Raw genomic sequence first — 113,541 nt, 5'->3', positions numbered from 1 at the left:
GCGGCATGCGGGTCTTCGGCTACACCGACGGCGATCACGGTGGGCACGCCGAGGTCTTCTTCGAGGATGTACGGGTCCCCGCGGCCAACCTGATTGGCGAAGAAGGCAGCGGCTTCGCCATCTCGCAGGCCCGCCTCGGACCCGGCCGCATCCACCACTGCATGCGCCTGATCGGCATGGCCGAACGCGCCCTCGAACTGATGTGCACGCGGGCCCTGGCCCGCACCCCCTTCGGCAAACCGCTCGCCGAGCAGGGCGTGGTGCAGGACTGGATCGCCGAATCCCGGGTGCGCATCGAACAGGCCCGGCTCCTGGTCCTCAAGGCGGCTTGGCTGATGGACACGGTGGGCAACAAGGGCGCGCACACCGAGATCCAATCCATCAAAATCATCGTGCCCAGCACCACCGAGTGGATCATCGACAAGGCAATTCAGGCACACGGCGCCGCCGGCGTCGGCCAGGACACCCCGCTGGCCGCGCTGTGGGCCGGAGCCCGCACCCTGCGCCTGGCCGACGGCCCCGACGAGGTGCACAAACGCTCCCTCGCCCGACGGGAGTTGAACCGCTACCGGAGCGAAAAGTGACCTCTCCGCCACAAAAGATGGACGGCCGCACCGCCCGTTCCGAACGCACCCGCAACGCGATCGTCGACGCCCACCTGCAGCTGATCCGCGAGGGCGACCTGCGCCCGACGGCGGACCGCATCGCCAAGCAGGCCGGGGTGTCGCTGCGCGCGCTGTGGTCGCATTTCGCCGACATGGAGGCGCTGTTCGCCGAAAGCGGCCAGCGCGTCCTGGAGCTGCGCGACGCCGCTCACCGGCCGGTATCACCGAAGTTGCCGTTGGCGGAGCGGGTCGACGCTTTCTGCCGGCAGCGGGCCCGCCTGCTGGAACAGATCGGCCCGAACGCCAAGGCGTCAGCGGTGAAGGAGCCGTTCTCCGAGGCTCTGCAGAGGTACCGCAAGCTGCACATGGTCCGGGTGCGCGAGGAGTTGGCAACGCTGTTCGCCACCGAGATCAAGGACGACGAGGAGTTGTTGAACGCCCTGACCGCGGTGAGCATGTGGGCAACGTGGTCAAGCTGGCGCGAGGTGCTTGGTTTGTCGGTGACAGCGGCGAGGGCCGCCATGGCCCGCACCATCACGTCTCTCCTCACGTCCGCATGAGCAGTGACCATCGGTCGCCGGGGCTAATTGAACCCCGGCGACCGAGCGGTCGAACCGACCAGCCTACTGTCGAATCTCGACGGTGAACCGATCCTTGTAGCCCGCCTCGACATCTCTGGCCGCCACCTTTTGCAGGATGCCAACGATCTTGCGGAACAGGTCGTCACCCATGTGTTCGCGGCTCTTCGCGGCATCAACCCAAACGAGTTCGACCGGGCGCTCGACATCAGTCGTCAGTCGGTCCCACAATGCATCCAAGTTCTTACCGTAATAGGGACCGAAGTCCAGCTCACGGGCGAGGAATCGGTGGAGATCGAGCTCTGAGTTAATCCGATCTCCAGGAATTATTACTGACGCCATATTTATTTCCAATTTGGCAGTTGGAAAACGGACTCATAATGGTCGTGCGTGACGTAGGCAAGACCGTCATCGGAATACAGCAGGCGGGTTCCGGGTTGCTTGGCCCGCCTCATACTACCGATCAGGCCGACGTCGGCCTCGAACCAGCTTCGTCCGGCAGCCGAAGGCAGGATGTTGGTGGTGTTCTCGAAGGTATCTCCACCGATCTGCCCGCCTGGCACGTGATTCCAAAGAGCCTTACCGGGCTCCCAGCCCGCCGCCTCAGCCTGCGTCTTGGTCACGTAGTTCGAGGGCAGACTCCCGCTGCTTCGCAGGGACTCGACGAGCGGATTCGCGGCCTCAGCGGTCCTCAGGTCATTACTGAGGCCGACACCGGCGTTTACGTTCGCCGCCCCACCGCTAATTCCGTCGTCCGCCGCGCCCGCGGCCGCTGACGAGCCCGACTTCGTAAAGGCGCTACGGCTGAGGCCGCCGGCTATGCTGCCGGCTTCTTTCTTCATGGCGGCGCCGCCGGCCGCGAAGACCGCCTTTGCTCCGGCTCCGGAGGCCAGGCTTGAGACGCCGGCTTTGATGCCGGCGCCGCCTATCGAGCCGACGCCGCCCGTGAAACCGCCGATCACGCCGCCTATCGCGCCCTGGACCAGCATTCCGCCGAGACTGAAATTGCCCTTGTGCTCGACTTTCGTCTCGATCGCGTACTGGACCATGCTGCCTACCGCGCCGGCCAGGGCACCGCAGGCGACCACGCCCACCGCGCCCACGCCGGTGGAGCTGAGTAGCGCGCCGCAGCCGACGCCGACGGCCACGCCCACCACCGTGCCGATGATGACGGCCTTGTGGTCGTCGACCCAGTTGAGACCGGCTGTCGCTGCCTTCTTGGCACAGCTCCAGCTCCAGCCGCAGCCCTTCTTTTTCTCCTTCTTCTTGGCCGGCTTATCGTTGCCGTCCGACTGGGAACCATGGTTGAAGTACTTGTCCGGCGTGGTGGTGTGGTCGCCGGGGTCCTTGGCGATCATTAGGCCGGACGGGTCGGAGTGGACGATCGGGTTGTTGAGGGCGTAGGCGTAGCCCTCCATCGACTGCGGATCGCCGGTGTCGAGTACCGGGTCCACTGAGATGAAGCGGCCCAGGGACGGGTCGTACTCGCGGGCTCCCAGGTGGGTCAGGCCGGTCGGATCTGCTGTGCCGCCCACGAAGCCCTTGGTGTTTACCCAAGCGACTGCCTGGCCTCGGGCTGTGCCGAAGGGGGTCTGGCGGCGGATCGTCGACGCCTGGGTCTGCTCGTTGATGGTTACGTTCTGGGTGCCCTGGTGGTCGGCGGCCAGCCAGTCCAGGCCCGAGGCCGTGCGCTGAGCCACCGTGCCGCCGCCGAACGAGTAATAGCGCGTGCAGCTCGTTGCGCCTGTGCTGTTGGTGTAGCGGAGTTCCTCGTTTGGCAGATACAGCGTCTTGCCGGTGGTGTCTCGGCTGATCAGGCGGTTGCCGTCGGCGTCGTAGACGTAGCTGGTGCTACCGGCCGTGTCGGTGACGCTCTGCAGGTTGCCTTCGGCGTCCCAGACCAGGCTCTGGGTGCCGTTCGGGCCGGGGCGGGTCTTGGTGTTGCCGGCCTTGTCATATGTGTAGGCGGCCGAGCGCGTGCCGGTGTTGTCGGTGGTTGTGGTGCCGTCCAGGGCGTGTGGCTGGCCCGTCGTCGGGGCCGTGGGGGTGCTGTCGTCGTACGTGTAGTTGGTGGTTACGTCGCCCTTTGACGTCGCGTGGTCGACCAGGCTCTTGCGGGCGCCGCCCAGCGAATACGTGTAGCTCTGCCAGTACGGCGCCGCGCCGCCCAGGCCCGCATTGGTCGGCGTCGCCGCGCAGTCGCCGGTGCCGGGGGTCCAGGCCTCGGTCAACCGCTGGTAGCGGTCATAGCTGTAGCACTGGGTGTCCGCGGCGGCCGTGTCGGCCATCTTGGTCACGTTGCCGGCGTCGTCGTACGTGTAGTTGAGGTCGGAGACCGTGTTCGGGGAGACGCCGTCGCGGTGGACGCTGATCTCGTTGAGCCGGCCGGTGGTCTGGTCGGTCTCGAAGTTCAGGTAGGCGCGCGAGCCCTGACTGCTGAAGAAGCCGGCGTACAGGGTGTATTGGGTGGCGTGGGCCAGGGCGTCGTACTGGCTGGCCGAGACGATGCTCGACTCGGCCTGGGTGCCGTAGACGTTCAGCAGGGTGGACGCCTGGTCGTAGTCGTTGTAGCCGTAGAACAGGGTCTCCTGCTGCAGGTCACCGGTGGCCGGATAGCCGGCGGCCCGGATGCTGCCGTCGGGGTTGTAGCCGGTGGTGAACTGGTAGGTGCCGTTCAGCCCGGTCTCCGCCGACGGGATCGTCACCTCGGACACCAGCGGCTGGTAGTGCTGGTCGTACTTCTGGACGGTGCTGACGTAACGCGTGGTCCCGTCGACCCGGCTGGACTGGAACAGCTGGCCCTTCACCGGGGTGGTGCCGCCGTCGAAGGTCGCCTGGTCGTAGTCCCACTGGGCGAGCTGTCCGCTGGTGGAGACGCTGGTCCCCTTGTAGAGGCCGATCTTCCGGTCCAGGTCGTCGTACGTGTAGGTCAGCGCGACGTTGTTGCCGTCCTGCGTGGTGGTGACCCGGCCGGCGTTGTCGTACTTGCTCAGGGTCGTGCCGGCGTCCGGGTCGACGCTGGAGGTCTTGCGACCGCGCAGGTCGTACGCGTAGGTCCATTTGCTGCCGTCCGGCGTGGTGACCGAGTCGAGCAAACCCTTGCGGTTGTACGCGTAATCGGTGTGGTCGTAGTCGGTGCCGGTGGCCGACCGGGTCGGGTACTGCCGAAGCTGCACGGTGCGTTCGCGGGCGTCGGTCCAGGTGGATGACGCGGTCGCGCCGGCCGGCGGCTGGACGTCGGTGTGGTCGCCGCCGTACACCGTGGTGGTGCGCCAGCGTTCGACCGTCTTCGGCTGGAAGACCGAGCTCACCGGCCGGCCGGCCCCGTCGTACACCGTCTTGGTCTGGTTGGGAATGTCTTCCTGGGCCAGCGGCTGCACCAGTGTGGTTCCCGGCGCGCCGGTCTTGTCGTAGTAGGCGCCGTTGCTCAGGTAGGCCCGTCCGGCCGCGTCGTAGAACGTGTCGGTGAGGATCCGGCCGCCGGCCGGCGAGGCCGTCTGGGTCTGCCGGGTCCGCAACAGGCCGTCATAAAGGGTGTACGACTTGGTGACGCCGCCGGCCGGGTTGAGGTGACTGGTGGTCACCACGTTCACGCCGTCGGTGCGGATCAGATAGTCGTAGGCGACGTCCGGAATGTCGGAGTCATAATTCCGGCCCGGCGACCACATGCCGGTCAGCCGGCCCAGCCCGTCGTACTTGAGCGTGGTCCGCAGCTGATTGACGTCAACCGTGGCGGTGGCCAGACCCCAGGCCGGCTCGATCGCGCTCGTCGTCGTCCAGTTCAGCGGGTTGGTGTCGACGGTCTGGGTGACCGGGCCGGTGGTGGCCGGGGTGTAGGCGGTCGCCGAATGCCGGTCGAGCGCGTCCCACGACTCGACCACCCGGCCGAGTGCGTCGTAACCGGACCGGGTGACCTGCACGTAGGTCGGGCTGCCGCTGTTGTAGACGCTCATCTGCTCGGTCTTGGTGACATCGCCCTTGGTCGGCGCGACGCCGTAGTCGTGACCGTCGTAGTACGTGCGAGCGTCGCCGATGACGTCCGCCTCGGCCACCGTGCCGGTGATGTTGGCGCAGCCCACCGCGTACGTCTGGACGCGGTGTGGCAGTGCCATCAGCCACAGCGTGGTGTTGCGGGGTTCGTAGGTGGTGGCGGTGCACTGCTCGTCGCCGGTCACCGCCTCGTCGCCGTAGTCGTCGTTGCGCACTGCCATGCCGTACGCGTCGAATGTGGTCTTGGTGTAGGTCGTGCGGGTCCACGGCGCATGATCGAGCGCGGTGCGCGAGTGGGTGCCCTCGGTGTTGACGAACCGGGCCTGAACGGTCGCTCCGGCGATGGTGCGGGTGGCGGTGGCGGCCGATTTCCACGGGTCGTTGATGTCCCCGGACACCTCGGCCCCGCCGGGACCGTTGAGGACCCGGGTCTCGCGGGTCATCCCGGAGAACGCGTCGTCGTCCGGCACCGAACCGCCGAGCGAGTCGGGCACCGACGCCGACCTCGTGCTGGTCGAGGTCAGGAAGTCGCCGTTCATGCCGCGGAAGAAAGTCGACTCGGTGTAGGTCTGGCTGCCCGGATCACCGGTGGTGACGCCAACCTTCTGGTAGCCGCGCCACTGCGACCAGGTCTTCGCATCGTCCGAGATGAGGCCGTCGTCGTCGGTGTAATGCCAGGCCGGGTCGCCGATGTAGGTGTAGTGGTGGAGCACTCGGGTGGCCCCGCCGGTGCGGTCGGTCTCGGTGACCTCGTTGACGACGTACCGGTTGAAGTAGTCGGTCTGCTGCGGATAACCGGGCGGCGACCAGCGCACCGGATAACAACGCTTGGTGTTGGCCGACGGGCTGGTCGGCTTGCTGGTCGAGGTGCAGTCGCTCTCCAGGTAGTCGACGTGCACGATCGCGCCGGTCTCGGAGTTGATGTCGGTGAGCCGGGGCCAGTTCATCGCCGGCGCGTTGTCCACCGCGTCGACCCGGTTGGGCAGGGCCCGGCCGGTGAAGGTGACGTCCGGCAACGACGTAGTAGTGCCGACCAGGCCGACGTGGCTGATCTTCGAGAGCCACAGGCCGGCCCGGGTGCCGTCCCCCGGGTCGGGGAAGGAGTGGGTGAGCGTCCACCGCTCGACCGGCCGGAATTGACCGGTCAGCACCGCGTACGTGCTGGTGGTGACCGTGGCCAGGCGTCGGGTGCTGTAGAACGACGGCATCCGGGCGTCGCACGACGTGGTGCTCGCGCAGGCCAGGTCCAACGGGGTGTCCGGCCAGTGCGCGGCGTCTTTGGTGGTGCAGGCACTCAGGCAGCGGTCGCCGTAGTCGAACTGAATCTGCGCCGCGGCATGCCCGTTGAAGACGGTGTCGGTGCCGGTGGCGAGGTCGGGCTCGACCCGGGTGCCGTAGCTGACGTGGTCCAGATAACCGGCCCGGACGTACGACTTAATGCCGCCCGCGCCCGAGGTGTAGTTGTTCGAGTCGGTGCCGTACCAGTACGACATGGTGTTGTTGTGCGGGTCGACGACGTAGTCGAGGTTCCACCGCCAGGCCTGCACGCACGACGACGCGGCGAAGGTCGTCTGGTGGCAGCGCTCGCCGGTGTTGTTGCCGAAGACCGGCACGGTCCAGGTCGACTTGGTGGCCGCGGCGGTCGTGAAGCCGGGCAGCTTGTTACGGCCGAACCAGTACTGGGTGCCGTTGGTCGAGGTGACGACCCACCACTCGCCGTTGTAGGTGCCGTTGTCCGCGCCGAAGCGCCGCTCCACCTTGGAGCCGTCGTCGTTGCGCAGGTGCCAGAGGTTGTCGTTGCCGGCGTCCTTGATCAGGTCGCCGCCCGAGCCGCTCAGCGAGAGCGACGCGTTGTCGGTGACCCAGCACTCGTCGTCGGCGATCTTGTCGGTGTCGCTGGTGTTGTTGCCGCCGGTCGTGTCCGAGCTGCAGTTCTTGTAGCGCCGCTCGATGAAGCCGCTGGTGCCGAGCTCGAAGCCCTCACCGGCTTCGGACGGCTGGTTGTTCGACGAGACCATCCGCCCGTCGACCGACTGCGAGGAGTAGCCGAGCTCCAGGGTGGGGACCGGTCCGTTCAGGCCCGGCGGCACCCGCATCGGGAACGACCAGGAGAAGTTGCCCGAGGAACCGCCGGCCGACCAGGTGCCGGACGAGTTGAGGGTGGTCGCGCCATAGCTTCCGGACGGCCCGGACGGGGCCGCAGCCAACGCCATCAGCGTCGTCGCCCCGACCGCGACATCCGCGGTCGCCTGCTTCGCAGCGACATCATTCCGGGTGGGGACCTCCACCCCGGCACATTCCTTGCGCTGCGGGGTGGTCAGAGCACAATCCGGCAGCCGTACGAGTCTGAGCCGACTCGCCCAGTCCCCGCCGTACGCGGTCGCGAACTTGCTGTAATCAACAGTGACCCCCACCGGGGCCTTCGCATCGTCCGTTCGACGCACCCGGAACAGCAGCCCGGCGACCTTGGCCCGATCCGTGGCGGCCCGGTCCAACACCTCCACATTCATCTTGGCCGTCTTTGCCGCACGGAAACTGACCGGCGAGGTGCCGGTCGCGGTAGGCCAGACCGGCGCGGGCTGAGCACCGGCCAGCTTGGTGAAACCGCCCGGAGCAGGTTTCGCCGAAACCTTGCGCACGGCGATGCTGGGCTGAGCGGCCGCCGCCGGCGGGGTGTATGCCTTGGGCTTGGCCGCCCAGACCGGCTGCTGCTGAAGGGTGACGGCGAGGGCGGCCGACACGGTAAGTGCGATTGCCGCAGTGAACCGAGATTTCACGATGACCTCCCCGGCTCAGCCGGCAACGGGCGGGTAGATGGTGACCGAGTTGCCGTTCCGCAGCGCGCGCATGACGCTCTCGTAGTAATTAACGCCCTGGCCGTCCGGTCCCCAGATCCAGAACTCGATGTGGTTGCCGGTCGCGGCCGCGTCGGGCAGGTCCTTGAACACCACGGTCTGGGTGCCGTCCTCGCCGAGGATCACCTCGAACGTGCACCGGACGCCGGGATGCTCCTCGAGATAGACGTTCCGCCACTCGACGACGAACTTCCGGTTCGGTGCGGTCCCGGCCGACTTGGTCAGCACCTGCGACTGCCCGTCCAGGCGTACGTAGCTGGCCGGCCACACCCAGGTGCCGCCACCCCAGCCGATGTCCGGGCCGTCGACCGCGGTGGTGAACTGCAGCTGGCCGTAATCCATCACGCCCACGCTGGCCACGTTCCGCCCGTAGAACGGAAAGTTGAATCCGATCGGGACGGTCACCGGGTCGTCGCCAGACGGGCTGATCGGGGTCTCCCCCGGTATCCAGGCGGTCGTGCTCGGCGCGCAGGTCGGGTTCCAGTCGTCGACGCCGGGCAGTTGCAGCGTGAGGTTCTCGGTCAGGTAATTGTCGACGACCAGGTTCGGCTCGCCGCCGCGGGCGCAGCCGCCGAGCGCCCACAGGCTGTAGGTCGCCTCCTCGACCTCGGGCAACTCGTAGTAGCCGCTCTCATCGGTCCACTTCTCGTGGCCTTCCAGGTACAGGTACGTACCGGGGGCGGGCTGCCCGTCGTAGAGAATCGTTCCGGAGATCGTGTAGGTCGGGATCGGCCAGGCGTCCTGCGGATAGTTGAACGTCACGGCCGTGCCGTCGGCCAGGTCCGGCGACTCGAACACGTCCTGCACGGCGTAGGCACCGCCGGGGCTGGTGACGCCGACCGCGGCGGCCAGGCCCTTCGACCAGTCGTCGTACAGACCCGAGTAGTTGAAGGAGATGTCGCCGTTGGGTGCGAGCACCACCTCGAAGCTGAAGCGCGTCGCCTCGGCCGGGTCCTCCCAGTAGAAGTAGACGTTGCGCCACTCGATCACGAAGCGCTGCGCGGCACCGGTCCCGGTCACCTTGGTAAAGACGCCCGACGAGTCGTCGAGGGCGAGGTCGCACCAGAACGGCATGAGCGCGGCGACCGGTGCGAAGTCCCGGGCCGGCAGGCTGACCGGGTCGTAGTTCATCCAGCCGCCCGGGTCCTTGAAGGACATCACCCCGTTTGTCGACACCCAGGCCTGGTCGTAGGAGGTGCCGTAGTACGGCATCGAGAACGGCAGCGTGATCGCGTCACTGACCTCGTTGTCGCCGGTCAGGCCGATCTTCGTGGTGCCGGCGACGAAGGCCGTGCCGGCGGCCAGATCGCACTGGTAGCCGAACCGGTCGGCGGTCGCCGGGTTGAGCGCCAGGTTCCGGACGACCGCGGTGTCCACGTTGACGTCGGTGCCGGCGGTCTGGCTCGCGCAGCCGGAACCCCCGTAGACCGCACTCACGGTGTAGGAGCCGGCCTCGATTCCGGTGAACGAGTAATCCCCGGTCGCGTTGGTGACCTGGGTCAGGTCACCCGGCGTCAGCAGGACGGTGATGCCGCTCCGCGGGCTACTGGTCCGGCCGTCGGTGACCTTTCCGGTAAGCGCCGGCGGCGCGGTGAACTCCAGGGCCACGGTCGCGGCCGGTGATACCCGGCCGGCCGAGTCGATGCCCCAGGCGTAGAACGACGGCTTCTCCAGCGCGGTCGAGGTGACCGACACCGTGGTCTGCCCGCCGGCCGCCGGCAGCGTGACGGTGGTCGGCGTGCCCGTGCCGAGCTGGTACTTGACCTGGGTGACGGCGGTGTCGCCACCGGCGCTGATCACCCCATCCAGGTTCCGGCCGGCGTAGGTCGACGTGCTGGCGAACGTCAGCAGCGGCGGGTTCGGGTAGCCGATCAGGTCGAACTCGTGCTCGGCGGTGCCCACCACCCGGCCGTAGATCCGCACGTCGTCGATCGCCCCGGGGAAGTAACTGCCGGCGGTGACCCGGCCGACCGTCACCGCGCCGGTCGCGTCGAAGGTGGTCGACGTCCCGGTCGCCGTCTGCTGCACGCCGTTCACGAACAGCCGCAGCGCATGGCTGGTGCCGTCGTAGGTGGCGAACAACCGGGTCCAGGTGCCGGTGGTAGCGGCCGCGTTGGACAGGATCGCGACGGTGGTCGGCGCGGCCGCGTCGGTCTGCGCCACCGCGAACCGCCACTTCTGGTCGGCGACCGAGTAACTGAGCTGGTACGCCGCCGTGTTGGTGCCGTTCTGGGCGACCACCACCCGCTGCCCCGAGCCGGTCAGCGAATCCAGCCGCACGGTGGCGGCCACCGTGTAACTGCCGTTGGTGTGCAGGGTGATGGCGGCGCCGGTGCTCGGGTCCCGGGTCGCGATCGGCCCGCCGGTGGCGGCGGACTGCGAGGTGCCGTTCAGCTGAAGGGCGCTGCCGTAGCCGCCGCGGCCGGCCGTCCAGGTGCCGGTCGGGGTGAGCGTGTTGCCGTGGGTGCTGTCGTCGGTGCCGTTCGACGCGTCGAAGGTCCACCGCGCGTCCGGCCCGGTGCCGGCCCGCACGCTGAACTTGTAGATGTACTCGGCCGAGTAGTTACCGGCCTTGTCCTTCGACCAGACCCGCAGGTTGTAGGCCTGGTCCGCAGTCGGCGTGATGGTGATGGTGGCGCTCGGGCTGGTGTTGGTGGCCGCGACCTGGTTGGCGGCGGCGGCGCTGACGCCCGCGTCGAGCGTCCACGCGTACCCGGCGAAGTCGGTCGGCACGGTGGCCGGCGGCAGCAGGGTGAAACTGCCCGGCGTGCCGACGCCGCCGTGGAACTGCCCGTCGTTCGGATAGACGGACGAGGTCACCCCGGCGGGTATGCCGGGCGCGCTGATGTCCACGGTGAACTCGCACGTCGGCGAGTACTGCCCGTAGTCGATGCCGTCGTTGGTGATGGCCTGCACGGTGTACTTCCCACCGTCGACCAGCTTCCCGGCCCCGATGGTGGCCGTCGCGTACTGCCCGGAGACGATCGAGGACTGCGCGACCGTCTGGGTGCCGGTTCGGGTGCCGCCCTGGACGTACCAGTAGAACCAGCCGGTGAGCAGCCGGGCCGTACCGTCCGGGTCGGTCTGCCGGGCCTTCAGGGCCGGCGTCAGGGTGCGCACGTACGGCTGGCCGGAGCCGCGGGTGCACGGCTGCCCGCCGACCGTGATGGTGTCGGGCACGTTCGGGTACGAGTTGTAGATGACGGTGAGCAACGCCGTACCCGCGTCGAACTTCTTCCATTGGTTGACGGTCGTCTCGTCGACCGCCCGCAGCCCGAAGGTGAGGGTGCCGTTGGTGCCGCCGGACGCGGTCGACACCGCCGAGGTGACGCCCCACTCGGTGCGCCGCCGCACCCGGTCGTGCGCGTGGCTGTTCGCGGTCGCGACCACCCCGCCCCAGGTGCTGGCGTTGTTCGACCAGTTGGTGGCGGCGCTGATTCCGCCGGTGACCCGCACCTGGGTGCCGTAGTCGGTGTTGGTCCAGGAGTAGACCGTGTCCATCGACAGCTTGGCGTCCTGGATGTGCTTGTGCAGCAGCCCCGAGATGCCGAAGGCGAACATCGACCGGTAGATCATGCTGGCCGGGTCGTTGGTGTAGCCGACCTTCGCGCACTGGATCGACCCGTACGGATCCGGGCAGTCGGACCGGTCGTAGCTCCAGTACTCCTGCGTCGAGTACTTGCTGTTGATCATCGTCCAGGCGGTCCGGCCGAGCGCCGGGTCGATGTAGACCGGGAACTTGGTGGCCTTGTCCCGCAGCATCGCGGTGTCCGGGTGGATGACCAGGTCGTTGCCGCTCAGCTGCAGCGGCATCGCGCGCCGGGCCGCGCCCGGCGTGACCACCCGGGCCGGCCGGCTGTCGCCCGACCGGGTGGAGTCCCACATGACCGGGTCGCCCGACCCGAACAGCGTGGCGCCGGACCCGTCGACCGCGGTCAGCGAGCCGCCCGCGCCCTGGGTGAGCCGCAGCTTCGTGCTGGAGGTCCGGAACCGGACCGCGGACAGCGCCGGGTTGGCCGCGGCGGCCGCGGTCTTCACCACCAGAACCTCGGAGAAGCCCTCGGCCTGCGCGGTAAGGACCAGATCAACACCGGGCAGGACCTCGGCGTACGTCGCATTGGCACCGGACAGCGTCGGAGCCGGCAGCGCAGTCGGCCAGTGCAGGCCCAGCTCCGACTCGCCCTTACCGATCGTCGCAGCCGCCGCAGTCCCGCCACCGGAGAAAGAGATCCGCATCGAGGTCGCGGCCGGCACGATCCGCCCGTCGGCGTCACGGTGCAGCGTCGGGTCAGGCTTGACCCACCGCCCACCGGAGTTCTTGACCCGCTGGACGGCAGCGGCCGTCTCCGCGGTGAACGACCCGTTCGCGTTGGCGAAGACCCGGGTCCGCTCACCGAGCTCGGAGAGCACCTCAACCCGGCCCCGGCAACTCGCCGCCGCCCTCGCGGCCGCAGTCTCGTCAGCCGCGTTGTCGGGACAGCTCGTCTTGGGTGCCGCAGTCGCCGAGGGCGCAAAGCCCACCACCGCGATCGAGCCTGAAGTCAGAAGAAATGCCGCGAAAATGGACATGAAGGAACGCGTGCACCGACGCACCAACGCCACCGTCTTCCCCGTGAAGAACGTCTTACTGATGGGTTGGCGTTCTGCCCCAGCCGGAACGCTTGCCCGGCACACTAGGGACGCAGCGATACACCGTCAAGTAGATGAATATCTACACAGCTCGAACTACGCAGGCGGCGTCCAGGTGACGCCTTCACGCGCCAGCCGGCCGAGAATCCACTCACGGCCCGCCTGGTCAGCTACCCGCCAGGCGTGAGCGAAGGGGCGCTCCCGCCGCCGGACGCGCCTGAAGAGCCCACCAAATCCCGGAATCCGAGTACGGGCGTCCGGCATGTTGTGACAGAGGTCAGCGAGCCACGCGATACACGCGACGTAGTCGTCACCCGCCCACCATTCCATGGGCTTCTTTCGCCGCGCCATCGCGCGGATCTCCAGCAGAGCAAGACCCCTCAGCAACGAGCCGACATACCAGTCATCCGCAACTCTCACCGGCCGAGACACTGACCTACTCCCTGATCCTCCCCGTACGCCCGAGGCTCTTTGCGGCATCGGCCCAAACAAGATCGACGTGGTATTTGGAAATATCGATCAGTCCGGCGTTTCGCAGCCAGACGACGCTTGCTCCGAGTCCGCGAGGAGTTGGCGACAGTCAGTCTGCGCTATGCGGCCACGCATCCAAGCGGGCGACAATGTCGTTCAGCGCCCGTTCGAACGTTGCATTGTCAGACCCGCCGCTTTGTCGGCTGCACCAGACCTCTTCGAGGTCGTCCTCGATCGCTCCGAGCTCCATCAACCGCTCACCATAGGCCACTGCCTGCCGTATCGCCGCCTCTGGCAAAATCACTGTCTCAATCTGCCCGGGCGGCCACGCCTGTTCTTTTTCGACCAGCACACTGATAGTGCAACGTGCCTGGGCAGCGATCCCACGGCCAACGATCTCCACGGCCTGCGCGCGGCAGTCAGGACTGTGAAGGATCTCGTCGAACAAGCCAAGAGTTCGCGAGTTGCGCAGCGTTCCAGTCACTGGTCTTCAGCCGCCTTCCGCACCGCTTCCACCGCCTTCCAAGCCAGCCAATGCAGTAGCTGACGCTCCACCTTTCGCGGGGCAGGACGCAATCTCCGGTAATCGTCCACGGCGATATCCAGGCGCCCCAACCCCATGCGCTCTCCTTCACCCATCTCCGCCGACAGGCCGCCGTAAAAAGCGATCACCCGGCACCTCCATGCGGGAACCGGAGCAACTTCGTAGACATGCGGAAGGAGAAGATAGAAATGGCTTTCGCCCACGGTCAGGCCTGCCACGTCGCACCCGAGATGAACCCCACGAGCGACATCGACGAGGCCCATCAACTCCCGAGCCGAAACAACCTTGGTCTCTTCGGGCACGGCAATCCCTGACCGGGCACGCACCGTGCCTTCCTGCCGAATCGACAGCCATCGCCTCAGCATGGGTCAGTCAGCCTCATGATGGCAATCAGGGTACGCGTCGAGATCCCGGTGGCCAGGCATGCAATTAGGCGAGACGCCGCTCACCGGCCGGTGTCGCCGAAGATGCCGCTGCGGAGCGGATCGACGCGTTCCGCCGGCGGCAGGCCCGCCTGCTGGATAGATCGGCCCGAACGCCAAGGCGTCAGCGGTGAAGGAGCTGGCGGCGCGGACCGCCATGGCCCGCACCATCACGGCCCTGCTGACTACGACGTGAGCCTTCTTAGTGCCGAGCGCCTGAGGCGCTCGGCCCTAAGGGCCTACGACACCTGATGTTCGCGGCGAAAGGCCGCCAACCGGTCCTTGTCGTCATCAACGGCTTCGAGAATGTCGAGCACGAATTCCGCATTCGACCCTCGAAGGATTCCATAGAGCGTCCAGACACCATCGCGAGCCTTCGCGACGCACCGCTCGGCGAGGTCGTCGTTCCCGAGTTCGTACTCGGTCCGGTGCGGCTCGCTGTAGACGATGGTGTGCAGGATTGTCAGGAACTCATCCTCGACCCAATCCTCAAGCCGGCCGCCTGCCAGCGCCGCCAAAATCACGCCGGTCGCCGGCAGCGCGATCTCATAGAGCATGGATTGCGTCTCAAGGCGACCGTAAAGGCTGTATCCGGCCGCATCGGACTGGCGACCGCCGTCCAACAGGCGTGCGAAAACCTCCGGCACCGACGGCCCACCCGCCTCCGGTGCCCGATAGGAACGCCAGTCGAGTCGTCCGAGCTCGGTCCTCGCCGCGCGAAACGAGACGGCCATGCTACAACCACCTTTCACTACTGCGGGGCGCCGGTGTCGAGTACCGGGTCGTGTGAGATGAAGCGGCCCAGTTCGGGGTCGTACTCTCGGGCACCCAGATGAGTCAGGCCGGTCGAGTCTGACCTGCCGCCTACTTTCGTAGCCGAACACCGCCGGCCGCGCGACACCAGATCAGGCCACCAGCCGACCCTGGCGGCCAGCCCGGGCGCCATGCACGCGAACTGACCGTTAAATCGCATCTATTTCTATATTAAAATTGCGCCGCAAATATTCCGCCAATCGCGGTCCGGCGCGACGGACGATACCCCTGACCCACCATTCGGACTCAGGAAAATTAAGAAAAGCGTTCGGCCGCAGCTCCGCCTTAAATTCTTCGTCTGCCATAGCAACGGCTGCCGCAAGCGACCGCATTTCGTCAAAACCCGCCAGCCCGGGATTGCGCAAGGCCTTCTCCAGAGCATCACGGGCCGTCAGGTCGTTGAAGTAATCGCCCCCGTCCCGGTCGTATCCGCGAACGCACTCGTCAACAAAATCAGCCCATCGCCGGGTCAGCGATTCCGGGCCGCAATCACGCCATCTTCCGGTGGAGCGCACGAAATCGGTGAAGGCTTCCTCGAACTCAGTCGAGTTTGTCAACGTGGCCTGGCGTTTCGTAGGCGGATGCCGCTGAAGCCGGCCGTGCTGGTGGTTACCTCGTGCCAGAACGGCCACAGGCTGTCGAGCAGGCGCAGCTGGATGCCGGCGGCGGCGTGGCAGTCGATCAGGTTGCCGACCGGCTCCGGTGGGCCCAGCGGGACGACCGGCTCGGTCGCCACGTGCGCGTGCGGGTCGGCGCCCGGTGAGGCGATCTCCACGAACGCCGCGGCCGGCAGCCGATACGCGTACAGCCTGGTGGTGCGCATCGCGTCCCACCAGGCGTACTCGATCGCATGCACCCGAACGCCGCAGCCGGCGCCGATGATCCGGTCCCGGTCGGCGTCGGTCGTTCCGGCCCGGACCCAGGCCATCGCGCGCGGGCACTGCCGCGGAAACCAATAGCTCGGCGCGCTGCGCCCATCGACCGCCCAGACGTACGGCGTGGTCTCCCGCGAGGTCGGCGCCACGTGCGGGGCGAAGCGCTCGATCGTCGGGTCCTCGGAGAAGTGCAGCACCTCGCCCGGCGCCGGTCGCATCAGAGCTGGACCACCGAGCGGGCCCCCTCCCCGCGGGACATCCGGTCGAAGGCCTCGGGCACGTCGGCCAGGGTGATCCGGTCGGAGATCAAATGATCAACCGAAAGGGCCCCGGAGAGTACGTCGGCGGCCAGCCGAGGGATCTCGGTGTCGAAGTCGGCGGCGCCGTACACCGACGAGCGGAGCGTGCGGGACGAGGAGAAGATGTCCAGGGCGGACAGCTGAACCAGGTCCTCGTTGCTGCCCATGCCGACCACGGTGACCTTGCCGCCCCGGCGGGTGGCCCGCCAGGCGGCCCGGATGGTCGCGGATCGGCCGACGCACTCGATGGCGTGGTCGGCGCCGCGGCCCGAGGTGCGCACCCGGATCTCCTTGGACAGGGCGTCCGAGGAGACCACGAAGTCGGTCGCGCCGGCCGCCTCGGCCAGGCCCTTCTTGGCCTCGGAGACGTCCACCGCGATCACCTCGGCGGCACCGGCGGCGCGGGCCGCGGCGACCACCGAGAGGCCGACCCCGCCGAGGCCGATGACGACAACCGATTCGCCGGGCGCGACCTGGGCGGTATTGCGGACCGCGCCGGTTCCGGTGAGCACCCCGCAGCCGAGCAGGGCGGCCTTCTCGAAGGCCAGCTCGGACGGGACCCGGATTACCGCATTGGCCGGCGCGACCACGTAGTCGGCGAACGCGCCCAGGCCGAGCGAGACGTGCACGGGGGCGTCGTCCAGGGTGATGCCGTTCTCCAGGGCGGCCACGCCGGACGAGGTGGCGCACAGCCACGGCTCGCCGCGCTCGCAGAACCAGCACTCGCGGCAGGGCGGCTGCCAGTTGAGGACGACGTGGTCGCCGGCGGCGGCGCGGGTGACGTGCTCGCCGGCCTCGACCACCTCGCCGGCCGCCTCATGACCGATCACCAACGGGTACGGGGAACGGACGGTGCCGTTCACCATGGACAGATCGGAGTGGCAGACGCCGGCCGCCTTGATGCGCACGCGCACCTGGCCGGGGCCGATCTCGGGCAGTCGCAGCTCTTCGACGGCCGGCCGCGCTCCGGCCGACCGCACAACCACCCCGTTGAAGTAAGCGCTCATCGTTGAATCGCCTTTGTTTGCTGGAATTCCGCCAGACCGTACTCGCCCAACTCACGCCCCACACCGGACTGCTTGTATCCGCCGAACGGCGCGAACGGGTTGAAAGACCCGCCGTTGACGTCGACCGCGCCGGTCCGCAACCGCTTCGCCACCGCGAGAGCCCGCTCGTCCGAGCCCCAGACTCCGCCGGCCAGGCCGTAGCGGGAGTTGTTGGCAATCGCCACGGCGTGGTCGTCGTCCTCGAACGGGATGATCGACAGCACCGGGCCGAAGATCTCCTCCTGGGCCAGCTCGCTGGCCGGATCCACGTCGGCAAAAACAGTCGGAGCGACGAAAAATCCCTTTCCTGGTACGGGCGCGTCCAGGCCGCCGGCGACCAGGCGGGCGGTGGCCCGCTCGATGAAGCCGCGTACCCGGTCCCGCTGCGTCCCGGACACCAGCGGCCCGAGCCGGGTGCCCTCGTCGAAGGGGTCGCCCACGGTGTAACCGGCGGCGGTCTTCGCGGCCAGTGCGACTGCCTCGTCGTAGTGCGAGCGGTGCACCAGCATCCGGGTCCAGGCCGTGCAGGTCTGGCCGGAGTTGAGGAACGCGTTGCCGACCCCGACCTTCACCGCCTTGACCAGGTCGGCGTCCTCCAGGATCACGTTTGCCGACTTGCCGCCCAGCTCCAGCGCGACCCGGGCGATCCGGTCGGCCGCCGCGTGCGTGATGGCCCGGCCGGTCGCCGTCGATCCGGTGAACGACACCATGTCGACGCCGGGGTGGCCGGCGATGACCGCGCCCACCTCGGCGCCGGTGCCGGTGACCAGGTTGAACACGCCGGCCGGCACGCCCGCCTCCTCGGCCGCGTCGGCCAGCAGGAAGGCCACCAGCGGGGTCAGTTCGCTGGGCTTGAGCACGACCGGGCAGCCGGCCGCCAGGGCCGCCGCTACCTTCGCCACCACCTGGTGCAGCGGATAGTTCCACGGGGTGATCGCGCCGACCACGCCGACCGGTTCGTGGACGATCAGGGAGTTGCCGATCGTCTCGTTCTCCGCTGGGCGGACGGCCAGATCGGCGTACCCCCGCAGGACCGTGAGCGGAAGTCCGGCCTGCACCATTTTCGCGACCTTGAGCGGCGTGCCCAGCTCGAGCCCGACGGTCTTGGCGATGTCGCCGGCCCGGGCGGCCAGCGACGTGTGCAGGCGATCCAGAACCTCGCCGCGTTCGGCCATCGAACGGCCGGCCCAGCCGTCGAAGGCGGCCTGCGCGGCGGTCACCGCCCGGTCGACGTCCTCGGCCGTTCCGGCCGGCACCTGGGCGATGGTCTCCTCGGTGGCCGGGTTATCCACAGGGATGGTTTTCGAGGTGGACGGCGGCACCCACGCTCCGCCAATGTAGAGGCGCAGACGGTCGAGCGAGGTCATCGGCGGGTCCCTTCGAACTGAGCCAGCAGGCCGTTGATGAGCAGGTCAAGGCCGAGGGCAAAGGCACCTTCGTCCACGGCTTCATGATGCGCCGCCAGACGGGGCGCGTTGTGCAGATGTGGGTATCGGTCGTACAGGTCGGGGTCGATGTCGAAGCCCAGGGCGAACGAGCCCAGGGCAGAGCCGGTCACCAGGTAACGCATGAGCGCGCCGATGTGGGTGGCGCGCGCGGGTGGCCAGCCGGCGTCGACAAGCGCGCCGAAGACCGCCTCGGCCATGGCGAGGCCGGCCGGCCGGCGGCCGGGCCCCTGCGCGAGCACGGGCACGATGTTGGGGTGTTCGGTCAGCACCGCGTGGTACGCGTGCGCCCACCGGCGCAGCGCGTCATGCCACGGCGCTTCCTGAAAGACGGACAGGTCGACCCGCTCGACAACCGCATCGGCGACCGCGTCGACGATGTCGGCCTTGGTCGGGAAGTGGTTGTAGAGCGACGGACCCTGCACGCCGAGCTCGGTGGCGAGCCGGCGCACCGACAGCGCGTCCAGACCCTCGGCGTCGACCAGGGCGCCCGCCGTCGCCACGATGCGCTCGCGGGTGAGCAACGCCTGCCTCGGTCGAGCCACAGGATTCTCCAAGGAATTCGCACTGGACGTGTTAAAACTTACACCGCTAGTTTAAGCACATGGACTTCTCGCTCACCGACGAGGAACGTGCGATTCGCGATACGGCTCGTCAGTTCATCACCAAAGAGGTCATGCCGCTGGAGCAGGAGGCGCTGCTCCGCGAGCGCCGCCATCAACCCGGCCTGGAGCTCAGCGAGTTGCGCGAGCTGCAACAGAGGGCGAAGAAATTCGGCTTCTGGGGCCTGAGCACCCCGGAGGAGTTCGGCGGGATGAACCTGCCGGCCGTCCTCCAGTCGCTGATCTGGACCGAGGTGGGCCGCACCTTCGTGCAGTTCAAGTTCGGCGGCGAGGCCGACAACATCCTGTATTACGCCAACGAGGACCAGAAGCGCGAGTTCCTGCTGCCCACCATCGAGGGCGAGCGCATCTCCTGCTTCGCGATCACCGAGCCGGGCGCCGGCTCGGACGCCGCCAACATCAAGCTGCGGGCCGTCCGCGACGGCGACGACTGGGTGCTGAACGGGGAGAAGACGTTCATCACCAACGGCAACGACGCCGACTTCACCATCGTCGTGGCCGTCACCGACCCATCGAAGAAGGCGAGCAAGGGCGGCGCCACCGCGTTCCTTGTCGACAAGTCGATGGGCTGGCGGTCGGAGTTCATCCAAACCATGGGCGAGGGCGGACCGGCCTCGCTGATCTTCGAGGACGTGCGGGTGCCGCACCGCAACATCCTCGGCGAGATCGGCCAGGGCTTCGAGCTGGGCATGAAGTGGATCGGCAAGGGCCGCTACCTCATTCCCTCCAACGCCCTCGGCATCGCCGAGCGGGCGCTGGGCATGGCGCTCGAATACGCGAACACCCGCGAGACCTTCGGCGCGCGCATCGGGACAAACCAGGCGATCCAGTGGATGATCGCAGACTCCGAGGTGGAGGTCGAGGCCGCCCGGTGGCTGATTCTTCGGGCAGCCTGGACCGTTGACCAGGGCTGGGACCCGAGGCACGCTTCATCGATGGCCAAGCTGTACGGCGCGGGGATGGTAAACCGGGTCGTCGACCGGGTCATGCAGATCCACGGCGGCATGGGTTACACCCGCGAACTCCCGATCGAGCGCTGGTATAGGCAGGTCCGCCTGATGCGGATCTACGAGGGCACCGACGAGATGCAGCGGCTGATCATCTCCCGCGACCTGCTCCGCGGGTACACGAAGATCGGAGGGCACCTGGCATGACACAGTTGTCGCTGGCCACCGTCCTGGCCGAGGCGGCCCGGAAACATCCCTCCCAACTGGCGGTGATCGACAGCGCCACCGGCGAGCGCATCACCTATAAGGATCTTTGGGACCAGACCCTGGCGTACGCCGCCGGCCTGAAAGCCCTTGGCGTCGGTCCCGGCGACACCGTTGCCATCCAGATCCCCAACCTGGCCGACTTCCCCCGGGTCTACTACGCGGTGCTGTCGGTCGGCGCCACGATCGTCCCGATGCACCTGCTGCTCACCCCGGCCGAGAACGCGTACGTCTTGGAGGACAGCGGCGCGTCCCTACTGGTGGCGCACTCGTCGCAGCTCGCCAACGCCGCGGCGGCCGGCGCGCTGACCGACGTCAAGATCGTCTCGGTCGGCCCGGCGGTGCCGGGTTTCGAGCGCCTGGAGGACGCGGCTTCGACGGTCCCGCCACTGCGGACCTACGCGAGCCGCGAGGCTGAGGACGTGGCGGTCGTCTTCTATACCAGCGGCACCACCGGCAAGCCCAAGGGTGCCCTGCTCACCCACCTCAACCTGGTGATGAACACCATGGTGAACGTCTTCGACATCCACGACCTCAAGCAGGGCGACGTGGTGATGGGCTGCCTGCCGCTGTTCCACACGTTCGGCCAGACGGTCGGGATGAACGGGACGTTCCGGCTCGGCGGCACGCTGGTGCTGCAGGCCCGGTTCTCGGGCGAGGCCGCGATCGACCTGATGGTCAAGGAGAACGTGACCATCTTCCACGGCGTCCCGACGATGTACATCGGGCTGCTCGAGGCCGCTCCGAAGGCCGACCGCCTGCCGTCGCTGCGGCTCTGTGTGTCCGGTGGCGCGTCGCTGCCGGTCGCCGTACTGGAAAAGTTTGATGAGGTTTTTCAAGCGAAGATCTTCGAGGGGTACGGCCTGTCCGAGACCTCGCCCACCGCGACCACCAACCAACCGGCGTTCGGCACCAAGCCCGGCACCGTCGGCCACCCGATCTGGGGTGTCGAGGTGGAGATCGCCCGGGCCGAGATCGACGAGCGGATCGAGCTGCTGGACGCCGGTGAGCTCGGCGAGATCGTGATCCGCGGGCACAACGTCTTCGCCGGCTACCTCAACAACGACGAGGCGACCGCGCAGGCCGTGGTCGACGGCTGGTTCCGCACCGGCGACCTCGGCACCAAGGACGCCGACGGCTTCATCTCGATCGTCGACCGCAAGAAAGACCTGGTGATCCGGGGCGGCTTCAACGTCTACCCGCGCGAGGTCGAGGAAGCGCTGGCCCGGCACCCGGCCGTCGTTCAGGTCGCGGTGATCGGCGTGCCCGACTCGGTGCACGGCGAGGAGATCTGCGCGGTGGTGGTGCCCGACCCGGGCGGTGTCACGGCCGACGAGCTCATCGAGTGGTCGAAGGAGAAGCTCGGCCGCCACAAGTACCCGCGTCAGGTGCGCTTCGTCGAGTCGCTGCCGCTCGGGCCCAGCATGAAGGTGCTCAAGCGGGAACTCCGGAAGACGTACTCAGAGCAGTAACGGCGGGAGCGCCGCGACGATCGGCTTGTCCGCGGGGAGCCAGGGCACACTGTCCAGCTCGTCCGCGGACAGCCAGCGCATCGCGGTGTGCTCGAGGGCCTGCGGCTGGTCGCCGCCGAGCAGGGTGACGGCGAAGACGCGCAGCACCGCCCGGCCGTGCGCGAGCGAGACGTCCGGGCCGATCCGGTCGCCGACCTCGACCCGCACGCCGAGTTCCTCGACGCACTCGCGGGCCAGGGCCTGCTCGTCGGTCTCACCGGGCTCGACCTTGCCGCCGGGGAACTCCCAGCGGCCGGCCACCTCGGCGGGCGCGGACCGTTCGCACGCGAGCACGCGACCGTCGGTGATGATGGCCGCCGCAACGATTACTTTGCGTGACTTCACGGCGCTGACATGCTGTTCCCCCGGCATGAGATCAAAGCTTCGCATAAAAGTTCACCGTTCAGGTTGTCCGAGCCGTCCCGATCGTCACGCAAACACGTATATGTGGGCGTGGACATGGTTGTCCCCGAAGGCAAGACTGTGGGCACCGACCATGACGACACGGCGACAGTTTGGCCACAAGCCGGCAACGACGCCTAGGGGGTGCGGCGATGCGGGCCAGAAAACGACGGGGAACCCACTCCGACTATCTGACCGACGCGATCGGTCTGTTGAGCGGATGGGAGCGCGACGGCGTTCAGCTGAAGCGCGAGCTGGCGTGCGACGAAAGTCAGCATGCCGCATTGACGGAACGAATCAAGGTGGCGGCGGACACACTGCACATACGCCCTAGTATCCGGCGTCTCGACGGTCACACACAGATCTGTCTGGGCGACCGAGACGGGGACGCCATCACGGACGGTGAGGTCACCCTGGCCGCCCGGATCGAGGATTTCTACCGCACCGTGATCGGGAGCACGCCGTAGATACGCTCTGCCCATGAGCGACGTCATCTACGACAACAAGGGCCAGCTCCAGCAGATCCAGAGCGGCCTGCTCGAGGGCGAGCAGATCATCGCGGTCTACGACGCGATCGGAGCCGGCACCGGATTCATCGGGCTGACCAACCGCCGGATCATCATCCAGGACAAGTCATTCGTGGGTAAGCGCTTCGCGATCACCAGCATCCCGTACAGCAAGGTGAGCAGCGTCAGCGTGGTGAGCAACAAGAGCTGGGCCGGCGAGTTCTTCTCGTCCGGCACCATCGTGATCACGGTCGGCACCCACCAGCACGAGGTCGAGTTCCGCGGGGTGGAGAAGACCCAGCACGTGCACAACGTGATCTTGCATTACGCGGCGTAACGGAGCCCGGGTCAGCGGATCATGACGGCGCACGCGTCGGCGGTGTCCAGGACGAGATCGGCAGCCGTGTCGATCGCCTCGGACAAGCGCAACGGGTCGCCGTCGATCCCGGCGAAGGCCGCGTCGACCCGTTGCCGGAACCGCTCCGGCGCCCCCGGCAGCGCGGCCGCCGCGGCCACCGCGCCCTTCTCGTTGATCAGCCAGCGCCCGGCCGCCCCGTGCAGGGCGTGGGCGCACACCCCGACCACCCGGAAGAGGCATCCGGCCACGTAGGCGGTGTCCCGCCGGGAGACCGCCTTGCGGGCCAGCGCGACCAGGAAGTCGGCCTCCCAGAGCCCGTTCACCAGCGCCTCGGCCAGCTTGGGCGGGTAGACAAGCAGTTTCTCCCGCAGGGCGGTCAGCTCCCCGCCGGGGTCCACCAGGATCCGGCTGAGGGCCAGCTCCCCCGCGTACGTGTGGTCGGGGAACCCGAGCGGGTGCCCGGTCTGCTGGTGGAACCCGTACCGCCCCTGTTCGGCGTCGGCCCAGACGCCGAGCACCCGGTCGAGGTCGCGGTAGATCCAGTCGACCGGATGCCCGTCGATCTTGAGCCAGCCGCCGCCGTCCACCCACGGTCCCCAGCCGCCCGGCGCGGTGACCACCGCCGACGGCCCGGCCACCGACTTGGCCAGCCGGTCCAGCCGGTCGACGTCGAGCGGGGCGCGGTAGTAGAGACCCACGTCGGTGTCGGAGTCGTCGGCATGCGCGCCGCGCGCCCGGCTGCCACCCAGCACGATGCCGACCACGCCGGGCACCTCGGCCACCTGGCGGGCCAGCTCGATCAGACGTTCCTCGGTCAGCGGCACGAGATCCAGTCTTCCCCCGGTTCGCTGTTCATGCACGGCGGATTCTCGGTCAGCAGGCCAGCCGGCCGGCATCGCCGAGGAGAGTGACGTCCTGATCGAGGACCGCGACCGATCCATCGAGGCCGGCCATGCCGGTCTCCGCCGATTCCGCGCACGCCCCTTCCCGGCCCAGCGGCACACAGAGCTGCAGCCCCCGCCCGCACTCGGGGTCGCGGAACCCGCCGCGCTGCGTGCCGAACATCACGATCCGCAGCTGCGGCTGCTGGGTGACGGTCGCGTCGATCAGTTCCCGGGCGGTGGTCCGGCCGCCGACCGTGGTGATCTGGTAGCGCAGTGTCTCCACGCCGGGCACGCCGGGCTCTTCGACCCGCTGCTCGCCGCGCGGCAGGGTGGGGTCGCGGATCACCCGGGTCTCGAACGGGATCTCCCGGGTCTCCACCTCGGTCCGGATGGTGGTCGCCACCGGGGCGGGGGCCTGCGCGGGCGCCGGCACCCGCGGCTTGGCCGGCACCCGGGCCGGCGGCGGGACGACCAGCGCTCCGGCCGCGGACTTCGCCGGCGGCCGGTAGCCCGGCCGGTAACCCGGTTGGTAGCCCGGTTGGTAGCCCGGACGGTAACCGCCCGGATCGCGAGTGGCGGTCCGGTCGGCCGGTTTCGTGGCCCGGGCATCGGCCTCGACGGGTGCCGTGTGCCCGCCCAGGACCGGCGGGAGGGTCGAATCCAGGCCATCGGCCGGCGGAGTGGCGGGGCCGGCCGCCGCCTCCCCGACCGCGGTCACGACGGCGGGTTTCGGGTCGTTGTCCCGGGTGAAGAAGGCGACGCCGGCGACGCCGCCACCGACCACCATCAGCAGCGCACTGGCGCCGGCCGCCATCCGTACCCCGAACGGCAGCCTGGCCCACCAAGACTTTCGTGGCATTTCTAGCAATTGCTGCCAAGGGTCACTAGTTGTCTGGTTTTGCACCAGAGCATTGTGCATTGCGTACCTTGAAGCGCAAGCATCCCCACGCCCCACTGGCGAGCCGATCAAGAGCGTGCGCCCCAGTCGTAGGATCGGATTCATGTCCGCCACGGCACTCCCACCTGGGATCACTCCGCTCACCGCGGAGGAGGAGGCGGTCATGCGCGCGCTGGGCCGCCTCATGCTGGTGCTGCCGAGAGCCCTGACCACCGACCTCGAGCGCGACCAGCGCATGTCCGCGAGTGAATACAGCGTGCTGCGCCACCTCTCCGAGTCGCGGGACGGCTCCATGCGAATGAGCGAATTGGCGCAGGCCTGCGACATGTCCCTCAGTGGGATGACCCGGCTGGCCGCCAAGCTCGAGGCGTTCGGCTTCCTGAAGCGCACCAAGTGCGACTCGGACGCCCGCGGCTGGAACGCCGTACTGACCGAGAAGGGTCTTGATCGGCTGCGCGAAGCGTGGCCGGCCCACCTGGCCAGCGTCCGCCGGCACATCTTCGACCACCTCGACGACCTGGACCTCCGTGCGCTGGCCAAGGCGCTGAACGCGATGGCTTCTTGACGTATTCCCTTATGGGTATACGATAGGTTCATGGCACGAGCGGCAACCACCACGGACGCGTTCAATGCGGTGGCCGAGCCCCGCCGCCGGCAGATCCTCGATCTGCTGGCCCAGGGCGAACGGCCGGTCAACGACCTCGTCGCGATGCTCGACCTCGCCCAGCCTCAGGTCTCCAAGCACCTGCGCGTGCTCCGCGAGGTCGACCTGGTGCGGGTCCGCGACGAGGGCCGGCAACGGCTCTACCGGCTGAACGCCCGGCCACTCCGCTCGATCCACGACTGGCTGCGCAAATACGAGCAGGAGTGGAACGCTCGTTTCGACCTGCTCGACACCGTCCTGGCGGAACTCAAGGAGGAGGAAGCAGATGGCACCGACTAACGGCTCGGCCAAGGTCACGCTCCCGGCCGACAACCAGATCCTGATCACCCGCGAATTCGACGCGCCCCGGCACCTGGTCTGGCGCACCTACACCGAGCCCGAGCTGATCAAGCGCTGGTGGGCCGGCCAACGCGGCACGGTGACCAGCGTCGAGGTCGATCTGCGGGTCGGCGGCGGCTGGCGCTACGTGATGACCGCGAACGGCGGCTTCGAGGTCGGGTTCCACGGCGAGTTCCGGGAGATCGACGCCCCGGACCGCCTGGTCAACACCGAGGCCTTCGAGGGCATCCCCGACCCGGACGGCAACGCCGCCCTGGTCACCGTGACACTGACCGAAAAGGACGGCCGCACCTATCTCGAGTCACTCACCGAGATGCGCGACAAGGCCGGCCGCGACGCGATCATCGACTCCGGCATGGAGGGCGGCATGCAGGAGTCCTACGACGCACTGGAGCGAGTGGCGATCTCCCTGACCTCGCCCAGCTGATCTCGTTAAAATGCGGGATGACCTGGATCATCGAGCAGCGGGACTGGGCCGACCCGGCCGGGGCGGCCCTGCGTGAGGCGCAGCGCGTCGAGCTCGACGCGCGCTACGGCAACGACGACCACGAGCCCGGCGCCGCGCCCACCGCCGACAACATCGACGTCTTCCTGGTCGCGGTCGACCCCGCCGGCCAGGCGATCGGCTGCGGCGCCCTGCGCCGGCTGGACCAGGCGTCGGCCGAGGTCAAACGGATGTACGTGACACCGGCCGGCCGTGGCTCCGGCGTCGCCACCGCCATCCTGCGCACCCTGGAGGAGCAGGCCCGCGCCCTCGGCTGGCACACGCTGCGGCTGGAGACCGGCACGGCCCAGCCCGACGCGATGCGCTTCTACGAGCGCGAGGGTTACCACCAGATCCCGCGCTACGGCGCCTACGCCGACTCGGACCACTCGGTCTGCTACGAGCGGTCCCTGTCGGCGTAATCACTCGTCGCCGGGACCCCAGGTGCCGTCGTCGCGGACGCGATAGGTGCGCCAGCCGACGACCAGGGTTTCCAGCGCCTCGAGGAAGGTCTCGGCGATGAACCATTCGCCGGCCTGGTCGAGGTCGAAGATCCGGCCCCGCTCGTCGACCGCGAGGATCGACTCGTTGTTGATGCTGCCGATCGGGAAGAGCCGCGACCCGATGATCTGGCCGAACTCGTGGAGCACGTCGGCGCTGTACTTGGCCCACTCGGGTCCGAGGTAGACGACCCGGGACCGCTGCTCCAGGCCGGCCGCGTGGCGATGGATGACCAGCGAGCCGGTCTGCGCCAACGCCTCCAGCATCGCCGGGAACGCCTGATGGCGGTGTTCCCGGCCGGCCACCGGAAGGACCCGGTCCACCTCGAACGCGGCCAGGTCGGCCCGCAGGTCGGCCGGGGTGCCGGGCAAATACGACCCGCGGATCAGTTCCGCGGCGAGAGTGTCGGAGAACCGTTCCGGGTCGGGGTTGGGCGCGGGCGCGGCCGGGTCGTCGACGAGCGCGGCGACCATCTCCCACGGCATGAGGGCCAGCTGGGTGAGCACGTAGACGCAGCTCTCGCACGGGTCGTTCGGCGTACCGCCGGCCGGGTCGTCCGGCTCGCGGATCTGGAACGTCTCGAACTGCGCGGGCAGCAGCAGCTGGCGGGCCTCGTCGAGAGTCAGCGGGGGCGAACCGGCCAGCCCCCGCTTGCGATCCGCCTCGTGCAGCACGTCGGAGCAGACGATCATCTCGGCGTGCCGCTCGCAGCCGCGCACGAGCTGCTGCGGGGTCTGCTCGGCCAGCCGTTCCAGGACCAGCCGGTGATGGTTCAGCTTCTGGTCGCCCTTGGCGCCGCGGGCGAGGTAGACGCGACCCTCCACGGTGGCGTGCGCGGCGACGCCGGGGGCAACCTTCCGCTGGGCCTCCCGACGCAGCTGGACCTCGGGATCCGAGGTCTTGGGCGGGTCGACCACCGCGTCGCGCTGCTCGCGGTATGTCTCTTCAAGCATCTCGGCGGGCCAGTTCGGCCAGCTCGAGACCCGGCCGGTGGCCCGGTCGATGACGCTCGAGCCGGTGCCGATCTCGGCCGCTGCGAAGGTTTTCCGCACCGGGGCGACCGTGACGATGAAGCCCAGGTCGAACTCCTCGACCGCGGCCTGCTGCTCGGCGCCGGTGGCCAGCGACGCGGCGCGCGCCCACGCCGCCGCGCTCGCGTCGGCGTCCGCTCGGGTGATCATTGCTGCGTCCTCCAAGTGCCGTCGTCGTGCAGCCGGGCGGCCGGATGGCCCGTCAGCAGAGCGACGAGTGCCTGGTCGAGAGTCTCCCCGAGGAACCATTCGCCGCCCTGGTCGAGGGCGAAGACGCGACCACGCTCGTCGATCGCCAGCACCGCCTCGTCGTCGCCCTCGGTGCCCAGCGGGAACATCCTGGCGTCGACGATGATGCCGAGCTCGCACAGCGGGTCAGTCAAATGCGCGATCGAGCCGTGTCCGATGTCGAACGAACGGACCCGCTGCGCGACACCCGGGCAGTTCCGGCTGGTCAGGACCCCGTAGAACTCGGTGAACGCGGCCCGGGCGGCCGGAAACTCCGCGAGCTCGAATTCCGCGCCCCGCCCGGCCACGAGCCGGTCCACCTCGCCGGCGCCGAGCCGCGCCCGCCGCTGCCGCGACTCCGGCACCCAGCCCCGATGGGCCAGCTCCCAGGCCACCTCGGCCGGAAAACGGCCGGGCTCCGGGTCGATTCCGGCGGTCTGCCGCCAGTCGACCTGGCGCGACGCCGGCAAAACCGACAGTTCGATGAGTACGGATTGGCAGGTGAAGCAGGAACTGGCGGGCTCGCCACCGATCGGGTCGCCGCTCTCCCGGATGTGGAACGTGTCGAACTGACCCTGCGCGAGCAGAGCCCGGGCATCGCCGAGGTCGAGCGCGGCATCGCGCACCTTGTCGGCCTCGTAGAGCACGTCCGACACGACAAGCAGTTCGGCATGGCGCTCCGCACCGCGCACCGTGTTTTCCGCGGGGATCGCCGCCAGCAGCTGCGCGACCAGCGGATGGTGCCGCAGTTCCTGGTCACCCTTGGCGCCGCGGGCCCGGAACAGCCGGTCGCCCAGCGTGAGATGCGCGGCAACCGCGGGGCTGACCCGCCGGTGTGCCTCGCGCTTGAGCTCCGCGACCGGGTCGGCGGTCTGGTGCCGCCCGATCGCGGCGTCCCGCCGCTCCCGATAGTGCTCATCGAGCTCCGCAGTGGACGCGATCGGCCAGTGCGAGAGCCGGCCGGTGTCCCGGTCGATCACGGTGGTGACGTCCTCGCCCGGCTCGGTGCGGATCTCCGGTGGCAGTTGCATCCACACCGCGTAACCGAGAGCCAGCTCATCGACGTGCGGCGTGCAGGGGTAGCCGCGCCGGATCGACTGCTTGTGCGCCCAGCCCTCGGCGACGAATTCCGCCTCTTCCAGCGAGATCATCGAGGTTCCCCCATGCCGATGAGCTTAGAACGATCGGACAATGTCAATTCTCGGCGTTGTCGCGAGCTGATAGTTTTTCAGGCAAATCGCTGGGCACTCGGGGGAGACGGCCGTGACACGACAGTCCGATCGCGACGCCAACCACGCGCTGCGCGCCCGTTTCGACGACGTGGTGTCGCAGTACCAGCGCCTGCGCACCGGCCTCGACGATCTCCAGGAGCGGCTGGCCACCCTGGCCGTGACCGCCGAATCGCCGGACGGCCTGGTCGGGGCGACCGTCGGCCCGCGCGGCCAGCTGATCGACCTCAAGCTCGACCGGGACATCTACCGCCACGGCGACCAGGACGAATTGGCCCGCACCATCCTGCGCACCGTCGAGCGGGCGGTCGCCAAGACCACCGATCAGGTGCAGGAGATGGTCGGCGAATACCTGCCGGCCGACTCCGGGGCGGCCCGCTTCCTGCGCGACGGCGAGTTCGGCAGCCTGCTCGGCCGCCAGGACCAGCTCATGCGAGAGGCGGCCGACGACGATGGCCGGTGAGGAGCTCTACCTCGACCCGCAGCGCGCCACCGCCGGCGGCCGCGACCTCTCGCTGGCCGGCTCGCAGCTGGTCAGCCTGGACAACAGCACGGTGGCCGAGATCGCCGTGGCGAGCCAGGGGCAGCCGTGGGGGCGGGACGACATCGGCGCCGCCTTCCAGAAGAACTACGGGCCGCTGCTGCAGCAGTTCACCGAGGCGTTCGGCCAGATCGCGGGCTACGTGGAGGCGCTCGGCGACGCCGCGATGAAGTCGGTCGAGGACAACCTGGCCGCCGACGACCGGGCGGGCGAGACCGTCATCAAGTCGTACAAGGCCTGATGCCGTCATGACCGTCCTACCCAGCCCGATTCCGCACCCGCTCGACTACTCTCCGTGGGACCTTCCTGGCTGGGCGTACGACGCTCTCGAATGGGTCGTCGGTTTCGACTGGCCCGAGGGCAACGAAAAAGTCACCTGGGACATCGCCGACCAGTGGTACGACCTGGTCAGCGCGATGGCCGCGCCACGAGACGACGCCGCCGAGGCAGCCCAGCGGATCATCGACGCCTACGGCGGCAGCGGCACCACGATCGAGGCGTTCATCGCCGCCTGGCAGAAGGTCGCCGACGGCGACGAGGCACCGCTCAACGCGCTGATGGACTTCGCCAACGAGATGGGCAAGATGGTCGAGGGCTGCGGCCGCGACATCGAGGGCGCCAAGCTCGAGGCGTGGATCGAGCTGGGCATCTTCGTCATCGAGCTGATCGGCATGGCGGTCACCGTCGCGCTGACCCTGGGCGCCGCCTCGCCGGCCGCCGGCGGGCTCATCGCGGCGACCCGGATGGCGATCCAGCAGATCTTCAAGAAGCTGATCGCGCAGCTCGCCAAGAAGGCCATCAAGCAGGGCCTCAAAGACATGGGCAAGCGCGTCACCAAGGACATCCTCACCAAGAAGGGCCTCAAGCAGCTCGGCAAGAAGGCCTTCAAGGAGGGCCGGGAGGAAGCCCGCGAGGAGTTCCTCACCAACCTCGGCATCCAGACCTACCAGAACATGACCGGCCGGGCCGACGGCATCAGCCTGTCCGATCTGGCCTGGTCGACCGGCGCGGGCGCGGCCGGTGGGGCCGCCGCGCACGGCGCCAACATCGGCGCGGGCCACCGGAGCGGCATCTTCCGGGGTGCGGCGGCCGAGGTCCTCGGCGATCTGGGCGGGTCGGCCGCCACCGGCAACCTGTCCGACTTCGAGAGCCTTGCCAAATCCGCTAGTTCGGGTGTGTCCGGCACGATGGTCGGTAACGCCCACCATGACGTCAAAGGCATGAATGCCAGCCTGGTCGGCGCCGGGGACCTCACCCTGAGCGACTTGCCGTCGGCTGCCTCAAATTCTTCCGGTACGGCGGTCAGCTCCGCGATCCCCGACCTGTCCTCCGGGTCATCGAGCGGCAGCCCGGTCCACACCGGATCATCCAGCGGCCCACCGACGTCCTCGGTCGCGGGCTCCGACACCTCGGTGACCAACACGTCGGAGTCGGTCTCGGCGTCTGTCTCGGCGTCGACGTCCGCTTCGCCGCTGGTGAGCCATGCCCAGAGCTCCACGACCGCCGAAACGGTCGTCACCTCGTCGAACTCCGGCGGCGGCACCACGACGGCCTTCACCTCGTCGAACTCCGCCGGTGGCACCACGCTCGCGTCGGCCGCGCCGGCGATCGATGCGGCCGCCGACACCAACGCCGGCCCGAGCACGTCCGGTCCGGTCTCCACCTCCACGAACGCGTCGGTGGCCGGCACCTCGAATGCCGGTCCCAGCGCGCCCGGCGGCCCGGTCTCGGTGTCGTCGGCCGGCCCGAGCGTGGCCGGTTCGCCCAGTTCCAATGTGTCGCTGACCAGCAGCAGCCCAACGACGGGCCCGTCGAGCCTCAGCACCTCGACCAGCAGCCCGACGATCTCACCGAACAGCAGCCCGACGCCGTCCGCGCCGCAAAGCCTGGACACCGGCGGCGCCCGCCCCAGCGGCCCCAGCATCACCTCAGCGTCCCCGAACGTGACCGGCCCTAACGTTAGCGGCCCTAACGTTAGCGGGCCGAACGTTAGCGGGCCGAACGTTAGCGGGCCGAACGTTAGCGGGCCGAGCCCGACTGGCACCGGCCCCAACAACCCGAGCCCGGGCGGCACCGACCTGAGCCGGCCGCGTGCCGAGGCGCCGCTCGCCTCGGCCACCACCACCACCACCACCACCACCACCACCACGCCTGCCGCAGCCCCGCCCCCCACGACCACGCCCGCCGCGACCACGCCCACGACGACCACGCCAGCGAACCCGTCGCCGAGTTCGACGGATTCGGGGCGGCCGAGCCCGGCCACGCCGGACCGGTCCACCAGCCCGCCTCCGTCCACGTCCCCGCCTGCGCAGCCCGGCAAAGCGGACACGCCGCCGCCACCCGCGACGCCGGATCGACCGCGGTCGGACGGCGGTCGCTCCGATCCGGCGGTGTTCGTCCCCGGGCCGGGCCACGCCAACCCGCACCTGACCTCGCGGACGCCCGACCAGGCCCGAGCCGAACAGGCCTATTTCGACCAGCAGGCGCAGAACAAGCAGGTCGTGCTGAGCCGGATCTCCACCAGCACACTGGGCCGTTACGACAAGGCCGTCGACGCGATGGGCCGGGCCCGGGCCGACGCCCGGCGGGAGGCACGAAAGGCCAAATTCACCTTCAACTTCAGGAAGGCGGACCGCTTCCGGGCCATGGAGGCCCACTATCAACAGCAGGAGGCGTACGCGGTACAGCAGCGCGAACAGGTCAAGGTCTACCTGACCCAGCAGCAGTTCTCGCTGATCGACGCGACCAAGCCGTACCACGACCCGGTGGACTTCGCGACCGCGAACACCGACCACGGTTACCTCTCCGGCGCCCCGATCTGGAGCAACGACCGATCGGCCCTGACCGGCGGTCCCCACCCGCCGAACTCGCGGACCCTGCGCAACTACAACAGCCCCGGAGGCCTGCGCCGCCCGCTCGCCATGCACCAGGCCGACCTGGAACAGGTGGTCCCCCGCGATCAGAACGGCGCGCCGGTGCGCACCCCGGACCCGCGCGGCCCGCTGCTGAAACTGCTCAACGACGGCGGCTCCACCGCCGACCCGACCCGCGGCTTCAACTGCCTCGACTGTGCGCTGTCGTTCTTCGAGACCTACTTCCACGGCCGGCCGACGGTCTCCGCGCCCCGCACGGTCGACAGCTACCGGTACGGCGCCGACGTGCAGGCCGGCGAGACGGGCGGCACCGTCCGGGCCGAGACGGCGACCGGCAGCGGCTTCACCCACGTCACGCCGTCCGACCCGAGCAAGTCGCACGCGGAGGTCAAGGCCGACGTCGACCGCGGTTTCGAGGCGGTGGCCCGCGCTCTCCTGCAGGGCGGCCACGGTTCCACCGCCGTCATCGTCACCGAGTGGGAGAACAACAGCGCGCACGCCTGGAACGCCGTCAACCACCACGGCACGCTCTACTTCATCGACCCGCAGTCCGGTAAGTATCAGGACGCGTCGAACTTCACCGGCGGCCCCGGCCACCGCACGCTGTACGGCCACACCGGCACGCCGAACGGCAGCAACGCCGTCGGGATCCACGCGCTGATGGTCGACGGCCAGGGCAACCCGATGGCCGTTCCGAACACCCCGCCGTCGCCGTACAGCGGCCGGACCTCCCCGCCCCCGCCGCCGCTCGCCTACCAGCAACAGCAGGCGCAACTGGCGCAGCAGCAGACGGTGAGCCCGCCGCAGCCGCCGGGCCCGGCGCCCACGGTCACCACCCAGCCGCCGCTGCCCGCGCCGCCGACCACCCCGGAACCGCCGACGCCGGGCCCGACGACGACGATCGATGACGGACCGCCACCGCCCGCGCCACCGGTCACGCCGCCGGTCGAGACCCAGCGGACGCACGAGACGGTCACGGACGAAGCCGGACCGAAACTGGACAGCTCCCCCACCCGTACGGACGAAGCGCAGAGCCGGACCACGACGGAGCCGGCGCCGGATCGCTCCGGCCTCGACCTGTTGTCGGTGTTGAATCCGGACGCGAACCGCGATCCGCTGTCGGTGCTGGACCCGACGCCGCGGACAACGACGGATACCTCCCCGGCGCCGGACGCCGACGCACGGCTGGCGGTGGAGGCGAGGGCGAAGGCCGACTATCAGTTCGCGACCGACCGCGCCCGGCGGGAGTTCGACGAGTCCTACCGGCAGCGAATGGCACAGGATCTGCGAACCCAGGCCACGACCGCGAACGATCAGGCCGACGACCTGAACCGCCAGGTCCACGACGCCTACCGGAACGGCGACCAGGCCACCGCCGACCGGCGCGCGACGGAACGCGACCGACTGGAGGAGCAGGCGCGCGAGTTCCAGGATCGCGCGTCCGACGTGGAGCGTGGCGGCGAGATCGGCGACGTCGAGCTGACCGGCAACGACTGGGAGCAGGTCAACGACAGCAATGGTGCAAGCGACCTGGCCCCCGGCCCGGTGGAGACCGGCGACCGTTCCGCGCTGACCGGCGACGCAGGCCCGCGCTCGATCGACACGACCCGCCGCTACAACGAGCGCGGCGGCCTGCGCCCACCACTGCGAATCCACCAGACCGACCTGGAACGCGCCATGCCGCGCGACACCGACGGAACCCCGGTCCGGCATGCGGATCCACGAGACGGCGACTGGTTCGCCCTGGTGAACGACGGCGGCCCAGAGGCCGACCCCACCCGCTCCATCAACTGCGGCGACACGGTCCTGTCGCTGTACGACAGCTACATGCACGGCCGCCCAAGGGTGTCCGCCCCACGCACATTCGACGGTTACCACAATGGCGACCCAAGCCGCCCGATGGACGCCGAACGCGGCGTAACAGCCCGCATCGAAACGTCAACCGGAGGCCACTTCGAGGGCCTGACCGACGTAAGCACCCTGGACCCACCGGATCAGCGAGCAGAGGTACGCCTGGCCGAAAGCCACCTGCACAGCCATTTGCTGAGCTTGGGCCACGGCTCATTCGCCTTCATAACAACCCAGGACCAGGCCGGCCGAACCCACGCAACCGCCATGGTGAACCAGAACGGCACAATCCTCTACCTGGACCCCCAAAACCGATCCATCAACGCAACGGCCCCACTGCGCACAAACACCGGCCAGGGCTACCCCTCAGACGTAGTCCGCATGGACGCCCTGGTGGTAGACGGCCAGGCCCGCCCCCGCCCACTGACAACCGGCGCCGGCCCGTTCGTAGCCGCAGAACCGGCCGGCGGTCCCAACCCGGACGTCTATGACAGCGCGCAACGTGCGGACATGGCGGAACACGGCACTCGGCTGGGCCTGAGTCCCGAACAGATCGACGGTTTCATCACCGCCGGTTCGATCGAGAAGGACCCCAATCCACCGCGCCGCCCGGACGGAAAGGAAGCACTCACTCCGGGCGAAGTGAAACAACAGATGGACAATTGGACGAACGACGTCGAACCGCGGGGCTATCCGCATCATTTCGAAAGCCGTGAGCAGTTCTTGGAGTTTGTCGGCCGGCTCAACGGACTTACCGAGGCATTCGACATTCCGCACGGCCGGATGGTGGTCCAGGGCTCATCACTCCGGACGCCGAATGCTGGTGATGTCGATTTCGCAGTCATCGTCTCGGACGAAGATTTCGACGCATACGCCGCACGGTGTGGGCGTGGCATCGAGCAGCGCGCGAACCCGAGGGCGCTGGATGGGCTGCTCTCCGGGTTGGACGGCAACGTCAGTAAGGGCTTCGTGTCGAAGTACTATGTTGACCGCCCGAACCGGACAGCGCCGACGTTTTCGCAGCAGATTATCTCACTCGCCCACGAGTTCTCGGTCCCGGCCGTCGATATCTCAGTGATGAAAGAATCCAGCGTGATGATGATGTATCCGTGGATGGACGTGACGGTAGGTCGAGAATGAGTAGCTTGCAAAGCAAACTGTTCTTAGGGTGGGATCCAACTTCGCCGGTCGAGGCAACGGCGGACCAGGTCCGAGCCGCAAAGAGATACTCGCGAGGGCTTTTCGACGCGTCCGGGGCTCTCGTGCGGCTCGAACTGTACGGCCGTGATGGGCTGCACGATGTCTACTACTACAACGGCGAGAGCGAATCGATCACCGCCGACCATGCCGTCGACTATCCCGGAAGCACGTTTGCCGTAGTTCGCACCGAGGAAGCGCTGGCCGGCTTCCGCTGGGAGTTCACGACCCGGTATACCGCCGAGGGCAGCCCGCGCCTGTTCATGACCCATCTCTTCGATCCGGCCGATCTGGAGATCATGAATCTGGACTACATCCGGACCGGCGAGCTTCGCGCCATCACCAAGTTCTGGTACGAGTCGGCGGACTCGATCGGCCTAGTCTTCGAGTACCAGCCCGACGGCAAGAACGTCGACGTCACCAACCTCGAGGAGGGCGAGAGCGTGCCCTTCGAGGCAGTGCTCCGAGCGCTGCCCGAGCCGGACTTCTACGCCGAAGGCTTCGCGCTTCCACCGCAGCTGGCAGGCACGTCAATTCCGCCGGTAGGCGACCACTTCCACCTTGAGTAACCCGGTGGACACGGAGATGCGATCGCCCGCAACCGGAGGAAACGGCATGTATCTATGGCTTGAGCTTGGCGGAGATCGATAATGAACGACCTGCAGACTAAGCTGTTTCTGGACTGGGAGCCGAATTCTTCGGTCGAGGCGACGGCTGACGAGATTCGCGACGCAGAAACGTATTCGCGCGGGTATTTCGACTCATCAGGCGCCTTGGTTCGCCTTGAACTGTACGACGGCGGCAACTTGGACCAGGTGTACTACTACGGTAGCGATATTGAATCAATAACTTCCGATCACACACGCGATTATCCCGAGCTCGCTTTTGCTGTAGTCCATAAAGAAGGAGCATCGGCGGGGTTCCATTGGGAGTTCACCACTCGATATGCCGCAGATGGCAGTCGGCGCCTGTTGATGTTTCACCTTTTCGATCCCCGCAACTTGGAGATCATGAATCTGGACTACAGCATCGCCGGCGACCTTCGTGCTATCACGAAGTTCTGGTACGAGTCAGCGGACGAGATCGGCCTCATGTTCGAGTATCGGAAAGATGGAACGAACGTCGACGTCGCCAACCTGGAAGAGGGCGAGAGCGTGCCCCTCGAGGCAGTGCTCCGAGCGCTACCCGAGCCGGACTTCTACGCCGATGGCTTCGCGCTTCCGCCGCAACTGGTGGGCACGTCGATTCCGTCCGTAGGCGACCACTTCCGCCCTGAGTAACCGGTGGACACGGAGATGCGAACCGCGTGGTTCCGGACCGATATCTCCGGTGCGGACCACGAAGTCGCCGAGTACGAGGCCCGCGCTTCGGATGCGTATGAGCGAGCGTGGTTCGATCCGGCCGGCGAACTGGTGCGCCGGGAGCGATATCGCAAGGGTGACCTGATCCAGGTCCGATACTTCGTCGGCGAGCTCGGATCAATCTTCGCCGAGCACGAGCGTGATTATCCCGAGACCGAGTTCGCAGTCCTTCGGGAGGAGGGTGCGCCGGCCGGCTTTTGCTGGGGATTCATGGCCCGGTATGACGGCGCCGGTCGCCCGATCGCGTTCGGCACCGAGCTCATCGACCCGAGTGGCTCAGCGATCATGATGCTGGAGTACGACGGGAACGGTGAGCTCCGCGGCGTCACGAAGTTCTGGGACGAGATGCCTGACGAGGCCGGCATGTTGTTCGAGTACGGAGCAGACGGGACGAGCGTGGTCGTCGGCGATCTGGAAGACGGCGACACACTGCGTTTCGACGAAGTGCTTCGGGCGCTACCCGAGCCGGACTTCTACGCCGATGGCTTCGCGCTTCCGCCGCAGCTCGCGGGCATCTCGATCCCGTCCGTGCGAGACCGCCTCGGCTGAGCGCAGCATGCCGGAGCCAGGGTTACCGAAATGCTACGGTGACGGCATGACTGCGGTGCCCGAGTGGATGCGGCCGCCTCGCCCTGAGGGCTGGTACTCCGATGACCTCGACAGGCTCGCCGAAGCACCGCGCCATACCGAACTGATCGATGGAGCGCTCGTCTTCATGATGTCCCCCCAGCGGGTCTGGCATGCCCGGATGGTTACCGCACTGGTGAACTCCCTGACCGATCAGGCACCGGCAGGCATCGAGGTCGACCGGGAGATCACGGTCCGACTCGATAGATGGAATCGTCCCGAGCCTGACCTTCTGGCCACCAGGGCGCCGTACGATCCGTCCCGCACCTTCTACCTTCCGGAAGAGACTCTTCTGGTCGTAGAGGTCGTCTCGCCGGAGTCGGCGCACCGGGATCGGACAGTCAAGCTGCGCAAGTACGCGGAAGCTGGCATCCCGAACTACTGGCGGGTCGAAGACCAGGACGGATCACCGGTGGTCCACGCCTACGAGCTCGACGAGCCCACCCGATCGTACGCGCCGACCGGAATCCATCGGCACGAACTACGCACCACCACGCCGTTCACGATCAAGCTCGATCTCGATGGCCTGGTGCCCGGCCGTAAGAGTTGAGCCGGCCGGGCGGCGCATCTAAACGTTGAAGCGGAACTCGACGACGTCGCCGTCCTTCATGATGTAGTCCTTGCCCTCCATGCGGACCTTTCCCGCCGCCTTGGCGGCGGACATGGAACCTGCGGTCATCAAGTCGTCGAAGCTGACGATTTCGGCCTTGATGAAACCCCGCTGGAAGTCGCTGTGGATCACGCCGGCCGCCTCGGGAGCGGTCGCGCCGACCGGGATCACCCAGGCTCGGGCTTCCTTCGGGCCGGCGGTCAAGTAGGTCTGCAGGCCCAGCGTCTCGAAGCCGACCTTGATCAAGCGGTTCAGGCCCGGCTCGGTCTGGCCGGTGGACTGCAGCAGCTCCAGGGCGTCGTCGTCGTCCAGGTCGATCAGCTCGGACTCGATCTTCGCGTCCATGAACACGGCCTCGGCCGGGGCGACCAGGGCGCGCAGCTCGTCCAGGAACGCCGCGTTGCCCAGCTCGGCCTCGTCGACGTTGAAGACGTAGAGGAACGGCTTCGTGGTGAGCAGATGCAGCTCGGCCAGCAGCTCTACGTCCAGGTCGGCGGCCGCCGCCCCGGCGTACAGCGTGATGCCGTCGTTGAGCAGTTTGAACGCCAGCTCCGCGGCGGCCACGGCGGGCGCGCGGTCCTTCTTGAGCTTGGCTTCCTTCTGCAGGCGCGGCAGCGCCTTCTCGACCGTCTGCAGGTCGGCCAGGATGAGCTCGGTGTTGATCGTCTCGATGTCGTCGCCGGGCGAGACCTTGCCGTCGACGTGCAGCACGTTCGGGTCGCTGAACGCGCGCACGACCTGGCAGATCGCGGACGCGTCGCGGATGTTCGCGAGGAACGCGTTGCCTCGGCCCTGGCCCTTGGACGCGCCGCGGACCAGGCCGGCGATGTCGACGAAGCTCACCGGGGCGGGCAGGATCTTCTCGCTGCTGAACAGCTCAGCGAGCTTTCCCAGGCGTTCGTCGGGGAGCCCGACCACGCCGACGTTCGGCTCGATCGTCGCGAACGGGTAGTTCGCCGCCAGCACGTCGTTCTTGGTCAGGGCATTGAACAGGGTGCTCTTGCCGACGTTCGGCAGGCCGACGATTCCGATGGAAAGGCTCACGGAAACCCAGTTTACGCAGGGTTGCGGACGGCCCGGCGGGCGCAAGGGTCATGTCCGAATCCCGCCAGCTTTTCGTAGGCAACAGAGGGCAGACTCGACGTCATGGAACTGGACTTCGAACGGTGCTACCGGGCCGTGGACAGCCGGGACCAGCGCTTCGACGGCTGGTTCTACACCGCCGTGAGCAGCACCGGCATCTACTGCCGGCCGTCCTGCCCGGCCATCACGCCGAAACCCGAGAACGTCTCCTTCTTCCCGACCGCGGCCGGCGCCCAGCGCGCTGGTTACCGTGCGTGCAAGCGCTGCCGGCCGGACGCCGCCCCGGGCTCGCCCGAGTGGGACGTGCGGGCTGACCTGGTCGGGCGCGCGATGCGGCTGATCGGGGACGGCGTGGTGGACCGGGAGGGCGTGCCGGGCCTGGCCGGCCGGCTCGGTTACACCGAGCGACACCTCAACCGGATGCTCACCGCCGAATTGGGGGCCGGGCCGCTCGCGCTGGCCCGCGCACAACGCGCGCAGACGGCGCGGATCCTGATCGAGACCACCGATCTCGGCCTGGCCGAGATCGCGTTCGCGGCGGGTTTCGGCAGCGTGCGGCAATTCAACGACACGATCCAAGAGGTGTACGCGCAGGCGCCGAGCCGGTTGCGGGAACGCCGTCCGGTGGCCGACGCGGAGCCGGGGACGATCAACCTGCGGCTCGCCTACCGGTCGCCGCTGCACGTTCCGGCGCTGCTCGACTTCCTCGAGACGCGGGCGCTGCCGGGGATGGAGGAGCGGTCCGGTGACACGTACCGTCGCGGTCTGCATTTGCCGCACGGCAGCGCGACGGTCGCGCTGACCCCGGCCGCCCGCTGGGTTTCCGCGAAGCTGCGGCTGAGCGACGTGCGCGATCTCGCGCCCGCGGTGGCCCGCTGCCGGCGGCTGTTCGACCTGGATGCGGACCCCGACGCCGTCGATGCCACGCTGGGCGCGGACCTCGCGCTGAGCGCGTCGATAAACACCGAGCCGGGCGTACGGGTACCGCGCGCGGTCGACGGTTTCGAAATTGCCGTTCGGGCAATCGTGGGTCAGCAGGTGAGCGTGGCCGGCGCGCGGACGACGCTGACCCGGATGCTCCGGGCGGCCGGCGGTTTCGACGGCCCGGACCTGGTCGGTTTCCCCGGCGCGGTGGTGGTGGCCGAGTTGCCGGACACCGCATTCGGGATGCCGGTCAGCCGGCGGCAGACGATCCGGCAGCTCGCCGAGGCGGTCGCGGCCGGGAAGATCGATCTGGAACCGGGCGCGAACCGGGAGGAATCGGTCTCCCGGCTGATGGAGGTGCCCGGCATCGGCGCCTGGACCGCCGGATATGTGGCGATGCGGGCGATCGGCGACCCGGACGTGTTCCTGCCGACCGACCTGGCGGTGCGGCGCGGGGCGGCGGCCCTCGGGTTGCCGTCGACACCGAAGGCCCTGGAGAAGCACGCCGAGCGGTGGCGGCCCTGGCGGTCGTACGCCCTGATCCGCCTGTGGCGGGCCTCTTGACCACGGTTATCCACAGGCCCGCAGAAACTTTCCCGCGGCCGGCCCCAACCGGCCAGGCTTTGTTCCGAACCCCCTGGAGGACGCCATGTTGAAACACCACACCATCGACACCCTGGCCGGCCCGCTCACGATCGTGGTGGGTGCGAGCGGCGGCGTGCGCGCGGCCGGTTTCACCGACGACGTGGGCGATCTGCTGTCGCTGATCCACCCGCAACTCCGCGAGGACGCGCAGCCCGACGACGACATCGGGCCGGTCACCGGGCTGGTGCGGTCCTATTTCGAGGGTGACCTGAGCGCTCTCGACCGGGTGGTGGTCGAGCAGCGCATCAGCGGCCCGTTCATCACGCACGCGTGGGTGGTGATGCGCGAGATCAAGCCGGGCAGCCCGGTGACCTACAGCGAGTTCGCCCAGCTCTCCGGGCGGCCGGCGGCGATCCGGGCGGCCGCGTCGGCCTGCGCGCGCAACCCGGTCGCACTGTTCACCCCGTGCCACCGGGTCTTGCGGCTCGACGGTTCCCTCGGCGGATATCGATGGGGACTGCCGGTGAAGCGGCAGTTGCTGGCACACGAAGCGGCCTGAGCGGTGAATCTCGGACGACCGGCAGCGCAGCGGCCCGTAGCATTCAGCCATGACTGATACGGGAACGACCGCGCGCGCCGGTCTCCCCGAGCGACCGTCGCTGGACGGCCTCGAGGACAAGTGGGCGCGCCGCTGGCAGGAGGAGGACACGTATGCATTCGACCGCTCGAAGGAGCGCGCGGATGTATATGCGATCGACACCCCTCCGCCGACCGTATCCGGCGAGCTGCACATGGGCCACGTCTTCTCCTACACGCACACCGACACGGTCGCGCGGTTCCAGCGGATGCGCGGCAAGACCGTCTTCTACCCGATGGGCTGGGACGACAACGGGTTGCCCACCGAGCGCCGGGTGCAGGTCGTCTACGGTGTCCGATGCGACCCGACCCTGCCCTACGACCCGCAGTGGCAACCTCCGGTCAAGCCGGGCAAGGAGACCGTCTCGATCTCCCGGCGGAACTTCGTCGAGCTCTGCGACCGGCTGACCACCGAGGACGAGAAGGTCTTCGAGGCGCTGTGGCGGCGGCTCGGGCTGTCCGTCGACTGGAAGATGACCTACACGACGATCGGCACCCGGGCGCGGGCCGTCTCGCAGCGCGCGTTCCTCAACAATCTGGCCCGCGGTGAGGCGTACACGGCCGAGGCGCCGACGCTGTGGGACGTCGGGTTCCGCACCGCGGTCGCGCAGGCCGAGCTGGAGGACCGGGAACGCCAGGGTGCCTATCACCGGGTGCGCTTCCACGGTCCGGACGGCCCGGTCGAGATCGACACCACCCGGCCGGAACTGCTGCCGGCCTGCGTCGCGCTGGTCTTCCACCCGGGCGACGAGCGCTACCAGCACCTGCTCGGCAAGACCGTCCGCACGCCGTTCTTCGGGGTCGAGGTCCCGGTCTACGAGCACCAGCTGGCCGCACCGGACAAGGGCACCGGCATCGTCATGGTCTGTACGTTCGGCGACCTGACCGACGTCGCCTGGTGGCGTGACCTGCAGCTGGAGACCCGGGTGGTGATCGGCCGGGACGGCCGCTTCCTGCCCGACCGCCCGGCCGGCGTCCCGGTCGCGGCCTACGAGCCGTTCGCCGGCCTGTCCGTCAACGCCGCCCGGCGGGAGATCGTCCGGGTCCTCACCGAGGCCGGCGACCTGATCGGGGAACCGACGCCGATCACCCATCCGGTGAAGTTCTACGAGAAGGGCGACTCGCCGCTCGAGATCGTCACGAGCCGGCAGTGGTTCATCCGCAACGGCGGGCGCGATCCCGAGATCCGCGAGCGCATGCTGGCCCGCGGGCAGGAGCTGCGCTGGTTCCCCGAGCACATGCGGCACCGTTACGAGCACTGGGTGAACGGCCTGACCGGGGATTGGCTGATCAGCCGGCAGCGGTTCTTCGGCGTGCCCATCCCGGTTTGGTACCGGCTCGACGACGCTGGCGAACCGGACTACGCCCAGCTTCTCATACCGGACGAATCGTCGTTGCCGGTTGACCCTTCGTCGGAGTGTCCCCCGGGGCACACCGAGGAGCAGCGGGGCGTTCCCGGCGGTTTCGCGGCCGATCCGGACGTGATGGACACCTGGGCCACGTCGTCGCTCACGCCGCAGATCGTCGGCGGCTGGCACGACGACGAAGACCTGTTCCGGCGGGTCTTCCCGATGGACCACCGGCCACAGGCGCACGAGATCATCCGGACCTGGCTGTTCAGCACGGTCCTGCGCGCCGACATGGAGAGCGACGTGCTGCCCTGGCGCAACGCGATCCTCTCCGGCTGGATCCTCGACCCCGACCGGAAAAAGATGGCCAAGTCCAAGGGCAACGTCGTCACGCCGGAAGACCTGCTGGTGCAGAACGGCTCGGACGCGGTCCGCTACTGGGCGGCGAACGGCCGGCCCGGTGCCGACCTGGCGTTCGATCCGGCTCAGATCAAGGTCGGCCGGCGGCTGGCGACCAAGTTGCTCAACGCCTCGAAGTTCGCGCTCGGGCTGGGGGCCGCCGAGGCGCTGCGGCAGCCGGTCACCGAGCCGCTCGACCAGGCGATGCTGGCCCGGCTGGCCGAGGTGGTGACGGCCGCGACCGACGCCTTCGAGCGGTACGACCACACCGAGGCGCTGCAGGTCACCGAGGGATTCTTCTGGCCGTTCTGCGACGACTACATCGAGCTGGTCAAGGAGCGGGCGTACGCCGAGGGCCCGGCCTCCGACTCGGCGCGGGCGGCGCTGGCGGCCGGCCTGTCGGTGCTGTTGCGGCTGTTCGCCCCGTTCCTGCCGTACGTCACCGAGGAGGTCTGGTCGTGGTGGCGGTACGGCTCGGTGCACACCGCGACCTGGCCGACGAAGTACGAGTTGACCCGGGTCGCGCCCGAGGGCGACACCAGCCTGCTCGAGCTGGCCGGTGAGGCGCTGCGTCAGGTGCGGCGGGCCAAGTCCGACCGGAAGCTGTCGATGAAGGCCGAGGTGCCACTGGCCGAGGCGCTCGGCCCGGCCGAGATGCTCGACCGGCTCGCGCTGATCGAGGGCGACCTGCGCTCGGCCGGCCGGATCGGCAAGCTCGACCGGCTGCCCGACCGCACCCCGGAGCTGGTCATCGCCTGCGCGTTCTGACCGCGTTCTGACCGCGGCTTCCGGGTTCCGGCAAACACCGGGACCCGGAAGCCCGGCCGGGGCAGCATGAAAGGCATGTCGATCGCGCCCGAGCAGGTCGAGGCCCCGGCCACCGACGCTGTGCTCTTCCGGTCCTCACCGTGGCGAACCTTCATCGCCGTCTTCCTGCTGCTGATGGTGTCCTTCGCGGCGGTCTCGCCGATCGTGGCGATCGCCGTCGGCGGCACCGGGAACCCGTGGTGGCAGACCTTCACGCAGGCCGGCGCGATCAGCGCGGTGGCCGCCGGCCTCTACGCCTGGTCGACCCGCGGCGCCCTGAAGACCTGGGTCCGGGTGTCCTCGGGTGGCCTGGAACTGGCCGCGCAGGACAGCGACCCGATCCTGCTGGCCTGGGAGGACATCGAGTCCGTGGTGGTTCGCCGGGTCGGAATGCGGTCGGTGCTCGACGTGACGCCGGTCGACCTGGACCGGGTGCACCCGGTCGACGACGAGGGCCCGGGCGGCCCGGCGATGACCGACACCGGCGACGGCCCGGCCTTCACGGCCGACCTCAGCGAGATCTGGCCGGGCCCCCGCGCCCTGAAGCGCGAACTGGCCCGGCGAATGCCGACCAAATCCTAGAAGTCGCCGCCGAAGTCTCCGCCACCGAAGTCTCCGCCGCCGTCGAAGCCGCCGAAGTCGTTGCCGCCGCCGAAGTCACCGGCGTTGTCGCCGCCGAAGTCGCCCGCGGCGTCCTGGAAGCCGTCTTGGTAGCCGTCGCCGTAGCCCATGTCGCCGAAGCCCGGTGAGAACAGCGCGTCGAAGATCAGCATGCCGCCGAGCACACCGGCCCCGGCGCCGAGCGCGGTCTTCCAGACCGGCGTCGAATACCACCCCGCGGGCACCGGACGGCCCTGCACCCGGCCGCCCGGGTAGTAGTAGGGCGTGTCGGCGCCGGGCTGCGGGCCCGCCTTGTAGGAGTGGCCCTGCACGTTGACCTCACGCTCGCTGGTCAGGTGGCCGGCCCCCTGCGCGCTGGCCAGCGGCGGCAGGTCGGGGCCGGGGTCGAGGCCCATCGCGACCCGGGCCGCGCGGGCGTACTGCAGCCCCTCCAGCGCCGACTCCCGGGCCAGCTGGAACTGCGTGATCGTGTTGGCCTGCTGCAGCTGGCCGCCGGCCGCGTTGTAGCGCTCGCCGGCGTCGGCGAGTGCCTGCCGGGCGGCGGGGTCGTCGCCGTGCAGGTTCATCACCTGGCCGCCGAGCCGCTCGTACCACCGCTGGGCGTCGGCTCGGGCGTCTTCGAGGCGGGTGGCCTGCGAGGCGGCGCCGTTCCGGCGAGCCAGCACGACGACCAGGAGAACCACGATGACGATGCCCAGGATCAGCAACACACTCATGTTTCAAAGGTACCTGCACGGTTCTTGTCGTACCCGTCTGGCAATCTTCGAACGTGACCGTCGCAACGCTGGCCGTAATTCTCATCTGTTTGGCGGCCGGAGTCGCCCTCGGCTGGCTGGCGGCGCGCTTGCGGGCGGCGGCCGACATCGCCCGGCTCGAGGCGACCGTGCAGGCCCACCGCGACGGTGAGGAACGGCTCGAGCAGTCGATGCGGGCGTTGTCCTACGAGTCGGCCGCCCAGTCGCAGGAATCGGTGGCGCTGGCGGTGGCTCCGCTGCACGAGACGCTGCGCCGCTACGAGCGCCGGGTCGCCGACCTGGAGCGCGACCGGGTGGACGCCTACGCCGAGCTGCGTGAGCAGGTGCGGGCCATGGGCCAGGTCTCCGGCGAGCTGCGCACCGAGACGAAACAGCTGGTAGCGGCGTTGCGCACGCCGCAGGTGCGGGGCCGGTGGGGCGAGCACCAGCTGCGCCGGGTGGTCGAGGCGGCCGGCCTGTTGGAGCACTGTGACTTCGCCGAGCAGGTCACCGCGTCCACCGACCAGGCGGGCGTCCGGCCCGACCTGGTGGTCACGCTGCACGGCGGCCGGAGCGTGGTGGTCGACGCCAAGGCGCCGCTGGATGCCTACCTGGCGGCGGCCGAGGCCCGCGACGAGCGCACCCGGGACGAGCATCTCGGCCGGCACGCCCGCCACCTGCGCGGGCACGTCGACGCGCTGGCGGCCAAGGAATATTGGACGGCGTTCGAGCCGTCCCCCGACTTCGTGGTGCTGTTCGTGCCGGCCGACCCGTTCCTCGACGCGGCCCTGCAGCACGACCCGTCGCTGATGGAGCACGCGTTCCGGCGCAACGTCGTGCTGGCCACCCCGGCCACGCTGGTGGCCATGCTGCGCACGGTGGCCTATTCGTGGCGGCAGGAGGAGTTGGCCCGCAACGCCATCGAGGTGCACAACCTGGCCCGGGAGATGTACGGGCGGATCACCACGCTCGGCGACCACGTCGGCAAGCTGGGCGCGGCCCTGGGCGGGGCGGTGACGGCGTACAACCGGGCGGTCGGCTCGCTGGAGTCCCGGGTGCTGGTCAGCGCCCGCAAACTGGCCGAGATGGGCGTCTCCCGGCAGGAGCTGCCCACCCCGCCCCAGGTCGAGACGGCCCCCCGGCAGCCGCAGTCACCGGAGTTGTTCGAGGAGCAAGTCAGGCCTTAGCGGCGGCCGCGGCCTTCATGTCGCGCCGCAGTTCCTGCGGGAGCGAGAAGGTGAGCCGCTCCTCGGCGGTGGTGTACTCGGTGACCTCGCCGAAGCCGCGCGCCGCGAGGTGCTGCAGCACCTCCATGACCAGGTCTTCCGGCACGCTCGCGCCGGACGAGACGCCGACCGTGGTGGCGCCGGTCAGCCACTCGTCCTGGATCTCGGACGCGTAGTCGACCAGGTGGCCGGCCCGGGCGCCGGCGTCGATCGCCACCTCGACCAGCCGCACCGAGTTCGACGAGTTCGTCGACCCGACCACGATGACCACGTCGCAGTCGGGAGCGATCTCCTTGACCACGTGCTGGCGGTTCTGGGTGGCGTAGCAGATGTCGTCGCTCGGCGGCGACATCAGCAGCGGCAGCTTGGTCTTGAGCCGGGCCACCGTCTCCATCGTCTCGTCGACCGAGAGCGTGGTCTGGGACAGCCAGACGACCTTGGCCGGGTCGCGCACGACGACCTTGTCGACCGAGTCGGGGCCGTCGACCAGCTGGATGTGCGCGGGCGCCTCGCCGGCGGTGCCGACCACTTCCTCGTGACCCTCGTGGCCGATGAGCAGGATGTCGTAGTCGTCGGCGGCGAATCGCTTGGCCTCGTGGTGCACCTTGGTGACCAGCGGGCAGGTCGCGTCGATCGCCTTGAGGTTGCGCGCCCGGGCCTGCTCGTGCACCTCGGGCGCCACGCCGTGGGCCGAGAAGACGACGGTGGACCCCTCGGGGACCTCCTCGTTCTCCTCCACGAAGATCGCGCCGCTGGCCTCGAGCGTGCTGACCACGTGCTTGTTGTGCACGATCTGCTTACGCACATAGACCGGCGCACCGTAGAGCTTCAGCGCCTCCTCGACGGTCTGGACCGCCCGGTCGACGCCGGCGCAATAGCCGCGCGGCTTGGCCAGCAACACACGCTTACGAGCTTCGGTCACCCGGCCATGGTACGTGGGTCGACCAGGTTGCGACCGTCCTGCGACCGGCGCCACAGGATGGGCCCGAACCGCCGCGAGGGGCGATCGTCTATATCGGCGGGCATACTCGTCGAGTGGCGAACGACGTGTCGATCGATGAGAAGACCAGCCGGTGGACGGCTACGGGGCGGCTGGCGCGCTGGCTGCTGGGCGCGCTCTCCCTGGTGGGCGGCCTCACCTGGATCCTGGTCACCACGCACGGCTGGGTCGACCTGGGCGTCGGCCTGGTGCTGGCGGCGGCCGGTCTGGTGCTGCTCATGCCGCACCGCATTCAACTGCCGCGCCGGCTGACGGCGCTGGTGATGGTCGTGTTCGCGCTGGTGGGCACGGCCGCGGGCCTGGCCGCGCTGACCGAGCGCACCTGCTGCGCGTACGCCGTGATCGCCGATCGCGGCTGGCCGTTCACCTGGCTGCAGAAGGGGGCGATCGCCGACGACCCGGCCACCGCACAGCGGCTCGCCGACGCGTCGAACTGGAACGTCGACCTGGTCTCACTGGCCACGAACGTGCTGATCTGGGCGTACGCCGGGATGTTGCTCGTGGTGATCGGCGTGCTGGTGCGGCGCACCCGGAGTGACCACCGGGTACCGCAGGCCGGATAAGGCCGCATTCGGCCGAATAAGGCCGCTTTTGCGGTGATACTCGGTCGCATGCGCGACGCCGAACCGCGGGCCGAGGACGAGGAAACCGGCCTGGCGTCCGTCCTGAGCATGGCCCGGTTGCTGAGCGGCTGGGGCTGCCTGGGGGTCGGCGCGCTGAACCTCGCGATGGGCGCCGCCGATTTCCGCTACCTGCTCTTCCACGCGGTGCTGCTGATCGCCGGCATCGCCCTGCTGATGGCCGGCGGCCTGCACAAGCGGCCGAGCCGGATCGCCTGGCTGGTCGGCGGGGTGGTCGCGCTGCTCGGCTTCGTGATCGGCACGCTGCCGCGGACCTCGGCCGCGGTCTGCTGCCTGAGTGACTACGACAAGCGGCACGGTTTCCCGTTCACCCTGTTGGCGGAGCGGTCCGGACACTGGCATCTGGACGGTGGCCGGGCCGTGGCCGATCTGCTCTTCTGGGCCTGTGTCGGGATGTTCGCGCTGCTCACGGTGACCGCCGCGACTCCGGCCCCACCCCCGGTGCCGGCCCCGCCGGCCGCTACCGGGCGGCACGCCGAACCCCGGGCCGAGGCGGTGGACGAGGAGAATGTCAGGGGTCTTCCGTAGTCTGGCCCGGTGAGTGAGCCCGAGCCGGCACCGAAGAGCACCGCTGACGAGCCGTGGCCGGTTCGCGTCGTCAGCCAGAAGGTCGGGGCCTGGATCGCCAAGCTCGGCTGGGTGTGGGTCGACGGTCAGGTCGCCCAGATCAGCCGGCGTCCCGGCTCGGCCGTGGTGTTCCTGACCCTGCGCGACCCGTCGGCCGACCTCAGCCTCACCGTCACCGCGCACCGCGACGTGCTCGACGCGGGCGCGCCCGAGCTGGCCGAGGGCGCCCGGGTCACCCTGCACGCCAAGCCGGAGTTCTATCCGGCCCGGGGCACGCTCAGCCTGCGCGCCGACGAGATCCGCCAGGTCGGTCTCGGCGAGTTGCTAGCCCGCCTGGAGCGGTTGAAGAAACTGCTCGCCGCCGAGGGCCTGTTCGCCCGCGAGCGCAAGCGCCGGTTGCCGTTCCTGCCGCAGCGCATCGGCCTGATCACCGGCCGGGCCAGCGCGGCCGAGCGCGACGTCCTGATGAACACCCGGCGCCGCTGGCCGGCCGTCGACTTCCGGGTGATCAACGTGCCGGTCCAGGGCCCGACCGCGGTTCCGCAGATCATCGACGCGCTCAAGGTCCTCGACAACGACGACACCGTCGACGTCATCGTGATCGCCCGCGGCGGCGGGAGCGTGGAAGATCTACTGCCGTTCTCCGACGAGGCGCTGTGCCGCGCGGTCTTCGGCGCCCGCACCCCGGTGGTCAGCGCGATCGGCCACGAGACCGACGCGCCCCTGGTCGACTACGTCGCCGACCTGCGCGCCTCGACGCCGACCGACGCGGCCAAACGCATCGTGCCCGACCTCAACGAGGAGCGGCAGCTCATCGATTCGGCCCGGCGCCGGCTCGACCGGGCGGTGCTCACGTTGATCGACCGCGAGAAACAACGCATCGAGGCGTGGCGGTCGCGGCCGTCGCTGGCCCGGCCGGAGCTGCTGATCGACCAGCGCGCCACCGAGGTGACAGCGCTGCGGGAGCGTTCGGTCCGCAGCCTCGATCACCGGCTGCGCCGCGCCGACGACGACCTGCGGCACACGCTGGCCCGGCTGCGCGCGCTGTCGCCGAAAGCCACCCTGCAGCGCGGCTACGCGATCGTGCAGCGCGCCGACGGCCACGTGGTCCGGGCGGCCGACGAGGTCAAGACCGACGACATCCTGCGAGTCCGTCTGGCCGACGGCGAGCTGCGGGCCGAGGTACGGGAGAGCGAATGAGCGACGACACCCTGAGCTACGAGAAGGCTCGCACCGAGCTGGCCGGCGTGGTGGAACGCCTCGAGCAGGGCGGCAGCTCGCTGGAGGAATCGCTGGCGCTGTGGGAGCGCGGCGAGAAACTGGCCGACGTCTGCCAGCGCTGGCTCGACGGGGCCCGGGAGCGCATCGACGCCGCCCGAGCCGCCCGCACCGAGTCTGACAATTAGCCGTTCAGCACGCTGAGTTCCTCGGCGGTGATCTCCTTGATGGCGCCGGTCGGCTTGCCCTGCGCCTTCTGGGCTCCGTAACCGGAAATGGTGTACGCCCACTTGCCGGCCGGGGTGTCGTCGGCCTTGGGCGCGTCCAGCACCAGCTTGGTGAGCCGGCCCTGGTCGTCGAGGGTCGCGGTGAACGGCACCGACGAGGCGGCGGCACCCATCGACTTGACGACGTCCTCGTCGAGGAAGCTGTCGGCCGTGACGGCCTTGGTCGCGTCGATCGTCCCGGTGATGGTCGAGCCGGCCACCTTGGCGTCGGTCACGGCCTTGACCAGCCCCGCCAGACCCAGCAGGTCGGCGTTGGTCACGTCCAGGTCGAGCGCGCCGTCCTTGCCGATCTTGGCGGTGTCGATGTGCTTCCAGGTCTTGCCGTCGCTGCCGAACATCGACCGGACGAACGCCTCACTCGAGTCGAACCGGAACCAGCGTTCCGTGTCGGTTCCGACGAGTTCCATCGAGAAGGAGTAATCCTTGGTCTTCTCCTCGAGCTTGACCGCACCGCTCTTGCTGGGCAGGTGCACCGCACCCTTCGCCTTCGGCCCGGGCGTCGCCAGCGCGAAGGCGTAATCGCCCTGCTGGATCCCCTTGAGGGAGGCGGCCAGGGCGGCATTCGGGTCGGCCGGCGCGGTGCTGGCGGCGGCCGTCGGGTCGGCGGCCGAGCCGGTGTCGGTCGAGGTCCCGCATGCGGTGAGCGTAAGGCCGAGCAGGCCGGCCAGGGCGGCAGTAGAGATACGGCCCCGTAGATTCGTCATGGCGGGGTAGCGTAGATGGCCGTCTAAGCGAGGGCGGAGGCGAGGGCCTCCAGGTGCTCCACGTCGGTCTTGCCCACCACCACGATCGTCCGGGTCGGCGAGGCCAGCACCAGGGCCTTCTCCCCCGGCCGCGCGTCGTAGACGGTCCACACGCCGTCGCCGGTGCGGAAGTTGCCCAGCGGCTTGGAGTCGCCACCCAGTTCCCCGGGGAGCAACGAGGCCGTCGGCACGCTGCTCTCCACCAGCTGGACCGGGTCCTTGTCGGGGGCGACGTAACCGAGCCGCAGGGTGGCCCCGCCGGTCTGCCGCCGGAAGGTGGCACTCGAGGTGTGCCAGTCGTCGCCGAGGCCCTGCGGCGTCAGCACCGGGAAGGCGGCCGCCTTCTGGGCCTCCTGGATCGCGGAGCTCGGGTCGACCGTGATCGGCGCGTCGCCGCTCAGCAGCGTGCGGTAGATGACCAGCAACAGTGCGATCGGTACGAGCAGCACGCCCAGCGACATCAGCATGTCGCGCGGCGAGCGTTCCTCACGGCGTCCGAGGCGGGGAGCCGGGGCCGTGTTGCTCTCAACGTCCGAGGTGGGATCCACGCACCCATTGTTAACCATGTCGCTGGAACGGGACTTTGCGCATCCGGGCATGTGAGGATCGGTTATCTACCAGCCCCGCAACGTCGCGAGGAGGCACCTGCATGCCTGCCCGGGTTCCCCAGGATCTCGACCGCAACATCGCCCTCGATCTGGTCCGTGTCACCGAGGCGGCCGCCATGGCGGCCGGCCGTTGGGTGGGTCGCGGCGACAAGAACGGCGGTGACGGTGCCGCCGTCGACGCCATGCGCAAACTGATCAATTCGATCCAGATGCGCGGAACCGTGGTGATCGGCGAGGGCGAGAAGGACGAAGCCCCGATGCTGTTCAACGGGGAGCTGGTGGGTGACGGCACCGGCCCCGAGGTCGACGTGGCGGTCGACCCGATCGACGGCACCACGCTGATGAGCAAGGGCATGCCCGGCGCGGTGGCGGTGCTCGCGGTCGCCGAGCGCGGCGCGATGTTCGACCCGAGCGCCGTCTTCTACATGGAGAAGATCGCGGTCGGCCCGGACTGCGCCGACGTCGTCGACATCAACGCCGGCACCGCCGAAAATCTGCGGCGCATCGCCAAGGCGAAGCGGTCGAGCATCTCCGACGTCACGGTCTGCATCCTCGACCGCCCCCGGCACGCCGGGCTGGTCGAGGAGGTGCGCCGGGCCGGCGCCAACATCAAGTTCATCTCGGACGGCGACATCGCCGGCGCCATCTCGGCGGCCCGGATGGAGACCGATGTGGATGTGCTGATGGGCATCGGCGGCACCCCGGAGGGCATCACCGCGGCGTGCGCCCTCAAGTGTCTGGGCGGCATGATCCAGGCGAAGCTGTGGCCGCGCGACGACGCCGAGCGGGAGAAGGCTCTCGCCGCCGGGCACGACCTCGACCGGGTGCTGACCACCGACGACCTGGTGACCGGCGACAACTGCTTCTTCGTCGCCACCGGGGTCACCTCGGGCGACCTGCTCAAGGGCGTTCGTTATCGGGCCGGTGGCGCGCACACCCAGTCGATCGTGATGCGATCCAAGAGCGGGACGATCAGGGTGATCGACTCGTACCACCGGCTGGAGAAGCTCGCGCTCTATTCCGCGGTCGACTTCGACGGCCACCTGCCGACCGTGCCGATGGGCGAGCCGGTCCTCTAGATATCGGTGAACGTCGTGGCGGTCGGGGTGGGGGTAAGAGCCCGCTTCGGCCGCTTGCGGCGGAACAGGACGGCCGCGAGCACGCCACCGAGCAGGCCGAGCAGATGCCCCTGCCAGGAGATCGGCTGGTCGGTCGGCAGGATGTTGTAAAGCTGGTACCAATACAGCAGGCCGATGAACGCGGACACGCCCAGGTTCCACCAGCTGCGCTCGACCAGACCGCGGGCTACCAGCATGCCCAGGTAGCCGAAGATGACGCCGCTCGCGCCGACCACCACGCTGTTCGGGTCGCCGACGAACCAGACGCCGAGGCCGCTCACCAGCATGATGACGAAGGTCGACCAGATGAACCGGCGGCCCCCGCCGGCCAGGGCGAACGTGCCGACCAGGATCAGCGGCACCGCGTTGCCGTAGAGGTGGTCCCACCCGGAGTGCAGGAACGGGCTGAACAGCACGCCGTCGAGGCCGTCGAGGCGGTGCGGGATGATGCCGCCGGCCATGTCGAGCTGACCGGCGCCGATGCCCTGATCGATCGCCTCGACCAGGAACAAAAACGGAATCACGGCGCACATGGTCACGAAGGCCCGCCCCAGCGAGGCGTAGAACGCGTCGGTCCCGAACTTCGCCGCTTCTGACTGTGGGTCGGTGCCGCCGTAACTCATGGTTCGATGGTCCCAGGCGGCAGCAAGCACTGCCAGGTTCAGCTCAACTTGTGGGTGGCGTTACGGATGTCGGTGCGGAACGTCGAGATCTGCGTGTAGACGCCGGGGTAACCGTCCCGGGCACAACCCAGGCCCCAGCTGACGATGCCGACCTGCACCCAGTCGCCGTGCGCGTCCCGGCCGACCATCGGACCGCCGGAGTCGCCCTGGCAGGTGTCGACGGTCTTGGTGCCGGCACAGATCGACTCCTTGGCCACCAGCCGCACGCCGGCCTTCTTGTACTCCTTGGCGCACTTCGTGTCGGGAACGATCGGCACCGTGGCGTAGTGCAGCCGCCGCTCCTGCTTCATCGAGTTCTCCCGGGTCTGTCCCCAGCCCATCACCACGAAGTCGCCCTCGTCGAACTCGCCCTTGGTGAGCGGCAGGACGGGCAGGTCCAGCGCGTGGTCGAGCCGGATGACGGCCCAGTCGTCGCCGCGGGTCTCGTCCCGGAAGCCGGGGGCGCGGAACACCTTCACCGAGCGGGCGGTGAGCGCCTTGGGCGATTTGAGGTCGACCGAGCCCGCGATCACCTTGATGGTGGTGGTGTCCCCGGTGCCGTCCACGCAGTGCCCGGCGGTGAGAACCACGCGCGGCGCGGTCAGCGCGCCGCCGCAACCCATCGAGAGACGCACCATCCAGGGGAACTTCCCGGGCGGAGCGGGCTCGCCACCCACCACCTCGGTGATCGGCCGCGGATCACCGCCGGCGTAGGCCGCACCGGCGACCGCGACCAGCACCGTTGCCAGGGCACCAACCAACAGTCGTGATGCGACATTTCGGACCATGTAGACATTTGATCACAACAAAACGGCCGCGCGGATTAAGCCGCGCGGCCGAATTGTCAGGCTTGTCTACTTAGTACCAACCGGTGCTCTGGGAGTGCGACCAGGCACCGCAGGGCGTGTCGTACCGGCCCTCGATGTAGCCAAGGCCCCACTTGATCTGGGTGGCCGGGTTGGTCTTCCAGTCCGCCGCGACCGAAGCCATCTTGCTGCCGGGCAGGGCCTGCGGGATGCCGTACGCACCGGAGCTGCGGTTCTCGGCGCGGTAGTTCCACCCGCTCTCCTTCTTGAACAGCTTGTCCAAGCAGGGGAACTGGTCGAGACCGAAGCCGGCGTCGAGCATCAGGGCACAGCCGACACCGCGGGTGCCGCTGTACTCGCTGCAGGAGCTCGGGATCTCACCGGTGTAGGCCACCGGGCCACCGCTCTCCTCGGCCTTTTTCTTGGCCGCAGCCTCGGCCGCCGCCTTCTTGGTGGCGATCGCCTTGGTCTCGAGCGTGTGCGCCTTGGTAGCCGCCGCCTTGGCTTCGACGGCCGCCTTCTCGGCAGCGTCGCCCTCGGCCTGACGTTGGAACGCACGAGCTGCGGCGTGCTGGCTCTGCCGCTGCTTCAGAAGCTGCATGTCGTCCACGTCCACCTGAGCGACGTTTGACGCTTCGGAGCTCCGCTGCTGCGCCTGGACCACGTGGTCCTGTCCGAGATACACACCTGCGATCAGACCCGCTACCAGCAGGCCGACCGACGCGACACGCACTCCGACCCGGCTCGCAAGCCGATTCACGAAGTATCCCTTCGTCGGGGGCAATGACGCGGCATGTCCGCCACCAAACCGGTGGTTGGCATGCCGCGAGCACCGCGACCACTCGGGCCGACATCTCGACCTACTTCGATCGAGATGGTGGCCCGACGTCGATCTCCGACGACGATGACCACGCGATGGCGCTCGCCGAACACCATGGCGCAGAGTGAAGTGGATGTGAAACGGTGGCGCGCTCTTGTGACTTTGCTCACATCTCATTCACGCGTAAAACGGGCGATACTTCCCCGGTACGGGGGTCACCTCAAAGGGGAATTTCCTCCAGCAGATCGGTGACAACCTCGGCGATCGGCGACCGTTCGGACCTCGTCAACGTGACGTGGGCGAAGATCGGATGGCCCTTCAGAGCCTCGATCACGGCGGTCACGCCGTCGTGCCGACCGACCCGCAGATTGTCCCGCTGTGCGACGTCGTGGGTCAGAACCACCCGCGATCCCTGTCCGATCCGGGAGAGCACGGTGAGCAGCACGTTGCGTTCCAGCGACTGCGCCTCGTCGACGATCACGAAGGCGTCGTGCAGGCTCCGGCCGCGGATGTGGGTCAGCGGCAGCACCTCGAGCAGGCCACGCCCCATGACCTCCTCCATGACGTTGGCGTGCACCACCGAGCCGAGCGTGTCGAAGACGGCCTGGGCCCAGGGCGACATCTTCTCGTTCTCCGAGCCGGGGAGGTAGCCGAGCTCCTGGCCACCGACCGCGTACAGCGGGCGGAAGACGATCACCTTCTTGTGGCGGTTGCGCTCCATCGTGGCCTCGAGGCCGGCCATCAGCGCCAGCGCCGACTTGCCGGTGCCGGCCCGGCCACCGAGCGAGACGATGCCGATCGACTCGTCCAGCAGGATGTCGAGCGCCACCCGCTGCTCGGCGGACCGGCCGCGCAGACCGAACGCCTCCCGGTCCCCGCGCACCAGCCGGACCGTCTTGTCCGGGTTGACCCTGCCGAGGGCCGAGCCACGTGTGGAATGAATCACCAGGCCGGTGTGACAGGGCAGGTGCTGCACCTCGTCGACCTCGAGTTCGTCACCCGCGTACAGCGACGCGACGTCCTCCTCGCCGAGCTTGAGATCGGCCATCCCGGTCCAGGTCGGGTCGCTGGCCTGACCGTGCCGGTATTCGTCGGCGGTGAGACCCACCGAGGCCGCTTTCACCCGCAGCGGCATGTCCTTGCTGACCAGCGTCACATCGCGGCCCTCGGCGGCCAGTCCCAGTGCCACCGAGAGGATGCGGGTGTCGTTCGAGTCGTTGCGGAAGCCCTGCGGCAACACGCTCTGGTCGGCATGGTTGAGCTCGACCCGGAGGGTGCCGCCCTCGTCGTTGCACAGCACCGGCTGATCGAGCCGGCCGTATTTGATGCGCAGATCGTCCAGCATGCGTAGCGCCTGCCGCGCGAACCAGCCCAGCTCAGGGTGGTGCCGCTTGCCCTCCAACTCCGAGATGACCACGAGCGGAATGATCACTTCGTGGTCGGTGAACCGGCGGAACGCCGCCGGGTCGGACAGCAGGACCGAGGTGTCCAGCACAAAAACACGGCCCTCGGGGGCCGGTTCCGCGTCAGCGTGGCGATCCCGGGAGGTGCGTCCCGTCGCGGCGCGGCTGGTTTTGGTGCCCTCGGCGTCAGATCGGCGTGATGTCACAGGCCTGCTCCAGGGGCGGGCGTGCAACCCGACAACGCCCGCGGTTCGCACCTCCGGCGCCCGGCTCATACACGGGGGCGGATTGCGGGCCCCGTGGCGTACTTGTCGCAGGTCCGGGCCTACCGTCTGGCTCGGGATGACCCCGCGCCATGACTTGAACGCTAGCGGTCAACTGACCAACGCGGAAGTACGCAAATCACGGGCCGGACCAATTTCTCCGGCTCGCAACCGGACGTACGGCGGGTAATCTGACCTCGTGGCTGAGACTCTGCGTCCGAACCGTCCGCTGAGCGTTGCCGACGCATGGGCCGTCACGGCCCAGCGGGCGGCCGAGACCACCTTCTTCTTCGACTTCGATGGCGTGCTGTCGCCGGTCACCGACGACCCGGACGCCTCCCAGCCGGTCGACGCCGTGCCCGGCGTGCTGGAACAGCTGGCGACCACCGTCCGGCGGGTGGCAATTGTCTCCGCCCGGCCGGTCAGCTTCCTGCGATCCCGATTCGCCTCGCTCGAGCGGGTGGATCTCTACGGCCTCTACGGCCTGGAGGTCTGGCACGAGGGCGAGGTGGTCACCGAGCCGGCCGCCCTGCCGTGGATCCCGGCGATGAACGACCTGGCCGAGCGGGCTCGGGCCGAGCTGCCCGGGCAGATCCTGGTCGAGTTCAAACGGCTGTCGGTGGCCCTGCACTACCGCACCGCGCCGCAGCTGGCCGACGAGGTGACGCGCTGGGGTCACGAGCAGGCCGAGGAGCTCGGGCTCAAAATCCAGGGTGGCCGCATGGTGGTCGAGCTCAAGCCCCCGGTCGACCAGGACAAGGGCATGGTCATCACCGAGGGCGTCCGGAACGCGGGCTGCGCGTGGTACTTCGGGGACGACATGTCGGACATCAAGGCGTTCGACGCGCTTCGCGCCCGGGAGGCGGTCGACCCCGGCTTCTTCGGTGTCGCGGTCGCGGTGGCCAACCCGGAGACCGGCGCCGAGGTGTCCAGCGCCGCCGACCTCACCCTCGACTCGCCCGACGCGGTGGCCGAGTTCCTGACCGACGGGCTCCGCCGGCTTCAGGCCCCGTAACGGCGCTGGCGGTTGGCGTAAGACCGCAGTGCCCGGAGGAAGTCGATCCGCCGGAAATCGGGCCAGTTGGCGTCGTGGAAGTAGAACTCCGAGTGCGCCGACTGCCACAACAGGAAGCCGGAGAGCCGCTGCTCGCCGCTGGTGCGGATGACCAGGTCGGGGTCGGGCTGGCCGCGGGTGTAAAGGTGCTCGGCGATGTGCTCGACGTCGAGCACCTCGGCCAGCTCTTCCAGGGTGCCGCCCCGGGACGCGTGCTCGACGAGCAGCGAGCGCACCGCGTCGGCGATCTCCCGCCGTCCGCCGTACCCCACCGCCAGGTTGACCTCGACGCCGACCGTGCGGTCGCGGGTCTTCTCCTGCGCGGCCTTCAGCACCGTCGCGGTGCCGGCCGGCAGCACGTCGAGCGCGCCGACCATGCGCAGCCGCCAGGGATTGCCGTCCTCGGCCAGCTCGGTCGCGAGGTCTTCGATGATCCGCACGAGCGGGTCGAGTTCGGCGGCCGGCCGCTGCAGATTGTCGGTGGCCAGCAGATAGAGGGTGACGTGCCGGATGCCCGCCTGGTCACACCAGGTGAGCAATTCCTTGATCCGGGCGGCACCGACTCGATGACCGTCGTTCGGGTCAACGAAGCCCATTTCACGAGCCCAGCGACGATTGCCGTCGCACATGACGCCGACGTGCTGAGGCACCGGCTTGCCGACAAGCTTTCCGGCCAGCCGCCGCTCATAGAACGAATAGACCAGAGACCGCAGAGACATCGCGCTAAACCCTAGCCCTGTTGCTCGCCGACGGCGTCGGCCGGGAGGGTAAACCTTGCGAAGAACGCCTCGCCCCGCCCGGCTGGAAAGCCGAGCGGGGCGGGACGATTCGAGAGGTCAGGCGTCCGCGAGGCGGGCGCGCAGGGCGTCGAGCTCGGCCCAGAGGACGGCCGGCAGCTTGTCGCCGAACTTGGTGAACCACTCGGTCACCTGCGGGATCTCGGCGAGCCACTCCTCGCGGTCGACCCTCAGCACCGCGTTCAGGTCGTCCTCGCTGATGTCCAGGCCGGTCACGTCGAGCGCGGTGGCGGTGGGCACGTGGCCGATCGCGGTCTCGATCGCCTCGCCCTTGCCGTCCAGGCGCTCGACGATCCACTTGAGGACCCGGCTGTTCTCGCCGAAGCCGGGCCACAGGAAGCCGCCATCGTCGCCGCGGCGGAACCAGTTGACGTAGAAGACCTTGGGCAGCTTGGCCGCGTCGCCGGAGGCACCCTTGGCCATGTCGATCCAGTGCTGGAAGTAGTCGCCGGCGTGGTAACCGATGAACGGCAGCATGGCCATCGGGTCGCGGCGCACCACGCCGACCTGACCGACCGCCGCGGCCGTGGTCTCGCTGGACAGCGTGGCCCCGAGGTAGACGCCGTGCACCCAGTCCCGGGCCTCGGCGACCAGCGGGATCGTGGTCTTACGGCGGCCACCGAAGAGAATCGCGTCGATCGGTACGCCGCGCGGGTCGTGGTACTCGTCGGCGAGGATCGGGCACTGCTCGATCGGCGTACAGAAGCGGCTGTTGGGGTGGCTTGATGGGTTTTTTGACTCTGGGGTCCAGTCCTGGTTCTTCCAGTCCGTCAGGTGCGACGGCGGCGTGCCCATGCCCTCCCACCAGATGTCGCCGTCGTCGGTCAGCGCCACGTTGGTGAAGACCGAGTTGCCCTGGGCCAGGGTGCGCATCGCGTTCGGGTTGGTGTGGAAGTCGGTGCCGGGCGCGACGCCGAACAGCCCGAACTCGGGGTTGGTGGCCCAGAGCCGGCCGTCCTCGCCGAACCGCATCCAGGCGATGTCGTCGCCGACCGTCTCGACCTTCCAGCCGGGCAGGGTCGGTTCGAGCATCGCCAGGTTGGTCTTGCCGCAGGCCGACGGGAAAGCCCCGGCGATGTACCGAACCTGACCCTCGGGCGAGGTCAGCTTCATGATCAGCATGTGCTCGGCGAGCCAGCCCTCGTCCCGGGCGGCGACGCTGGCGATGCGCAGCGCGTAGCACTTCTTGCCGAGCAGCGAGTTGCCGCCGTAACCGGATCCGAACGACCAGATCTCCCGGGTCTCCGGGAAGTGCGAGATGTATTTCGTCTCGTTGCACGGCCAGGCGACATCGTCCTGGCCCGGCTCGAGCGGCGCGCCGACCGAGTGCAGAGCGGGCACGAAATCTGTCTCATCGCCCAGCGCAGCCAGGACCTCGGCCCCCATCCGGGTCATGATGCGCATGCTGGCGACGACGTAGGGGCTGTCGGTGAGCTCGACCCCGAACATCGGCGTCGGCGCGTCCAGCGGACCCATACAGAACGGGACGACGTACATCGTCCGGCCACGCATGCAGCCCCGGTACAGCTCGGTCATCGTCGTCTTCATCTCGGCCGGCGCCATCCAGTTGTTGGTGGGTCCGGCGTCGGCCTCGTCGGCCGAGCAGATGTAGGTGCGCTCCTCGACGCGGGCCACGTCACCGGGGTCGGTGCGGGCCCAGAACGAGTTGGGCTTCTTGGCCGGGTCGAGGCGAACCAGGGCGCCCGATTCGACCAGAGCATCGGTGATGCCGGCCCATTCGGACTCCGAGCCGTCGCACCAGACGATCCGGTCGGGCGTGGTCAGGGCGGCTACCTCGTCGATCCAGGCCAGCAAGCGTGGGTGCGAGGTGGGGGCGTCGTCTAGCAAGGCGATCTCCTTCGGTCGGCACTGACCAATGACCGATCTGGGCCGGAGGGGCCCGGCCCCCGGTCATGGGAGTCACCTCAGATTAAGGGCGCCGAGCGTGCTGTTCATCGGTTGTTCCTGTGGATAACCGCACAATCATCGGAACCTTTGCTTGCAGACGATCGATCCTTCGCCGCAAAGCGCAGTTCTGCGCAACATCATCTTTTCTGCCACCTCGCGCCTGGCCGTTCGGTGGACTTCCGCAAATCGGACTAAAACCCCTAAACTGCGGGTATCTGGTCTTTCCTCCCACTCCCCCTACAGGAGGCAGGAATGACGATCCCGGCCACCGAACCGGACTCGGACACCGAACTGCTGGCCGCGGTCCGGGCCGGCCACACCGCCTCCTACGGGACGCTCTACGAACGGCACCGGGGTGCGGCCCGGCAGCTGGCGTACGGGCTTACCCGCGATCCGGCGGATGCCGACGATCTGGTCGCCGAGACGTTCGCCAAGGTGTTCGCGTCGCTGCGGGCGGGACGCGGGCCGCTTGTCGCCTTCCGCGCCTACCTGAACACCACCATGCGGCACGTCTGCTATCACCGGGCCCGGCGCGACCGGCGGCTCGAGTTCACCGACGACCTGACCCGGTACGACGAGGGCGAGCCGTTCACCGACCCGGCCCTGGACCGGCTCGAACGCACCTACGCGGCGGCCGCGTTCCGGCAACTGCCGGAGCGGTGGCGCGACGTGCTGTGGCAGACCGCGGTCGAGGGCAACACACCCGCCGAGGTGGCCGGCATGCTCGGCATGACCCCGAACGCGGTGGCCGTCCTCGCCCATCGCGCCCGCGAGGGTCTGCGCAGTCTCTATCTGCAGCAGCACGTGGCGGTGGCCGACCACCCCGAGTGCCGCTGGGCCGGCGACCGGCTCGGCGGCCACCTGCGCGGACGGCTCGCGTCCCGGGACGCCAACCGGATGCGCAGCCACCTCGGCTGGTGCGGTGAGTGCCGTGGACGATTCGCCGAAGTCAGCGAGATCGACGGCCTCCGTCACCGTCCGTACCGGCAACGTCACCATGCCGGGTCAACCGGTTAAGACTCGCCAACGAAAACAGCGGTCCGTGACTACCCCCGGTACTCTTGCGACGTGCCCGACAACCCGACGCCGCAGCCGCACGGCCTGCGGACCAAGTTCCGGGCACTGATCCACGAGCTGAGCAAGTTCGGCACGGTCGGCGCCATCTCGTTCGCCATCGATCTGGCCATCTTCAACGTGCTGCTGCACGCCGGGGTCGAAACCCTGATCGCCAAGACAATCTCGACGGTGATCGCCACGACCGTCGCCTTCACCGGCAACCGGTTCTGGACCTGGCGGCATCGCGCGCACGCCAACATGGCCCGGCAGTACACGATGTTCTTCGTACTGAACGCGATCGGCCTCGGCATCGGCCTGTCCTGCCTGGCGATCAGCCACTACGGCCTCGGTCAGATCTGGCCGGCCCTGCAGACCCCGCTCGCCGACAACATCTCCGGCCAATTGGTCGGCACCGCGGTGGGCACGCTTTTCCGGTTCTGGTCCTACCGCCGTTTCGTGTTCCGCGACACAACTCCCCCCGATCAGGTCACCACGGGGCCGCGATCCAAAGGTCACGCGACTAACGTGGCTTCGCCCGCACCCGTCCGTGACTCGGCGTGATCGCGCCCTTCCCCACGTAAGGTTGCCCAAATGCCCTCAGCCAGCTCGCTGACGGATCGTCTGCGCCGTCTTGCACCCGAGGCCATCGCGTTCGGTGTCATCGGCGCCGGTAACACCCTGTTGTACATGGCGATCACCTGGGCCGCCCTGCCGATCGGCGCGGTCAAGGCCAGCGTCATCGCGACGGTGGTAACGACCACCCTGGCGTACTTCGCGAATCGCTACTGGACCTACCGGCACCACACGCGCACGGCGCTGCGCCGGGAGTACACCCTGTTCTTCGGCTTCAACCTGGTCGGCATGGTCATCCAGTCCGGCGCGGTGGCGATCGGCAAGTACGGCTTCGGCCTCACCGAGCAGCACGACGAGATCGCGTTCATGGGCGTGACCCTGGTCGGCATCGTGATCGCCACGTTCTTCCGATTCTGGGCGTACCGGACGTTCGTCTTCCTCAAGCCACCGGTGGACGGCCACGAGGCCGAACTGGCCGAGCTCGACGCGATGGCCGGCCTGGCCGAGCTGACCACCGAGCAGCCCACGCACTAGGCCCTCAGGAACGGAACAGCCGGCTGCGGCGGCGCTGCGGCGGCAGGTCCGGCTCCGGCTCTTCTTCCTCTTCGTCATCCGGGTGGCGCAGACGGTCCTGTTCGATCAGTTCGTAGAGGGCCGTCTGCACGTGGTTCGCGTGCGGCACCGAGGCGAGCACCGCCGCCTGGTCGCCGATCGAGTCGACGGTGAGCGTTCCCGACCCGAACAGCCGGTCCAGGAACGACTGCGTCATCAGGTGGTCGTTGATCCGGTTGAGCGGCAGGTCGCGCCGCTCCCGGGCGATCACGCCGTCCTGCAGCAGGATCCGCTCGTTGGTGACCACGTAGTGGGTGCAGCGCCAGACCACCAGCGGGGCCGCGCCGTACCGGATGCCGTAGTAACCCATGATCAGCGCGACCACGCCGAAGGCCAGGAAGCCGCCGTTGTTCTGCGGCAGCATCACCCAGGCCAGCACCGCTGTCGCCGTCGCCAACAACGCCACCAGGCCGGGCCGGATCGCCGTCTTCCAGTGCGGATGCAGGTGGAGGACGACCTCCTCCTCGTCGGTCAGAACCTCGTCCGGGAACGCCACGCGGTCAGCGTACGTGCAGCACGTCACCCGCTGAGACGCGATGGGTGATGTCGTCAGCCGTACGGATCACCAATTGGCCGTCGCCGTCCACCGAGGTCGCCTCGCCGCGGAGCTCGCCACCGCCGGGCAGTAGCACCCGCACCTCGCGACCGATCGTGGCGCACTCCCGCCGGTAGGCCGCGAGCAGGCCACACAACTCGGCGTCGCCGCCCGCCTCGCGCCAGCCGCCGTACCATCCGGCGATCCCGCGCAGCAGCGCCCGCAGCAGCGGATCCCGGTCGGCGTTGGCCGCGCCGGCCACCTTGAGCGAGGTCGCCGGCAGACCGGTCGTCTCCGGCAACTCCTCGGCGCGGGTGCTCACGTTCAGTCCGATCCCGACCACCACGGCATCGCCGGCCACCTCGGCCAGGATCCCGGCGCACTTGCCGTCGTTCACCAACAGATCGTTGGGCCACTTCAGGGCGGCCTCGACCTCGGCAACTCGCTGCACCGCCTCGAGCAGCGCCACCCCGGCCAGCAGCGGCAACCAGCCGTAGGCGCCGGTCGGGATGGCCGGCCCGGGGCGCAGCAGCACGCTGAGGGTGAGCCCGGCCCGGGGCGGTGACGTCCACTGCCGGTCGCGGCGGCCCCGGCCGGCGGTCTGCTCCTCGGCCACCACCACGAGCCCTTCGGGCTCGCCCCGCATCGCGGCCGCGGCGGCATCGGCGTTGGTGGAGGTCGTCTGAGCGCGTACGTCGATCCGCGTCCACAGACTTCCCGGGGTGACCAGAGCCCGTTCCAGCGAGCGCTGGGACAGCGGCGGGCGATCCAGGTCGGTGTACGGCGACGCGGGCATTCGCCGAGCCTAACTCGATCGAGGCGGCGGGTCGGCCGCATGGCGGCTCACGTACATGGTGCTGCGGTCGATCGGGGTCTCGATCTCGGAAATGCTCGGCCGGGGTCGTGGCCGGGGGCTCGGACGATCGGCCGGGGCCGGCTTCGGCTTCTCGTTGCGGACCGCCCACGATCGGGGCAACCGGACCCGGCCCGGGCTCTCGTCGTTGATCGCCCAGACCGGGACCACCTCGGTCGGCTCGGCCGGGACCGGGCGCAGGTCGAAGCCGGTGGCCGGCTCGTAGTCGGGCACCGCCGGCAGCCGCTCCACCGCTTGCGGCCAGCCGTATCCCTTGGCCGACGGCTCGTGGTCGGAGTTCAGGTCGACCGGGATCGGGGTCCAGTACTCGCCGGGGCGGGGCTCGCCGGCCGGCTCGTGGTGCTCGGGGCGGATCCAGCCCTCGACGCGATCGCCGTAACGGTCGGACCGCGGCGCCGGAATCTCCTCGATGACGTCGTGATCCGCCTCTGCGCAGGGGTCCTCGTCGAGGTCCAGCGGCGGCGGATCGAACAGGATCTCGTCGATCGGGTGCAGGCTCCGCCGGCCGCGCCGGACCCGCGCGGGCGGCTCGAACTCCCCCTCCTCGTCCTCGCCGGCCAGGCCGATCGACGCGAGACCGCCGCGATCCTCCGCAACGAAGTCCGGGGCCGGGAACGGCACGCTCCGGGCGTCCTCGGCCGGGACCAGCGCGCGTCGCCGCCCCCGCCGACCGCGGCGGACGACCGCGTCGGCCTCCACCTCCGCCTCCACCTGCGGCTCGCCCAACGGTTCGACCACCGGTTCGACCTCCGGCTCGACCGGGGCGGCCGCCAGGGCCGGGCGTTGCGGGGGCGCCTCGATCGCTTCGCGCCGACGCGCACGACGTTCCCCGCCACCGAACAGCAGGGACCGGAAGCTGATCAATGTGGCGAGGCCACCGGCGATGAGGGCGAGCCCGCCCGCGGTCATCCAGTTCGTCACGCTCTTGGTAACGAATAGGGCATTGGGTGCGAAACGCACCCGTAGCGCCACCCACCCCCTCCCGCATTACGATCACCGAAGGAATACTCGCCGGTAGCCCGCAGAGTGTGGAGATCACCGTGACGACGCAGCAAAAAGCGGTTGGGACCGACATCCACACCACGGCCGGAAAGCTGGCCGACCTGGAGCGGCGAACCGACGAGGCGGTGCACGCCGGCTCTGCCCGCGCGGTCGAGAAGCAGCACGCCCGCGGCAAGAAGACCGCTCGCGAACGCATCGAGCTGCTGCTCGACGAGGGTTCCTTCGTCGAGCTGGACGGGCTCGCCCGGCACCGGTCGACAAGCTTCGGGCTCGACAAGAACCGGCCCTACGGCGACGGCGTGGTGACCGGTTACGGCACCGTCGACGGCCGCCAGGTGTGCGTGTTCTCGCAGGACTTCACGGTCTTCGGCGGCTCGCTCGGCGAGGTCTTCGGCGAGAAGATCGTCAAGGTGCTCGACCTGGCCATGAAGATCGGCTGCCCGATCATCGGGATCAACGACTCCGGCGGCGCCCGCATCCAGGAGGGTGTGGTCGCGCTCGGCCTCTACGCCGACATCTTCTTCCGCAACGTCCGGGCCAGCGGCGTCATCCCGCAGATCTCACTGATCATGGGTCCGTGCGCGGGCGGCGCGGTCTACTCGCCGGCGATCACCGACTTCACCGTGATGGTCGACCAGACCTCGCACATGTTCATCACCGGCCCCGACGTGATCAAGACGGTCACCGGCGAAGAGGTCGGGATGGAGGAGCTGGGCGGGGCTCGCACCCACAACTCCCGGTCGGGCAACGCGCACTACCTGGCCTCGGACGAGGACGACGCGATCGACTACGTCCGCGCGCTGCTGTCCTATCTGCCGTCCAACAACCTCGACGAGCCGGTGGTGTTCGAGGAGCTCTCCTCTCTGGACATTTCGGACAACGACCTCGCGCTGGATCGGCTCATCCCCGACTCGGCCAACCAGCCCTACGACATCAAGACCGTGGTGGAGACCGTGGTCGACGACTTCCTCGAGGTGCAGCCGCTCTACGCGCAGAACATCGTGGTCGGTTTCGGGCGGGTCGAGGGCCGGCCGGTCGGCGTGGTCGCCAACCAGCCGATGCACTTCGCCGGCACGCTCGACATCGCGGCCAGCGAAAAGGCCGCCCGCTTCGTGCGCACCTGCGACGCCTTCAACATCCCGGTACTCACCTTCGTCGACGTGCCCGGCTTCCTGCCGGGCACATCCCAGGAATGGGACGGCATCATCCGGCGCGGGGCCAAACTCATTTACGCGTACGCCGAGGCCACCGTCCCCAAGGTCACGGTCATCACGCGCAAGGCGTACGGCGGTGCCTACGACGTCATGGGCTCCAAGCACCTCGGCGCCGACCTCAACTTTGCCTGGCCGACCGCACAGATCGCGGTGATGGGCGCACAGGGCGCGGTCAACATCCTCTACCGGGGAGAGATCGACTCGACCGAACGCCGGGCCGAGCTCATCCAGGAATACGAGGACGCGCTGGCCAACCCCTATATCGCGGCCGAGCGCGGTTACGTCGACGCGGTGATCGCGCCGTCGCAGACCCGGACCCAGGTGATCCGCGGACTGCGGACGCTACGCACCAAGCGGGAGACCCTGCCGCCGAAGAAGCACGGCAACATTCCGCTCTAACCGTTTTTAGATCGGGTGCCGCAGGAGCAGCACCCCGCCGTACACCAGCGCGGCCATCGAGGCCAGCCAGAACAGCGCCACGAAGAACGCGCTGGACAGGCCGGTCTTGGCGGCCAGCGCGCCGGTGTCCACCTCGTTGCCGGTCGCCCAATTGCCGTACAGCTCCGGGATCTGCCGAACCCCACCCATCAACAAGAACCAGACCCAGATGTACGCGAAGACCAGCTGCACCGGCTCGGCGGCCCGCATCGCCACCGCCCAGATCAGCGCGCCGGTCAGTGGCACCACGAACAGGCCGAACAGGTTGCGCACCATGACCAGCAGCAGGGCCATCAGCACCAGCGTCATGAGCAGCACCGAACGCGGGCTGATGCCGTGCACCAGCATCCAGGCCCCGGCCAGCCCGAACAGCGACGGACCGAGATAGCCGGCCAGCCCCGACGCGAGGGCGGCGAGCAACCCGAGTTCGTCGAGCGGTTTGGAATAGGCGGTGCTGCCGGCGCCACCGCGGTCGACCCGGATCTTCTTGACCAGCACGCCGGTCAGCGACGCGAACATCGCGTGACCGCCCTCGTGGGCGATCGTGATGGCGTGCGTCGTGTACTTCCACAGCGGCACGGCGGCAACGAACGCGACCACGCCCGTCGTCCACGCCATGCCCATATCGGCCATGGCCGGAAACTAGCGGCGGCCCCAGCCGGAACCCATCCGCCGATGGGATGACTACCCGGTCGAGGCGGGCAACCACTGCCCGGCCAGCAGGAACGCGCCGATCACCAGGGCGGCCAGGTTGACGGCCAGGAACACGCCGACCCAGAACAGGGCGGGCACGTGGGTGAGGTGCGCGAGCTGGTCGGCGTCCGACTCGCGCATGCGGCCGCGCTTGCGAAGACTCTGCAATTCAAAAACCGGGCGGACCCCGCCGAAGAGCAGGAACCAGACGCCCGCGTACGCGAAGACGGCCTGCACTTCGGGGTCGGCGAACCAGGACACGGCGAACACGATCGCGCCGGTGACCAGCAGCGACACCACGCCGAACGCGTTCCGGACGTTGATCAGCATGAGCAGCAGCAGGACGATCGCGATCCACAGCAGCAGCGTGATCCGGTTACCGCCGAGCAGCCAGGCCCCCAGCACACCGACCAGCGATGGGGCGATATATCCGCCGAGCAGGGTCAGCATCATGCCCGGCCCGGTCGGGCGACCCGACGACAGCGTCAGGCCGGAGGTGTCGAACTCCAGGCGGATGCCGCGCAGGCGCCGGCCGGTCAGCAACGCCATCAGGGCGTGCCCACCCTCGTGCGCGATGGTCACCGCGTTGCGGGCCACCCGCCACACCGGACGGAACGCCACGGCCAGCACCCCGGCCAGGGCGGTGAGCAGCACAAGCAGGCCGGGCGGATCCGGCTGAGCGCCGAGCAGGGTATCCCAGAGATCAGTCACGCCGTCGATCTGCACGCCGGGGACTGTAGCCGATCACGCTATGCGCTGCGCCGATTGCGGTCGCGCGCCGCCTTCTGCGGTGCGAGCACCGGCTTCGACGCGAGCATCTGACGCGCGGCGAGGAATCCACCGGCGATGACGGCCAGGCTCGCGAGAATCAGCACCAGGGCGACCAGCCCACCGGTGGCGACGAGGATCGCCACATCGGCGACCGCGACGAGCATCCAGAGTGCGATGGTCGGCTTCCTGCCGTGGGGTCGGCGGTTCATGACGAGCACCTCCGTTTGTGATGACTGATCAAGTACCCACTTGACCGCAATCACGCACATCAGTTTTCGAGCGACTTCTACTGCGGCTGGAATCCCTGGTAGAGGGCCTTCAGGTCACCCTGCGAGGCATCCCAGTCGCTGGTCGAGACGTACCAGTTGAGGGAGTACGCCGCGCTGCCGTTCACCCGGATGTTGCGGCGCAGCACGTGCTGCGGGTTCCCGCTGTCCGTGGTGTACGTGAACTCCCAGTCGGCGACCGACTCGAAGTCGCGGTAGTTGGTCACCCGCTTCAGGCCGATCAGGTTGTAGTTCCGGTAGGTGCCCCGGCGCGCCTTCTCCTGGTTCTGCCAGTCGGTGTACGCGTCGGCCTGCGGCGACTTGGTGCGGCCCAGAATGAGCAGGCGGTTGTTCCAGCGCATCCGCATCTCGGTGCCGCTGCCGGAGACCTCGGCGTTGGCGGGCAGCGGGAGCTTGAAGGCGGGCGCGCCACCGGAGGCGGCGAACGTCCGCAGGGTCCAGCCGGCCGGGAGGGCGGCGGTGCCGGGATCTTCGGTTGCGGGCGCGCTGGTCGGCGCGGTCGTGGTCGGCGCGGCCGACGACGGGGCCGCGCTCGGGGTGGTGCTGGCGGCCGCGGTGGGCGGGGTCGTCGCCGGAGTCGTTGCCGCCGTGGGACCGACCGCGTTCGGCTTGGTGCCGTCGCCCTTGTCGTCGCCACCGCCGACCGCCTGCGCGATCAGGGTGATCAGGAGGGCCAGGACCAGCAGCACGATGCCGGCGCCGACGGCCGCCTGGCGGTAGGTCAGCCGGGTGCCGAAGACCGTCACGCCACCGGGGGCAGGGCGGGATTCCATCGGGCGCCAGGCCGGCCGGGTCGACCGGCTGATCGAGGGAACCGGCGAGACCGGAGCGTTGTCCTCGTCGGCCGTCGACTGCTTCTCACCGGCCGACTTCTTTCCGGTGCCGGGCGTGGCGCTGGAGCCGGTCCGGGCCAGCGGGACGTGGGCGGCGGCCGGGGTTTCGTCGGGCTGCGCTGCAGCGGCGGCCTTCTTCTTCACGCCCGCGCCAGCCGCACCCGGGCCAGCAGCGCCTGCTCCCGCAGCACCGGCCTTTGCCGAGGCCGCATTGGCTTCGCCCGCGTTCGCCTTCGCGGCGGTTACCTCTTCGGTACCTGCTTTATCGGCGGCGACCTGGTCCGCGGTGGCAGTCTGGTCGGTGGATCCGGCGGCCTTTTCGGACTTTCCGGATTTGTTCGGCGAAGTGTTGGCCGACGAGGACTCGGCCTGCGGCGTCTCGACGCCGGCCACGGCGTTCGACGTCTTGGCGTCGGCGACAGCGGCGTCGGCGGACGAGGTCTCCGCGTCTGCGCTACCGGCGCCGGCCCGCGAGGTCTCCACGTCAGCGACAGCAGCGCCAGCCTGCGAGCTTTCCGTGTCGGCGAGAGCAGCGCCGCCCTGCGAGGTCTCCGGGTCGGCGACGCCAGCGCCGGCCTGCGAGGTCTCCGCGTCGGCGACAGCGGCGCCGGCCTGCGAGCTTTCCGCGTGCGTGAGAGCAGCGTCGACCTGCGAGCTTTCCGCGTGCGCAGCGCTGGCCCGCGAGGTCATCGCGTCGGCGACTGCGGCGTCGGCCCGCGCGCTTTCCGCGTCGGCGAGAGTTGCGCCGGCCCCGGCCGCCGCTGCGGAATTCGCTTCCGGGTTCACCCGTTCGGGGGTCGCCGGAGTGGTCTTCGCCGCCGGGCGCGACTTCGCCGAGGGCTTCCGCTTCGGCGACAGCTTGGTCGGCGGGACCACCGTCGTGGGGTCCGCCGGTGGGGCCACCCGGGTGGTGGCATCGGCCGGCGCCGGGGGCACGACCGTGGTCCGGTCGGCCGGCGGGGCGGCCGGGCCGCGCACCAGAGAAGTCGCGTCGGCCGGTGGCGTGGCGGGGCCGCGCACCAGAGCGGTCGCGTCGGCCGGCGGGGTCGCGGGACCACGCACGAGGGCGGTCGCGTCGGCCGGCGGGGCTGCTGGCCTGCGCGGCGGCGTGACCGGGCCGCGCACCAGGGCGGTGGCGTCGGTCAGGGACTGCTCGTGTTCGGCGGCGGCCGGGCCGCGACGGTGGGCGGCGACGTCGGCTGCCGTGAAGCCGCCGGGTTCGCCGCGGTTGGTGCGGTTTGACGGATTCGCCGGGGTGGGCGCGGGGCTCGGCTGCCGCGAAGCAGGGGGCCGGGTGCCTGCGTTTGGGGACCCGTCACGCGTACCCATGAATGTGGTTTTGTCGTCTTTGACCGGAGGGGTGTCGATGCGCGTGGCGTCGAGCTTCGGCGTGTCGGCCGTCGGGCGGCCTACCGGTGCCTTTCCCGGCGCAAAGATCGGCGGCCGGCCCTCGCCGGCCGCCGGGCGGCCCCCCGAGACAGGCGGACGGCCGGGCGGATCGACCGGGCGGGCCGGAGCAACCGGCGGACGCGGACCCGGCACCACCGGCGCCGAACTCGTGGACGACATCATCCCGCCCAGCGCGGGGCGCTCCCGGCCGACGCCCGGACGGCGCATCGTCGGGCTCATCGGGAAGGACAGCTTCGAGCGGCGGCCCAGGGCCCGGTTGAGCAGGCGTTCCGCCTCCTCCGCGTTGATCCGGTGGGTCGGATCCTTGCGGAGCAGGCCGTTGAGCACCGGCTTCATCGGACCGGCATTGCGGGCCGGCGGCGGATTTTCGGTGGCCAGCGCGGCCAGCGTGGCGATCGCCGACGGGCGGGCGAACGGCGAGGCGCCCTCGACCGCGGCGTAAAGGGTCGCGCCGAGCGACCAGAGGTCGGCGGCCGGCCCGGCCGTGCCGTCGCGGGCCCGCTCCGGAGCGATGTAGGCCGGCGAGCCCAGCACCAGGCCGGTGCGCGTCACGTTCGGGTCACCCGGCACGGTGGCCAGGCCGAAGTCGGTAAGCACGACCCGCCCGTCGCCGCCGATCAGCACGTTGCCCGGCTTGACGTCGCGGTGCACCACACCGGCCCGGTGCGCGGCCCGCAGCGCACCCAGCACGCCCAGACCGATCTCGGCCGTGCGGACCGGCGAGAACGGCCCGTCGGCAGCGAGGATGTCCTGCAGCGAGCGGGACGGGACGTATTCCATGACGATCCACGGGTCGGCGTCGGTGCTCAGCACGTCGAAAACGCGAACCACGTTGATGTTGTTGAGCCGGGCGATCGCGCGCGCCTCGCGCAGCGACCGCTCCCGCATCTCCTGCCGCTCCCCCGGAGTCAGCCCCGGTGGCGGCACGAGTTCCTTGATGGCGACCTCGCGGTGCAGGACGACATCGGTCGCCCGCCAGACGCGACCCATCCCGCCCTGACCGAGCGGCGCGACAAGCCGGTAACGGTCAGCGACAACGGCTGGGGGAGAAGAAGACATCAGGAGGAAAATACCCGGTCATGTCCAGCGACAGCGAATCGATCAGCCGAGTGTGGGACGCGTGTCACCGGATATCCCTCCTGACGTCGTACGCTCGATCGATGGACAAAGAACCGCTGGTCAGCGTAGTTCGAGGCACCCCCACCGATCTTGAGCTGGCCGCGCTGGTCACCGTGCTCGCAGCCCGATCCACCTCGGTGAATGCCCCCGTTTCCCGCCCGGGCGTGTCGTCGTGGGCACGCTCAGCCCGTCCGTCTCCCTCCGCATCCAGCTGGCGCGACTCGGCCCGCCCCAGGTAGATCACGCCCGGTCGATCGATTCCGACTGTCCACAGGCGGTAGTGTGAGCCCCCCGGAACTGGCGGTAGCGGACTACTCTCATTGATGCTTCGCCGGTTCGCGCCGGGGTTCGACAGCTTCATCGGGGGAGGCGTCAGTCATGATTCCTGAGGAGGATCGCGGGCCCGCTTGGCTACGCGACTACGGCTACACGGACTTCAGCTCCATCGAAGCTGACATCCAGGCGATGGAACAGTTCGCCAGCAAGCTGTCCGCAACCGTGCAGGACGACTACGCCCCACACCTCGCCACGGTCACCGACGCCATGGCGACCCGACTCCCTGATCCGCCGGGCGAGTTCGTCGAGCTGTTCACGTTCCTGTCCGCGCACCGCGATGTCGCCGATGTGGCCCACCAAAACGTGTACAACTACGCGAACGGGACACAAGACTTCGCCCTGGTCGCCAAGGACATCGGCAAGAAGTACAGCGGCTCCGACGCCTTCTCCCACGCCAAGGTCACCGACGTGGACAAGGCCTTCAACAACGTCGCGTCGCTCGACGGCACCTCGGCCAACGAGGGGAACGGCTGATGCTCGAAGCACCGGGCGGAGGCGGCGGCGGAACTCCCTGGGCCCTGATGACCATCGACAAGATGCAGGAGCTCATTCAGAACCCCGACACCGACAAGCAGTGGAACCTGGTCACCGGCTGGAAGAAATCGGCCGAGCTGATCAGCGAACACCGCTGGCAGGTCGAGAACTACCGGGACAACCTGGCTACGGCGTGGTCGCCGGCCAAGAGCAAGGCCGCCGACGAGTACATCACCCGGCTCAACGTGATGATCGACAACTTGAAGGCGACGTACGAGGCAGCGCTCGAAAACTACGACGCGGTCTCCCGGGCAACGGGGTCGATTTATCAGGCCCAGGTCAAGATGGAGAAGCTCTACCAGGAGTACAAGAGCAACGAGTCCCTCCTCGCCGACTTCACCGCGCAGCAGGAACAGGCCAAGTCCAGCCCGACTCCGACGCCGAGCCCCAGCCCGAGCGGCGGCTTGCAGCCCCCGGTGGCAGCGGGCCGCCAGGAGGAACTGCGAATGCAGGCCGCCGCGATGCTGAGCGGAGTCAGCTCAGACCTGGCCCAGGCCCAGGTAAAACTGGTAAAACCGCCGGATTTCAAACCGCTGGAGGTACGCGAGGAGGGCAGCAAACCGGTAGACGGCTCTACCTTTGTGGCCCCGCCGATCCCTCCCATTGTTCCAACTTTCGGCGATACCACCACGTCGACAGGTTCGACGCGACCGGCGGTAACGTTCCCGACGTCGCCGGTTACCACCACTCCACCAGCAGTTTCGCACCCAGGGATCGGCACACAGCAGCCCGGCCTGGTTCTCGGCGGCACACAACTTCCGACGCCGACGCCATCGCCCGGCCTGAGCCCGATTTCACCTAGCCTTCCGACCGGGGCCGGGCCGATCAGCAGTCCTGGCCTTGTTTCGCCTACCCGCCCATTCCTGCCGGGCGGCGGCACCTCGTTGCCTACCAGTCCGGTTGGGACCAGCCGCAGCGGCGGGCTACCTCGCGAGGGCCTGATGCGGCCGGGCACCCTGCCGGAAGGCATTCGCGCAATGCCTGCAGGTGGGGTCATCGGTGGGACGCCCGGCGTTGGTCTCGGCCAACCGGGCAATGGACGTGCGGGCACGCAGCGCATCAACCCGGTTGGTGGCGTCATCGGCGAAGGCCATGGCGCAACGGGTGCCGGGCGCGGACTCGGCAGCGCATCAGGTGCCACCCGTGGGCTCGGCGGCGCGTCAGGACCTACACGTGGTCTCGGCGGCGCATCGGGGGCCGCACGCGGGCTAGGCGGCACGTCAGTCGTCGGCGAACATCCTATGAGCCCCTACGGGCAAGGCTCTGGACGCAAATCCAGTTCTAGCGACGAAGCCAACGAGGCCCGTTGGGATCCGGACAATCCGTGGGAGACCGCCGAAGGCGTCGACCCCATCGTTCTCCCGGCGCCGGAACAACGTATCGATCCAGGACCGGCGATCGGGTTCCATTGAGAGTTCTTCGCAGGGCGAGTGCGGTCGCAGGGGTTGCCCTGGTCGTGGCGGTCTCGCTTCCCACAAATCCCGCCTACGCAGATACCATTCGCGACAAGCAAGAATGGTATCTGCGTTCGGTAAACGCCTTACAGGCCCATTCAATCACCACGGGCGCCGGCGTTACCGTCGCTGTGATCGACACGGGAACCTACCCCCATCCGGATCTGCGCAACAACCTCCTAAAGGGAGACGACGAGTCCTCGGCGCGCGCTGGCGACGGCCAGACTGACCGTCAGGGGCACGGAACCCGCATGGCCGCCCTGATCGCCGGTCACGGCAGAGGCAGCAGTGGGATACAGGGGCTGGCGCCTGCCGCCAAGATCCTTCCTATTCGGGTTGCCGAGAAGGCTGAGACCAAAAATAGCGAGGTCGTTGCCCGGGGTGTTGATTTCGCAATCCAAAACGGCGCCTCAGTTATTAATATCTCCATGGGCGGCGGACCCGATTTCGATCTGGACGATGCCATCGGGCGGGCAATCGAGCACAACATTGTCGTCGTCGCTTCCGTCGGCAACACCCCGAGGGATTTTCTGATTAATTACCCCGCCGCTAACGATGGGGTCGTCGCAGTCGGCGCGACCGGACGCGACGGCAAACATGCTTCGGTCTCCGTAAAGGATGCGAAGGTCCAGCTCTGCGCGCCAGGCGTCGACATCATTTCTGCGGTGCCAAAGGACGGCTATTCCCTCGGCACCGGGACGTCTGACTCGACGGCTATTGTTTCGGGGGCGGCTGCTCTGGTTCGGGCTAAGTTTCCGGAACTGTCGGCCAAGGATGTCATCAATCGGCTCACCGCTACCGCGGATGACATCGGGGCGCCTGGGCGGGACAGCGAGTGCGGGTTCGGTCGGTTGAACGTCTTCAAGGCGCTTACCGCTGACGTGCCACCGCTTGAGGCCGCTACCCCGTCGGCTGCCCCCAGCGCCGCGGCCACCACCACCGTCGCCGCGCCGGCCGCCACAACCCCGTCCGCGCAGGCTGAGGCTGAGCCGGAACCCGCCTCCAGCAGCACGCCGCTTGTGCTCGGCGTGCTTGCTGGGCTGGTGGTGGCCGGTGGGCTGGTGGCGATGTTGGTTATTCGGCGGCGCCGTAACTTCTGACCCGGCGCATGAAAGCTATCTGGCCCAACTCGTCCAGGTTTACCAGTTCCCAGCCTCGGGTTTCCAAGAGCTCCACCGCGGACAGCACCACGTCCACCCGGGCGTCGAACTCGGTTCGGCCGGAGCCGGGGCGGATCGGGGTCGGGATGGACAGGTACATGTAGCGGAACGGGTACGCGTCGATGTTCACCCGGCCGGACAGGACGTCGTCGGCTATCACCCGGCGGGGTGGGCGTGGGAGGGTCACGCCGGTACCAAGCCCTTGAGCATGTCGGTGGCTATCGCGGGGGCGGCGTCCCGCAGGGCCTTCGCGCCGGCCTCGTCGTCCTTCTTCGCGGTCAGGCGGATGTCCAGGTTGGCGTTGCCGGAGCGGACCACCACCTGAATCTCGTCCGAGCCCGTGTCGGTGGAGATGAAGGCCTGCTCGCCTACCCCGCTGAGTTCCTCGCTGAGGGCGCCGCTGAGGATCTGCCACTGGGCGTCGGCCGCCGCCTGGGTAGTGGCCGTGTCGAGGTGCAGGGTGGCCGTGGTGCCCCAGGCGCAGTCGATGCTGCTGCCGACCGTCTGGGGGTTGGTCTGGTCGGTGACCTTGCCGGCGCCGGTCAGGCCGACGTCAGCGGCGGTCAGGCTGGGGCAGGTCAGGCCGTCCGTCTTCCACTTGTGGGCGGGGGGCGGGACCGGGCGGGCTGATTTCGTCGAGGCCGGCAGGCTGACGGTGGAGGACGGCAGGCCGGTGTCGACGTCCGGGACGTCGGGGCTGGAGCAGGCCGCCAGGGTAAGAACAGTGGCCATCCCGGCCAGAACGAGCCTCACGCATTCACCGCCTCGGGCCAGTGGCCGCCGGAGAAGGCGCTGTCGTCGCCGTGGATGCTGGCCACCTCGCTGATCAGGCTGACCACGTCGGCCAGGCGGTTACCCAGGCTGGCCAGGAAGTCGATGATGTTCGAGGCGAAGCGGCCGAGCAGCGTCGACAGGTCGTTGGCGGCCTCCTGGGCGCTCAGCGGGTCGGCGGTGGCCGCGGCCGTCGCGACGTCGCCGGTCACCTCGACGATTTTCTCGACGATCTGGCCGACCTGGGTGAGCAGGTCGGTGACGAAGTGGACGTTCGCGTTGGCCACGTCGGAGAGCCAGCCGGCGATGCCCTTGACCTCGTCGACGGCCTGGCCGACGGCGTCGATCTGGTCGCCCTCGCGGGTCAGGTAGGTGTCGTGGGCGGGGCCGTGCCAGGTGTCGATGCCGCCGGACTGCTTCACGTCGGGCTTGATCTGGCTCAGGGTCGGGTTGACCGTGCCGGACCAGTCCAGGCCGACCTGGAAGAGGGACAGCACCGGCACCGAGCCGTTGAGGGTCTTCTCCAGCTTGGTGAGGATCTCGCTGACCTTCTGCCGGGCCACCTCGATCGCGTCCTGGAAGGCCTTGAGCGCGTCGGCGATCTCATCGGTGAACCACTCGGCGACCTTGTTCCACCAGTGGTCGCCTTCGAGCTTGTCGCGGATCGACTGCAGGAAGTCCTCGACCGCCTTGGTCAGTTTGTCCCAGGCCTCGCGGATGTTGCGGACGCCGGTCTCGAGCGTGTCGATCGCGCTGCGGAACGTCCCCAGCAGCGTGGGGGCGAATTCACCCTCTGCCATAACAAGATCCCGTCTAGTGGGGCCAGTCGCCCTTGGCGATGCCGTCGAAGCTTTGTGCCGAGTTCTCGTCCGCGTCCTCGTACCAGTCGGCGTTCTCCTTCAGGGCGGTGCCCATCGCGTCGAACTGAATGGCCGCTTCCTTGAAGAGCCCGGTCAGCTTCTGGAACTCCTGCTGGTACGCGTTGTAGAGGTCACTGGCGGTGGCGGTGCCGACCGGGCCGTCGATGATGACCGTGAAGGCGCTCATCTCGAGGGTCTGCTGGTTGGCGGAGGTCGAGACGGTGGTCATCCGGTCGGCCAGGTCGTGCCAGTTCTTGGCGGCCTCACGCAGACCGTCCGAGGCGACCTGGACGTTCTTGTCGGAGTACCAGTTGTAATCGGGCATCATGCCTCCGCGGGATGGTGGGCGTAGCTGGGCCGCACGGAGAGCAACGCCTCCCGGGCGTCGTCGGCCAGGTCGGTCGCGTCCTCGGGGCGCAGACCGAACACGTTGACCTGGGCGCTCTCGATGACCGTGCCCCGCACGGTGAGCGTGAAGATTCCTCGCGGGCCGCTGACCACGCGTGGCGATGGGTCGTTGACCACCTCGAAGAGCCGCATCGCGGCGGCGATGTCGGCACCGGCCTGGTCGATCCGGCGGCGCATCGTGTCGAGGTCGTCGGCGCCGGTGGGAACTTCCGGCTCGAGGTTCGGCGGCGACTCGTGCGTGCGGCCGTGCCGGCGCAGCACCATCCGGGCGAACACCGTTTTCTGCTGGGCGAACCGGTAGGCCTGGAGCACCGCCCCGGCGATCGCTTCCGGCCCGACCGCCTCCCACCAGCCGTCGGTGATGCTGATCCGGGCCGGCCGACCGTCCAATCGGACCAGGCAATACACCGTGCCGGAGGCGTCCGCGCCCTCGATCGCGTCCAGACCGGGGACCGGTTGCCCGGCCGGCGTGTAGGCCAGCGTGTCCTCCAGGTTCTCGATGAACCTGCGGGTGTCCCTGATCCGGAACTCATCGAAGTCGGCCACGGCGGAAATGGTAGGCGCTCCGGGAAACGCCGTGGGGGCGGAACTGCTCCGTCGGCGCCGAAACGGCAAGTAACCTCGGTGGCGTGCAGAACGACATCGTGTATCGGCTGGTCCTCGCGTCGGCCAGCCCGGCTCGGCGAGCCCTGCTGCTAGCCGCCGGCATCGACGCCGAGATCAAGGTCAGTGGCGTGGACGAGTCCACCGTGGAAGCCGAGGACGCCTACACGTTGTCCCTCGCCCTGGCCCGGATGAAGGCCCGTGCCATCGCGGCCGACCTACCGGCCGACCCGGGCATCCTGGTGCTCGGCTGCGACTCGGTGCTGGCCTTCGAGGGCGAGATCTTCGGCAAGCCGGCCAACGCCGCCGAGGCGGCCAAGCGGTGGACGATGATGCGCGGCCGCTCGGGCGTGCTGCACACCGGCCACCACCTGACCGGCCTGGTCAGCGGCAAGCAGGCCGAGGGCGTGGGCACGACCGTGGTGCACTTCGCCGATGTCACCGACGAGGAGATCGCGGCCTACGTCGCCACCGACGAGCCGCTCAACGTGGCCGGATCGTTCACTCTCGACGGGCGCGGCGGTGCCTTCGTCGAGCGGATCGAGGGCGACCCGGGCAACGTGATCGGGCTTTCCCTTCCGCTGCTGCGGAAGCTCCTGATCGAGATGGGCGTCTCGATCACCGCGTTGTGGCGGGCCTGAGGGCCCGCCACAACCAAAGCCACAACCACAACCAGGCTCAGCGCACGCTGCGGGCGAACTCCCGCGCGGCCCAGGCCACCGCGGCAGCAGCCAGCACGGCCATGATGAGCAGGCCCTGCCAGACGTCGGGCGAGCCCAGATCACCCCGGAACAGCGCCCGGGTGCCGTCGACCGCCCAGGAGAACGGGTTCCAGTCGGCGATGCCCTGCAGCCACCCGGGGGCGAAGGTGAGCGGCAGCAGGATGCCGGAGAGCAGCAGAATCGGCTGGGCCACCGTGTTCATCAGCGGGGCGAGGGCGTCCTCGCTCTTCACCACCAGCGCGATGCCGTAACTGAGCGCCGAGGTCATCAGCGAGATCAGCGCCAGCATCAGGTAGGCGAGCAGCAGGTTGCCGATGAACACGCGCAGGTCGAACAGCAGCGCGAGCAGCGTGATGATGACCGCCTGGGCGATCAGCGAGACCACGTCGCGCAGCGATCGGCCCAGCAGCAGCGCGAGCCGGGAGACCGGGGTAACCCGGGACCGCTCGATCACCCCGGCGCGCAGCTCGGCGATCAGGCCGAAGCCCTGGAACAGACCCCCGAAGATCGCGAGCAGGACCAAAAGGCCAGGGACGAAGATTTCGTACGCCTCCGCGTTGGAGCTCACCTGAAGTGCGGGTTTGAGCAACGGGGCGAACAACAGTAGATACATCACCGGCTGGAAGACGCCGACCAGGATCCAGACCGGGTTCCGCAGGAGCAGCTGGGCCTGCCGCTGGAAGATCAGTGAGGTGTCGCGCAGCAGCTTCATGGCTCAGCTCTCCCGCAGGGATCGGCCGGTCTTGGTCAGGAACACGTCGTCGAGGGTGGGCCGGTGCAGCTCGATCGTGCCGAGCGGCACCTCAGCGGCGTCCAGCGCACGGAGGATCTGCGGAATCGCGACGGCGCCGTCCTCGACGAACAGGCGCACGCTGTCGTCGTACGTCTCGATCTTGTAGGAATTCAAGGCCTGTGCAGCGGCCCCGACGTGCTCGGCCGTCAGGCCGACCCGGACGACGTCGCCGGAGATCTCCCGTTTCAGCTCGGCCGGCGTGCCGGAGGCGACGATCTCCCCGTTGTCCATGATGGAGACGCGGTCGCAGAGCGCGTCGGCCTCGTCCAGGTAGTGAGTGGTGATGAAGACCGTCATGCCCTCCGCACGCAGACGGCGAACCTCGTCCCACATGTGTGCCCGGCTCTGCGGGTCGAGGCCGGTGGTGGGCTCGTCGAGAAACACCACCTTGGGCGCGTGGATGATGCCGAGCGCGATGTCGACCCGGCGGCGCTGCCCACCGGAGTAGGTCTTGCACTTGCGATCGGCGTACTCCGCCAGCTGGAACGCCTCCAGCACCTCGGCCGCCCGGGCCAGCGCCGTCGACTTCGAGGCGCCGTAGAGCCGGGCCTGCAGCACCAGTTCCTCGCGTGCGGTCGACTCTTCCCAGGTGCTGCCGCCCTGCGCGACGTACCCGATCCGGCGGCGCACCTCGCCCGGATCGGCGCGCAGGTCGGCGCCGGCGATGGTCGCGGAACCGCCGTCCGGCTCGATGAGCGTGGCGAGCATCCGCAGCGTGGTGGTCTTGCCGGCTCCGTTGGGCCCGAGGAACCCGAATATCTCCCCCTCGGCGACATCGAGGTCGACACCGCGTACGGCCTCGATCTTCTTCTTCTCGCGCCCCTGGCGCGAGGTGAACGACTTGCGCAGTCCGCGAGTCTCAATCATTCGGGCAGCGTAGGCCAGATCGCTACAGGGGTAGATCTGCCGTTAACTTTCGTTAAGCTCGGTCGGTGCGCAAGGTATTGATCGCCAACCGAGGCGAAATCGCCGTCCGGGTGATCCGGGCCTGCCAGGACGCCGGCTTGGCCAGCGTCGCCGTCTATGCCGACAGCGACCGAGACGGCCTACCGGCCCGGCTCGCCGACGAGGCGTTCGCGATGGGTGGCGAGTCCGCCGCCGACACCTACCTCCGCATCGACAAACTCCTCGACGTCGCGGCGCGCAGCGGCGCCGACGCCGTGCATCCGGGCTACGGCTTCCTGTCGGAGAACGCCGAGTTCGCCCAGGCCGTGCTGGACGCCGGGCTGATCTGGATCGGCCCGACCCCGCAGGCGATCCGCGACCTCGGCGACAAGGTCACCGCCCGGCACATCGCCCAGCGGGCCGGGGCGCCGCTGGTGGCCGGCACGGCCGAGCCGGCCAAGGACGCCGACGAGATCGTCGCGTTCGCCGAGGAACACGGCCTGCCGGTGGCGATCAAGGCGGCCTTCGGCGGTGGCGGTCGCGGCCTCAAGGTCGCCCGCACCATCGAGGAGATCCCGTCCCTGTTCGAGAGCGCCACCCGCGAGGCGGTCGCCGCCTTCGGCCGCGGCGAGTGCTTCGTCGAGCGCTATCTCGACCGCCCACGGCACGTCGAGGCGCAGGTCCTGGCCGACACGCACGGCAACGTCGTGGTGGTCGGCACCCGGGACTGCTCGCTGCAGCGCCGCCACCAGAAACTCGTCGAGGAGGCGCCCGCGCCGTTCCTCACCGAGGCGCAGCGCGCGCAGATCCACGAGAGCGCCAAGGCGATCTGCCGGGAGGCCGGCTACCACGGCGCCGGCACGGTGGAATACCTGGTCGGCCAGGACGGCACGATCTCCTTCCTCGAGGTCAACACGCGCCTGCAGGTCGAACACCCGGTCAGCGAGGAGACCGCCGGCATCGACCTGGTCCGGGAGCAATTCCGGATCGCCGACGGCGAAGAGCTGGCCTTCACCGACGACCCGATCCCCCGCGGCCACGCCATCGAGTTCCGCATCAACGGCGAGGACGCGGGCCGCAACTTCCTGCCGGCGCCGGGCACGGTCAGCACGCTGACCTGGCCACTCGGCCCCGGCGTCCGGGTCGACTCGGGCGTCGAGGCGGGCAGCGTGATCGGCGGCAACTTCGACTCGATGCTCGCGAAGATCATCGTGGTGGGCGCGACCCGCGCCGAGGCGCTGGAGCGGGCCCGCCGGGTGCTGGACGAGACGGTGGTCGAGGGCATCGCCACGGTGCTGCCGTTCCACCGGGCCGTGGTCCGCGATCCGGCGTTCACATCCGAGCCGTTCACCGTCCACACCCGCTGGATCGAGACCGAGTGGGCCGGCGGCGTCGAGCCGTTCACCACGCCCGCGCCGGCCGGCGAGCCGGCCGAACGAGAAACCGTCGTGGTCGAGGTGGGCGGTAAAAGGCTGGAGGTCAGCCTGCCGAAAACCCTCCTGACGGGTACGGGCGGGACCGCGACCCAAGCGCAGCGTCCGACGTCCCGCCGCACGGGTGCGCAAGCTTCCACGACGGCCGCGGGCGGTGCCGCGCTGACCGCTCCGATGCAGGGCACCATCGTCAAGGTCGCCGTCTCCGACGGCGACGAGGTGCAGGAGGGCGACACCATCGTCGTGGTGGAGGCGATGAAGATGGAACAGCCCCTGCAGGCCCACAAATCCGGCACCGTCTCCGGTCTGTCGGTCGAGGTGGGCGGCACGGTCACGGCCGGCGCGGTGATCTGCTCGATCGACTAGCCGCGCCTAGGGGGCGAAGTCGCGGCTGAGCTCGCTGAACAGGATGCGGGCGGTTTCCGCCGGGTCCAGGTCTCGGTCGGGGAAGGCGCCGGTCAGCCACAGGGTGGCGAAGCCGTGGGCCATCGACCAGGCGGCCAGGCCGGCCGTGCGCACCTCGGGCGGGGCCGTCTCGGCGGTGCCGGGCTTCACCGGGCGGGCCTCCGGGGCCGGGTCGTGGACCAGCAGGCTGCCGGGCAGGTCCGCGACGGCCGCGTAGAGCGCGTCGGCGGCCTTGGCGCGCGCGGCAAGCAGCTCCGGATCGTCGGCGTGGTAGAGCTCGGTGCGGAACATGACCTCGAACAGGGCGCGCCGGGTGGTCGCGAAGCGGATGTAGGTGACGCCCAGCTCGATGAAGCTGTTGCTGGCCAGCCGGGACGTCGCAAGCGCCTTGGCCAGCTGCTCGAAACCGGAGGTGGCGAACGCGGTGAGCAGCCCGGCCTTGTCTCCGAAGTGGTGGGTGGGCGCCGCGTGCGAGACGCCGGCCCGGCGAGCCAGGTCGCGCATGCTCAGGGCGGCCACGCCCTGCTCGGTGATCGCCTCGTCGGCCGCCTGGAGCAGGGCCCGCCGCAGGTCACCGTGATGATAAGCCATGATCGAAGTCTAACTTGGCGACGTCAAGATCCAGTACCGGAGCTTCTCGTCCAGCTTGTCGTGCAGGACGCCGCCGTTGCGCTCGATGGTGCGGCGGGACGCGTCGTTGGTGTCGTCGCAGGTGATCAGCACCTGGGGCAGGCCGAGGGCGGCGGCGAACGGCAGCGCGGCGGCCAGCATCGCGGTCGCGTGGCCCTTGCGGCGGGCCGACGGGCGCACGTCGTAACCGATGTGCCCGTTGCGCTCGCCCATCCCGCCCGGCGCCAGCCGGTGCCGGATGCCCAGCCGGCCCAGGTATTCGTCGCCGTCGACCCACCACAGCGACGTGGTCGGGACGTACGTCGCCGGGCGCGGCGTGTCCTCCAACTCCTGGGCACGCAGGCTGCCGACGAACCGCTCGAACTCCGGCCGCGCCGACCACACCGGGCCGAACTGCCGGATGTACTGCCCGACGTTGCTGCCGTCGCCGGGCTCGCCCCGGCCCTCGGCGATGTGTTCGTCCATCGCGCGCAGGTAGGAGGCGTGGACGTCGGCGGTGGGCGGAATCAGTACGGGCATGTCGCTCAGCGTAGGCGAGTGATCGTCACCTCGACGCCCTGTCCGGTGCTCTTCGGTCCGGCGTAGACACCCTTGAGGGGCGGCACGTCGCCGTACTCCCGGCCGCGGCCGACCACCACGTGGCGCTCCCCCACCGGCACCCCGTTGGTCGGGTCGAAGGCCGTCCACCGGCCCACCCACCACTCCACCCAGGCATGCGACTGCCCGACCACCGAGTCGCCGATGGCGGCGGACGGCGACGGGTGCAGATAACCCGAGACGTAGCGGGCCGGCATGCCCATCTCCCGCAGCATGCCCACGGTCAGGTGGCTGATGTCCTGGCAGACGCCCTTGCGCTGCTCCCAGGCGTGCAGGGCGTCGCTCTGCACCCCGGTCGCGCCGGGCTGATAGGTGACCTCGCCGCGGACGAACTCGCAGACCGCGAGGGCGGCCGCGTGCGGGGTGGCATGCGCGCCCTTGATGTCGGCCACGATCGAGCGCAGTTCGTCGTCGAGCCCAGTGCGCTTGGTCGGCAGGATCAGTTCGTACCACCGGTCGACGCTCTCCGGCTGGGTCAGCCCCTCCCAGGAGGAGCCCTCACCCGGTTCGATCAGGTCGCCGGGCGGCAGCGTCTCGACCGTCGAAGTCGCGGTGACGGTCAGCGCCTCGTGCTTGGCGTGCACGTCGAACGCGGTGACGACGGTTCCCCAGTAGTCCTCGTAGCGGTAGGTGCGGGCCGGCGGCCACACCTCCACCCGGGCGTCGAGCACGGCCTGCCGGGTGCCGTTGCGGGGCCACATCCGGGCCTCGTTGTAGGACGACGAGACCGGCCCGGCGTAGTCCATGCCGCTCTTGTGCTGAATGCGCAGCCGCCAGCTGTCCACCGTCATGCCACCGCTCCCCGCACCCAGTTGACGGCGGTCGTCTGCCGGAAGTAGCGCCGCGACACCGCGTCGTTTACCTGCTTGCACGTCTTCTCGAGGCTGGCCAGCACCGGCGACAGATCGCCGATCAGCTCGTCGGCGCCACGGAACTCCAGGTTGGTGCGGGCCCGGCCGACGATCCGCTGCGCGTCGGTGGCCACGCCGGCCCGGCCCGGATCGGGCTCGAGGTCGGTCAGGCAGCTCTCCGCGGTGGACAGCGCCGCGAACACCGAGCGCGGGAAGAGCCGGTCGAGCAGCAGGAACTCGGCCGCGTGCCGGTCGTCGAGCGCTCCGCGATAGGTGCGCAGGAAGGTCTCCCACGCGCCGCTGGACCGCAGCAGGGTCATCCAGGTCGGGATGCTGCCGCCGGCCCGCTCGTGGGTGCGCAGCAGCCGGGCGGTCATGTCGACCCGTTCCACGCTGCGGCCGAGCACCAGGAACAGCCAGCCCTCGTCGCGGCTCATGGTCGCGTCGGTCAGCCCGGCCATCACCGCGCACCGCTCCCGCACCCAGCGGAAGAACGCGTGCACGCCCTGCTGCTCGACCCGCCGCCGGGCGTTGGGCAGGCCGTGCCAGGTGGAGTTGAGGCACTCCCACATCTCCGAGGAGACCGTCTCCCGGGAGCCGCGGGCGTTCTCCCGGGCGGCGGCGAGCGCGCCGACCACCGAGGAGGCGTTGCGCTCGTCCAGCCCGAGCAGGCCGACGACGCTGGCCGAGGTGAACGGGCCGTCGGTGGTGGGCATGCCCATCACGCCAAGCAGCGACCGGCAGGCCGCGTCTTCTTGAGTCCACGGGTCGGCCAGCATCCGCTGCAGGTGCACGTCGAGGATGCGGGCGGTGTCCTCGGCCCGCTCGACGTACCGGCCGATCCAGTAGAGCGACTCGGCAATACGGCTCAGCACGAGAGCCTCCCCTGCTGCTGTTGTTGCTGTTGTTCCTCGGCGCCCGAGACGCCGGGGCCTACGTCCGGGCTCTCGGCCGCCGGCAGCGGCGCCGGCGCGGCCGGCAGGTGCGGCACCTCGAACGGGGTCAGGTCGTCCTCGGCGGCAAGCACCCAGGTGTCCTTGGAGCCGCCGCCCTGGCTGGAGTTGACCACCAGCGCGCCCTCGGGCAGCGCGACCCGGGTCAGGCCGCCGGGCAGCACCCAGATCTTCTCGCCGTCGTTGACCGCGAACGGCCGCAGGTCGACGTGGCGTCCGCGCAGTCGGTTGCCGATCAGGGTGGGGACCATGGAGAGCTTCACCTCACGCTGAGCGATCCATCCCCGGGGATTTTCAACGATCTTTGCCCGTACGTCGGAAAGCTCTTGATCTGAGGCTTGTGACCCGATCACGATGCCGGCCCCGCCCGCACCGTCGACCGGCTTCATCACCAGCCGGTCGAGCTGGGGCAGCACCACGTCGAGGACGCCCGGCTCGTCGAGCCGGTAGGTGTCGACGTTCGGCAGCAGCGGCTCTTCGTTCAGGTAGTAACGAATCAGGTCGGGCACGTAGGTGTAGAGGAGTTTGTCGTCGGCGACCCCGTTGCCGACCGCGTTGGCGATCGTGACCCGGCCGGCCCGGGCCGCGTTGAGCAGGCCCGCCACCCCGATCACCGAGTCGGCCCGGAAGTGCACCGGATCGAGGAAGTCGTCGTCGATCCGCCGGTAGATGACGTCCACCCGCTGCTCGCCGGCGGTGGTGCGCATGGCCACGTCGTTACCGACGCAGACCAGGTCGCGCCCCTCGACCAGCTCGACGCCCATCTCCCGGGCGATCAGCGCGTGTTCGAAGTAGGCCGAGTTGTAGACGCCGGGGCTGAGCACCACCACGGTCGGGTCGTTGACCCCGACCGGCGCGGCCGCCCGCAACGCCCGCAGCAGCATCGCCGGGTAGGACTCGACCGGCAGGATGCGGGTGGCGGCGAACACCTCGGGCAGCACCTGGGCCATCGCCCGCCGGTTCTCCATCACGTAGCTCACCCCGGACGGGATGCGCACGTTGTCCTCGAGGACCCGGAACGCGCCCTCCTCGTCGCGGATCAGGTCGACCCCGGCCACGTGGATGCGGACCCCGTTGGGCGGGTTGATGCCGGCCGCCGCGCGCAGGAAGTGGGCGCTGGTCGCGATGATCCGCCGCGGTACCACGCCGTCGGCGAGCACCTGACCGGCGCCGTACACATCGGCCAGGAACGCCTCGAGCGCCCGGATCCGCTGGGCCACGCCGCGCTCGACCGACCGCCACTCGGCGGCCGCGATGATCCTCGGCACGATGTCCAGTGGGAAGGGCCGCTCGACGCCCTTGAGAGCGAACGTGATGCCCTGGTCGAGGAACGCCCGGGCAAGCACCTCCGCACGCACGCCCAGTTCCGCACTCGACAACGGCTGGAGAGTCGCGTGCAGGGCCTCGTAAGAATCACGGGGTATACCTGGCTCGCTGAACATCTCGTCCCAGCCGGGGCCGAGGCGGTACTCCTCGAAAAGATCCGCCATGCGAGGAATCTACGGTCGGCTCATTGCGTGCGAGTAACGAAGGAAACGCTGCCGTTTCGTAGCTGCGGGTGGGCCGTCGGTACGGGACCTACCGACGGCCCGGGTCGGCACACCGGGAACGGGGGACCCGGTGTCACCGACAATCTCACGGTACGCCGGAGAGGCGCAGGCGAAAAACTCGCGGATGAAATATAGGGAAATAACCGGCGCGGAGCCGCCTCCGAACCTTGACCGGGCGGCGACAATACCGTGTCAGGTATCACCGTTCCGGGGCCCTGATCAGGGCGCATGCTGGAGCACAGCACATTCTCAGGTACGCCCATCGACAATGTGGCAAGCCCTGATGCCGTGAGGTGGCCGAACTGATGACCGAACTGCTGACCATGATGGCCACCCCGGTGTGGGCATACCTGGCGCTGTTCGGCTTCCTGACCGTCGACGCGATGGTGCCGGTGGTGCCGATCCAGGCGATCATGATCACCTCTGGGGCACTGACCGTCTACGGCAACCTCAACCTTCCGCTGGTGATCGCGATCGGCGCGGTCGGCATGTTCACCGGCGACTCGATCGCGTTCCTGCTCGGCCGCACCGCCGGGCACGTGGGCCGGGGCTGGCTCTCCACCCTGCGCTCCCGGTACGCCCCCAGGCACGACGACGACACCCCGCGCGAGGAGTCGCGCACCAAGAAGGCCGCCATGCGGTTCACCCGCGGCCTGCGCCGGCCCGGACCACTCGTGCTGCTGCTGTGCCGGTTCGTGCCGGGCGGGCGGATGGCGGCCGGCTTCCACGCCGGCCGCACCGGTTACCCGGTCAAACTCTTCATCCTGTACGACGGGGCCGCCGCGCTCTGCTGGGCGGGCTACGGCGGCCTGGTCGGTCACGTCGGCGGCACCGCCATCACCCAGTCGGCCTGGCGGCTGTTCGCGATCGCCGCCACCGCCGCGGTCGTCTTCGGCACGGCCGGCTGGATCCTGGCGCTGTTCGGTGGCCGGAAAGAGGACGCCCAGGAGGCAGCCCGGCAGGCCGGCGCCGCCGACGTCACTGCAGTTCGTGCTGCATCAGCTGACGTGCCGCCTCGGCAATCGAGCCCGACAACGACGGGTAGATAGTGATCGTGTGGGCCAGCTGGTCCACCGTCAGGTTGTTCTCGATCGCCATCGTGATCGGCAGGATCAACTCGCTGGCCTTCGGCGACACCACCACGCCGCCCACGATCTGACCGGTCGCTGGGCGGCAGAACAGCTTCACGAAGCCGTCGCGCAGGTCGGTCATCTTGGCCCGGGCGTTGCCGGTCAGCGGCAGCATCACCTGGCGGGCCGGGGTACGGCCGGAGTCGACCTCATTCTGCGAGACGCCGACGGTGGCCAGTTCCGGGTCGGTGAACACGTTGGCCGAGACCGTGCGCAGCCGCAGTGGCGCCACCGCCTCGCCCATCGCGTGCCAGATCGCGATCCGGCCCTGCATGGCCGCCACGCTGGCGAGCAGCAGTACGCCGGTGCAGTCGCCGGCCGCGTAGATGCCGGGCACGTTGGTGCGGGACACCCGGTCGACGGTGATGTAGCCGCCGTCGCCGACGTCCACGCCGTACTCCCGCAGGCCCAGCTGGGCCGTGTTCGGGATGGCGCCGACCGCCATCAGGGCATGTGAGCCCTCGACCGTACGGCCGTCGGAGAGCGTGACCAGCACGCCGTCGCCGGTGTTCACCACCGACTCGGCCCGGGACTGGTTGAGGATCGTCATGCCGCGCTCGCGGAACACCCGCTCGATCGCCATCGCCGCGTCGGCGTCCTCGTGCGGCATCACCCGCTCGCGGCTGGAGACCAGCGTCACCTTGGTGCCCATCGCGACGTAGGCACTCGCGAACTCGGCGCCGGTCACGCCGGAGCCGACCACGATCAGGTGCTCGGGCAGCTCGGTGAGGTCGTAGACCTGACGCCAGTCGAGGATGCGCACGCCGTCCGGGCGGGCGGTGGGCAGCACCCGCGGGGTCGCCCCGGTCGCCAGCAGCACCGTCGACGCCTCGATCGAGTACATCTCGCCGCCGTCCGGAATGACCAGGACCTGGTGGGTGTGCCCGAGGGTGTCCTCGCCGAGCAGCGCCCGGCCGTGCACGACCTCGACCCCGGCCTTGATCAGCTTGGCCTGGATGTCGCCGGACTGGGCCAGGGCCAGCTTCTTGACCCGGGTGTTCACCGCGACCGCGTCGACCGTGACGCCGTCCAGGCCGGGCGACCGGATGCCGAACCGCTCGTTGTGCCGGTAACCGGTCATGATCTCGGAACTGGCGATGAAGGTCTTCGACGGCACGCAGTCGGTCAGGACGCAGGCGCCACCCGGCCCGTCCGCCTCGATGAGGGTTACTTCAGCGCCGAGCTGAGCGGCGACCAGAGCCGCCTCATACCCGCCCGGGCCCCCACCGATGATCACAATCCGACTCACGACATTCCCTCCAGTAACACGGCAACTGTGCCGACACGCACTCCTTGTATTCTCCACGACCGCCGAGTCCGGCTATCGTCATCGCCGTGCGTCATTACGCCGCGTATGGCTCAAACCTGGACCCGGCCCGCATGCGGGCCTACTGTCCGCACTCGCCCATGGTCGGCGTGGGGTGGATAGAAGGCTGGCGCCTGACCTTCGCCGGTGAGGGGGAAATGGGCTGGGAGGGCGCGGTCACCACGATCGTGGAGTCGCCGGGTGACCGGGTCTTCGTGTCCCTCTACGACGTCCACCCGTGGGATGCGGCACAGCTCGACGAGGTCGAGGGAGTGACCGCCGGGGCGTACCAGAAGCTCACCGTGCGTGTATCAACCCTTGAGGGTGAGTTCAGCGCGTGGGTCTACGTCTACGACGGTTACGAGGGTGGGCTTCCCACCACGTGGTACCTGTCGGAGATCGCCAATGCCGCCGAGAAGGCCGACGCTCCGGCCGACTACGTCGACGACCTCCGGCAGCGCCCCAGCGCGACCTCGACGCCGGAAGTCTGAGCCCTGTACTCTGCTCCACCTATGTCTCTCCAAGGCTTCCGGGCCGCCGGTGAGGCCGTGCTTCCGAAGCGCCTGGACTCTCTGACCAGCCTGCGGTTCTTTGCGGCCTTCGCGGTCTTCACCCACCACTTCACCGGCCTCGGCGGCAAGACCGGCTTCGGCCGGTCCCCGCTGATCTTCCCGTACTCGGAGATCGGCGGGCACGGCGTCACGTTCTTCTTCGTGCTGTCCGGCTTCCTGATGATGTGGGTGTTCAAGGGCGGCGAGCATGCCGGCGTCTTCTACTGGCGCCGGATCGGCCGGATCTGGCCGGCTCACCTGGTCGCGCTGGTGCTGGGCGTCTACGCGTACTACATCGCGGCCGGCAAGGACATCGAGTGGTGGAGCCTGATCTCCTCGGTGTTCCTGGTGCAGACCTGGTTCCCGCACGTCACGCCGACCCTGCCGGGTAACGAGGTGACCTGGACGCTCAGCGTGGAGCTGCTCTTCTACGCGCTGTTCCCGCTGCTCGGCCGGGTCGCGGCCGGGCTGCGCACCCGCACCCTGGCGCTGCTCACCGGCGGTGGCCTGGTCGGCATGTGGGCGGTCGCCTGGTTCGCCACCGCGCACCTCTCCGGGCCGCACGCGAGCTGGGTGCAGCGGCACCCGATCTTCTACCTGCCCGAGTTCATGCTCGGCATGACAATGGCGCTGGCGCTCAAGCGCGGCTGGCGACTGCCGCTGCGCCCGTTCGTCCCGATCACGCTGCTGTTCGTCTACGTGTTCGCGTACTACCAGGGGCGGATGCGGCTGCCGCACGCCCTGGTGCAGCAGCTCGACTTCACCGTGCGGCAGTGCATCGCGATCCTGTCCGCGCTGATCATCCTGTCCTTCGTGCAGCGCGAGATGCGCGGCCTGCAGGGCATCCTGAACTCGAAGATCCTGGTCGCGTTCGGCCTCTGGTCGTACAGCTTCTACCTGATCCACCACTCGGTCAGCCGGCTGGCGACCTATGAGTGGGGCCGGATGCCGGACAACAACGCGGTGCTGTTCACCCTGCTCGGCATGGGCGTGGTGGTAAACGTGCTGTCCTGGCTGCTCTTCGCGTACGTCGAGGAGCCGGCCGAGAAGTGGTGGCGCAAGCGCACCCCGCAGCGCTGGCTGGCCAAGAGCCGGCCGCCGGTGTCGCCGCCGCGGATCGAGACCGAGCCGCTGGACGAGGGTCAGCTGGCCCGCGCCGCCACATAGGTGCGATAGATGTTCGACCGGTAGAACGCGGTCATCCCGACCGCCTCGTAAAGCCGGATCGCCTGGGTCGGGTTGGCCAGATCGACGCCGAGACCGGCCTTCTCGCGGCCCTTGCGGGCATAGACCGAGAAGGCCCGGCGCAGGAGCGCCTCCCCGATACCCCTTCGGCGGTACGCCCGGAGCACTCCCAGCCGCTTGACCCAGCCCTCGTTGTCCTCGGCGCCACCGTCGGACGACTGGAGCGCGCCCACCACCCGGCCGTCGACCTCGGCCACGAACCACTCGTCGAACGAGATCGACGGTTCGTTGGCGAGTTGCTTGCGCCAGTTGTCGTAGTCGGCGTCGAGGTGATCGGTGTCGGCGAAGGCCTGGAAGATCGCCGTGTGCACGGCCCGCAGGTCGTCCTCGTCGTCGCGCACCTCGCGCACGGTCACCCCGGCCGGCGGCTCGAGCCCGGTCAGCGGCACCCCGGCCAGGGACATCTGCATCCGGGCGTGCTGCTTCAGGAAGACGAACCCGAAGTCGAGCAACGCCTCGATGTAGTGCTCCTCGGTGGGGATGGCACCGGCCCGCACCTCGTACGGATCGTGGCCGAGCAGGGCGGCCCGCTCGGCCATCCGGCCCATGATCAGGTCGAGCAGCGGGCGCAGGGCCGGCCGGCCATGCTCGGGCCAGGTGTAGACGTCGGCGAAGTCGCGGTCGCGCCCGTTGGCGTTGTGCGGATAGGTCCAGCCGACGACCCGGCCCTCGGGGTCGAGCGCGAGCCAACTGTCCCGGGTCATGTCGGTGTTCGGCTCGGTGAGCATCTCGCGCACCTCGTCGATGGTGTAGTCGGGCTCGCCGATCGACGCGATGTCACACGCGTGCACGAGGGCCAGGATCTCGGCGGCGTCGTCGAGCTTCGGCCGGCGGGTGGTCCAGCCCTCGGGCAGCGCGGCAGTCATGGCGAGCATCCGACCACGGCCGAGTCGTGGCCGTCGACCGATTTCTATCGGGTCAGGCGCTGGCTCAGCGACTCCAGCAGGCCGACCAACTCGATCCGCTCGCCCATGTCCAGCGTTCCGTACGCCTGACCGGCCACCGCGTCACCCACCGAGTCGGCCCACAGCAGGCGCCGCACGATCGGCCCGGCCGGCGGATAGGGCGGCTGCCAGCCGAACGCGACCGCGCCGGTCTCCCCCTCGGGACCCGCGATGATCGCCTGGAGCGGGGTGAGCCCGCTGGCCCGCACGGCCACCAGGTGCACGCCGAGCCGGTGCTCGTGCAGCAGGTGCAGGATCACCGCGGCCCGGGCACCGGGCGCCTGGTCGGGCACCGGCATCGCCCGCCACGCGGCGAACAGCGGCAACCCGGCGTGCTCGACCGCGTCGACCACCCGGCCGCTCAGCTCGAGCAGCCGGCCCAGCCGGGGAAAGCCACCGAGCTGCTCGATGCCCCACTTGCACAGCTCGTGCAGATGCCAGGTGGCCACCTCCAGCGGCGCCGAGGTCTTGGCGGTCGCCTCCCAGCCGTCGATGACGGCTTCGGGCGCGATGAAGCCGATGGCCGCGGCCACCGTTTCCGGTCTTACCTCGCCGAGCGCACCGGCCCTCGCGGACACGTGGTAGGCCCAGCCGGACAACCCCAGCAGACGCGCGCGGCGAAGCGTCTGTGGCGACTCGGCAAAGGCGCCCACGATCGTTGCGAGACCCGTTCTGGCATTGGCGGCAGCCTGTTCGGGGGTCACGCGCCGATTCTGCTCTCCCATGCCCGATCTGGAAAATTTTCTTCCCATCCCGCCGGGCGAATCAGATTGCCTTTAGTCCGTTTAAGGGCGGTTGGTGGGGCGGTTGGATGGGCAATCCGGATCGTCCGTTTCAAGATCTTCCAAAGCAGCCTGTACGTCGCCCACCTGACGACGAGCTGCGGCGGTCTCTCGTTCGGCGGTACGCCGGGCCTGTTTGCGCCGGGCCACATCGGCCTGCGCCTCGGTTCGGCGGCGTTCCAGCTCGGCCAGTTCGGCATCGAGATCCTCGACCAGGTGCTCGGCATCTCGCTCGGCGGCCTCGGCCTTCTCCAGCTGCTCGTCGGCTCGGCGCTCGGCGGCCTGCGCGGCGCTCAGCTCGCGGCGCAGCTCCCGTTCCCGCTGCTCGACCTCGCGCCGCCGCTTCTCGGCCGCGGTCCGCTCGCGCGATGACGGCTGCGGGAATTCGACGACCTCAGCGTCCTCGTCCTCATCGGTCACCAAGCGCAAACGAGGTCGCGGAACCTCGCCAAAACCGGCATACGACGCGGCCCGGATCAGCCGGCCGGTGCGCACCTGGGCCGCGACCTCCGGCTCGGCCAGCGCGGCGGTCAGCGTCGCCTCCACCTCGCCCAGCGGCAGCTTCGCGCCCGACCCCGAGGCTTCCACGGCCAGCCGCCGGGCCGCCGCGACCAGCGCCGACACCACCTGGCGGCGCTGCGCGGTCAACTCCCGCAGCTGGTCACCCTGCAGGCCGCGTTGCGCCTCGCGGAGCGCCGAGGACAGCTCGACCAGCTCCTCGATGAGCTCGGGACGGCGCAGCGCCAGCAGGTTGACCACCCAGGCCGCCACGGTCGGTTTCTTGAGGGCCGCGAGCCGCTTGGCCGCTTCCCGGTCGCCGGCCTGCTTGGCCTCGTTGATCGCGGCGGTGCGGGCCGCCACGAAGCCGTCCGGCGGCTCGGAGTAGAGCCGCTGGATCAGTTCGTCGGTCACGCTCGGCACGTCAGATCGTGGTCCCGGGCGCCACATGCGCGTACCTGGTGCCGGACAGCCGCTCGAGGTGGCCGTCGGAGATCTTCGCGCCGGTCTCGGTCAGCAGGAAGTCGTGCAGTGCGTAGGCGCGGCCGGGTTTCACCGCCCGGGCGAAGTCGATCGATTCCATCAGTCTCATCCACGGAGCATTCAACGGGACGAACAGCGTGTCCACGACCGTGTCCTCCGGAACGGTGAACGAGTCGCCCGGGGTATAGACGTTCGTGTCGTCATCGGCGATCAGATAACCCAGGTTCGCGATCCGCGGGATGTCCGCGTGGATCAGCGCGTGCTGACCGCCGTACGCGCGTACTTGGAATCCGGCCGCCTCGAAAGTCTCACCCGGAGCCACCGCGGTGGCGATGTCGCCGAAGGCGGCGAGTTTGGGCAGCACGTCGGCGTGCGCGAAGACCCGGACCGCCGGATTGCGCGCCGCGGTGCCGGCGATCGCCGCGAGATCCAGATGGTCGATGTGCTCGTGCGTGATCAGCACCGCGTCGGCGCCATCGAGCGCGGATCGCTCACTGAATTCGCCCGGATCGACCACCAGCACCCCGGCGCCGTCGATCCGCAGGCAGGAATGCGTGTACTTCGTGATGCGCACGGGACTCCTCCGCTACTGATTCGTAACCGTTCAACACGCAGTCTGCCGGAACCGGGATATGCGTGCCGCACGTCCCAGGTGCACGCCTCCAACGGGGATCGGAGAAACCATGCGTGTAAGAACGACTCTGCTCATTGCCTCCGCGTTAGCCGCGGGAATCATTTTGACCGGTTGCGGTGCCGACAGCTCCGACAGCTCCACCAGTTCGGCCGGGATGGCCGACACCGGCGAGAAGGTGGCGGCCGCGCCGCAGGCCGCCGAGGGTCAGGCCGCCGATCGGGCGGCCCCGGGCCAGAACGTCCCGGCGCAGGCGCCGGACCTCGGCGTCGACCAGCGGTCGATCATCTATCGCGGTTCCACTTCGGTGCGGGTCAAGGAGGTCAACGCCGCGGCCGGGCTGGCCACCGGCATCGCGCAGACCGCGGGCGGCTTCGTCGGCGGCGACAACCGCAACAGCAGCAGCACCGGCTCGGGCACCGCGACGCTCACCCTGCGGGTCCCGGCCGACAAGTTCGCCACCACCGTCGACTCGCTGTCCAAGCTGGGCATCGAGGAGACCCGAGAGATCAACACCGAGGACGTCACCGAGGAGACCGTCGACCTGGACGCCCGGATCGCGGTGCAGGAGGCCCGGGTGACAAGCGGTCGCAAGCTGCTCGCCCAGGCCAAGTCGCTGGACGACCTGGTGATGCTGGAGAAGGAAGTGGCCACCCGGGAGTCCGACCTGGCTTCGCTGCAGGCCAAGAAGCGGCGGCTGGCCGATCTCACCGCGCTGTCCACGATCACGGTGACGTTCCTCGGGCCGGAGACGCCCGGGGTGAAGGTCGACGACAACCCGGGCGGTTTCCTCGGCGGGCTGTCCGCCGGCTGGGACGCGTTGCTCGCCTCGCTCAAGGTGCTGCTGACCGTGCTGGGCGCCCTGTTGCCCTGGCTGATCGTGATCGGGCTGCCGATCTGGGCGATCTGGTGGGCGTACAAGCGCTGGCAGCGCAACCGGCCACCGCGGCCGGCCTACGTCCCGGCCGGCCTGGGTTCGTTGCCGGCGCACCCGCCGGTGGCCCCACCAGCGGAGAGTCCGAAGGACTGACCGGTCAGAAAGCTCCGGTCGACACAGCGGCGAGCGCGGTGTGCACGAAGACCCGCACACCGTGCTCGATGCAGCTCTCGTCCACGTCGAAGTCGCCCTGGTGCAGGTCGTGCTTCTCGTCCGAGCCGGGCACCCCGGTGCCCAGCCGGATCATCGCGCCGGGCACGTGGTCGAGGTAGAACGCGAAGTCCTCGCCGCCCATGCTGATCTCGGCCTCGACCACCCGGTCGGCGCCGAGCGCGGCCCCGGCCGCCCCGGCGATCACGGCCGCCGCCATCCGGTCGTTGATCACCGGCGGGACGCCCCGCCGGTAGGAGATCTCGGCCTCGGCGCCGGTCGGTGCCACCACGTCGCGGATCAGCTTGGTGATCAGCTCGGGTGCCTCGCGCCAGGCCTCCCGGTTGAGGATGCGGACCGTCCCGGAGACCTCACCGATGCCGGGGATCGCGTTGAACGCCTCGCCCGCGTGCACCGAGCCCCAGACCATCGAGACCCCGGCCCGCGGGTCGATCCGGCGGTCGAGCAGGGCCGGCACGTCCACGATGATCCGGCCCAGCGCGTGCACCAGGTCGGCGGTCAGGTGCGGCCGGGCGGTGTGTCCACCGGGGCCGGTCAGCTTCACCGAGACCGTGTCGGCCGCGGCCGTGAACGGCCCGGACCGCACGCCGACCAGGCCGGCCGGCAGCTGCGGGTAGCAGTGCAGCGCGTAGATGGCGGCCACGTCCTTGAGCGCGCCGGCCGCGATCACCTGGGGCGCACCGGACGGGATCGCTTCCTCGCCGGGCTGGAAGATCAGTCGGACCCGGCCGGGCAGTTCGCCCCGCTCGGCCAGTTGCGCCAGGGCCAGCCCGAGACCGAGCAGCACGGTGGTGTGCACGTCGTGGCCGCACGCGTGGGCGACACCGTCGACGGTCGACTTGTAGGGCACGTCCTTGCGGTCGACAAGCGGCAGCGCGTCGAGGTCGGCGCGGAACGCGATGATCCGATCACCCTCGCCGATGTCGCAGACGACGCCGTTGCCCTTGGGCAGCATCCGCGGCGACAGGCCGGCCACGGCAAGTTCGCGGGCGATCAGGGCGGCGGTCTCGAACTCCTGGAACGAACGCTCCGGGTGCGCGTGAATGTGCCGACGAATGGCTACCAGCTCCGCGCCGTGCGAGGCGAGCCAGCGGTCAAGCTGGCCGGGCAGAGGCTCGGCACCGGGCAACGGCCCGGGCCACTCCGCTGAGCCCCCGTCTCGGGGCCGTTCCAGAGCAGTAGTCACGTCGGCTTCCGTATCGCTCTCGAAGGTTTGTCAGGTTTTCGGGACGCGCGACAGCTTAGACCCAATTTAGTGACGCTGTGCAACGTCATTCGGGTGCCAGTCACCTTGCGCTGAGTCACGAATGCCCTGGTAAGAGCGTCCGGAACTACAACGGGTCACCCCTAATCTTAGAAACGCTTCCCCAAAGGTAGAACGTTCGCTGTTCCCTGTGCGGCCTTCGCCGAATCCTCCAGGGTGGCCACGCGATGATCCAGTGGCGTCGCTCGGTCCGGGAGCGTGAGGTGTTTGGCACAGAGAGTCCGATAACCGGAACACAGCGGGTTTTCCCGGTCACGGTTTGTCGACTTGAAAGGAACACCGGCCCTGCGGCTTTCAAATAGGGGTCGGCTACGGGCAAGATAGCGGGGTTGGTCGACGGCCCCTAGACCCCCTCGGTGGCATCCTCAGTGACTCAGATTCCGACGTGGAGCGGCGGCAACACGGCTCACACCAGCGGACGCGCGGCCCCGGGCATTCTCATCGGCGGCCGTTACACCTTGCGTGCCGCAGTGGGCCACGGTGGCATGGGCACGGTCTGGCGCGCGGCGGACACGCTGCTGCGCCGGGACGTGGCGATCAAGGAGGTCGTGCTTCCGCCCGGCCTGGCGCCCAGCGACCGCGACTCGATGTACGAACGGACCATGCGCGAGGCCCGTGCCGCGGCCGCGCTGCAGCACCCCGCGGTGGTCCAGGTCTACGACGTCGTCCATGAGAACGGCCGGCCGTGGATCGTGATGGAGCTGCTCGACGCGCGCAGCCTCGCCGACATGGTGATCGAGGACGGGCCGGTCACCCCCCGGGTCGTCGCCAAGATCGGCATCGCGCTGCTCGGCGCGCTCGAGGTGGCCCACGCGCACGGCGTGCTGCACCGCGACGTCAAGCCGGCCAACGTGCTGATCTGCTCGGACGGCCGGTGCGTGCTGACCGACTTCGGCGTCGCCCGGATGCCCACCGACATTCAGCTGACCACGCCCGGCATGGTGCTCGGCTCGCCGCACTTCATCTCGCCCGAGCGGGCCATGGGCAGTGACTTCGGCCCGCCGAGCGACCTGTTCTCGCTGGGCGTCACGCTGTTCACCGCGGTCGAGGGCCGTCCGCCGTTCGACAAGGGCGACCCGATCGAGACCATGCACGCTGTGGTCGAGGACCCGCCGGCCCCGGCCGTGCGCGCGGGTTCGCTGACTCCCGTACTCATGGGGTTGCTGGAGAAGGACCCGGCCCGCCGGATGGACGTGCCGACGGCCCGGACGATGCTGCGTCAGCAGCTGGCCGGCCCGCTGGCCAGCAAGGCCCCGCCGCACATGATGACCGACCCCTACTCGGTGGTTCCGGCCCAGCGGCCGCCGGCCGCGCCGGCCGAGACCCAGCCGATCCCGCCGCCGCCGAGCGGCCAGATCGGTGGCCGGGCCATGCTGCCGGCCGGTCAGTCACTCACCGACCACCTGGCCAAGCTCCAGCAGAGCAACGCGCCGGCCCCCGGCCGGCGACGGGCTCCCGAGCCGGCCGACGCGCTCGCGCCGACCGGCATGATGCCGACCGCCCGCGGCGGCAACGCCGACCCGACCAGCGTGATCCCGCCCCGGCAGGCCTGGGACGGCGCCCGCGCGGCCCGCGAGCCGATGGGCGGCACCGTGGTGTCGAGCCCGTCGGTCAAGCGCAAGCAGATGATCGACAACGCGGTCGGCACGGTTCGGCAGACCGCCGACCGGGCGATCACCACGGTCAAGGGCTGGGAACGCAACAAGCAGCTGATCGCCGGCGGCAGCGCGCTCGCCGTGGTGATCCTGCTGGTGGTGGTCTTCTCGCTGGTGGGCAACAGCGGTGGCACGACGGCCCCGCCGGCCGCGCAGGAGACGGTCAGCGAGCCGGCCGCGGCGGCGATCGAGACCCAGGAATACAACGACCGCGGCATCTCGGTGCAGGTGCCGAAGGGCTGGACCCGCAAGGCCTCCGGCACCTGGGTGGACTACGTCGACCCCAACGACGCCAAGCACAAGGTGCGCATCCTGGTGGAGAAGTCGTCGGGCACGCCCAGCTCGTTCCTGGGCGTCGCCGAGACCACTCTCAAGACCAAGTCGACCAACTGCCCGAAGCCGTACACCCGGGTCAACCTGGCCAAGACCACGATCTCCGGCAAGGACGGCGCGGTCCTGGAGTACACCTGCGGCACCGGCGACACCGCCCGGCACGGCCTGTGGGGCGCGGTGATCACCAACGGCAAGGCGTACTCGTTCTACATGACCGCGACCGAGGCGCAGTTCGCCGAGAGCCGGCCGATCTTCGACGAAATGATCAAGACTTACACCCTCCAGGACGCCTGACCTTCCATCGCGTGCTATCAACACCTGATGGCGCTCAATCTCCTCGCGGCCGCGGAAACGTGGCTCGCCGACGATCCTGACCCTGCCAGCCGCGACGAGTTGCGCGCCCTGATCGACGGGTTGCCCGGCACCGAGGCCGAGTTGCGGGACCGCTTTGCCGGCCCGCTGACCTTCGGCACGGCCGGGCTGCGCGGGCGGCTGCGGGCCGGGCCGAACGGGATGAACCTCGCGGTGGTCACCCGGGCCGCCGCCGGGCTGGTCGCCTGGCTGGCCGAGCAGGGCGGCACCGGGCCGCTGGTGATCGGGTACGACGCGCGGTACGGCTCCCGCGCGTTCGCCGAGCGCACCGCCCAGATTGCCACCGGCGCCGGCCGGGAGGCGCTGCTGATGCCGACCACGCTGCCCACGCCGGTGCTCGCCTACGCGGTGCGGGCGCTGGACGCGGTGGCCGGGGTTATGGTCACGGCCAGCCACAACCCGCCGCAGGACAACGGCTACAAGGTTTATCTCGGGCGCGAGCTGGGCGGGCCGGCCGGGGACGGCGCGCAGATCGTGCCGCCGGCCGACGCCGGCATCGAGGCGGCCATCCGGGCCGTCGGCCCGATCGCGGAGGTCAGGCTGGGTGCTCCGGGAACGCTCCTGGACGACAAGATCATTGCGGGGTACGTGTCGAGTGCGGCGGCCGTGCTTTCCGACGGCGGGCCACGCGACCTGGCCATCGCGTACACCCCGCTGCACGGGGTCGGTGGCGAGACCCTGCTGGCGACGTTCGCGGCGGCCGGGTTCCCGCCGCCGGCCGCCGTGACGAATCAGTTCACCCCGGATCCCGACTTTCCCACCGTGTCCTTCCCCAACCCGGAGGAACCGGGTGCGATGGACAACCTGCTCGCGCTGGCCGTCGCGCACCACGCCGACCTGGCGATCGCCAACGACCCGGACGCGGACCGGTGCGCGGTGGCCATCCCCTCGGCCGGCGGGTGGCGGCCGCTGCGCGGCGACGAGCTGGGCGTGCTGCTCGCCGACCACCTGATCCGGCGGGGCGTGCCCGGGACGTACGCGACCACGATCGTCTCGTCGCAGCTGCTCGGGCGGCTCTGCATGGCCCGCGGCGTGCCCTACGCCGAGACCCTGACCGGCTTCAAGTGGATCGTCCGGGCCGACGAGGACCTGGCCTTCGGCTACGAGGAGGCGCTCGGCTACTGCGTTGCCCCGGCGCTGGTGCGGGACAAGGACGGGATCACCGCGGCGCTGACCGTGGCCGAGTTGGCCGCTGGTCTTCTCGCGGAGAACCGGACTCTCGCCGACCGGTTGGACGAACTGGCCGCCGAGTTCGGGGTGCACGCCACCGACCAGCTGTCGGTGCGGGTCGACGACCTGGCCGAGATCGGCGTGGCGATGGGCCGGGCCCGGTCGAACCCGCCGGTCACCCTGCTGGGTGCGCCGCTGACCGGGGTGAACGACCTGCTGCCGGACAACGACGTGCTGACCTTCCGGACCGCCGCGGTCCGTGTGGTGATCCGGCCGTCCGGCACCGAGCCGAAGCTCAAGGCGTACCTCGAGGTGGTCGAGCCGGTGACCGACGGCGACGTGCCGGCCGCTCGGGCCCGGGCGGCCGCCGCCCTGCGCACCCTGCGCGACGAGACGGCGGCGGCACTGGGCGTCTAGGCGGGCTTGGGAGCGCCCAGGGAGACCGAGATGGCCTTGCCGAGGGTGGCGACCACCAGGGCCACCGCCGGGCGGACGATCGAGTCCTCCAGGTTGGCCGAGCCGGAGAAGCCGGCGCCCGCCGCGATCTGCTCGAGGCGGGCGTGGGCCCGCTCCACCTCCTCGGGCGGAAGCCGCAGCGCCGGCTCCATCCGGGTGACGCTGAGCAGGGTGGCGAGCGCGGCCGTGCGCTCGTCACAGATGCTCTCGGTGATCAGCGCCTGGGCGAGCCGGCCCCGGATCTCGGCCTCGAAGGCGTGATCGGTGGTCGGGTAGCGGTGCACGTGGATGACGCCCATCTGGGTCTCGTCCACGTCCTGGATCACGCCGCGGGACACCAGGTCCTCGAGGACGCGGGTGCGCAGGCGGTGGCGAAGCCGCTGCAGCCACTGAGCTGGCGTGTGCGGCTCGTCCTCGGCGACCTTGGCCAGCACCGCGTCGGCGATGGGGTCACCGATCGGGGTCGGGTCAACCGCCTTCAGGAAGCCGTCGACGTAGGCAACCCGCCCCACCAGGGCCAGATCGACCAGCACAGCCGCAGCCATGCCGAGGTCGAGCCCGATGCGGGAACCGGTCGCCTTGCCGGTCCGGTCGTCGTAGGCGAGGAGGAGGAGTTCCTCGGCCAGCGGAATGGAGGTCATGTGACGCAACGATAGTGGCCCGAGTCACGCACCACGATCGCCAGGTCGGGTCGAAAGACCATCCGCTCGTTTTCTCAGTTACCCGAGGATCTTGTCGCGCTGGCTGAACCAGGTGAGCGTGTCCCGGATGCCCTCGACCACGGTGTGCTCGGCCCGCCAGTCCAGCAGGTCGGCCGCGCGGGTGCTGCGGGTGTAGGCGCCGGCCTGGTCACCGGGACGGCGCGGGGCCTCGGCCACGGCCACCGGCTCGTCGACGACCTCGTTGAACGCGTCGACGAACTCCCGGACCGTGGTGCCGGTGCCGGTGCCCAGGTTGATCACGCTGTAGTTGCTCTCGGCGAACAGGCTGTCGAAGACCTCGAGGGCTCGCAGGTGCGCGCCGGCCAGGTCCCAGACGTGCACATAGTCCCGAATGCCGGAACCATCCCGTGTCGGGTAGTCGACTCCGGTGATGTTGAAGGGGACACCCTCGCGGTGCGCCTCGATCAGCTTGCCGAGCGCGTGGCTGGGCGCCGGGACCTGCAGGCCGGTCCGCATCTTCGGGTCGGACCCGATCGGGTTGAAGTAACGCAGCGAGAGCACCCGCAGCGGGGTGGCCGCGGTGACGTCGGTGAGCATCTGCTCGACGACGAGCTTGGTCCGGGCGTACGGGCTTTGGGCCGCGAGGGCCGAGCTCTCGTCGACACTGAACTCGTCGTTCGGCTCGTAGATCGAGGCCGAAGAGCTGAACACGAGCCGGGTGACACCCTTGGCGATCAGGTGGTCGACCAGCTCGAGGGTCTTCGCCACGTTTTCGCGGTAGTAATGGATCGGGTGGGCCACCGAATCGGGCACCACGATCAGCGCCGCGCAGTGCACGACCGACTCGATGTCCGGGTGCTCGTCGAAGATCCGGTCGAGGATGGCCGGGTCGGCGATGTCACCCTCGTAGAACGGACGACCCTCGCAGAACTCCCGGCGCCCGGTGACCAGATTGTCGAGGATTACCGGCTGGTGTCCGGCATCGATCAGGCACGACGCGACCGTGCTCCCGATGAATCCCGCACCGCCGGCGATGAGCACCTTCACGAAATGTCCCTTTCGATCGATCCCGGTTCGCAGACGAGGTTAGCGGACGTGACGGAGCCCGCCCTCGGCCAGACGGGCGACCGCTACCGCACACAGGTAATTTTTAAGGACACACAGCTTTAACCTATGATGCTGCCGCCGCGGCCCTCTCCGAAAGGACACGTCTCCGTGACCTCGTCCCACCCCCGGCCAGACGTCACGGTTGTGGTCATCGTCTACAACGACGCAGCGCGGATCGAGACCGCGGTGCAGTCGGTGCTCGATCAATCGCTGCGCAGCCGCGAGGTCATCGTCGTCGACGACCACAGCACCGACGACACCCCGCGGGTCATGGAGCGCCTCGCCGCACAGCACCCGGACGACGTCAAGTTCATCCGGTTGCCGGCCAACTCGGGGCACTGCGGCGCACCGCGCAACGCCGGCGTCGCACAGGCCCGCGGCCGCTACATCATGTTCCTGGACAGCGACGACACCCTCGACCGGCACGCCTGCCGCAATCTGGTGTCGATGGCCGAGGAATCCGACGCCGACATGGTCATCGGCCGCTGCGTGCGGATCGACGTGGCCACCGGCAAGGAAACCTCCTGGATGCCGTGGCTGGTCAAGGACAAGGTCGTCTACGAATCGCTGCGCGACGAGCCCGAGCTGCTCTACGACGTGCTCTCCACCAACAAGCTCTACCGGCACGACTTCCTCAAGCGGGAGAACCTGGTCTTCCTGGAGGACCGCTACTACGAGGACAACGTCTTCTCGGCGCACGCCTACCTGACCGCCAAGAAGATCGCGATCATCCCGCAGCGGGTCTACAACTGGATGGTCGAGCGGGGCGCGGCCACGCTCTCGATCACCAACCGGGCCCGGGACGTCCGCAACCTCACCGACCGGATCGCGGTCACCCAGAAGATCGATGCCCTGATCGCCCGCTACGGCACCCCCGAGCTGCGGCTGCAGAAGGACATCCGGTTCATCGAGAACGACCTGCGCACCCACCTGACCGGCTTCGCCGAGCTGCCCGAGGCCACCCAGCAGCAGATGCTCGACATCGCCCGGCCGTACGTCAACGGCATCGGCCCGGAGGCGTTCAAGCAGGCGAAACCGCTGCCCGCGATCGCCGCGTACATGGTCCGGGAGGGTGACGCCGAGGGCGTCGCCACCGCCCACGACTACCTGACCGGCAAGGAGAACCGCGGCCGCCTGACCACCACCCTGGTGGTGCGCGACGGCCGGATCTTCTGGTGCGACCGGCACCTCGACGACCCGCTCGGCCGCGAGGTGCTCGACGTCACCGAGCTCGGCTTCCAGGACCTCCCGCTGTCGAAGCTCAACCTCGGCAGCACCCTCACCGCGGTACGCCGGGACGGTGGCGCGGTCACCCTGAGCGGGGTCGTCACCGACCCGCTCGGCCGGCTGCAGAAACCGAAGGCCTCCCTGGTCACCTGGGCCCGGGGCAACCGCCGGCGGCAGTTCACCGTGAAGGCCGCGATCGAGCCGGCCGGCACGACCCTGACCTGGACCGCGACCGTCACGCCGGCCCAGGCGCCGCGGCCGATCGGCTTCGTCGACCCGATCTACTCGTTCGTGCTGCGGGTCAAGGCGGCCGGCGAGACCGTGGATGTCAACCTGTTCGCCGCCCCGGAGCTGATCGACGAGCTGAGCCTGCCGGTCAAGCCGGTGCTGTCCCGGCTGGTCGCCGACCGGCTGGAGGCCTACCGCACCGACAAGGGCAACATCGCGCTGCGGCTGGCCGCCGAGGGCAAGGGTGCCAAGGCCGGCGGCGACGCCATCAGCAAGCTGCGGTCGCAGCCGCTCGGCGCCCGGCTCTGGGGCAAGGCCGGCACCGTGCGCCGCGACCTGCGGGAGCGGCTGGACAAGCGGAACACCAAGCTGGCCTGGTACGACAACGTCTTCTCGCGGATGCCGATCAGCCGGAAGACGGTCGTCTTCGAGAGCCACATGGGCAAGCAGTACTCGGACAGCCCGCGGGCCATCTACGAGGAGCTCAAGCGCTCCGGGGCGCCGTTCCGGGCGGTCTGGGCATACGCGGGCGAGCACCCCAACGGCTTCCCGCCCGACGTCAAGCTGGTCCGCCGCCAGTCGTACGCGTACCTGCGCGAGCTCGGCCGGGCCCGGTACTGGGTGGACAATCAGGGCTTCCCGCACGACCTGCGCAAGCGGGCCGGCACCACCTACATCCAGACCTGGCACGGCTCGGCGTTCAAGCGGATGGGCTTCGACGAGGCGCAGATCAAGGCGCAGACGTCCGGTCAGCAGGACAAGCTGCAGAGCGCGATCGACCGGTTCGACGTCTTCCTGGCCCGCACCGAGCACGACGCCCGCACCCTCACCAAGGGCATGCGGGTGCACGCCGAGCTGATGCGGGTGGGCTATCCGCGCAACGACGTGCTGATCCGGCAGGACAACCCGGACGAGGTCGCCGCCCTGCGCAAGCAGCTCAAGCTGACCGACGACCGCAAGGTCCTGCTGTACGCGCCGACCTTCCGGCCCGACCAGATCAAGACCGGCCTGGAGCTGCCGTTCGACCTGGACGAGTTCGTCGAGCGGTTCGGCGACAAGTACGTGCTGCTGGTCCGCCCGCACTACCTGGTCTCGTTCGCGCTGCCGCCGGCCTACGCCCACTCGGTGCGCAACGTGGCCAACGTGCACGACGTGACCCCGCTCATGCAGATCGCCGACGCCGTGATCACCGACTACTCGTCGCTGATGTTCGACTACGCCCTGCTGGACCGGCCGCTGATCTTCCACGTGCCGGACTACGACGACTACGTCGGCAGCAGCCGGGGGTCCTACTTCGACCTGGCCGAGGTCGCGCCCGGCCCGCTGACCCGCACCGGCGACGAGCTGTTCGCCGCGCTCACCGACCTGGACGCGCTGAAGGAGCGGTACGCCGAACGTCACCGCGCCTTCGTGGCCCGGTTCGGCGAGTACGACAACGGCAACGCCGCCAAGGCCGTGGTCGACCGCTTCTTCACCTCGGGAACCCAGGGAGCACGCCGTGGCTGAGCCCCGGGACATCTTCATCGTCACCAACGCCGTCGACGAGCTCGGCGGGCTCCAGCAGTGGGCGCATGACGTGTCCGGGCTGTTCTCCGCACGGGGCCACCGGGTGCGGCTGATCGGGGTGGAACCGGCGTCGGTCCCGCGTGATTACGGCTCTGACAAGCCGTACGAAATCGTCACCCTGCATGACCACCACCTGCCGCGGCTGAAGAAGGGTCTGTCCCGGCCGCTGCGCCGGCGCAGCCGGGCGCGGCAGCAGGCCGAGGGCGCGCGCCGGCTGACCGAGATGTTCCGCCAGGCGCAGCCGGGCGGCGTGGTGATCGCCGCCCAGGTCTGGGCGGGCGAGTGGGTGGCCAAGGCCGACACCACCGGGCTGATCACCATCGGCATGTCGCACGAGTCGTTCGAGGCCAGCAAGAACAGCAGCCGCTACAACCGGGCCCGGATCTACTACGAGGACCTGGACATCCACCTGGCCCTCACCGACGCCGACGCGGATTCCTGGGCGCGAGCCGGGATGACGAACGTCGGCGCCATGCCCAACCCGCTGATGACCACGCCGGCGACGCTGCCCACGCTGGACGAGAAGACCGTCGTCACGCTGCGCCGGCTCTCCCACGACAAGGGCATCGACATGCTCCTGGAGGCGTGGGCGCTGGTCGGTCCGCACTACCCGGACTGGCGGCTGAAGGTCTTCGGGTCCGGCCCGGACGAGGAAGCGCTGCGCCGGCAGGCCGGCGAGCTGGGCCTGGACGACACCCAGATCTTCCAGGGTCAGACCGAGAACATCGATGCCGCGCTGAGCGCGGCATCGATCTACGCACTTCCGTCGCGCGAGGAGGGTTTCCCGATCGCGGTGATGGAGGCGATGGCGTACGGCCTGCCCACGGTGGCCTTCGACTGCGCGCCGGGCATCCGCGAGCTGATCCACGACGAGGTCAGCGGCGGTCTGGTGGTGACGCCCGGCAACGTTCCCGGCATGGCGGCCGCCCTGGAAAGACTGATCAAAGACAAAGATCTGCGCGTACGCCTGGGCGAGGCCGGCCAGCAGTCGGTCAAGAAGTTCTCCCCGGACAGCATCGTCGATCGCTGGGAAGCCCTCTTCGCCCTGCTGGCGCGCTGACGGTGCAGGCCACCCTCGCCACCCTCGGGTACGTCTTCTCCGCCGATCAGAAGGACATCCTGATGATCCGGCGGGACGCCCGGCCGGACGACATCCACTTCGGCTACTACAACGGGCTCGGCGGCAAGGTCGAGCCCGGCGAGGACGTGGCCACCTGCATGCGCCGGGAGATCCGCGAGGAGGCCGGCCTGGAATGTTCGGCGCTCGATTTCGCCGGCACGATCTCCTGGCCGGGCTTCGGCAAGGACGGCGGGAACTGGTTCGGCTTCCTGTTCCGGATCGCCGCTTTTTCCGGCACCCCGCTGACCTCGAACGACGAGGGCAGCCTGCACTGGATGCCGATCGCCGACGTGCTGGCCGGAAACATCCCGATGTGGGAGTCCGACCGGCACTTCCTGCCGCTGGTCTTCGCCGACTCCCCCGCTGTCTTCCACGGGGTCATGCCGTTCGCCAACGGCAAGGCACTCAGCTGGTCGTATACGACCCTCTAGAAGCGCCGCATCCCGCCGAACTGGCGGTCGCCGGCGTCGCCGAGGCCCGGGACGATGTAGGCCTTGTCATTCAGGCCCTGGTCGATCGAGGCGGTGACCAGGCGCAGCGGCAGGCCGCTGTTGGCCAGGCGCTCGATGCCCTCGGGGGCGGCCAGCACGCAGCAGATGATCACGTCGGTACAGCCGCGGTCGACGAGCAGCTTGCAGCAGTGCAGCAGCGAGCCGCCGGTGGCCAGCATCGGGTCGAGCACCAGCACCGGCTGCCCGGACAGGTCGCCGGGCAGCGATTCCATGTACGCCCGGGGCTCGAACGTCTTCTCGTCGCGGGCCAGGCCGACGAAGCCCATCGACGACTCGGGCAGCAGCGCGAGCGCGGAGTCGGCCATGCCGAGGCCGGCCCGCAGCACCGGGACGATCAGCGGCGGGTTGGCCAGCCGAGTGCCCTCGGTCGGCGCGACCGGGGTGTTGATCGGGTACTGCTCGACGGCGAAGGAACGGGCCGCTTCGTAGACCACCATGGTCGTGAGCTCGTGCAGCGAGGCACGGAAGACGCCGGAGTCGGTTTCCGCGTTACGCATGGCGGTGAGCCGGGTCTGGGCCAGCGGGTGATCTACAACGAGTACGTCCACGGCGATCAACCTACCGGTCCATCAAGATCAACTGTTAATCAGCCGCGTAGAATCCCTTTCATGACTGCGACAGTGATGTCGGACCTGCGCTCCCTCCTGCACGGATTGCCCGGGGTCGACAAGGTGGGGGTCGAGGCCAGGGCGGCCGCGCTGGCCACCCGATCGGTGAAGACGACCGCCAAGGCCCAGGCGATCGACCTGGCGATCCGGATGGTCGACCTCACCACGCTCGAGGGTGCCGACACGCCCGGCAAGGTCCGCGCGCTCTCGGCCAAGGCCCTGCGCCCCGACCCGGCCGACCCGACCTGCCCACCGGTCGCCGCGATCTGCGTCTACCCGGCCATGGTTCCGGTGGCGTTCGAGGTGTTGAAGGGCTCCGGCGTGCACCTGGCCAGCGTCGCCACCGCCTTCCCGTCCGGGCAGGCACCGCTGGACGTGAAGCTCGCCGACACCCGCGACGCGGTGGCCGGCGGCGCCGACGAGATCGACATGGTGATCAGCCGGGGCGCGTTCCTGGCCGGCGACTACACCAAGGTCTTCGACGAGATCGTCGCGGTCAAGGAGGCGTGCGGCTCGGCCCACCTCAAGGTCATCCTGGAGACCGGCGAGCTCGGCACGTACGACAACGTCCGGCGCGCGTCCTGGCTGGCGATGCTGGCCGGGGCCGACTTCATCAAGACCTCCACCGGCAAGGTTCCGGTGGCCGCCACCCTCCCGGTCACGCTGGTCATGCTGGAGGCGGTGCGCGACTTCCGGGCCCGCGCCGGCCGGCAGATCGGGGTCAAGCCGGCCGGCGGCATCCGCACCACCAAGGACGCGATGAAATACCTGGTGCTGATCAACGAGACGGTCGGCGACGACTGGCTGAGCCCCGACTGGTTCCGGTTCGGCGCCTCGTCGCTGCTCAACGACCTGCTCATGCAGCGCACCAAGCTCACCACCGGCCACTACGCCGGCCCCGACTACTTCACGCTGGACTGATCAATTTGTTCGAATACGCCCCAGCACCCGAGTCGCGGTCGGTCGTCCAGATCGCGCCCTCCTACGGCCTGTTCATCGACGGTTTGTTTGAAGAGGCCAAGTCCACCTTCAAGACGGTCAACCCGGCCGACGAGGAGGTGCTCGCCGAGGTCGCCCTGGCCGGCCCGGAAGACGTCGACCGCGCGGTGGCCGCCGCGCGCCGCGCCTTCGAGACGTGGTCCGCCCTGCCCGGTTCCGAGCGGGCCAAATACCTGTTCCGGATCGCCCGGATCATCCAGGAGCGCTCCCGCGAGCTGGCCGTCCTCGAGTCGCTCGACAACGGCAAGCCGATCAAGGAGTCGCGCGACGTCGACCTGCCGCTGGTCGCCGCGCATTTCTTCTACTACGCGGGCTGGGCCGACAAGCTGGCGTACGCCGGCTTCGGCTCCGACCCCAAGCCACTCGGCGTGGCCGGCCAGGTCATCCCGTGGAACTTCCCGCTGCTCATGCTGGCCTGGAAGATCGCCCCGGCGCTGGCCGCGGGCAACACGGTGGTGCTGAAGCCGGCCGAGACCACCCCACTCTCGGCGCTGTTCTTCGCCGACGTCTGCCGCCAGGCCGGGCTGCCGCCGGGCGTGGTCAACATCGTGACCGGCGCCGGCGACACCGGCCGCTACCTGGTCGAGCACCCCGACGTCGACAAGGTCGCCTTCACCGGCTCGACCGAGGTGGGCCGGCAGATCGCCCGGTCGGTGGCCGGCACCGGCAAACGCCTGACCCTGGAGCTGGGCGGCAAGGCCGCCAACATCGTCTTCGACGACGCGCCTATCGACCAGGCGGTCGAGGGCATCGTCAACGGCATCTTCTTCAACCAGGGTCACGTGTGCTGCGCCGGATCGCGCCTGCTGGTGCAGGAGTCGATCGCCGAGGAGCTGCTCGACTCGCTCAAGCGGCGGATGGCCACGCTGCGGGTCGGCGACCCGCTCGACAAGAACACCGACGTCGGCGCGATCAACTCGGCCGCCCAGTTGGCGAGAATTACTGAATTGTCGGAAATTGGTAGTTCAGAAGGCGCGGAACGCTGGTCGCCGGAGTGTTCGCTGCCCGACCGCGGCTTCTGGTTCGCCCCGACGATCTTCACCGGCGTGACCCAGGCGCATCGCATCGCCCGCGAGGAGATCTTCGGTCCGGTCCTGTCGGTGCTGACCTTCCGGACCCCCGACGAGGCGATCGAAAAGGCCAACAACACGCCGTACGGCCTGTCCGCCGGCATCTGGTCGGAGAAAGGCTCCCGGATCCTGGCCGTGGCCGACAAGCTGCGGGCCGGCGTGGTCTGGGCCAACACGTTCAACAAGTTCGACCCGACGTCGCCGTTCGGCGGCTACAAGGAGTCCGGTTACGGTCGCGAAGGCGGCCGGCACGGCCTGGAGGCGTACCTTGCCTAAGTCTTCCGCGCCTCGCCTGTCGGTGCGCAAAACCTTCAAGCTGTACATCGGCGGGGCTTTCCCGCGCAGCGAGTCAGGACGGACCTATCTCGTGGACGGCGACAACGTGGCCCTCGCCTCCCGCAAGGACGCGCGGGACGCGGTCGTCGCGGCCCGCAAGGCCCAGCCGAAGTGGGCCGGCGCCACCGCCTACAACCGCGGCCAGGTCGTCTACCGGATCGCCGAGATGGTCGAGTCCCGCCGGGCCGAGTTCAAGGCGCTCGGCACCGCCGGCGACGAGGTGAACGCCGCGGTGGACCGCCTGGTTTGGTACGCGGGCTGGTCCGACAAGATCGCCCAGGTCGCCGGCAACGCCAACCCGGTGGCCGGGCCGTTCTTCAACCTGTCGTCGCCCGAGCCCACCGGAGTGGTCGGTGTGATCGCGCCGCCCACCCTGCTCGGCCTGGTGAGCGTCGTCGCTCCGGCCGTCGTCACCGGCAACACCGTGGTCGTCGTCACCGGCGGCCCGCAGGTGGCGGTCACCCTGGCCGAGGTGCTGGCCACCTCCGACGTGCCCGGCGGCGTGGTCAACATCCTGACCGGACACGCCGCCGAGATCGCGCCCTGGCTCGCCTCGCACGACGACGTAAACGGACTCGACCTCACCGGTGTCGACGACCCCACTCTCGCCGTTGAACTGGAGCAGGCCGCCGCCGGCACGCTCAAGCGGGTCCGGCGGGCCGGCCGCACCGACTTCACCAACGACCCTGGTCTGGCCCCGATGACCGCCTTCCTGGAGACCAAGACGGTCTGGCACCCGAAGGGTTTCTAAGGGCGGTCTGCTATCCCTCAGGCTCGCCCATTAGGGTGTGTCGGCAGAATCACCGTCCAACCGTCCGAATCATCCCGGAGGTCACCGTGGCCAGCCAGTCCGACGAGTCCGAGACGTCCGCAGTGGGCCTCTCCGGGCAGGACCTGTGGGACGAGGTCCGGATCGAGCCGGTGGAGATCGCGCTGCCCGGCGGCGTCGGCCTCACCCTCCGGGCCTTCCGGAAATCCTCCGAGTTGACCCCCACCGAGATGGATGTCGAGGAGGAGGACCCGTTCGACGCCCGCGAGCGCCGAGCGGCCGAGGATGACGAGGAAGAAGTCATCGTCGACGAGGAGTTCCAGGCGCTGCTCGCCGAGGGCGAGGTCGACCAGGCCGTGGACGAGGACGCCAAGGCGGCGGCCGACGAGCCCGACCCAGAAGATTTTGAGGACGAGAAGGAGGAGGACGCGGCCGCCGACGAGGACGTGCCGATGTTCCTCAGCCACAAGGGCCGGCTCCTCGCGTTCAAGACCCCCGAGTCGCTGGTCTCCTTCATTCGTTCGGGTGCTCCGCACGACCTCGCACAGCTCGACAGCTGGGCCACCCTGGCCGAGCAGGTACAGTCGACCGACATCGACCCGCAGGCGGACGACCGCTACGAGCTTGACCTCGTGGTGGAAAACCTGCGCGGCGGGCACGACAGCTGGGACCTTCCGCTGCTCATCACGGCCGGCGAGGTGGCCCGCGACCTGGGTTATGCGCTGCGGCTCAAGCCGGTCATCCTCGCCCTGTCGCCCGGCTCGCCGCTGGATGACCTCGACGAGTCCCTCCGGTCGACGGAAAACGGTGGCATGAGCGGGTTCTTCGGTCGCCGCCGGTTGAAGAAAATCGGGGCACAACAGGCAAGTCTCGGATGGCGCTCGGTAATCGGCAAGATCTCTGCCGCTGTGGACTGGCGCGACTGACCCCTAAACAGGGACCATCAGTGCTTGGCCAAAATGCAATGGGACTTGTTCGCGGCGGCCCCGTGACTCAAGGTAGGTCGCGAACAAGTCTCACCGGGGAGGAGGACGTCGCTGTGGCGCTCGTGCGCGTGTACTGCGGTCTCGCGTCGGCTGATGAAACGGTGCGCTCGGCCTCGGCTGCGCAGCTGACCATCGCCGTGGTGGACGACGCAGGTCGGTTGCTCGGGATTCACGTGATCAGCGACGATCCGGACGGCTACGCCGATCTGGGCATGCTGCTCGTGGAACGAACGAGTGGATTCACCGACGCCGCGGTCGCTGCCGACAGCGATGACCACCTGGTGACGTCGCTGCTCATCGCCGCCGGCCGTCCGCTGGTCGTGACCGACGACGACACCACCGACGACTTCGCCGAGCGTTTCGCCGACGACGACTCCGTCGAGGAGATGCAGGCCCCGCCGGCCGCCCGCCGGGCCGTCGGCCTCGCCCGGGCACTGCAGGCCGGCGCCATCGCCGCGGTCACCCAGCCCGCCCCGCGCGAGCTGGTCAGCTACAAGCCGGTCCTGGCCGCCCACGTGGCCCTGCTCGGCGGCCGGGCCGCCACCGCCGTGGCGCTGCGTGAGGTTCTCCGCGAGCTCTACCCCGCCGCCCTCCGGGCCTACCCCGACCCGTCCCACCCGCTGGCCCTCGCCGTGCTCGACGCACTGCCCGAGCCGGGCCGGCTCACCGGCCAGGGCGACTCCGAGCGGGTGGCCGAGCAGGTCGCCGCCGAGCTGATCCGGGCCGGGGTCGGCACCGACGACGAGATCATCGCGGCGGTCACCGCGCTGCACGTGGCGATCAGCGAGTCGCCGCGCCGCGGTGGGGTCAACAAGTCGCTCGCGCCCGCCGCCGCCGAGACGGTCCGCAAGGCCATCGCCGCGGTCCACGCCTGCGACTCCGCCTGCTCCTCGCTCATCGGCACCATCGCCGCCCGCAGCAGCACCGCCGCCGGCACCACCCGCCGCCGCGCCGAGGCCCCGCTGCAGGCAGTCCCAGACTCCCGCACCAACCGGCGCAACCGCCGGGAGCCCACCGGCACCGGCAACGGCCCGGTCATCCCGCACCCGATGAACGCCCCGCCGGTCGCGCCCGACCCGGTGGCGCCGCCGCCGCTGGCGCCGCGCCCGGTCACCCCGCCGCCGGCCGCACCGGCCGCCGCGGCCGCGTTCCCCAATCGCGCTCCGGTCCCGGGCAACCGCCCGGTCTCGGTGCCGCCGCCTCCGCCCGGCATGACGCCGATCACCCCGGGTTCGCGCCCGGTGCCCGGCTCACGCAACCCGATCGCGCCCACCTCGGTGCCGTCGGCCCCGGCCGCGTCGTTC

Annotated in this window: 107 protein-coding genes and 1 pseudogene (1 of these 108 only partly in view); 52 read left to right on the top strand and 56 right to left on the bottom strand. The window is 69.2% G+C overall.

Annotation, left to right across the window (positions count from 1 at the left end):
* Nucleotides 1–584, top strand: the 3' portion of a protein-coding gene (locus tag Ate02nite_RS36095; RefSeq protein ID WP_203812392.1) for an acyl-CoA dehydrogenase family protein. The gene continues 619 nt to the left of window position 1, outside the view; only the last 584 of its 1,203 coding nucleotides appear in the window; its start codon lies beyond the left edge, outside the window; its stop codon occupies nt 582–584.
* Nucleotides 581–1,165, top strand: coding sequence for a TetR/AcrR family transcriptional regulator (locus Ate02nite_RS36090; RefSeq protein WP_239147959.1), 585 nt, complete (start codon nt 581–583; stop codon nt 1,163–1,165). Before Ate02nite_RS36095 ends, Ate02nite_RS36090 begins: the two co-directional genes overlap by 4 nt.
* Nucleotides 1,166–1,228: 63 nt before the next feature.
* Here the strand turns inward: Ate02nite_RS36090 and Ate02nite_RS36085 are convergent, their stop codons facing one another.
* The 12 genes from Ate02nite_RS36085 to Ate02nite_RS36030 form a co-directional block, all read right to left on the bottom strand.
* Nucleotides 1,229–1,525, bottom strand: a complete 297-nt coding sequence (locus tag Ate02nite_RS36085) for a barstar family protein (RefSeq protein ID WP_203812391.1) — start codon at nt 1,523–1,525, stop codon at nt 1,229–1,231.
* 2 nt (nt 1,526–1,527) lie between these two features.
* Nucleotides 1,528–7,950 (bottom strand): RHS repeat-associated core domain-containing protein, encoded by a 6,423-nt coding sequence (locus Ate02nite_RS36080; protein WP_203812390.1) that lies wholly within the window; start codon nt 7,948–7,950, stop codon nt 1,528–1,530.
* Nucleotides 7,951–7,965: 15 nt separating this feature from the next.
* The gene (locus Ate02nite_RS36075; protein ID WP_203812389.1) at nt 7,966–12,438 is read right to left on the bottom strand and encodes an NIDO-like domain-containing protein; all 4,473 of its coding nucleotides are present in this window, start codon (nt 12,436–12,438) and stop codon (nt 7,966–7,968) included.
* Between the two features lie 799 nt (nt 12,439–13,237).
* The gene (locus Ate02nite_RS36070) at nt 13,238–13,576 is read right to left on the bottom strand and encodes a hypothetical protein (RefSeq protein WP_203812388.1); all 339 of its coding nucleotides are present in this window, start codon (nt 13,574–13,576) and stop codon (nt 13,238–13,240) included.
* 32 nt (nt 13,577–13,608) lie between these two features.
* On the bottom strand, nt 13,609–13,974 hold the full coding sequence (locus Ate02nite_RS36065) for a hypothetical protein (RefSeq protein ID WP_203812387.1): 366 nt from the start codon (nt 13,972–13,974) through the stop codon (nt 13,609–13,611).
* Nucleotides 13,975–14,333: 359 nt separating this feature from the next.
* A complete protein-coding gene (locus Ate02nite_RS36060; RefSeq protein WP_203812386.1) occupies nt 14,334–14,828 on the bottom strand; it encodes a hypothetical protein in 495 nt (164 codons plus the stop codon).
* Between the two features lie 17 nt (nt 14,829–14,845).
* The gene (locus Ate02nite_RS49890) at nt 14,846–15,040 is read right to left on the bottom strand and encodes an RHS repeat-associated core domain-containing protein (protein ID WP_354264050.1); all 195 of its coding nucleotides are present in this window, start codon (nt 15,038–15,040) and stop codon (nt 14,846–14,848) included.
* A gap of 16 nt (nt 15,041–15,056) precedes the next feature.
* Entirely contained in the window at nt 15,057–15,464 is a 408-nt protein-coding gene (locus tag Ate02nite_RS36050) for a hypothetical protein (protein WP_203812384.1), read from the bottom strand.
* Nucleotides 15,461–16,000, bottom strand: coding sequence for a DUF6886 family protein (locus Ate02nite_RS36045; RefSeq protein ID WP_203812383.1), 540 nt, complete (start codon nt 15,998–16,000; stop codon nt 15,461–15,463). Before Ate02nite_RS36045 ends, Ate02nite_RS36050 begins: the two co-directional genes overlap by 4 nt.
* Complete coding sequence (locus Ate02nite_RS36040; RefSeq protein ID WP_203812382.1) at nt 16,000–17,088, bottom strand: alcohol dehydrogenase catalytic domain-containing protein; 1,089 nt, start codon at nt 17,086–17,088, stop codon at nt 16,000–16,002. The genes Ate02nite_RS36045 and Ate02nite_RS36040 overlap by 1 nt, the downstream gene beginning before the upstream one ends.
* A complete protein-coding gene (locus Ate02nite_RS36035) occupies nt 17,085–18,494 on the bottom strand; it encodes an aldehyde dehydrogenase family protein (RefSeq protein ID WP_203812381.1) in 1,410 nt (469 codons plus the stop codon). The genes Ate02nite_RS36040 and Ate02nite_RS36035 overlap by 4 nt, the downstream gene beginning before the upstream one ends.
* Nucleotides 18,491–19,117, bottom strand: a complete 627-nt coding sequence (locus Ate02nite_RS36030) for a TetR/AcrR family transcriptional regulator (RefSeq protein WP_203812380.1) — start codon at nt 19,115–19,117, stop codon at nt 18,491–18,493. The genes Ate02nite_RS36035 and Ate02nite_RS36030 overlap by 4 nt, the downstream gene beginning before the upstream one ends.
* A 59-nt stretch (nt 19,118–19,176) precedes the next feature.
* Between Ate02nite_RS36030 and Ate02nite_RS36025 the strand changes: the two genes are divergently transcribed.
* Both Ate02nite_RS36025 and Ate02nite_RS36020 read left to right on the top strand, forming a co-directional pair.
* A complete protein-coding gene (locus Ate02nite_RS36025; protein WP_203812379.1) occupies nt 19,177–20,349 on the top strand; it encodes an acyl-CoA dehydrogenase family protein in 1,173 nt (390 codons plus the stop codon).
* Entirely contained in the window at nt 20,346–21,878 is a 1,533-nt protein-coding gene (locus Ate02nite_RS36020) for a long-chain-fatty-acid--CoA ligase (RefSeq protein WP_203812378.1), read from the top strand. The genes Ate02nite_RS36025 and Ate02nite_RS36020 overlap by 4 nt, the downstream gene beginning before the upstream one ends.
* Here Ate02nite_RS36020 and Ate02nite_RS36015 read toward each other — a convergent pair.
* A complete protein-coding gene (locus tag Ate02nite_RS36015) occupies nt 21,867–22,289 on the bottom strand; it encodes a (deoxy)nucleoside triphosphate pyrophosphohydrolase (RefSeq protein ID WP_203812502.1) in 423 nt (140 codons plus the stop codon). The two genes, Ate02nite_RS36020 and Ate02nite_RS36015, sit on opposite strands and share 12 nt — an antisense overlap.
* A 182-nt stretch (nt 22,290–22,471) precedes the next feature.
* On the opposite strand from Ate02nite_RS36015, the gene Ate02nite_RS36010 reads away from it, so the two are divergent.
* Nucleotides 22,472–22,786: a pterin dehydratase gene (locus Ate02nite_RS36010; RefSeq protein ID WP_203812377.1), complete on the top strand. Its 315-nt coding sequence runs from the start codon at nt 22,472–22,474 to the stop codon at nt 22,784–22,786.
* A 13-nt stretch (nt 22,787–22,799) separates the two neighbouring features.
* Nucleotides 22,800–23,162: a PH domain-containing protein gene (locus Ate02nite_RS36005; protein ID WP_203812376.1), complete on the top strand. Its 363-nt coding sequence runs from the start codon at nt 22,800–22,802 to the stop codon at nt 23,160–23,162.
* Nucleotides 23,163–23,173: 11 nt separating this feature from the next.
* Here Ate02nite_RS36005 and Ate02nite_RS36000 read toward each other — a convergent pair whose 3' ends face one another.
* Together Ate02nite_RS36000 and Ate02nite_RS35995 are read right to left on the bottom strand one after the other, a co-directional pair.
* Nucleotides 23,174–24,007 carry a nucleotidyltransferase domain-containing protein gene (locus Ate02nite_RS36000; protein ID WP_203812375.1) on the bottom strand — a complete coding sequence of 278 codons (834 nt, stop codon included), beginning with the start codon at nt 24,005–24,007 and terminating at the stop codon, nt 23,174–23,176.
* A 49-nt stretch (nt 24,008–24,056) separates the two neighbouring features.
* A complete protein-coding gene (locus Ate02nite_RS35995; protein ID WP_203812374.1) occupies nt 24,057–24,926 on the bottom strand; it encodes a G5 domain-containing protein in 870 nt (289 codons plus the stop codon).
* 142 nt (nt 24,927–25,068) lie between these two features.
* Between Ate02nite_RS35995 and Ate02nite_RS35990 the strand changes: the two genes are divergently transcribed.
* From Ate02nite_RS35990 to Ate02nite_RS35975, 4 genes are read left to right on the top strand one after another with little or no spacing between them, the layout of a single operon-like run.
* Nucleotides 25,069–25,530 (top strand): MarR family winged helix-turn-helix transcriptional regulator, encoded by a 462-nt coding sequence (locus tag Ate02nite_RS35990; protein ID WP_203812373.1) that lies wholly within the window; start codon nt 25,069–25,071, stop codon nt 25,528–25,530.
* A 30-nt stretch (nt 25,531–25,560) separates the two neighbouring features.
* Nucleotides 25,561–25,908, top strand: a complete 348-nt coding sequence (locus tag Ate02nite_RS35985) for an ArsR/SmtB family transcription factor (protein ID WP_203812372.1) — start codon at nt 25,561–25,563, stop codon at nt 25,906–25,908.
* Nucleotides 25,895–26,395: an SRPBCC family protein gene (locus Ate02nite_RS35980; RefSeq protein ID WP_203812371.1), complete on the top strand. Its 501-nt coding sequence runs from the start codon at nt 25,895–25,897 to the stop codon at nt 26,393–26,395. Before Ate02nite_RS35985 ends, Ate02nite_RS35980 begins: the two co-directional genes overlap by 14 nt.
* 17 nt (nt 26,396–26,412) lie before the next feature.
* Complete coding sequence (locus Ate02nite_RS35975; RefSeq protein ID WP_203812370.1) at nt 26,413–26,874, top strand: GNAT family N-acetyltransferase; 462 nt, start codon at nt 26,413–26,415, stop codon at nt 26,872–26,874.
* Here the strand turns inward: Ate02nite_RS35975 and Ate02nite_RS35970 are convergent, their stop codons facing one another.
* Both Ate02nite_RS35970 and Ate02nite_RS35965 read right to left on the bottom strand, forming a co-directional pair.
* On the bottom strand, nt 26,875–28,134 hold the full coding sequence (locus Ate02nite_RS35970) for an SUKH-3 domain-containing protein (RefSeq protein WP_203812369.1): 1,260 nt from the start codon (nt 28,132–28,134) through the stop codon (nt 26,875–26,877).
* A complete protein-coding gene (locus Ate02nite_RS35965; RefSeq protein WP_203812368.1) occupies nt 28,131–29,363 on the bottom strand; it encodes an SUKH-3 domain-containing protein in 1,233 nt (410 codons plus the stop codon). The genes Ate02nite_RS35970 and Ate02nite_RS35965 overlap by 4 nt, the downstream gene beginning before the upstream one ends.
* 112 nt (nt 29,364–29,475) lie before the next feature.
* On the opposite strand from Ate02nite_RS35965, the gene Ate02nite_RS35960 reads away from it, so the two are divergent.
* From Ate02nite_RS35960 to Ate02nite_RS35930, 7 genes are all read left to right on the top strand, one after another.
* Complete coding sequence (locus tag Ate02nite_RS35960) at nt 29,476–29,904, top strand: YbaB/EbfC family nucleoid-associated protein (RefSeq protein WP_203812367.1); 429 nt, start codon at nt 29,476–29,478, stop codon at nt 29,902–29,904.
* Nucleotides 29,894–30,223, top strand: coding sequence for a hypothetical protein (locus Ate02nite_RS35955; RefSeq protein ID WP_203812366.1), 330 nt, complete (start codon nt 29,894–29,896; stop codon nt 30,221–30,223). The genes Ate02nite_RS35960 and Ate02nite_RS35955 overlap by 11 nt, the downstream gene beginning before the upstream one ends.
* A 7-nt stretch (nt 30,224–30,230) precedes the next feature.
* The gene (locus tag Ate02nite_RS35950; protein WP_203812365.1) at nt 30,231–35,843 is read left to right on the top strand and encodes a toxin glutamine deamidase domain-containing protein; all 5,613 of its coding nucleotides are present in this window, start codon (nt 30,231–30,233) and stop codon (nt 35,841–35,843) included.
* A gap of 122 nt (nt 35,844–35,965) precedes the next feature.
* Nucleotides 35,966–36,469 carry a hypothetical protein gene (locus tag Ate02nite_RS35945; protein WP_203812364.1) on the top strand — a complete coding sequence of 168 codons (504 nt, stop codon included), beginning with the start codon at nt 35,966–35,968 and terminating at the stop codon, nt 36,467–36,469.
* Nucleotides 36,470–36,550: 81 nt separating this feature from the next.
* On the top strand, nt 36,551–37,180 hold the full coding sequence (locus Ate02nite_RS35940; protein WP_203812363.1) for a hypothetical protein: 630 nt from the start codon (nt 36,551–36,553) through the stop codon (nt 37,178–37,180).
* A gap of 15 nt (nt 37,181–37,195) precedes the next feature.
* A complete protein-coding gene (locus Ate02nite_RS35935) occupies nt 37,196–37,810 on the top strand; it encodes a hypothetical protein (RefSeq protein ID WP_203812362.1) in 615 nt (204 codons plus the stop codon).
* 46 nt (nt 37,811–37,856) lie between these two features.
* Nucleotides 37,857–38,438 carry a Uma2 family endonuclease gene (locus Ate02nite_RS35930; protein ID WP_203812361.1) on the top strand — a complete coding sequence of 194 codons (582 nt, stop codon included), beginning with the start codon at nt 37,857–37,859 and terminating at the stop codon, nt 38,436–38,438.
* 18 nt (nt 38,439–38,456) lie between these two features.
* Here Ate02nite_RS35930 and ychF read toward each other — a convergent pair whose 3' ends face one another.
* Nucleotides 38,457–39,542, bottom strand: coding sequence for a redox-regulated ATPase YchF (gene ychF / locus Ate02nite_RS35925; RefSeq protein WP_203812360.1), 1,086 nt, complete (start codon nt 39,540–39,542; stop codon nt 38,457–38,459).
* Nucleotides 39,543–39,644: 102 nt separating this feature from the next.
* Here ychF and Ate02nite_RS35920 point away from each other — a divergent pair, with 102 nt between their 5' ends.
* From Ate02nite_RS35920 to Ate02nite_RS35905, 4 genes are all read left to right on the top strand, one after another.
* Nucleotides 39,645–41,069, top strand: coding sequence for a DNA-3-methyladenine glycosylase 2 family protein (locus Ate02nite_RS35920; protein ID WP_203812359.1), 1,425 nt, complete (start codon nt 39,645–39,647; stop codon nt 41,067–41,069).
* An 85-nt stretch (nt 41,070–41,154) separates the two neighbouring features.
* Complete coding sequence (locus Ate02nite_RS35915) at nt 41,155–41,649, top strand: methylated-DNA--[protein]-cysteine S-methyltransferase (RefSeq protein ID WP_203812358.1); 495 nt, start codon at nt 41,155–41,157, stop codon at nt 41,647–41,649.
* 49 nt (nt 41,650–41,698) lie between these two features.
* On the top strand, nt 41,699–44,242 hold the full coding sequence (gene valS / locus Ate02nite_RS35910; protein ID WP_203812357.1) for a valine--tRNA ligase: 2,544 nt from the start codon (nt 41,699–41,701) through the stop codon (nt 44,240–44,242).
* 75 nt (nt 44,243–44,317) lie between these two features.
* Nucleotides 44,318–44,863, top strand: coding sequence for a hypothetical protein (locus Ate02nite_RS35905; RefSeq protein WP_203812356.1), 546 nt, complete (start codon nt 44,318–44,320; stop codon nt 44,861–44,863).
* Here the strand turns inward: Ate02nite_RS35905 and Ate02nite_RS35900 are convergent.
* A complete protein-coding gene (locus Ate02nite_RS35900; protein ID WP_203812355.1) occupies nt 44,860–45,618 on the bottom strand; it encodes a hypothetical protein in 759 nt (252 codons plus the stop codon). The two genes, Ate02nite_RS35905 and Ate02nite_RS35900, sit on opposite strands and share 4 nt — an antisense overlap.
* A gap of 53 nt (nt 45,619–45,671) precedes the next feature.
* Here Ate02nite_RS35900 and Ate02nite_RS35895 point away from each other — a divergent pair, with 53 nt between their 5' ends.
* A complete protein-coding gene (locus Ate02nite_RS35895; RefSeq protein ID WP_203812354.1) occupies nt 45,672–46,823 on the top strand; it encodes a DNA recombination protein RmuC in 1,152 nt (383 codons plus the stop codon).
* Here the strand turns inward: Ate02nite_RS35895 and Ate02nite_RS35890 are convergent.
* Nucleotides 46,813–47,784 (bottom strand): 4-hydroxy-3-methylbut-2-enyl diphosphate reductase, encoded by a 972-nt coding sequence (locus Ate02nite_RS35890; RefSeq protein ID WP_203812353.1) that lies wholly within the window; start codon nt 47,782–47,784, stop codon nt 46,813–46,815. The two genes, Ate02nite_RS35895 and Ate02nite_RS35890, sit on opposite strands and share 11 nt — an antisense overlap.
* Nucleotides 47,785–47,897: 113 nt before the next feature.
* Here Ate02nite_RS35890 and Ate02nite_RS35885 point away from each other — a divergent pair, with 113 nt between their 5' ends.
* From Ate02nite_RS35885 to Ate02nite_RS35870, 4 genes are read left to right on the top strand one after another with little or no spacing between them, the layout of a single operon-like run.
* Entirely contained in the window at nt 47,898–48,425 is a 528-nt protein-coding gene (locus tag Ate02nite_RS35885; protein WP_203812352.1) for a hypothetical protein, read from the top strand.
* Between the two features lie 48 nt (nt 48,426–48,473).
* Nucleotides 48,474–49,031, top strand: a complete 558-nt coding sequence (locus Ate02nite_RS35880) for a hypothetical protein (protein WP_203812351.1) — start codon at nt 48,474–48,476, stop codon at nt 49,029–49,031.
* A 9-nt stretch (nt 49,032–49,040) separates the two neighbouring features.
* Entirely contained in the window at nt 49,041–50,270 is a 1,230-nt protein-coding gene (gene xseA, locus Ate02nite_RS35875; RefSeq protein ID WP_203812350.1) for an exodeoxyribonuclease VII large subunit, read from the top strand.
* Nucleotides 50,267–50,476: an exodeoxyribonuclease VII small subunit gene (locus tag Ate02nite_RS35870; RefSeq protein WP_203812349.1), complete on the top strand. Its 210-nt coding sequence runs from the start codon at nt 50,267–50,269 to the stop codon at nt 50,474–50,476. Before xseA ends, Ate02nite_RS35870 begins: the two co-directional genes overlap by 4 nt.
* Here the strand turns inward: Ate02nite_RS35870 and Ate02nite_RS35865 are convergent.
* Complete coding sequence (locus Ate02nite_RS35865) at nt 50,473–51,279, bottom strand: hypothetical protein (protein WP_203812348.1); 807 nt, start codon at nt 51,277–51,279, stop codon at nt 50,473–50,475. The genes Ate02nite_RS35870 and Ate02nite_RS35865 overlap by 4 nt on opposite strands.
* 23 nt (nt 51,280–51,302) lie before the next feature.
* On the bottom strand, nt 51,303–51,866 hold the full coding sequence (locus Ate02nite_RS35860; protein WP_239147957.1) for a DUF4245 domain-containing protein: 564 nt from the start codon (nt 51,864–51,866) through the stop codon (nt 51,303–51,305).
* A gap of 101 nt (nt 51,867–51,967) precedes the next feature.
* Here Ate02nite_RS35860 and glpX point away from each other — a divergent pair, with 101 nt between their 5' ends.
* Nucleotides 51,968–53,005: a class II fructose-bisphosphatase gene (gene glpX / locus Ate02nite_RS35855; RefSeq protein ID WP_203812346.1), complete on the top strand. Its 1,038-nt coding sequence runs from the start codon at nt 51,968–51,970 to the stop codon at nt 53,003–53,005.
* Here the strand turns inward: glpX and Ate02nite_RS35850 are convergent.
* From Ate02nite_RS35850 to phoH2, 4 genes are all read right to left on the bottom strand, one after another.
* Entirely contained in the window at nt 53,002–53,667 is a 666-nt protein-coding gene (locus Ate02nite_RS35850; RefSeq protein ID WP_203812345.1) for a rhomboid family intramembrane serine protease, read from the bottom strand. The two genes, glpX and Ate02nite_RS35850, sit on opposite strands and share 4 nt — an antisense overlap.
* Nucleotides 53,668–53,705: 38 nt before the next feature.
* On the bottom strand, nt 53,706–54,494 hold the full coding sequence (locus Ate02nite_RS35845) for a S1 family serine peptidase (protein ID WP_203812344.1): 789 nt from the start codon (nt 54,492–54,494) through the stop codon (nt 53,706–53,708).
* A gap of 70 nt (nt 54,495–54,564) precedes the next feature.
* A complete protein-coding gene (locus Ate02nite_RS35840) occupies nt 54,565–55,272 on the bottom strand; it encodes an aggregation-promoting factor C-terminal-like domain-containing protein (protein ID WP_203812343.1) in 708 nt (235 codons plus the stop codon).
* A gap of 280 nt (nt 55,273–55,552) precedes the next feature.
* Nucleotides 55,553–56,941, bottom strand: coding sequence for an RNA 5'-3' helicase PhoH2 (gene phoH2, locus Ate02nite_RS35835; RefSeq protein WP_203812342.1), 1,389 nt, complete (start codon nt 56,939–56,941; stop codon nt 55,553–55,555).
* Nucleotides 56,942–57,197: 256 nt separating this feature from the next.
* Between phoH2 and otsB the strand changes: the two genes are divergently transcribed.
* Complete coding sequence (otsB, locus tag Ate02nite_RS35830; RefSeq protein WP_203812341.1) at nt 57,198–58,013, top strand: trehalose-phosphatase; 816 nt, start codon at nt 57,198–57,200, stop codon at nt 58,011–58,013.
* Here the strand turns inward: otsB and Ate02nite_RS35825 are convergent.
* Together Ate02nite_RS35825 and Ate02nite_RS35820 are read right to left on the bottom strand one after the other, a co-directional pair.
* On the bottom strand, nt 58,001–58,771 hold the full coding sequence (locus Ate02nite_RS35825) for an isoprenyl transferase (protein ID WP_203812340.1): 771 nt from the start codon (nt 58,769–58,771) through the stop codon (nt 58,001–58,003). The two genes, otsB and Ate02nite_RS35825, sit on opposite strands and share 13 nt — an antisense overlap.
* Nucleotides 58,772–58,888: 117 nt before the next feature.
* A complete protein-coding gene (locus tag Ate02nite_RS35820; protein WP_203812501.1) occupies nt 58,889–60,703 on the bottom strand; it encodes a phosphoenolpyruvate carboxykinase (GTP) in 1,815 nt (604 codons plus the stop codon).
* Nucleotides 60,704–61,009: 306 nt separating this feature from the next.
* Here Ate02nite_RS35820 and Ate02nite_RS35815 point away from each other — a divergent pair, with 306 nt between their 5' ends.
* From Ate02nite_RS35815 to Ate02nite_RS35805, 3 genes are read left to right on the top strand one after another with little or no spacing between them, the layout of a single operon-like run.
* Nucleotides 61,010–61,774: a sigma-70 family RNA polymerase sigma factor gene (locus tag Ate02nite_RS35815; RefSeq protein WP_203812339.1), complete on the top strand. Its 765-nt coding sequence runs from the start codon at nt 61,010–61,012 to the stop codon at nt 61,772–61,774.
* A gap of 51 nt (nt 61,775–61,825) precedes the next feature.
* Nucleotides 61,826–62,374 carry a GtrA family protein gene (locus tag Ate02nite_RS35810; RefSeq protein ID WP_239147956.1) on the top strand — a complete coding sequence of 183 codons (549 nt, stop codon included), beginning with the start codon at nt 61,826–61,828 and terminating at the stop codon, nt 62,372–62,374.
* 30 nt (nt 62,375–62,404) lie between these two features.
* On the top strand, nt 62,405–62,920 hold the full coding sequence (locus Ate02nite_RS35805; protein ID WP_203812338.1) for a GtrA family protein: 516 nt from the start codon (nt 62,405–62,407) through the stop codon (nt 62,918–62,920).
* 4 nt (nt 62,921–62,924) lie between these two features.
* Here Ate02nite_RS35805 and Ate02nite_RS35800 read toward each other — a convergent pair whose 3' ends face one another.
* From Ate02nite_RS35800 to Ate02nite_RS35790, 3 genes are read right to left on the bottom strand one after another with little or no spacing between them, the layout of a single operon-like run.
* Nucleotides 62,925–63,494 carry a PH domain-containing protein gene (locus tag Ate02nite_RS35800; protein WP_203812337.1) on the bottom strand — a complete coding sequence of 190 codons (570 nt, stop codon included), beginning with the start codon at nt 63,492–63,494 and terminating at the stop codon, nt 62,925–62,927.
* Nucleotides 63,495–63,498: 4 nt separating this feature from the next.
* Complete coding sequence (locus tag Ate02nite_RS35795; RefSeq protein WP_203812336.1) at nt 63,499–64,329, bottom strand: biotin--[acetyl-CoA-carboxylase] ligase; 831 nt, start codon at nt 64,327–64,329, stop codon at nt 63,499–63,501.
* A gap of 9 nt (nt 64,330–64,338) precedes the next feature.
* Nucleotides 64,339–65,328, bottom strand: a complete 990-nt coding sequence (locus tag Ate02nite_RS35790) for a hypothetical protein (protein ID WP_203812335.1) — start codon at nt 65,326–65,328, stop codon at nt 64,339–64,341.
* A 119-nt stretch (nt 65,329–65,447) separates the two neighbouring features.
* Between Ate02nite_RS35790 and Ate02nite_RS35785 the strand changes: the two genes are divergently transcribed.
* Nucleotides 65,448–67,022: an acyl-CoA carboxylase subunit beta gene (locus tag Ate02nite_RS35785; RefSeq protein ID WP_203812334.1), complete on the top strand. Its 1,575-nt coding sequence runs from the start codon at nt 65,448–65,450 to the stop codon at nt 67,020–67,022.
* Nucleotides 67,023–67,028: 6 nt separating this feature from the next.
* Here the strand turns inward: Ate02nite_RS35785 and Ate02nite_RS35780 are convergent, their stop codons facing one another.
* Genes Ate02nite_RS35780 through Ate02nite_RS50055 form a run of 4 tightly spaced genes read right to left on the bottom strand, consistent with a single transcriptional unit; the run spans nt 67,029 to nt 72,114 of the window.
* Nucleotides 67,029–67,694 (bottom strand): M50 family metallopeptidase, encoded by a 666-nt coding sequence (locus Ate02nite_RS35780; RefSeq protein ID WP_203812333.1) that lies wholly within the window; start codon nt 67,692–67,694, stop codon nt 67,029–67,031.
* 51 nt (nt 67,695–67,745) lie between these two features.
* Complete coding sequence (locus tag Ate02nite_RS35775; protein ID WP_203812332.1) at nt 67,746–68,480, bottom strand: M50 family metallopeptidase; 735 nt, start codon at nt 68,478–68,480, stop codon at nt 67,746–67,748.
* Nucleotides 68,481–68,503: 23 nt separating this feature from the next.
* On the bottom strand, nt 68,504–68,788 hold the full coding sequence (locus Ate02nite_RS35770) for a hypothetical protein (protein ID WP_239147955.1): 285 nt from the start codon (nt 68,786–68,788) through the stop codon (nt 68,504–68,506).
* A gap of 23 nt (nt 68,789–68,811) precedes the next feature.
* Nucleotides 68,812–72,114, bottom strand: coding sequence for a serine/threonine-protein kinase (locus Ate02nite_RS50055; protein ID WP_438871293.1), 3,303 nt, complete (start codon nt 72,112–72,114; stop codon nt 68,812–68,814).
* A gap of 20 nt (nt 72,115–72,134) precedes the next feature.
* On the opposite strand from Ate02nite_RS50055, the gene Ate02nite_RS35760 reads away from it, so the two are divergent.
* From Ate02nite_RS35760 to mycP, 4 genes are all read left to right on the top strand, one after another.
* Nucleotides 72,135–72,413, top strand: a complete 279-nt coding sequence (locus tag Ate02nite_RS35760; protein ID WP_438871292.1) for an acyl-CoA carboxylase subunit epsilon — start codon at nt 72,135–72,137, stop codon at nt 72,411–72,413.
* Nucleotides 72,414–72,552: 139 nt separating this feature from the next.
* Nucleotides 72,553–72,984, top strand: a complete 432-nt coding sequence (locus tag Ate02nite_RS35755; RefSeq protein WP_203812330.1) for a hypothetical protein — start codon at nt 72,553–72,555, stop codon at nt 72,982–72,984.
* Between the two features lie 47 nt (nt 72,985–73,031).
* Nucleotides 73,032–74,456 carry a hypothetical protein gene (locus Ate02nite_RS35750; protein ID WP_203812329.1) on the top strand — a complete coding sequence of 475 codons (1,425 nt, stop codon included), beginning with the start codon at nt 73,032–73,034 and terminating at the stop codon, nt 74,454–74,456.
* Between the two features lie 44 nt (nt 74,457–74,500).
* Nucleotides 74,501–75,598, top strand: coding sequence for a type VII secretion-associated serine protease mycosin (mycP, locus tag Ate02nite_RS35745; protein WP_239147954.1), 1,098 nt, complete (start codon nt 74,501–74,503; stop codon nt 75,596–75,598).
* Here mycP and Ate02nite_RS35740 read toward each other — a convergent pair.
* The 5 genes from Ate02nite_RS35740 to Ate02nite_RS35720 are packed head-to-tail and all read right to left on the bottom strand — an operon-like array spanning nt 75,573 to nt 78,243.
* A complete protein-coding gene (locus Ate02nite_RS35740) occupies nt 75,573–75,845 on the bottom strand; it encodes a hypothetical protein (protein WP_203812327.1) in 273 nt (90 codons plus the stop codon). The genes mycP and Ate02nite_RS35740 overlap by 26 nt on opposite strands.
* Nucleotides 75,842–76,411, bottom strand: coding sequence for a hypothetical protein (locus Ate02nite_RS35735; protein ID WP_203812326.1), 570 nt, complete (start codon nt 76,409–76,411; stop codon nt 75,842–75,844). Before Ate02nite_RS35735 ends, Ate02nite_RS35740 begins: the two co-directional genes overlap by 4 nt.
* Complete coding sequence (locus Ate02nite_RS35730) at nt 76,408–77,229, bottom strand: hypothetical protein (protein ID WP_203812325.1); 822 nt, start codon at nt 77,227–77,229, stop codon at nt 76,408–76,410. The genes Ate02nite_RS35735 and Ate02nite_RS35730 overlap by 4 nt, the downstream gene beginning before the upstream one ends.
* A 13-nt stretch (nt 77,230–77,242) precedes the next feature.
* Nucleotides 77,243–77,614, bottom strand: coding sequence for a WXG100 family type VII secretion target (locus Ate02nite_RS35725; protein ID WP_203812324.1), 372 nt, complete (start codon nt 77,612–77,614; stop codon nt 77,243–77,245).
* A complete protein-coding gene (locus tag Ate02nite_RS35720; protein ID WP_203812323.1) occupies nt 77,614–78,243 on the bottom strand; it encodes a hypothetical protein in 630 nt (209 codons plus the stop codon). Before Ate02nite_RS35720 ends, Ate02nite_RS35725 begins: the two co-directional genes overlap by 1 nt.
* An 83-nt stretch (nt 78,244–78,326) precedes the next feature.
* Between Ate02nite_RS35720 and Ate02nite_RS35715 the strand changes: the two genes are divergently transcribed.
* The gene (locus Ate02nite_RS35715; RefSeq protein ID WP_203812322.1) at nt 78,327–78,941 is read left to right on the top strand and encodes a Maf family protein; all 615 of its coding nucleotides are present in this window, start codon (nt 78,327–78,329) and stop codon (nt 78,939–78,941) included.
* A gap of 37 nt (nt 78,942–78,978) precedes the next feature.
* Here the strand turns inward: Ate02nite_RS35715 and Ate02nite_RS35710 are convergent, their stop codons facing one another.
* Together Ate02nite_RS35710 and Ate02nite_RS35705 are read right to left on the bottom strand one after the other, a co-directional pair.
* The gene (locus Ate02nite_RS35710) at nt 78,979–79,734 is read right to left on the bottom strand and encodes an ABC transporter permease (RefSeq protein WP_203812321.1); all 756 of its coding nucleotides are present in this window, start codon (nt 79,732–79,734) and stop codon (nt 78,979–78,981) included.
* Nucleotides 79,735–79,737: 3 nt separating this feature from the next.
* Nucleotides 79,738–80,682: an ATP-binding cassette domain-containing protein gene (locus Ate02nite_RS35705; protein WP_203812320.1), complete on the bottom strand. Its 945-nt coding sequence runs from the start codon at nt 80,680–80,682 to the stop codon at nt 79,738–79,740.
* 65 nt (nt 80,683–80,747) lie between these two features.
* Between Ate02nite_RS35705 and Ate02nite_RS35700 the strand changes: the two genes are divergently transcribed.
* A complete protein-coding gene (locus Ate02nite_RS35700) occupies nt 80,748–82,499 on the top strand; it encodes an acetyl/propionyl/methylcrotonyl-CoA carboxylase subunit alpha (protein ID WP_203812319.1) in 1,752 nt (583 codons plus the stop codon).
* Nucleotides 82,500–82,505: 6 nt separating this feature from the next.
* On the opposite strand, the gene Ate02nite_RS35695 is transcribed toward Ate02nite_RS35700, so the two are convergent.
* The 5 genes from Ate02nite_RS35695 to Ate02nite_RS35675 are packed head-to-tail and all read right to left on the bottom strand — an operon-like array spanning nt 82,506 to nt 87,059.
* Entirely contained in the window at nt 82,506–83,129 is a 624-nt protein-coding gene (locus Ate02nite_RS35695) for a TetR/AcrR family transcriptional regulator (RefSeq protein ID WP_203812318.1), read from the bottom strand.
* 9 nt (nt 83,130–83,138) lie between these two features.
* Nucleotides 83,139–83,687, bottom strand: a complete 549-nt coding sequence (locus Ate02nite_RS35690; RefSeq protein ID WP_203812317.1) for a GNAT family N-acetyltransferase — start codon at nt 83,685–83,687, stop codon at nt 83,139–83,141.
* A 5-nt stretch (nt 83,688–83,692) separates the two neighbouring features.
* Nucleotides 83,693–84,556: a transglutaminase family protein gene (locus Ate02nite_RS35685; RefSeq protein WP_239147953.1), complete on the bottom strand. Its 864-nt coding sequence runs from the start codon at nt 84,554–84,556 to the stop codon at nt 83,693–83,695.
* Nucleotides 84,553–85,491, bottom strand: coding sequence for an alpha-E domain-containing protein (locus Ate02nite_RS35680; protein ID WP_203812316.1), 939 nt, complete (start codon nt 85,489–85,491; stop codon nt 84,553–84,555). The genes Ate02nite_RS35685 and Ate02nite_RS35680 overlap by 4 nt, the downstream gene beginning before the upstream one ends.
* Nucleotides 85,485–87,059 carry a circularly permuted type 2 ATP-grasp protein gene (locus Ate02nite_RS35675; protein WP_203812315.1) on the bottom strand — a complete coding sequence of 525 codons (1,575 nt, stop codon included), beginning with the start codon at nt 87,057–87,059 and terminating at the stop codon, nt 85,485–85,487. The genes Ate02nite_RS35680 and Ate02nite_RS35675 overlap by 7 nt, the downstream gene beginning before the upstream one ends.
* Before the next feature lie 365 nt (nt 87,060–87,424).
* Here Ate02nite_RS35675 and Ate02nite_RS35670 point away from each other — a divergent pair, with 365 nt between their 5' ends.
* Nucleotides 87,425–88,168 carry a DedA family protein gene (locus Ate02nite_RS35670; protein WP_203812314.1) on the top strand — a complete coding sequence of 248 codons (744 nt, stop codon included), beginning with the start codon at nt 87,425–87,427 and terminating at the stop codon, nt 88,166–88,168.
* Here the strand turns inward: Ate02nite_RS35670 and Ate02nite_RS35665 are convergent.
* Nucleotides 88,098–89,498 (bottom strand): NAD(P)H-quinone dehydrogenase, encoded by a 1,401-nt coding sequence (locus tag Ate02nite_RS35665; protein ID WP_203812313.1) that lies wholly within the window; start codon nt 89,496–89,498, stop codon nt 88,098–88,100. The genes Ate02nite_RS35670 and Ate02nite_RS35665 overlap by 71 nt on opposite strands.
* Nucleotides 89,499–89,584: 86 nt before the next feature.
* Between Ate02nite_RS35665 and Ate02nite_RS35660 the strand changes: the two genes are divergently transcribed.
* Together Ate02nite_RS35660 and Ate02nite_RS35655 are read left to right on the top strand one after the other, a co-directional pair.
* Entirely contained in the window at nt 89,585–90,046 is a 462-nt protein-coding gene (locus tag Ate02nite_RS35660) for a gamma-glutamylcyclotransferase (RefSeq protein WP_203812312.1), read from the top strand.
* A gap of 21 nt (nt 90,047–90,067) precedes the next feature.
* The gene (locus tag Ate02nite_RS35655; RefSeq protein WP_203812311.1) at nt 90,068–91,273 is read left to right on the top strand and encodes an acyltransferase family protein; all 1,206 of its coding nucleotides are present in this window, start codon (nt 90,068–90,070) and stop codon (nt 91,271–91,273) included.
* Here Ate02nite_RS35655 and Ate02nite_RS35650 read toward each other — a convergent pair.
* The 4 genes from Ate02nite_RS35650 to Ate02nite_RS35635 all read right to left on the bottom strand — a co-directional run bounded on the left by Ate02nite_RS35650 (nt 91,249) and on the right by Ate02nite_RS35635 (nt 94,632).
* On the bottom strand, nt 91,249–92,217 hold the full coding sequence (locus tag Ate02nite_RS35650; RefSeq protein WP_203812310.1) for a GNAT family N-acetyltransferase: 969 nt from the start codon (nt 92,215–92,217) through the stop codon (nt 91,249–91,251). The genes Ate02nite_RS35655 and Ate02nite_RS35650 overlap by 25 nt on opposite strands.
* A 44-nt stretch (nt 92,218–92,261) precedes the next feature.
* Complete coding sequence (locus Ate02nite_RS35645; protein WP_203812309.1) at nt 92,262–92,999, bottom strand: SCO6745 family protein; 738 nt, start codon at nt 92,997–92,999, stop codon at nt 92,262–92,264.
* Between the two features lie 81 nt (nt 93,000–93,080).
* Nucleotides 93,081–93,998, bottom strand: coding sequence for a hypothetical protein (locus Ate02nite_RS35640; protein ID WP_203812308.1), 918 nt, complete (start codon nt 93,996–93,998; stop codon nt 93,081–93,083).
* 1 nt (nt 93,999) lies between these two features.
* Complete coding sequence (locus Ate02nite_RS35635; RefSeq protein WP_203812307.1) at nt 94,000–94,632, bottom strand: MBL fold metallo-hydrolase; 633 nt, start codon at nt 94,630–94,632, stop codon at nt 94,000–94,002.
* A 109-nt stretch (nt 94,633–94,741) separates the two neighbouring features.
* Here Ate02nite_RS35635 and Ate02nite_RS35630 point away from each other — a divergent pair, with 109 nt between their 5' ends.
* Complete coding sequence (locus tag Ate02nite_RS35630; protein WP_203812306.1) at nt 94,742–95,719, top strand: DUF4349 domain-containing protein; 978 nt, start codon at nt 94,742–94,744, stop codon at nt 95,717–95,719.
* 4 nt (nt 95,720–95,723) lie between these two features.
* Here the strand turns inward: Ate02nite_RS35630 and Ate02nite_RS35625 are convergent, their stop codons facing one another.
* Nucleotides 95,724–96,983 carry an amidohydrolase gene (locus tag Ate02nite_RS35625; RefSeq protein ID WP_203812305.1) on the bottom strand — a complete coding sequence of 420 codons (1,260 nt, stop codon included), beginning with the start codon at nt 96,981–96,983 and terminating at the stop codon, nt 95,724–95,726.
* Nucleotides 96,984–97,429: 446 nt separating this feature from the next.
* Here Ate02nite_RS35625 and Ate02nite_RS35620 point away from each other — a divergent pair, with 446 nt between their 5' ends.
* Both Ate02nite_RS35620 and Ate02nite_RS35615 read left to right on the top strand, forming a co-directional pair.
* Complete coding sequence (locus Ate02nite_RS35620) at nt 97,430–99,343, top strand: serine/threonine-protein kinase (protein WP_203812304.1); 1,914 nt, start codon at nt 97,430–97,432, stop codon at nt 99,341–99,343.
* 27 nt (nt 99,344–99,370) lie between these two features.
* Nucleotides 99,371–101,008, top strand: coding sequence for a phospho-sugar mutase (locus Ate02nite_RS35615; protein ID WP_203812303.1), 1,638 nt, complete (start codon nt 99,371–99,373; stop codon nt 101,006–101,008).
* Here the strand turns inward: Ate02nite_RS35615 and Ate02nite_RS35610 are convergent.
* The gene (locus Ate02nite_RS35610) at nt 101,005–101,688 is read right to left on the bottom strand and encodes a GOLPH3/VPS74 family protein (protein ID WP_203812302.1); all 684 of its coding nucleotides are present in this window, start codon (nt 101,686–101,688) and stop codon (nt 101,005–101,007) included. The two genes, Ate02nite_RS35615 and Ate02nite_RS35610, sit on opposite strands and share 4 nt — an antisense overlap.
* Before the next feature lie 78 nt (nt 101,689–101,766).
* A complete protein-coding gene (gene galE, locus Ate02nite_RS35605; RefSeq protein ID WP_203812301.1) occupies nt 101,767–102,756 on the bottom strand; it encodes a UDP-glucose 4-epimerase GalE in 990 nt (329 codons plus the stop codon).
* A 168-nt stretch (nt 102,757–102,924) separates the two neighbouring features.
* Between galE and Ate02nite_RS35600 the strand changes: the two genes are divergently transcribed.
* From Ate02nite_RS35600 to Ate02nite_RS35590, 3 genes are read left to right on the top strand one after another with little or no spacing between them, the layout of a single operon-like run.
* Nucleotides 102,925–105,777: a bifunctional glycosyltransferase/CDP-glycerol:glycerophosphate glycerophosphotransferase gene (locus Ate02nite_RS35600; RefSeq protein ID WP_203812300.1), complete on the top strand. Its 2,853-nt coding sequence runs from the start codon at nt 102,925–102,927 to the stop codon at nt 105,775–105,777.
* A complete protein-coding gene (locus Ate02nite_RS35595; protein ID WP_203812299.1) occupies nt 105,770–106,897 on the top strand; it encodes a glycosyltransferase in 1,128 nt (375 codons plus the stop codon). Before Ate02nite_RS35600 ends, Ate02nite_RS35595 begins: the two co-directional genes overlap by 8 nt.
* A 2-nt stretch (nt 106,898–106,899) precedes the next feature.
* A complete protein-coding gene (locus Ate02nite_RS35590; RefSeq protein ID WP_203812298.1) occupies nt 106,900–107,388 on the top strand; it encodes an NUDIX hydrolase in 489 nt (162 codons plus the stop codon).
* Here the strand turns inward: Ate02nite_RS35590 and upp are convergent.
* Entirely contained in the window at nt 107,385–108,017 is a 633-nt protein-coding gene (upp, locus tag Ate02nite_RS35585; protein ID WP_203812297.1) for a uracil phosphoribosyltransferase, read from the bottom strand. The genes Ate02nite_RS35590 and upp overlap by 4 nt on opposite strands.
* A gap of 60 nt (nt 108,018–108,077) precedes the next feature.
* Here upp and deoC point away from each other — a divergent pair, with 60 nt between their 5' ends.
* The 5 genes and pseudogenes from deoC to Ate02nite_RS35560 all read left to right on the top strand — a co-directional run.
* Nucleotides 108,078–108,998: a deoxyribose-phosphate aldolase gene (gene deoC, locus Ate02nite_RS35580; RefSeq protein WP_203812296.1), complete on the top strand. Its 921-nt coding sequence runs from the start codon at nt 108,078–108,080 to the stop codon at nt 108,996–108,998.
* 5 nt (nt 108,999–109,003) lie between these two features.
* Nucleotides 109,004–110,422: an aldehyde dehydrogenase family protein gene (locus Ate02nite_RS35575; protein WP_203812295.1), complete on the top strand. Its 1,419-nt coding sequence runs from the start codon at nt 109,004–109,006 to the stop codon at nt 110,420–110,422.
* Nucleotides 110,415–111,233 (top strand): aldehyde dehydrogenase family protein, encoded by an 819-nt coding sequence (locus Ate02nite_RS35570; RefSeq protein ID WP_203812294.1) that lies wholly within the window; start codon nt 110,415–110,417, stop codon nt 111,231–111,233. The genes Ate02nite_RS35575 and Ate02nite_RS35570 overlap by 8 nt, the downstream gene beginning before the upstream one ends.
* A 35-nt stretch (nt 111,234–111,268) precedes the next feature.
* On the top strand, nt 111,269–112,177 hold the full coding sequence (locus tag Ate02nite_RS35565) for a SatS C-terminal domain-containing protein (RefSeq protein WP_438871291.1): 909 nt from the start codon (nt 111,269–111,271) through the stop codon (nt 112,175–112,177).
* 38 nt (nt 112,178–112,215) lie between these two features.
* Nucleotides 112,216–113,541, top strand: a pseudogene (locus Ate02nite_RS35560) (transposase); the annotation flags it as partial.

Origin of the sequence: Paractinoplanes tereljensis (assembly GCF_016862435.1) — a bacterium.
GTDB classification, from domain to species: domain Bacteria; phylum Actinomycetota; class Actinomycetes; order Mycobacteriales; family Micromonosporaceae; genus Actinoplanes; species Actinoplanes tereljensis.
The sequence above is the reverse complement of the archived record's forward strand: the minus strand, read 5'-3'. Positions and strand labels throughout refer to the sequence as shown.

What these genes read in the sequence shown, in the direction of transcription:
- Ate02nite_RS36085 (WP_203812391.1), bottom strand. Translation starts at nt 1,525, where the DNA reads ATGGCGTCAGTAATAATTCCTGGAGATCGGATTAACTCAGAGCTCGAT.
- Ate02nite_RS36060 (WP_203812386.1), bottom strand. Translation starts at nt 14,828, where the DNA reads ATGGCCGTCTCGTTTCGCGCGGCGAGGACCGAGCTCGGACGACTCGAC.
- Ate02nite_RS49890 (WP_354264050.1), bottom strand. Translation starts at nt 15,040, where the DNA reads ATGGCGCCCGGGCTGGCCGCCAGGGTCGGCTGGTGGCCTGATCTGGTG.
- Ate02nite_RS36045 (WP_203812383.1), bottom strand. Translation starts at nt 16,000, where the DNA reads ATGCGACCGGCGCCGGGCGAGGTGCTGCACTTCTCCGAGGACCCGACG.
- Ate02nite_RS36040 (WP_203812382.1), bottom strand. Translation starts at nt 17,088, where the DNA reads ATGAGCGCTTACTTCAACGGGGTGGTTGTGCGGTCGGCCGGAGCGCGG.
- Ate02nite_RS36035 (WP_203812381.1), bottom strand. Translation starts at nt 18,494, where the DNA reads ATGACCTCGCTCGACCGTCTGCGCCTCTACATTGGCGGAGCGTGGGTG.
- Ate02nite_RS36025 (WP_203812379.1), top strand. Translation starts at nt 19,177, where the DNA reads ATGGACTTCTCGCTCACCGACGAGGAACGTGCGATTCGCGATACGGCT.
- Ate02nite_RS36020 (WP_203812378.1), top strand. Translation starts at nt 20,346, where the DNA reads ATGACACAGTTGTCGCTGGCCACCGTCCTGGCCGAGGCGGCCCGGAAA.
- Ate02nite_RS36015 (WP_203812502.1), bottom strand. Translation starts at nt 22,289, where the DNA reads ATGCCGGGGGAACAGCATGTCAGCGCCGTGAAGTCACGCAAAGTAATC.
- Ate02nite_RS36010 (WP_203812377.1), top strand. Translation starts at nt 22,472, where the DNA reads ATGCGGGCCAGAAAACGACGGGGAACCCACTCCGACTATCTGACCGAC.
- Ate02nite_RS36005 (WP_203812376.1), top strand. Translation starts at nt 22,800, where the DNA reads ATGAGCGACGTCATCTACGACAACAAGGGCCAGCTCCAGCAGATCCAG.
- Ate02nite_RS35995 (WP_203812374.1), bottom strand. Translation starts at nt 24,926, where the DNA reads ATGCCACGAAAGTCTTGGTGGGCCAGGCTGCCGTTCGGGGTACGGATG.
- Ate02nite_RS35990 (WP_203812373.1), top strand. Translation starts at nt 25,069, where the DNA reads ATGTCCGCCACGGCACTCCCACCTGGGATCACTCCGCTCACCGCGGAG.
- Ate02nite_RS35985 (WP_203812372.1), top strand. Translation starts at nt 25,561, where the DNA reads ATGGCACGAGCGGCAACCACCACGGACGCGTTCAATGCGGTGGCCGAG.
- Ate02nite_RS35980 (WP_203812371.1), top strand. Translation starts at nt 25,895, where the DNA reads ATGGCACCGACTAACGGCTCGGCCAAGGTCACGCTCCCGGCCGACAAC.
- Ate02nite_RS35975 (WP_203812370.1), top strand. Translation starts at nt 26,413, where the DNA reads ATGACCTGGATCATCGAGCAGCGGGACTGGGCCGACCCGGCCGGGGCG.
- Ate02nite_RS35970 (WP_203812369.1), bottom strand. Translation starts at nt 28,134, where the DNA reads ATGATCACCCGAGCGGACGCCGACGCGAGCGCGGCGGCGTGGGCGCGC.
- Ate02nite_RS35965 (WP_203812368.1), bottom strand. Translation starts at nt 29,363, where the DNA reads ATGATCTCGCTGGAAGAGGCGGAATTCGTCGCCGAGGGCTGGGCGCAC.
- Ate02nite_RS35955 (WP_203812366.1), top strand. Translation starts at nt 29,894, where the DNA reads ATGGCCGGTGAGGAGCTCTACCTCGACCCGCAGCGCGCCACCGCCGGC.
- Ate02nite_RS35950 (WP_203812365.1), top strand. Translation starts at nt 30,231, where the DNA reads ATGACCGTCCTACCCAGCCCGATTCCGCACCCGCTCGACTACTCTCCG.
- Ate02nite_RS35940 (WP_203812363.1), top strand. Translation starts at nt 36,551, where the DNA reads ATGAACGACCTGCAGACTAAGCTGTTTCTGGACTGGGAGCCGAATTCT.
- Ate02nite_RS35935 (WP_203812362.1), top strand. Translation starts at nt 37,196, where the DNA reads ATGCGAACCGCGTGGTTCCGGACCGATATCTCCGGTGCGGACCACGAA.
- Ate02nite_RS35930 (WP_203812361.1), top strand. Translation starts at nt 37,857, where the DNA reads ATGACTGCGGTGCCCGAGTGGATGCGGCCGCCTCGCCCTGAGGGCTGG.
- Ate02nite_RS35920 (WP_203812359.1), top strand. Translation starts at nt 39,645, where the DNA reads ATGGAACTGGACTTCGAACGGTGCTACCGGGCCGTGGACAGCCGGGAC.
- Ate02nite_RS35915 (WP_203812358.1), top strand. Translation starts at nt 41,155, where the DNA reads ATGTTGAAACACCACACCATCGACACCCTGGCCGGCCCGCTCACGATC.
- valS (WP_203812357.1), top strand. Translation starts at nt 41,699, where the DNA reads ATGACTGATACGGGAACGACCGCGCGCGCCGGTCTCCCCGAGCGACCG.
- Ate02nite_RS35905 (WP_203812356.1), top strand. Translation starts at nt 44,318, where the DNA reads ATGTCGATCGCGCCCGAGCAGGTCGAGGCCCCGGCCACCGACGCTGTG.
- Ate02nite_RS35900 (WP_203812355.1), bottom strand. Translation starts at nt 45,618, where the DNA reads ATGAGTGTGTTGCTGATCCTGGGCATCGTCATCGTGGTTCTCCTGGTC.
- Ate02nite_RS35880 (WP_203812351.1), top strand. Translation starts at nt 48,474, where the DNA reads ATGCGCGACGCCGAACCGCGGGCCGAGGACGAGGAAACCGGCCTGGCG.
- Ate02nite_RS35870 (WP_203812349.1), top strand. Translation starts at nt 50,267, where the DNA reads ATGAGCGACGACACCCTGAGCTACGAGAAGGCTCGCACCGAGCTGGCC.
- Ate02nite_RS35865 (WP_203812348.1), bottom strand. Translation starts at nt 51,279, where the DNA reads ATGACGAATCTACGGGGCCGTATCTCTACTGCCGCCCTGGCCGGCCTG.
- glpX (WP_203812346.1), top strand. Translation starts at nt 51,968, where the DNA reads ATGCCTGCCCGGGTTCCCCAGGATCTCGACCGCAACATCGCCCTCGAT.
- Ate02nite_RS35850 (WP_203812345.1), bottom strand. Translation starts at nt 53,667, where the DNA reads ATGAGTTACGGCGGCACCGACCCACAGTCAGAAGCGGCGAAGTTCGGG.
- Ate02nite_RS35845 (WP_203812344.1), bottom strand. Translation starts at nt 54,494, where the DNA reads ATGGTCCGAAATGTCGCATCACGACTGTTGGTTGGTGCCCTGGCAACG.
- Ate02nite_RS35825 (WP_203812340.1), bottom strand. Translation starts at nt 58,771, where the DNA reads ATGTCTCTGCGGTCTCTGGTCTATTCGTTCTATGAGCGGCGGCTGGCC.
- Ate02nite_RS35815 (WP_203812339.1), top strand. Translation starts at nt 61,010, where the DNA reads ATGACGATCCCGGCCACCGAACCGGACTCGGACACCGAACTGCTGGCC.
- Ate02nite_RS35805 (WP_203812338.1), top strand. Translation starts at nt 62,405, where the DNA reads ATGCCCTCAGCCAGCTCGCTGACGGATCGTCTGCGCCGTCTTGCACCC.
- Ate02nite_RS35795 (WP_203812336.1), bottom strand. Translation starts at nt 64,329, where the DNA reads ATGCCCGCGTCGCCGTACACCGACCTGGATCGCCCGCCGCTGTCCCAG.
- Ate02nite_RS35780 (WP_203812333.1), bottom strand. Translation starts at nt 67,694, where the DNA reads ATGGCCGATATGGGCATGGCGTGGACGACGGGCGTGGTCGCGTTCGTT.
- Ate02nite_RS50055 (WP_438871293.1), bottom strand. Translation starts at nt 72,114, where the DNA reads ATGTCTTCTTCTCCCCCAGCCGTTGTCGCTGACCGTTACCGGCTTGTC.
- Ate02nite_RS35760 (WP_438871292.1), top strand. Translation starts at nt 72,135, where the DNA reads ATGTCCAGCGACAGCGAATCGATCAGCCGAGTGTGGGACGCGTGTCAC.
- Ate02nite_RS35755 (WP_203812330.1), top strand. Translation starts at nt 72,553, where the DNA reads ATGATTCCTGAGGAGGATCGCGGGCCCGCTTGGCTACGCGACTACGGC.
- Ate02nite_RS35750 (WP_203812329.1), top strand. Translation starts at nt 73,032, where the DNA reads ATGACCATCGACAAGATGCAGGAGCTCATTCAGAACCCCGACACCGAC.
- Ate02nite_RS35730 (WP_203812325.1), bottom strand. Translation starts at nt 77,229, where the DNA reads ATGGCAGAGGGTGAATTCGCCCCCACGCTGCTGGGGACGTTCCGCAGC.
- Ate02nite_RS35725 (WP_203812324.1), bottom strand. Translation starts at nt 77,614, where the DNA reads ATGCCCGATTACAACTGGTACTCCGACAAGAACGTCCAGGTCGCCTCG.
- Ate02nite_RS35710 (WP_203812321.1), bottom strand. Translation starts at nt 79,734, where the DNA reads ATGAAGCTGCTGCGCGACACCTCACTGATCTTCCAGCGGCAGGCCCAG.
- Ate02nite_RS35705 (WP_203812320.1), bottom strand. Translation starts at nt 80,682, where the DNA reads ATGATTGAGACTCGCGGACTGCGCAAGTCGTTCACCTCGCGCCAGGGG.
- Ate02nite_RS35695 (WP_203812318.1), bottom strand. Translation starts at nt 83,129, where the DNA reads ATGGCTTATCATCACGGTGACCTGCGGCGGGCCCTGCTCCAGGCGGCC.
- Ate02nite_RS35690 (WP_203812317.1), bottom strand. Translation starts at nt 83,687, where the DNA reads ATGCCCGTACTGATTCCGCCCACCGCCGACGTCCACGCCTCCTACCTG.
- Ate02nite_RS35685 (WP_239147953.1), bottom strand. Translation starts at nt 84,556, where the DNA reads ATGACGGTGGACAGCTGGCGGCTGCGCATTCAGCACAAGAGCGGCATG.
- Ate02nite_RS35675 (WP_203812315.1), bottom strand. Translation starts at nt 87,059, where the DNA reads ATGGCGGATCTTTTCGAGGAGTACCGCCTCGGCCCCGGCTGGGACGAG.
- Ate02nite_RS35670 (WP_203812314.1), top strand. Translation starts at nt 87,425, where the DNA reads ATGACCGAACTGCTGACCATGATGGCCACCCCGGTGTGGGCATACCTG.
- Ate02nite_RS35655 (WP_203812311.1), top strand. Translation starts at nt 90,068, where the DNA reads ATGTCTCTCCAAGGCTTCCGGGCCGCCGGTGAGGCCGTGCTTCCGAAG.
- Ate02nite_RS35650 (WP_203812310.1), bottom strand. Translation starts at nt 92,217, where the DNA reads ATGACTGCCGCGCTGCCCGAGGGCTGGACCACCCGCCGGCCGAAGCTC.
- Ate02nite_RS35630 (WP_203812306.1), top strand. Translation starts at nt 94,742, where the DNA reads ATGCGTGTAAGAACGACTCTGCTCATTGCCTCCGCGTTAGCCGCGGGA.
- Ate02nite_RS35615 (WP_203812303.1), top strand. Translation starts at nt 99,371, where the DNA reads ATGGCGCTCAATCTCCTCGCGGCCGCGGAAACGTGGCTCGCCGACGAT.
- Ate02nite_RS35610 (WP_203812302.1), bottom strand. Translation starts at nt 101,688, where the DNA reads ATGACCTCCATTCCGCTGGCCGAGGAACTCCTCCTCCTCGCCTACGAC.
- deoC (WP_203812296.1), top strand. Translation starts at nt 108,078, where the DNA reads ATGACTGCGACAGTGATGTCGGACCTGCGCTCCCTCCTGCACGGATTG.